Source organism: Streptomyces sp. NPDC032472, assembly GCF_040636955.1.
Taxonomy (GTDB): Bacteria; Actinomycetota; Actinomycetes; order Streptomycetales; family Streptomycetaceae; genus Streptomyces.
On the sequence record NZ_JBEZVK010000007.1, the window covers coordinates 1 to 111,789 of the forward strand.

At 74.1% G+C, this 111,789-nt stretch carries 100 protein-coding genes, 2 tRNA genes and 2 pseudogenes (1 of these 104 only partly in view); 58 read left to right on the top strand and 46 right to left on the bottom strand.

Annotated features, from left to right (window positions below; genetic code table 11):
- Positions 1-452: 452 nt before the first annotated feature.
- The 3 genes from AB0F11_RS06085 (at position 453) to AB0F11_RS06095 (ending at position 3,336) form a co-directional block, all read left to right on the top strand.
- Positions 453-1,433 carry a helix-turn-helix domain-containing protein gene (locus AB0F11_RS06085; RefSeq protein WP_362168924.1) on the top strand — a complete coding sequence of 327 codons (981 nt, stop codon included), beginning with the start codon at positions 453-455 and terminating at the stop codon, positions 1,431-1,433.
- Between the two features lie 24 nt (positions 1,434-1,457).
- Positions 1,458-1,940, top strand: coding sequence for a DUF456 domain-containing protein (locus tag AB0F11_RS06090; RefSeq protein ID WP_362168925.1), 483 nt, complete (start codon positions 1,458-1,460; stop codon positions 1,938-1,940).
- A 175-nt stretch (positions 1,941-2,115) separates the two neighbouring features.
- Positions 2,116-3,336 (top strand): beta-ketoacyl-ACP synthase II, encoded by a 1,221-nt coding sequence (locus tag AB0F11_RS06095; protein ID WP_362168927.1) that lies wholly within the window; start codon positions 2,116-2,118, stop codon positions 3,334-3,336.
- Positions 3,337-4,057: 721 nt separating this feature from the next.
- Here the strand turns inward: AB0F11_RS06095 and rsgA are convergent.
- Positions 4,058-5,170: a ribosome small subunit-dependent GTPase A gene (gene rsgA, locus AB0F11_RS06100; RefSeq protein ID WP_362168929.1), complete on the bottom strand. Its 1,113-nt coding sequence runs from the start codon at positions 5,168-5,170 to the stop codon at positions 4,058-4,060.
- A 315-nt stretch (positions 5,171-5,485) separates the two neighbouring features.
- Between rsgA and AB0F11_RS06105 the strand changes: the two genes are divergently transcribed.
- Entirely contained in the window at positions 5,486-5,896 is a 411-nt protein-coding gene (locus AB0F11_RS06105; RefSeq protein WP_362168931.1) for a VOC family protein, read from the top strand.
- Here AB0F11_RS06105 and AB0F11_RS06110 read toward each other — a convergent pair.
- A complete protein-coding gene (locus AB0F11_RS06110; protein ID WP_362168933.1) occupies positions 5,818-6,561 on the bottom strand; it encodes a helix-turn-helix transcriptional regulator in 744 nt (247 codons plus the stop codon). The genes AB0F11_RS06105 and AB0F11_RS06110 overlap by 79 nt on opposite strands.
- A 31-nt stretch (positions 6,562-6,592) precedes the next feature.
- Positions 6,593-7,813, bottom strand: coding sequence for a YihY/virulence factor BrkB family protein (locus AB0F11_RS06115; protein WP_362168935.1), 1,221 nt, complete (start codon positions 7,811-7,813; stop codon positions 6,593-6,595).
- Between the two features lie 17 nt (positions 7,814-7,830).
- Here AB0F11_RS06115 and AB0F11_RS06120 point away from each other — a divergent pair.
- From AB0F11_RS06120 to AB0F11_RS06185, 14 genes and pseudogenes are all read left to right on the top strand, one after another.
- Positions 7,831-9,521 (top strand): annotated as a pseudogene (locus AB0F11_RS06120) (acyl-CoA dehydrogenase family protein).
- A 369-nt stretch (positions 9,522-9,890) separates the two neighbouring features.
- Complete coding sequence (locus AB0F11_RS06125; protein WP_362169203.1) at positions 9,891-11,183, top strand: GAF domain-containing protein; 1,293 nt, start codon at positions 9,891-9,893, stop codon at positions 11,181-11,183.
- A 5-nt stretch (positions 11,184-11,188) separates the two neighbouring features.
- A complete protein-coding gene (locus AB0F11_RS06130; protein WP_362168937.1) occupies positions 11,189-11,752 on the top strand; it encodes a GNAT family N-acetyltransferase in 564 nt (187 codons plus the stop codon).
- Positions 11,753-11,920: 168 nt separating this feature from the next.
- Positions 11,921-12,004, top strand: coding sequence for a putative leader peptide (locus tag AB0F11_RS06135; RefSeq protein WP_312845914.1), 84 nt, complete (start codon positions 11,921-11,923; stop codon positions 12,002-12,004).
- Positions 12,005-12,220: 216 nt separating this feature from the next.
- Positions 12,221-13,912 carry a nitrite/sulfite reductase gene (locus AB0F11_RS06140; RefSeq protein WP_362168939.1) on the top strand — a complete coding sequence of 564 codons (1,692 nt, stop codon included), beginning with the start codon at positions 12,221-12,223 and terminating at the stop codon, positions 13,910-13,912.
- Complete coding sequence (locus tag AB0F11_RS06145; RefSeq protein ID WP_362169226.1) at positions 13,909-14,142, top strand: hypothetical protein; 234 nt, start codon at positions 13,909-13,911, stop codon at positions 14,140-14,142. Before AB0F11_RS06140 ends, AB0F11_RS06145 begins: the two co-directional genes overlap by 4 nt.
- Positions 14,139-14,861 (top strand): phosphoadenylyl-sulfate reductase, encoded by a 723-nt coding sequence (locus tag AB0F11_RS06150; RefSeq protein ID WP_362168941.1) that lies wholly within the window; start codon positions 14,139-14,141, stop codon positions 14,859-14,861. Before AB0F11_RS06145 ends, AB0F11_RS06150 begins: the two co-directional genes overlap by 4 nt.
- A 71-nt stretch (positions 14,862-14,932) precedes the next feature.
- Positions 14,933-15,478, top strand: coding sequence for an adenylyl-sulfate kinase (gene cysC, locus AB0F11_RS06155; RefSeq protein WP_362168943.1), 546 nt, complete (start codon positions 14,933-14,935; stop codon positions 15,476-15,478).
- Positions 15,475-16,416 (top strand): sulfate adenylyltransferase subunit CysD, encoded by a 942-nt coding sequence (cysD, locus tag AB0F11_RS06160; RefSeq protein ID WP_362168945.1) that lies wholly within the window; start codon positions 15,475-15,477, stop codon positions 16,414-16,416. Before cysC ends, cysD begins: the two co-directional genes overlap by 4 nt.
- A 2-nt stretch (positions 16,417-16,418) precedes the next feature.
- Positions 16,419-17,747 (top strand): GTP-binding protein, encoded by a 1,329-nt coding sequence (locus AB0F11_RS06165; protein ID WP_362168947.1) that lies wholly within the window; start codon positions 16,419-16,421, stop codon positions 17,745-17,747.
- A 218-nt stretch (positions 17,748-17,965) separates the two neighbouring features.
- A complete protein-coding gene (locus AB0F11_RS06170; RefSeq protein ID WP_362168949.1) occupies positions 17,966-19,093 on the top strand; it encodes an aliphatic sulfonate ABC transporter substrate-binding protein in 1,128 nt (375 codons plus the stop codon).
- Positions 19,094-19,127: 34 nt separating this feature from the next.
- Complete coding sequence (locus AB0F11_RS06175; protein ID WP_362168951.1) at positions 19,128-19,922, top strand: ABC transporter ATP-binding protein; 795 nt, start codon at positions 19,128-19,130, stop codon at positions 19,920-19,922.
- Positions 19,909-20,802, top strand: a complete 894-nt coding sequence (locus AB0F11_RS06180; protein WP_362168953.1) for an ABC transporter permease subunit — start codon at positions 19,909-19,911, stop codon at positions 20,800-20,802. Before AB0F11_RS06175 ends, AB0F11_RS06180 begins: the two co-directional genes overlap by 14 nt.
- A 6-nt stretch (positions 20,803-20,808) precedes the next feature.
- Entirely contained in the window at positions 20,809-21,570 is a 762-nt protein-coding gene (locus AB0F11_RS06185; protein WP_362168955.1) for a sirohydrochlorin chelatase, read from the top strand.
- Positions 21,571-21,677: 107 nt separating this feature from the next.
- Here the strand turns inward: AB0F11_RS06185 and AB0F11_RS06190 are convergent, their stop codons facing one another.
- A complete protein-coding gene (locus tag AB0F11_RS06190) occupies positions 21,678-22,685 on the bottom strand; it encodes a 2-dehydropantoate 2-reductase N-terminal domain-containing protein (protein ID WP_362168957.1) in 1,008 nt (335 codons plus the stop codon).
- Positions 22,686-22,730: 45 nt separating this feature from the next.
- Between AB0F11_RS06190 and AB0F11_RS06195 the strand changes: the two genes are divergently transcribed.
- Together AB0F11_RS06195 and AB0F11_RS06200 are read left to right on the top strand one after the other, a co-directional pair.
- Positions 22,731-23,579, top strand: coding sequence for an aldo/keto reductase (locus AB0F11_RS06195; RefSeq protein WP_362168959.1), 849 nt, complete (start codon positions 22,731-22,733; stop codon positions 23,577-23,579).
- A 113-nt stretch (positions 23,580-23,692) separates the two neighbouring features.
- Positions 23,693-24,622, top strand: coding sequence for a DNA/RNA non-specific endonuclease (locus AB0F11_RS06200; RefSeq protein ID WP_362168961.1), 930 nt, complete (start codon positions 23,693-23,695; stop codon positions 24,620-24,622).
- A 66-nt stretch (positions 24,623-24,688) separates the two neighbouring features.
- Here the strand turns inward: AB0F11_RS06200 and infA are convergent, their stop codons facing one another.
- From infA to mgt, 4 genes are all read right to left on the bottom strand, one after another.
- Positions 24,689-24,913, bottom strand: coding sequence for a translation initiation factor IF-1 (infA, locus tag AB0F11_RS06205; protein ID WP_362168963.1), 225 nt, complete (start codon positions 24,911-24,913; stop codon positions 24,689-24,691).
- 55 nt (positions 24,914-24,968) lie between these two features.
- Entirely contained in the window at positions 24,969-25,733 is a 765-nt protein-coding gene (locus AB0F11_RS06210) for a GNAT family N-acetyltransferase (protein WP_362168965.1), read from the bottom strand.
- A 211-nt stretch (positions 25,734-25,944) separates the two neighbouring features.
- Positions 25,945-26,523, bottom strand: a complete 579-nt coding sequence (locus tag AB0F11_RS06215) for a DUF1697 domain-containing protein (RefSeq protein ID WP_362168967.1) — start codon at positions 26,521-26,523, stop codon at positions 25,945-25,947.
- Entirely contained in the window at positions 26,520-27,743 is a 1,224-nt protein-coding gene (mgt, locus tag AB0F11_RS06220; protein WP_362168969.1) for a macrolide-inactivating glycosyltransferase, read from the bottom strand. The genes AB0F11_RS06215 and mgt overlap by 4 nt, the downstream gene beginning before the upstream one ends.
- Positions 27,744-27,829: 86 nt before the next feature.
- Between mgt and AB0F11_RS06225 the strand changes: the two genes are divergently transcribed.
- Positions 27,830-28,705: an aminoglycoside phosphotransferase family protein gene (locus AB0F11_RS06225; protein WP_362168971.1), complete on the top strand. Its 876-nt coding sequence runs from the start codon at positions 27,830-27,832 to the stop codon at positions 28,703-28,705.
- 72 nt (positions 28,706-28,777) lie between these two features.
- On the opposite strand, the gene AB0F11_RS06230 is transcribed toward AB0F11_RS06225, so the two are convergent.
- From AB0F11_RS06230 to AB0F11_RS06240, 3 genes are all read right to left on the bottom strand, one after another.
- Positions 28,778-29,311, bottom strand: a complete 534-nt coding sequence (locus AB0F11_RS06230) for a hypothetical protein (RefSeq protein ID WP_362168973.1) — start codon at positions 29,309-29,311, stop codon at positions 28,778-28,780.
- 146 nt (positions 29,312-29,457) lie between these two features.
- Positions 29,458-30,240, bottom strand: coding sequence for an exonuclease domain-containing protein (locus tag AB0F11_RS06235; RefSeq protein WP_362168975.1), 783 nt, complete (start codon positions 30,238-30,240; stop codon positions 29,458-29,460).
- 60 nt (positions 30,241-30,300) lie between these two features.
- The gene (locus tag AB0F11_RS06240) at positions 30,301-31,662 is read right to left on the bottom strand and encodes an SAV2148 family HEPN domain-containing protein (protein ID WP_362168977.1); all 1,362 of its coding nucleotides are present in this window, start codon (positions 31,660-31,662) and stop codon (positions 30,301-30,303) included.
- 385 nt (positions 31,663-32,047) lie between these two features.
- On the opposite strand from AB0F11_RS06240, the gene glgX reads away from it, so the two are divergent.
- Entirely contained in the window at positions 32,048-34,162 is a 2,115-nt protein-coding gene (gene glgX / locus AB0F11_RS06245) for a glycogen debranching protein GlgX (protein WP_362168979.1), read from the top strand.
- Here glgX and AB0F11_RS06250 read toward each other — a convergent pair.
- Entirely contained in the window at positions 34,147-35,562 is a 1,416-nt protein-coding gene (locus tag AB0F11_RS06250; protein ID WP_362168980.1) for an MFS transporter, read from the bottom strand. The genes glgX and AB0F11_RS06250 overlap by 16 nt on opposite strands.
- Positions 35,563-35,644: 82 nt before the next feature.
- Here AB0F11_RS06250 and treY point away from each other — a divergent pair, with 82 nt between their 5' ends.
- The gene (treY, locus tag AB0F11_RS06255) at positions 35,645-37,978 is read left to right on the top strand and encodes a malto-oligosyltrehalose synthase (RefSeq protein WP_362168982.1); all 2,334 of its coding nucleotides are present in this window, start codon (positions 35,645-35,647) and stop codon (positions 37,976-37,978) included.
- A 332-nt stretch (positions 37,979-38,310) separates the two neighbouring features.
- On the top strand, positions 38,311-39,609 hold the full coding sequence (locus tag AB0F11_RS06260) for a M14 family zinc carboxypeptidase (RefSeq protein ID WP_362168984.1): 1,299 nt from the start codon (positions 38,311-38,313) through the stop codon (positions 39,607-39,609).
- On the opposite strand, the gene AB0F11_RS06265 is transcribed toward AB0F11_RS06260, so the two are convergent.
- Positions 39,599-40,030: a GNAT family N-acetyltransferase gene (locus AB0F11_RS06265; protein ID WP_362168986.1), complete on the bottom strand. Its 432-nt coding sequence runs from the start codon at positions 40,028-40,030 to the stop codon at positions 39,599-39,601. The two genes, AB0F11_RS06260 and AB0F11_RS06265, sit on opposite strands and share 11 nt — an antisense overlap.
- A gap of 220 nt (positions 40,031-40,250) precedes the next feature.
- On the opposite strand from AB0F11_RS06265, the gene AB0F11_RS06270 reads away from it, so the two are divergent.
- A complete protein-coding gene (locus AB0F11_RS06270; protein ID WP_362168988.1) occupies positions 40,251-40,784 on the top strand; it encodes a hypothetical protein in 534 nt (177 codons plus the stop codon).
- Between the two features lie 67 nt (positions 40,785-40,851).
- A complete protein-coding gene (locus AB0F11_RS06275) occupies positions 40,852-41,385 on the top strand; it encodes a hypothetical protein (protein ID WP_362168990.1) in 534 nt (177 codons plus the stop codon).
- Positions 41,386-41,401: 16 nt separating this feature from the next.
- Here AB0F11_RS06275 and AB0F11_RS06280 read toward each other — a convergent pair whose 3' ends face one another.
- Complete coding sequence (locus AB0F11_RS06280) at positions 41,402-41,962, bottom strand: DUF1707 and FHA domain-containing protein (protein ID WP_362168992.1); 561 nt, start codon at positions 41,960-41,962, stop codon at positions 41,402-41,404.
- A gap of 235 nt (positions 41,963-42,197) precedes the next feature.
- Between AB0F11_RS06280 and treZ the strand changes: the two genes are divergently transcribed.
- Positions 42,198-43,949, top strand: a complete 1,752-nt coding sequence (treZ, locus tag AB0F11_RS06285; RefSeq protein WP_362168994.1) for a malto-oligosyltrehalose trehalohydrolase — start codon at positions 42,198-42,200, stop codon at positions 43,947-43,949.
- A gap of 42 nt (positions 43,950-43,991) precedes the next feature.
- Here treZ and AB0F11_RS06290 read toward each other — a convergent pair whose 3' ends face one another.
- The 3 genes from AB0F11_RS06290 to AB0F11_RS06300 all read right to left on the bottom strand — a co-directional run bounded on the left by AB0F11_RS06290 (position 43,992) and on the right by AB0F11_RS06300 (position 46,645).
- Entirely contained in the window at positions 43,992-45,116 is a 1,125-nt protein-coding gene (locus AB0F11_RS06290; RefSeq protein ID WP_362168996.1) for an aminopeptidase P family protein, read from the bottom strand.
- 77 nt (positions 45,117-45,193) lie between these two features.
- Complete coding sequence (locus AB0F11_RS06295; RefSeq protein WP_362168998.1) at positions 45,194-45,709, bottom strand: hypothetical protein; 516 nt, start codon at positions 45,707-45,709, stop codon at positions 45,194-45,196.
- 84 nt (positions 45,710-45,793) lie between these two features.
- Positions 45,794-46,645 carry a LysR family transcriptional regulator gene (locus AB0F11_RS06300; protein ID WP_362169205.1) on the bottom strand — a complete coding sequence of 284 codons (852 nt, stop codon included), beginning with the start codon at positions 46,643-46,645 and terminating at the stop codon, positions 45,794-45,796.
- 77 nt (positions 46,646-46,722) lie between these two features.
- Between AB0F11_RS06300 and AB0F11_RS06305 the strand changes: the two genes are divergently transcribed.
- On the top strand, positions 46,723-47,529 hold the full coding sequence (locus AB0F11_RS06305; RefSeq protein ID WP_362169000.1) for a hypothetical protein: 807 nt from the start codon (positions 46,723-46,725) through the stop codon (positions 47,527-47,529).
- 79 nt (positions 47,530-47,608) lie between these two features.
- A tRNA-His gene (locus tag AB0F11_RS06310) sits at positions 47,609-47,681 on the top strand.
- An 84-nt stretch (positions 47,682-47,765) separates the two neighbouring features.
- Here the strand turns inward: AB0F11_RS06310 and AB0F11_RS06315 are convergent.
- A complete protein-coding gene (locus AB0F11_RS06315; RefSeq protein ID WP_362169002.1) occupies positions 47,766-48,521 on the bottom strand; it encodes an alpha/beta hydrolase in 756 nt (251 codons plus the stop codon).
- A 238-nt stretch (positions 48,522-48,759) separates the two neighbouring features.
- Between AB0F11_RS06315 and AB0F11_RS06320 the strand changes: the two genes are divergently transcribed.
- Entirely contained in the window at positions 48,760-49,512 is a 753-nt protein-coding gene (locus AB0F11_RS06320) for a hypothetical protein (protein ID WP_362169004.1), read from the top strand.
- On the opposite strand, the gene AB0F11_RS06325 is transcribed toward AB0F11_RS06320, so the two are convergent.
- A complete protein-coding gene (locus tag AB0F11_RS06325; protein WP_362169006.1) occupies positions 49,499-51,559 on the bottom strand; it encodes a phosphocholine-specific phospholipase C in 2,061 nt (686 codons plus the stop codon). The two genes, AB0F11_RS06320 and AB0F11_RS06325, sit on opposite strands and share 14 nt — an antisense overlap.
- Before the next feature lie 484 nt (positions 51,560-52,043).
- Between AB0F11_RS06325 and AB0F11_RS06330 the strand changes: the two genes are divergently transcribed.
- The 6 genes from AB0F11_RS06330 to AB0F11_RS06355 are packed head-to-tail and all read left to right on the top strand — an operon-like array spanning position 52,044 to position 57,965.
- A complete protein-coding gene (locus AB0F11_RS06330; RefSeq protein ID WP_362169008.1) occupies positions 52,044-53,081 on the top strand; it encodes a 3-oxoacyl-[acyl-carrier-protein] synthase III C-terminal domain-containing protein in 1,038 nt (345 codons plus the stop codon).
- Complete coding sequence (locus tag AB0F11_RS06335; protein WP_362169010.1) at positions 53,078-53,848, top strand: glycosyltransferase; 771 nt, start codon at positions 53,078-53,080, stop codon at positions 53,846-53,848. Before AB0F11_RS06330 ends, AB0F11_RS06335 begins: the two co-directional genes overlap by 4 nt.
- Positions 53,848-55,416 (top strand): class I adenylate-forming enzyme family protein, encoded by a 1,569-nt coding sequence (locus AB0F11_RS06340; protein ID WP_362169012.1) that lies wholly within the window; start codon positions 53,848-53,850, stop codon positions 55,414-55,416. Before AB0F11_RS06335 ends, AB0F11_RS06340 begins: the two co-directional genes overlap by 1 nt.
- Positions 55,417-55,463: 47 nt before the next feature.
- The gene (locus AB0F11_RS06345; RefSeq protein WP_362169014.1) at positions 55,464-56,612 is read left to right on the top strand and encodes a cytochrome P450; all 1,149 of its coding nucleotides are present in this window, start codon (positions 55,464-55,466) and stop codon (positions 56,610-56,612) included.
- A complete protein-coding gene (locus AB0F11_RS06350; RefSeq protein ID WP_362169016.1) occupies positions 56,609-57,562 on the top strand; it encodes an NAD(P)-dependent oxidoreductase in 954 nt (317 codons plus the stop codon). Before AB0F11_RS06345 ends, AB0F11_RS06350 begins: the two co-directional genes overlap by 4 nt.
- Before the next feature lie 37 nt (positions 57,563-57,599).
- Positions 57,600-57,965: a hypothetical protein gene (locus AB0F11_RS06355; RefSeq protein ID WP_362169018.1), complete on the top strand. Its 366-nt coding sequence runs from the start codon at positions 57,600-57,602 to the stop codon at positions 57,963-57,965.
- Positions 57,966-58,034: 69 nt separating this feature from the next.
- Here the strand turns inward: AB0F11_RS06355 and AB0F11_RS06360 are convergent, their stop codons facing one another.
- The 5 genes from AB0F11_RS06360 to AB0F11_RS06380 all read right to left on the bottom strand — a co-directional run bounded on the left by AB0F11_RS06360 (position 58,035) and on the right by AB0F11_RS06380 (position 66,287).
- The gene (locus tag AB0F11_RS06360; protein ID WP_362169020.1) at positions 58,035-58,805 is read right to left on the bottom strand and encodes a hypothetical protein; all 771 of its coding nucleotides are present in this window, start codon (positions 58,803-58,805) and stop codon (positions 58,035-58,037) included.
- A gap of 219 nt (positions 58,806-59,024) precedes the next feature.
- On the bottom strand, positions 59,025-59,246 hold the full coding sequence (locus tag AB0F11_RS06365) for an MbtH family NRPS accessory protein (protein ID WP_362169022.1): 222 nt from the start codon (positions 59,244-59,246) through the stop codon (positions 59,025-59,027).
- A gap of 169 nt (positions 59,247-59,415) precedes the next feature.
- The gene (locus AB0F11_RS06370; RefSeq protein WP_362169024.1) at positions 59,416-62,337 is read right to left on the bottom strand and encodes an AAA family ATPase; all 2,922 of its coding nucleotides are present in this window, start codon (positions 62,335-62,337) and stop codon (positions 59,416-59,418) included.
- Positions 62,338-62,418: 81 nt separating this feature from the next.
- Positions 62,419-62,652, bottom strand: coding sequence for a hypothetical protein (locus tag AB0F11_RS06375; RefSeq protein ID WP_362169026.1), 234 nt, complete (start codon positions 62,650-62,652; stop codon positions 62,419-62,421).
- Positions 62,653-62,774: 122 nt separating this feature from the next.
- Positions 62,775-66,287: a type 2 lanthipeptide synthetase LanM family protein gene (locus AB0F11_RS06380; RefSeq protein ID WP_362169027.1), complete on the bottom strand. Its 3,513-nt coding sequence runs from the start codon at positions 66,285-66,287 to the stop codon at positions 62,775-62,777.
- Between the two features lie 350 nt (positions 66,288-66,637).
- Here AB0F11_RS06380 and AB0F11_RS06385 point away from each other — a divergent pair, with 350 nt between their 5' ends.
- The 4 genes from AB0F11_RS06385 (at position 66,638) to AB0F11_RS06400 (ending at position 69,466) form a co-directional block, all read left to right on the top strand.
- The gene (locus tag AB0F11_RS06385) at positions 66,638-67,294 is read left to right on the top strand and encodes a helix-turn-helix transcriptional regulator (protein WP_362169029.1); all 657 of its coding nucleotides are present in this window, start codon (positions 66,638-66,640) and stop codon (positions 67,292-67,294) included.
- Entirely contained in the window at positions 67,291-67,656 is a 366-nt protein-coding gene (locus AB0F11_RS06390; RefSeq protein ID WP_362169031.1) for a helix-turn-helix transcriptional regulator, read from the top strand. Before AB0F11_RS06385 ends, AB0F11_RS06390 begins: the two co-directional genes overlap by 4 nt.
- Before the next feature lie 98 nt (positions 67,657-67,754).
- Entirely contained in the window at positions 67,755-68,696 is a 942-nt protein-coding gene (locus AB0F11_RS06395) for a hypothetical protein (RefSeq protein ID WP_362169033.1), read from the top strand.
- A 32-nt stretch (positions 68,697-68,728) separates the two neighbouring features.
- Complete coding sequence (locus AB0F11_RS06400) at positions 68,729-69,466, top strand: hypothetical protein (protein ID WP_362169035.1); 738 nt, start codon at positions 68,729-68,731, stop codon at positions 69,464-69,466.
- Here the strand turns inward: AB0F11_RS06400 and AB0F11_RS06405 are convergent.
- From AB0F11_RS06405 to AB0F11_RS06420, 4 genes are read right to left on the bottom strand one after another with little or no spacing between them, the layout of a single operon-like run.
- Positions 69,430-70,083 carry an ATP/GTP-binding protein gene (locus AB0F11_RS06405; RefSeq protein ID WP_362169037.1) on the bottom strand — a complete coding sequence of 218 codons (654 nt, stop codon included), beginning with the start codon at positions 70,081-70,083 and terminating at the stop codon, positions 69,430-69,432. The two genes, AB0F11_RS06400 and AB0F11_RS06405, sit on opposite strands and share 37 nt — an antisense overlap.
- Positions 70,070-70,510, bottom strand: coding sequence for a DUF742 domain-containing protein (locus tag AB0F11_RS06410; protein WP_362169039.1), 441 nt, complete (start codon positions 70,508-70,510; stop codon positions 70,070-70,072). The genes AB0F11_RS06405 and AB0F11_RS06410 overlap by 14 nt, the downstream gene beginning before the upstream one ends.
- Positions 70,510-70,911: a roadblock/LC7 domain-containing protein gene (locus AB0F11_RS06415; RefSeq protein WP_362169041.1), complete on the bottom strand. Its 402-nt coding sequence runs from the start codon at positions 70,909-70,911 to the stop codon at positions 70,510-70,512. Before AB0F11_RS06415 ends, AB0F11_RS06410 begins: the two co-directional genes overlap by 1 nt.
- Complete coding sequence (locus tag AB0F11_RS06420) at positions 70,908-73,340, bottom strand: sensor histidine kinase (RefSeq protein ID WP_362169043.1); 2,433 nt, start codon at positions 73,338-73,340, stop codon at positions 70,908-70,910. The genes AB0F11_RS06415 and AB0F11_RS06420 overlap by 4 nt, the downstream gene beginning before the upstream one ends.
- A 265-nt stretch (positions 73,341-73,605) precedes the next feature.
- Between AB0F11_RS06420 and AB0F11_RS06425 the strand changes: the two genes are divergently transcribed.
- Complete coding sequence (locus AB0F11_RS06425) at positions 73,606-73,866, top strand: hypothetical protein (protein ID WP_362169045.1); 261 nt, start codon at positions 73,606-73,608, stop codon at positions 73,864-73,866.
- Between the two features lie 64 nt (positions 73,867-73,930).
- On the opposite strand, the gene katG is transcribed toward AB0F11_RS06425, so the two are convergent.
- Positions 73,931-76,156 carry a catalase/peroxidase HPI gene (gene katG, locus AB0F11_RS06430; RefSeq protein ID WP_362169047.1) on the bottom strand — a complete coding sequence of 742 codons (2,226 nt, stop codon included), beginning with the start codon at positions 76,154-76,156 and terminating at the stop codon, positions 73,931-73,933.
- A gap of 274 nt (positions 76,157-76,430) precedes the next feature.
- On the opposite strand from katG, the gene AB0F11_RS06435 reads away from it, so the two are divergent.
- Both AB0F11_RS06435 and AB0F11_RS06440 read left to right on the top strand, forming a co-directional pair.
- Positions 76,431-76,850 (top strand): Fur family transcriptional regulator, encoded by a 420-nt coding sequence (locus AB0F11_RS06435; protein WP_362169049.1) that lies wholly within the window; start codon positions 76,431-76,433, stop codon positions 76,848-76,850.
- Between the two features lie 105 nt (positions 76,851-76,955).
- Entirely contained in the window at positions 76,956-78,548 is a 1,593-nt protein-coding gene (locus tag AB0F11_RS06440; RefSeq protein WP_362169051.1) for a restriction endonuclease, read from the top strand.
- Between the two features lie 150 nt (positions 78,549-78,698).
- On the opposite strand, the pseudogene AB0F11_RS06445 reads toward AB0F11_RS06440, so the two are convergent.
- Together AB0F11_RS06445 and AB0F11_RS06450 are read right to left on the bottom strand one after the other, a co-directional pair.
- Positions 78,699-78,911, bottom strand: a pseudogene (locus AB0F11_RS06445) (peptide-methionine (R)-S-oxide reductase); the annotation flags it as partial.
- Positions 78,912-78,962: 51 nt separating this feature from the next.
- Positions 78,963-80,084 carry an NADAR family protein gene (locus AB0F11_RS06450; RefSeq protein WP_362169053.1) on the bottom strand — a complete coding sequence of 374 codons (1,122 nt, stop codon included), beginning with the start codon at positions 80,082-80,084 and terminating at the stop codon, positions 78,963-78,965.
- An 84-nt stretch (positions 80,085-80,168) separates the two neighbouring features.
- On the opposite strand from AB0F11_RS06450, the gene AB0F11_RS06455 reads away from it, so the two are divergent.
- Entirely contained in the window at positions 80,169-81,542 is a 1,374-nt protein-coding gene (locus AB0F11_RS06455; RefSeq protein ID WP_362169054.1) for a hypothetical protein, read from the top strand.
- Positions 81,543-81,610: 68 nt separating this feature from the next.
- Positions 81,611-81,683: transfer RNA gene (locus tag AB0F11_RS06460), tRNA-Ser, on the top strand.
- A gap of 54 nt (positions 81,684-81,737) precedes the next feature.
- On the opposite strand, the gene msrB is transcribed toward AB0F11_RS06460, so the two are convergent.
- From msrB to AB0F11_RS06480, 4 genes are all read right to left on the bottom strand, one after another.
- Positions 81,738-82,151, bottom strand: coding sequence for a peptide-methionine (R)-S-oxide reductase MsrB (gene msrB, locus AB0F11_RS06465; RefSeq protein WP_362169056.1), 414 nt, complete (start codon positions 82,149-82,151; stop codon positions 81,738-81,740).
- A gap of 36 nt (positions 82,152-82,187) precedes the next feature.
- The gene (gene murC / locus AB0F11_RS06470; RefSeq protein WP_362169058.1) at positions 82,188-83,588 is read right to left on the bottom strand and encodes a UDP-N-acetylmuramate--L-alanine ligase; all 1,401 of its coding nucleotides are present in this window, start codon (positions 83,586-83,588) and stop codon (positions 82,188-82,190) included.
- 89 nt (positions 83,589-83,677) lie between these two features.
- Positions 83,678-84,145, bottom strand: coding sequence for an indole-3-glycerol phosphate synthase (locus AB0F11_RS06475; protein ID WP_362169060.1), 468 nt, complete (start codon positions 84,143-84,145; stop codon positions 83,678-83,680).
- A 135-nt stretch (positions 84,146-84,280) separates the two neighbouring features.
- Positions 84,281-85,105: a pyrimidine reductase family protein gene (locus AB0F11_RS06480; protein ID WP_362169062.1), complete on the bottom strand. Its 825-nt coding sequence runs from the start codon at positions 85,103-85,105 to the stop codon at positions 84,281-84,283.
- A 36-nt stretch (positions 85,106-85,141) separates the two neighbouring features.
- On the opposite strand from AB0F11_RS06480, the gene zapE reads away from it, so the two are divergent.
- The 5 genes from zapE (at position 85,142) to AB0F11_RS06505 (ending at position 90,219) form a co-directional block, all read left to right on the top strand.
- Positions 85,142-86,245 (top strand): cell division protein ZapE, encoded by a 1,104-nt coding sequence (zapE, locus tag AB0F11_RS06485; protein WP_362169064.1) that lies wholly within the window; start codon positions 85,142-85,144, stop codon positions 86,243-86,245.
- A gap of 58 nt (positions 86,246-86,303) precedes the next feature.
- On the top strand, positions 86,304-86,729 hold the full coding sequence (locus AB0F11_RS06490; protein ID WP_362169066.1) for an OsmC family protein: 426 nt from the start codon (positions 86,304-86,306) through the stop codon (positions 86,727-86,729).
- Positions 86,730-86,882: 153 nt separating this feature from the next.
- Entirely contained in the window at positions 86,883-88,253 is a 1,371-nt protein-coding gene (locus AB0F11_RS06495; RefSeq protein ID WP_362169068.1) for an alkaline phosphatase PhoX, read from the top strand.
- A 146-nt stretch (positions 88,254-88,399) separates the two neighbouring features.
- Entirely contained in the window at positions 88,400-89,221 is an 822-nt protein-coding gene (locus AB0F11_RS06500; RefSeq protein ID WP_362169207.1) for a PPK2 family polyphosphate kinase, read from the top strand.
- Positions 89,222-89,301: 80 nt separating this feature from the next.
- The gene (locus AB0F11_RS06505) at positions 89,302-90,219 is read left to right on the top strand and encodes a polysaccharide deacetylase family protein (RefSeq protein WP_362169070.1); all 918 of its coding nucleotides are present in this window, start codon (positions 89,302-89,304) and stop codon (positions 90,217-90,219) included.
- Positions 90,220-90,369: 150 nt separating this feature from the next.
- Here the strand turns inward: AB0F11_RS06505 and AB0F11_RS06510 are convergent, their stop codons facing one another.
- Genes AB0F11_RS06510 through AB0F11_RS06520 form a run of 3 tightly spaced genes read right to left on the bottom strand, consistent with a single transcriptional unit; the run spans position 90,370 to position 92,521 of the window.
- Positions 90,370-91,023, bottom strand: a complete 654-nt coding sequence (locus tag AB0F11_RS06510) for an ABC transporter (protein WP_362169071.1) — start codon at positions 91,021-91,023, stop codon at positions 90,370-90,372.
- On the bottom strand, positions 91,020-91,850 hold the full coding sequence (locus AB0F11_RS06515) for an ATP-binding cassette domain-containing protein (RefSeq protein ID WP_362169209.1): 831 nt from the start codon (positions 91,848-91,850) through the stop codon (positions 91,020-91,022). The genes AB0F11_RS06510 and AB0F11_RS06515 overlap by 4 nt, the downstream gene beginning before the upstream one ends.
- Complete coding sequence (locus tag AB0F11_RS06520; protein ID WP_362169073.1) at positions 91,847-92,521, bottom strand: AIM24 family protein; 675 nt, start codon at positions 92,519-92,521, stop codon at positions 91,847-91,849. Before AB0F11_RS06520 ends, AB0F11_RS06515 begins: the two co-directional genes overlap by 4 nt.
- Positions 92,522-92,592: 71 nt before the next feature.
- On the opposite strand from AB0F11_RS06520, the gene AB0F11_RS06525 reads away from it, so the two are divergent.
- The 4 genes from AB0F11_RS06525 (at position 92,593) to AB0F11_RS06540 (ending at position 98,258) form a co-directional block, all read left to right on the top strand.
- Entirely contained in the window at positions 92,593-93,342 is a 750-nt protein-coding gene (locus AB0F11_RS06525) for an aminoacyl-tRNA hydrolase (RefSeq protein WP_362169075.1), read from the top strand.
- Positions 93,343-93,499: 157 nt separating this feature from the next.
- Complete coding sequence (locus AB0F11_RS06530) at positions 93,500-94,807, top strand: DUF692 domain-containing protein (protein WP_362169211.1); 1,308 nt, start codon at positions 93,500-93,502, stop codon at positions 94,805-94,807.
- Positions 94,804-95,877 (top strand): TIGR04222 domain-containing membrane protein, encoded by a 1,074-nt coding sequence (locus AB0F11_RS06535; RefSeq protein WP_362169077.1) that lies wholly within the window; start codon positions 94,804-94,806, stop codon positions 95,875-95,877. Before AB0F11_RS06530 ends, AB0F11_RS06535 begins: the two co-directional genes overlap by 4 nt.
- A gap of 671 nt (positions 95,878-96,548) precedes the next feature.
- Positions 96,549-98,258: an alpha/beta hydrolase gene (locus tag AB0F11_RS06540; protein WP_362169079.1), complete on the top strand. Its 1,710-nt coding sequence runs from the start codon at positions 96,549-96,551 to the stop codon at positions 98,256-98,258.
- Between the two features lie 117 nt (positions 98,259-98,375).
- Here the strand turns inward: AB0F11_RS06540 and hemQ are convergent, their stop codons facing one another.
- The 5 genes from hemQ to AB0F11_RS06565 form a co-directional block, all read right to left on the bottom strand.
- Positions 98,376-99,089 (bottom strand): hydrogen peroxide-dependent heme synthase, encoded by a 714-nt coding sequence (hemQ, locus tag AB0F11_RS06545; protein WP_361919843.1) that lies wholly within the window; start codon positions 99,087-99,089, stop codon positions 98,376-98,378.
- A 23-nt stretch (positions 99,090-99,112) separates the two neighbouring features.
- Positions 99,113-100,549: a protoporphyrinogen oxidase gene (gene hemG / locus AB0F11_RS06550; protein ID WP_362169082.1), complete on the bottom strand. Its 1,437-nt coding sequence runs from the start codon at positions 100,547-100,549 to the stop codon at positions 99,113-99,115.
- A 229-nt stretch (positions 100,550-100,778) separates the two neighbouring features.
- Positions 100,779-103,307, bottom strand: coding sequence for an aminopeptidase N (pepN, locus tag AB0F11_RS06555; RefSeq protein ID WP_362169084.1), 2,529 nt, complete (start codon positions 103,305-103,307; stop codon positions 100,779-100,781).
- A 37-nt stretch (positions 103,308-103,344) separates the two neighbouring features.
- A complete protein-coding gene (locus AB0F11_RS06560) occupies positions 103,345-103,665 on the bottom strand; it encodes a chorismate mutase (protein ID WP_362169086.1) in 321 nt (106 codons plus the stop codon).
- 1,071 nt (positions 103,666-104,736) lie between these two features.
- The gene (locus tag AB0F11_RS06565) at positions 104,737-105,519 is read right to left on the bottom strand and encodes a serine protease (RefSeq protein WP_362169088.1); all 783 of its coding nucleotides are present in this window, start codon (positions 105,517-105,519) and stop codon (positions 104,737-104,739) included.
- A 133-nt stretch (positions 105,520-105,652) separates the two neighbouring features.
- Here AB0F11_RS06565 and AB0F11_RS06570 point away from each other — a divergent pair, with 133 nt between their 5' ends.
- Positions 105,653-106,540 carry a hypothetical protein gene (locus tag AB0F11_RS06570; protein WP_362169090.1) on the top strand — a complete coding sequence of 296 codons (888 nt, stop codon included), beginning with the start codon at positions 105,653-105,655 and terminating at the stop codon, positions 106,538-106,540.
- A gap of 179 nt (positions 106,541-106,719) precedes the next feature.
- Here the strand turns inward: AB0F11_RS06570 and AB0F11_RS06575 are convergent, their stop codons facing one another.
- Positions 106,720-108,153, bottom strand: coding sequence for an MFS transporter (locus AB0F11_RS06575; RefSeq protein WP_362169213.1), 1,434 nt, complete (start codon positions 108,151-108,153; stop codon positions 106,720-106,722).
- Positions 108,154-108,363: 210 nt separating this feature from the next.
- Here AB0F11_RS06575 and AB0F11_RS06580 point away from each other — a divergent pair, with 210 nt between their 5' ends.
- Positions 108,364-108,843 (top strand): MarR family transcriptional regulator, encoded by a 480-nt coding sequence (locus tag AB0F11_RS06580; protein ID WP_362169092.1) that lies wholly within the window; start codon positions 108,364-108,366, stop codon positions 108,841-108,843.
- A 1-nt stretch (position 108,844) separates the two neighbouring features.
- On the opposite strand, the gene AB0F11_RS06585 is transcribed toward AB0F11_RS06580, so the two are convergent.
- Both AB0F11_RS06585 and AB0F11_RS06590 read right to left on the bottom strand, forming a co-directional pair.
- Positions 108,845-109,789, bottom strand: coding sequence for an SDR family oxidoreductase (locus AB0F11_RS06585; protein ID WP_362169215.1), 945 nt, complete (start codon positions 109,787-109,789; stop codon positions 108,845-108,847).
- A 37-nt stretch (positions 109,790-109,826) separates the two neighbouring features.
- Positions 109,827-110,606, bottom strand: coding sequence for an SDR family oxidoreductase (locus tag AB0F11_RS06590; protein WP_362169094.1), 780 nt, complete (start codon positions 110,604-110,606; stop codon positions 109,827-109,829).
- 69 nt (positions 110,607-110,675) lie between these two features.
- On the opposite strand from AB0F11_RS06590, the gene AB0F11_RS06595 reads away from it, so the two are divergent.
- Positions 110,676-111,425 (top strand): enoyl-CoA hydratase family protein, encoded by a 750-nt coding sequence (locus tag AB0F11_RS06595; RefSeq protein WP_362169096.1) that lies wholly within the window; start codon positions 110,676-110,678, stop codon positions 111,423-111,425.
- Positions 111,422-111,789, top strand: the 5' portion of a protein-coding gene (locus tag AB0F11_RS06600; RefSeq protein ID WP_362169098.1) for a CoA-transferase. The gene runs 526 nt beyond the window's last position; only the first 368 of its 894 coding nucleotides appear in the window; the start codon lies at positions 111,422-111,424; its stop codon lies off the right edge, out of view. Before AB0F11_RS06595 ends, AB0F11_RS06600 begins: the two co-directional genes overlap by 4 nt.

A 111,789-nucleotide genomic window follows, 5' to 3' on the forward strand; every position in this document is an offset into this window, starting at 1 on the left:
GCGGCGCCCCCCCCCCCCCCCCCCGGGGGGGGGGCGGGGGGGGGGGGGGGGGGCCCCCCCCCAAGGAACCCGGCTCCGCCAGGTACCGGGCTCCGCCCGGACCCGCGCCTCCAACGCCGGCGAGGCAGGATTGGCCGGACCCCGCCATCGGCGGCGGGGCGAGACGCTGGTAGCTGCACGCGGCGCGGGCCATCGGCGTCGGGCCGTAGGGTCGTGGTCGGTTCGGGCGGGAAATCGGGCGCATCGGCCGTGGGGCGCGCATTCCGGTCAAGCCGTTGTATTGCACGGCAAGCCCCCGCTTAAGTGCCGTCCCACCGGGGGAGGTTGGTGCTGCGGGGGCCTCGCCTTGGCAGAGGGGCGGGAGGTGCGGTGATATGGGCCCGGCGGGTTTGCGCCGCGGCCGGCCGTTCCCGCCTGCGGGCACGCCGTGGCGAGAGGTGGGGGTGGACGGGTTGCTGAACGCGATAGGCCTGGACGAGGGCCAGGAGTCGGCGTACCGCGCGCTGGTCGCGCTCGGGGCGGCGGAGGTGCCGGATCTCGCGCACCGCCTGGCCCTCCCCGTGCCGCAGACCGAGCGCGCCCTGCGGCACCTGGAGCGGCACGGCCTGGCGGCGCAGTCCTCGGCCCGCCCGGGCCGCTGGGTCGCGGCCCCGCCCGGGGTGGCGCTGGGTGCGCTGCTGACCCAGCAGCGGATCGAGCTGGAGCAGGCCGAGCAGGCGGCGGAGCTCCTGGCCCGGGAGTACCGCGGCGAGGCCGCCGAGTCGGCGGTGCACGACCTGGTCGAGGTGGTGACGGGCGCGAGCGCCGTCGCGCACCGCTTCCACCAGATCCAGCTCGGCGCGGCCCACGAGGTGTGCGCGCTGGCCAGCGCCCGGCCGCTGGTGGTGTCCGGGATGGAGAACGAGCCGGCCGAGGAGCAGGCCGCCGTACGGGGCGTCGCGTACCGGGTGGTGATCGAGCGGGACATCCTGGGCCTGCCGACCGGCATCCGCGAGGCGTCGACGGCGCTGGCGCGCGGCGAGCAGGTACGGGTGACGCACCGGGTCCCGACCAGCCTGGTGATCGCGGACCGGACCCTGGCGATGGTCCCGCTCACGGCCCGCGGCACGGAGCCGGCGGCCCTCGTCGTCCACGCCTCGGGGCTGCTGGAGTCGCTCGTCGGGCTGTTCGAGGCGGTGTGGCGGGAGGCGATGCCGCTGCGGCTGGGGGCCACCGGGGCGCCGGAGGAGTCGGACGGGGTGCCGGACGCCACGGACCTGGAGATCCTGACGCTGCTGCTGGCCGGGATGACGGACGCCAGCGTCGCCAAGCACCTGGAGCTCGGGCTGCGCACGGTGCAGCGGCGGGTGAAGGGCCTGATGGAGCTGGCCGGGGTGACGACGCGCCTCCAGTTGGGCTGGCACGCGTACGAACGGGGCTGGGTGGCCCGGTAGCAGCGGGTCGGGCACGCTGAGCGCATGGATCTGCCTCAGCTGTTCCTGGTGGGGCTGGTCCTGCTGCTCGGGGTACTCGGGGTGCTGGTCCCGGGGGTTCCGGGGACCTGGCTGGTCTGGGCGGGCGTGCTGTGGTGGGCGCTGCACGAGCGGACCGCGCCGGCGTGGTCGCTGCTGGTGTCGGCGACGGCCCTGCTGCTGGTGGTCCAGGTGGTCAAGTGGCAGTTGCCGCCGCGGCGGCTGCGCGGGGTGGGCGTCACCCGCCGGATGGCGGCGTACGCGGGCACGGGCGCGCTCCTCGGCTTCGTGGTGGTCCCGGTGGTGGGGGCGGTTCCGGGGTTCGTGGGCGGCATCTACCTGTGCGAGCGGCTCCGGCTGGGCACGCACGGGGAGGCGTGGGCCTCGGTACGGGCCGTGATGCGGGCGGTGGGGACGAGCGTGCTGGTGGAGCTGCTGGCCTGCCTGATGGTGGTCGCGGCCTGGGTGGGCACGGTCCTGGCGGACTGACGCTCGCCGACGCGCCCCCGCTCCCCCGCTCTCCCTTCCGCCGCTATGGCCGAAGCATACAAATTCGTGATCATGAATCCATTGATCACCTTGCTCATGTCGCCTGATTTCCCTTGGCACAGTGGAAGCGCAAGCAGTCCGAACGACTGTGGAATGACCACAAGGGGGATCTGTCATGGGTACGGGTATGACCGGCGTTTGCGTCACCGGCCTCGGGGCCACCACCCCGCTCGGCGGCGATGCGGCGACGACCTGGCAGGCGATGCTGCGCGGCGAGAACGGGATCCGCGCGCTGGAGGAGGAATGGGCCGCTGCACTGCCCGTGCGCATCGCCGGGCGGGTGCGGCAGGAACCGGCCGAGGTGCTGGACCGGGTGCAGGCGCGCCGCATGGACCGGTGCGAGCAGCTCGCGCTGGTCGCGGCCCGCGAGGCGTGGGCCGATGCGGGGCGGCCGGAGGTGGAGCCGGAACGGCTCGCCGTGGTGATCGGGACCGGGACCGGCGGGGCGCTGACCCTGCTCGCGCAGGACGACGTCCTGGAGGCCTCGGGGGTGCGCAAGGTCTCCCCGCACACCGTGCCGATGCTGATGGCGAACGGGCCGTCGGCCTGGGTGTCCATCGAGCTCGGCGCGCGCGGCGGCGCGCACACCCCGGTCAGCGCCTGCGCCTCCGGCGGTGAGGCCCTGGCCCTCGCCCTGGACCTGATCCGGCTCGGCCGGGCCGACGTGGTGGTGGCCGGCGGTGCGGAGGCCTGCGTGGCCCCGCTGCCGCTGGCCGGGTTCGCGCAGGCCAAGGCCCACTCGACGCGCAACGACGACCCGGCGGGGGCCTCGCGGCCCTTCGACGCCGGCCGCGACGGGTTCGTCATCGGCGAGGGCGCCGGGCTGGTCGTCCTGGAGCGGGCGGAGTTCGCGGCGGCGCGCGGGGCCCGGGTGTACGCGCAGCTGGCGGGGGCCGGGGTGACCTCGGACGCCCACCACATCACGGCCGCGCACGCGCCGGGTCAGGTCCGGGCGGTACGGGCGGCGCTGGCCGCGGCCGGGCTCGGCCCCGCCGACGTCGCGCTCGTTCACGCACACGCGACGTCGACGCCGCCGGGTGACCTGGTGGAGGCGCGGTCGATCGCGGAGGCGGTGGGCACGCACGTGGCGGTGACGGCGACCAAGTCGATGACGGGGCACATGTTCGGGGCGGCGGGGGCGGTCGGGGCCATTGCCGCGGTGCGGGCCGTGTACGAGGGGGTGGTTCCGGCGGTCCGCAACCTGGAGGTCCTGGATCCCGAGATCGGGCTGGACGTGGTTGCGGGTGAGGCGCGGCACATGCCGGTGCCTGCGGCGCTGGCCAACGCGTTCGGCTTCGGCGGCCACAACGCCGCCCTGCTGTTCACGGCCGCCTGACCCCTTTCCACGCGCCGCTCGCGCGGCTCGGCGCCTGGGGCGCCTCACCGGCATCGCGCCGCTGCGCCGGACTCCGTCCGCCGGCCTGCGGGGCGGGGCCGGGGGCCGTGGCTCGGGTCCGGCCGTTGCCTGCGGGGGTGTGCCGCTGCGCGGGGCTGGTCCCCTACCCACCCTTCCACCGTTCCCCGGGCTCCGCCCGGACCCCAAGCCGCACCGCTTACGCGGGCACGGTCCGCAGGCGGCCGCCTCCCTCGCACACCCAGCCCCGCCGGCGCCTGCGGACGGTGTCCCGGGGGCCAGCCCCCGTGCCCTCCAGCCCCGCCCGCGCCTGAGGCGCGGGGGTCCGGGCGCAGCCCCGGCGGCCACCCGGCCTCGCCGGCGTTTGAGGCGCGGGGGTCCGGGGGCTGGCCCCCGGGACACGGTCCGCAGGCGGACGAGTGCCCCGCACACCCAGCCCGCCGGCGCTTGAGGCGCGGGGCTCGGGCGCAACCCGGGCCCTCCAGCCTCGCCGGCGTTTGAGGCGCCAGGGGCCGGGGCGGAGCCTCGGGGAACGGGGGAAGGGCGGGTAGGGGACCGGCTCCGCGCAGCGGCATACCCAGCCCCGCCCTTCGCCTGCGGGGCGCGCCCCGGGGGTCGGCCCCCGGACCCCCGCCTCAGACGCCGGCGGGGCCGGGTGTGCCGCCCCCGCCCCCTCAGGGGCAAGGGCGGCGGGCGCAGCCCGTCAGGACCGGGTGCCCCGCTTGGCCGCATAGTTCGCGCGCCCCACCGCCGACTTCAGCCGCCAGTCCCGCCGGATCTCGGCCCGCAGCCGGGCATCCGTCTTGGCCACGATCCGCTGGTTCTCCCGGAGCAGCTTGCGGTAGCTGTCCAGGCGGCGCTGCGCCAGCGCCCCGGACTCGACCGCGTACAGCACCGCACACCCCGGCTCCGCCTCATGGGCGCAGTCGTGGAACCGGCACTCGGCGGCGTACTCCTCGATCTCGGAGAAGACCTGCCCGACCCCGCTCTCGGCGTCCCAGAGGCCGACGCCGCGCAGTCCGGGGGTGTCGATGAGGACGCCGCCGCCCGGCAGGGCGAGCAGGTTGCGCGTGGTCGTGGTGTGGCGGCCCTTGCCGTCCACCTCGCGCGTGGCCTGTACGTCCATGACGTCCGCGCCGAGCAGCGCGTTCGCCAGCGTGGACTTGCCCGCGCCCGAGATGCCGAGCAGCACGCTCGTTCCGTCGGCGACGACCGCGGCGAGGATGTCGGTGCCCTCCCCGGTGAGGGAGGACACGGTGAGGACCTGGACGCCCGGCGCCGCGGCCTCCACGTCCTGGACCAGGTACGACAGCGACACCGGGTCCGGTACGAGGTCGGCCTTGGTCAGGACGACCAGCGGCTGCGCCCCCGACTCCCAGGCGAGCGCCAGGAAGCGTTCGATGCGGCCGAGGTCCAGCTCGACGGCCAGCGAGACCGCGATGATGGCGTGGTCGACGTTGGCGGCGAGGATCTGCCCCTCGGAGCGCTGCGAGGAGGTGGAGCGCACGAAGGCGGTGCGGCGCGGCAGGTACGCCTTCACGTAGCGCGGGTTGCCGGTCGCCTCCACGGCCGCCCAGTCACCGGTGCAGATGACGCGCAGCGGGTCGTGGGGGGTGACGAAGGCGGTGTCGGCGCGGACGATGCCGTCCGCGGTCATGACGTCGCACTGCCCGCGGTCCACGCGGACCACGCGGCCGGGCAGCAGGCCCTGTTCGGCGTACGGCGCGAACTCGGCCTCCCAGGCCGCGTCCCAGCCCAGGTCGGTGAGCTGGAACGAAGCAGAAGACGACGCAGAAGCAGAAGACGAGAGAGACAAGGGGAACCCTTCGGAGGGTGGCCCCGGCAGTGGGCGCGCGGTGGCGCGCGAAGTGAAGTGGTGTGAGGTCAGCCGGAGACCACGGAAGTGACATTGATGGTCTTCTGGATGCGGGCAGCACCCTGCGCAGCGACAGTCATCAATGAACTCACCTCCTGGTCGTACAACGGTCCGACGGCTCCGCCCGGTTCCGTCCGGCGGGCACGGAGATCACGTTAACAACCCCTCCGGGGCCGCGCCAATCCTTTTTCCGCCGGCGCCGCCGTGTCCGATTCGTTCAAGACCTGTGCGGGGGCGGCTTCCTAGCCTGGCCGCATGACTCCTCGACTCGACATGATCGGCCTGGTCGTCTCCGACATGGCCGCCTCGCTCGCCTTCTACCGCCGCCTCGGCCTGGACGTCCCGGCCGACGCGGACGGGCAGCCGCACGTGGAGGCCGCCCTGCCGGGCGGGCTGCGGATCGCCTGGGACACGGAGGCGGTGGTCCGCTCCTTCGACCCGTCGTGGTCCGGGCCGGCCGGGGGCGGCCGGCAGGAGCTCGCCTTCCTGTGCGACTCCTCCGCCGAGGTGGACGCGCTGTACGCGGAGTTGACGCAGGCCGGGTACGAGGGCCACCTGGAGCCCTGGGACGCCTTCTGGGGGCAGCGCTACGCGGTCGTCCTCGACCCGGACGGCTGCGGCGTGTCCCTGTTCGCCCCGACCGAGCCCGCGGAGCCCGCCGCGTAGGCGCCCGGCGTGGTGCCGGCCAGGGCCCGGACCTCACGGGTGTAGTGGGCCTGGTCCGCGTACCCGGCCCGGTGGGCGACCTCGGCCGCCGCCAGCCCCTGCCGGGCCAGGGCCAGGGCGCGCTGCAGGCGCAGCACCCGGCCCAGCATCCGGGGCCCGTAGCCGAACGCGTCGAGCGAGCGCCGGTGCAGCTGGCGGGCCCCGAGCCCGACGTCCGCGGCGACGGCCGCCACGGAGTGCCCGGCGCGCAGCCCGGCCGCCACCCGGGCCGCGAGCGGGTCCGCGGGCCCGGTCTCGGCGGTTCGGGCGCGGGCCAGCCGCTCCAGGCCGGTGCGTGGGTCCCCGTACGCCCCGACCTGCTCGGCGAGGCGGCGCACCTGCGCGCCCGGCCACAACGCGGCCAGCTCCACCCGCCGGTCGAGCAGTTCGCGGGCCGGTACGCCGAGCAGCGCGGGCGCGGCTCCGGGGGCGAAGCGGATCCCGGCGAAGCCGGTGCCGGGCACCTCCCCGGCGGGGTGCGGGCCGGTGTCGGGGCCGGCGACGAGCAGCCGGCCGTCGATCCACAGCAGGTCCATGCAGCCGTCGGGCAGCACCACCGTGCCGGGGGCGTCGGCGCGCCACAGGACCGCCCCGGGGACCAGCGGGGACGGCCGCTCCTCGTACATCAGGGCATCAGTCCCTCAAGCCTTCACGACATCAGTGTTTGCGCAGTCGGGCCGTGTAGTCGTCGGGCGGCAGGAAGTTCGACCAGCGCTCCGGGAACTCCGACGGCATGCCCGCGTCGCCGTCCTCGTCGTCCTCGGACTCGCCCTCGGCGAGCGCGCGCCAGGCGGCGGCGCGGGCGACGAGCTGGGCGGCCTCGGCCTCGCGGGCCCGCTCGTTGGCCTCGCGGGCGGCGGCGGTGGCCACGGACGGCCAGACCCGGTCGATGGCGGCGTTGACGGCCGCGCCGACGAGGACCGCGAAGGCGGAGACGCCGATCCACAGCAGCACCGCGACCGGCGCGGCGAGGGAGCCGTAGATGGTGGGGCCCTCGACGGTGCTGGTGAGGTAGATCCGCAGCAGGAACGAGCCGAGCACCCACATGGCGAGTGCCACCAGCGCACCGGGGACGTCCTCGATCCAGGGCGAGCGCACGGGCACCGACACGTGGTAGAGGGTGGTGAGGAAGACGATGGACAGCAGGGTGACCGTCGGCCAGTACAGCACGGCGATCACCTCCGTGCTCCACGGCAGCCACTGCACGACGGCGTCGGGCCCGGCCACCATCAGCGGCAGCACGATCGCGCCGATCACCAGGGCGACCACGTAGAGCAGGAAGGCCAGCAGCCGGGTCTTGACGATGCCGCGCTGGCCGTCGAGGCCGTACATGACGGTGATGGTGTCGATGAAGACGTTGACGGCGCGGGAGCCGGACCAGAGGGCGAAGGCGAAGCCGAGGGAGACCAGGTCGGGGCGGCCGCCGCGGGTCACGTCGTCCAGCATGGGCCGGGCGATCTCGTTGACGCCGCGGTCGGACAGGACGGTGCCGACGGCCCGCAGGATGTTCTCCTCGATGGAGGCGACGAAGGTCCCGCCGGTCCAGCCGTCGACGTAGCCGAGGAGGCCGAGCAGGCCGAGGAAGAGCGGCGGCAGCGACAGCAGGGTGAAGAACGCGGCCTCGGCGGCGAGGCCCAGGATCCGGTACTCGATGCACGAGTTCACGGTGTCCTTCAGCAGCAGCCAGCCCATTTTGCGCTTGGAGACGTTGCGGTAGAGGGCGCGGGCGCGGTGGAGGCGTCCGTGGCGCCTGTGCTCGTGGCGCGCGAGTCCGTGCCCGTGCCCGGGGCTCGGGTGCCCGTGGCCGGGCCCGTGGGCGGGTCCGTGCCCGGCCCCGTGCCCGTGGACCCGCTCGGGTGTTTCTTCTGCTGGCTGCACGTCCTTACGGTATCGGCATGGCAGCCACCACCCACACCGTCACCAATCAGCCTCCGCCCCTGGTGGGCCACGACGTCTACAGCGGCGACCGGGCGCTCACCGAGGGCGTGGAGCGCCACCTGGGCGCCCTCGCGCCCGAACTGCTCGGCGAGGTACGCGAGGAGCTCGCCGGGCTCGGGCGGGCCGCGGGCTCGGCGCAGGCGCAGGAGTGGGCCGCGCAGGCCGACGCGAACCCGCCGCGGCTGCGGACGCACGACCGGTACGGGAACCGGATCGACGAGGTGGAGTTCCACCCGGCGTGGCACCGGCTGCTGGGGCGCGCGGTCTCGGCCGGGCTGACCGACGCCTGGGGGCGGCCGGCGGGGCACCTGCGGCGGGCGGCCGGGTTCTTCGTGTGGTCGCAGGTCGAGGCGGGCCACGGCTGCCCGGTGTCGATGACGCACGCGGCCGTGCCGGCGCTGCGGGCGGATCCGGGGCTGGCCGCCGTGTGGGAGCCGCGGCTGACCTCGCACGTGTACGTCCGGGGGCCGGAGCCGGCGGCGCGGAAGGCGGGGGTGCTGTTCGGCATGGCGATGACGGAGAAGCAGGGCGGCAGCGACGTACGGGCGAACACGACGGTCGCGCGGCCGCTGGGCGGGCGGGCGGCTCGGCCGGGGCCGGGACCGGGGGCTCGGGCGGGGCGTACGAGCTGACGGGGCACAAGTGGTTCTGCTCGGCGCCGATGTCGGACGCCTTCCTGGTGCTGGCGCAGACGGAGGGCGGCGGGCGGGAGGACCCGACCTGCTTCCTGGTGCCGCGGGTGCTGGAGGACGGCACGCGCAACGTGTTCGCGATCCAGAGGCTGAAGGACAAGCTGGGCAACCGGTCGAACGCCTCGGCCGAGGTGGAGTTCGACGGGACGTGGGCGCTGCGGGTCGGGGAGGAGGGCCGCGGACTCCGCACGATCATGGGGATGGTGGCCGCGACCCGGGTGGACTGCGTGCTCGGCTCGGCTGCGCTGATGCGGCAGGCGCTGACCCAGGCCCTGCACCACGCGGAGCACCGCTCCGCTTTCGGAGCACTGCTCATCGACCAGCCGCTGATGCGCAACGTCCTGGCCGACCTCGCCCTGGAGTCGGAGGCGGCCACCACCCTCGCCCTGCGCCTGGCCGCCGCGTACGACGCCGGGACGGACGAGGAGCAGGCCTTCCTGCGCCTCGCGGTGCCCGTCGCGAAGTACTGGGTGGCCAAACGCTGTACGCCGATGGTGGCAGAGGCCCTGGAGTGCCTGGGCGGCAACGGCTACGTCGAGGAGTCCGGGATGCCGCGCCTGCTGCGCGAGTCCCCGCTGAACTCGATCTGGGAGGGCTCCGGCAACGTCCAGGCCCTGGACGTGCTGCGCGCGCTGCAGCGCGAGCCGCAGGCGCTGGGCGCCTTCCTGCAGGAGATCGGGCGGGCGCGGGGCGCCGACCACCGGCTGGACGCCGCGATCAGGGGCCTGCTGACCGAGCTGGCCGACCTGTCCGGGATCGAGGCCCGGGCCCGGCGGGTGGCGGAGCGCATGGCGCTGCTGCTTCAGGCGTCCCTGCTGGTGCGCTGGGCCCCGCCGGAGGTGGCGGACGCGTTCTGCGCCGCGCGCCTGGGCGGCGACCGCGGAGCGGCCTTCGGCACCCTGCCGCACACCCTGGACCTGGCGGCACTGGTGGAACGGGCACGGATCGCGGGCTAGGGGTGGTCCCCAAACCGCTCCGAGCCGGGATCCGGACCCGTCGACCGGGTCAGGGGTGGCGCCGCGCCGACTCGGCACCACCCCTGCCCGAGAAAGCCCCGAGGAGGAGCTGTCACGCCGCTCGGCGGCGTCCGGACAGTTTCGGTCGGGCGGCCGTGACTTGGCGAGAGTTGCGTACCGTTGCAACCCTCTGGGTCGGAACCGTCCGCGGGGTGCGCCAGGGACAGCGGCACACCGGCGTGCCTGCCGGGACGGACGCCCGGCGTGCCTGCCGGGGGCCCGCCGTGCGCCCGCCGGGCCGGTTCCGTCGTACGTCCTGTTCCGCCTGTTCCGTACGGGGAGGTTCCGGTGGCCGACACCGCAGGCAGCATGGTCGACGTGGCGCGCCTGTCGGCCATGGACGCGCGGGAGGCCGCGCGGCTGCTCAAGGGGGTGCGCGCGGCCGCGCTGGCCGGGGACCGGCTGCCGGTGCTGCCGCGCCCGGAGATCGCCGAGTCCTGGCGGCGGATGCTGGCCGGCGGGGTGCACCCGGACCGGGACGCCCGTTCGCGGATGCTGTCGGCCGCGGAGACCGAGGAGCGGCGCCAGGAGTCGCCGCTGCGGGAGATCCTTCCGGTGCTGCGCGAGGGGCTGCTGCCGACGCTGGACACGGCGCTGCACATCATGGTCGTCGCCGACGCGGAGGGGCGGCTGCTGTGGCGGGAGGGCGCGGCCCCGATCCTGCGGGCGGCGGACCGGCTGGGCTTCGGGGTGGGCGCGGACTGGGACGAGGCGGTGGTCGGCACCAACGGCGTGGGCACGGCGCTGGTGGCCCGGCGGCCGGTGCAGGTGTTCTCGGCGGAGCACTTCGTCTCCAGCCACCACGAGTGGACGTGCGCGGGGGCGCCGCTGCACGACCCGCGCGACGGGCGGCTGCTGGGCGTGGTGGACGTCAGCGGGCCGCTGGCCACCATGCACCCGGCGACGCTGGCCTGGGTGAGCTCGGTGGCCCGGCTCGCGGAGCGGGAGCTGCGGGTGCGGCACCTGGAGTCGCTGGAGCGGCTGCGGGCGGTGGCCGCGCCGCTGCTGGCCCGGCTGCCCGGGCGGGCCCTGGCCGTGGACCCGCACGGCTGGACGGCGGCGGTGACCGGGCTGGCCCCGGCGGAGCGGATCCCGCTGCCGAAGGGGTTCGGGCCGGGCCGGGTGTGGGTGCCGCAGCTCGGGGCGTGCGTGGTGGAGCCGCTGCCCGGCGGCTGGCTGCTGCGCGTCGCGGAGGCGCCGGCGAGCGCCGCGGCGGCGAGCCGGGTGGTGCTGGACCTGAGCCGGCCGCGCTCGTGGACGGCGACGGTGTACGGGGCGGCCGGGAGCTGGTCGCAGGAGCTGAGCCCGCGCCATGCGGAGCTGCTGTTCCTGCTGGCGGAGAGCCCCCGGGGGCGGTCGGCGGCGGAGCTGGCCGGGGAGCTGTTCGGGGACCCGACGCGGACGGTGACGGTGCGGGCGGAGCTGTCGCGGGTGCGGCGCAACCTCGCCGGGGTGCTGGCGCACCGCCCGTACCGGTTCGCGGACGACGTGGAGGTGGAGCTGATCCGGCCCGCGGACCCGGCGGGGCTGCTGCCGCACTCGGCGGCGCCGGCGGTGATCAGGGCCCGCCTGGGCCGTTCGGGGCCGGGCGTGATTCCCTGACCTGCATGAGCCTCATCACCCTCACCACGTGGTCCCTGGAGATGACCTCGCCGCAGGACCTGGTCCCGGCGGCCGTTCCGGGATCCGAGATCACTGTCCGGCGGGCGGAAGTCCCCTCGCCGGAGTTCAGCCGCTTCCTGTACGCCTCGGTGGGCGGGGACATCCACTGGACGGACCGGCTGTCGCTGAGCCGCGAGCAGTGGGTGGAGTACCTGGCCCGGCCGGGGGTGGAGACGTGGGTGGCGTACGACCGCGGCACGCCGGCCGGATACGTGGAGCTGGACCCGCAGGACGACGGCGTGGTCGAGATCATGTACTTCGGGCTGCTGCCGGACTTCCGCGGTCGCCGCATCGGCGGCCACCTGCTCACGGTCGGCGTGGCCGCGGCCTGGTCCCTGGCGGAGCGCTGGGCGGAGCGCGAGCCGACGCGCCGGGTGTGGCTGCACACCTGCAGTCAGGACGGCCCGACGGCGATGGACAACTACCTGCGCCGCGGCTTCAAGGTGTTCAAGACGGAGACCGAAGAAAAGCAGGACACCCCCACCCCGGGCCCCTGGCCCGGCGCCTGACCGGGCGCCCCGCCCGACGTCCGACCCGGCCGCGCTCCTTCGCCGCCGGGTCGGAGGTCCGTGCTGCGGCCGCGTAACCTAGATCACGCGTCCCATGATTCGGGACGATCTGGTCCACATCATGGACAGTAGTGGACTCCTCCAATCGAGCCATGACACGCTTCGGCCATGAATGGAGCTGGAACAGCCTTGGTGAGTCGGCGGCACGTCGACCTCGGCCGCATGTCCAGCGCCATCTGTCCGGCGAGCTGACGGAACCAGCCACCGCCGCACAGCGCACCGCACAGCGTCGTCGCGGATGCGCCGCACCCTGCCAGTCCCCTGAAGGCCGAGCACCGCCCTGACCACCGGCACAACCGGAAACAGGCGGCGCTCAGCCGCATCTGCTCAGCGTCAGCGAAGTCACAGGGGTCACGCCGCCGCCTCCCCCTGCCCTTGCCTTGAGCCGCCGAAGAAGGACGTACCGCCATGGCCGCCACCCCCGGAACACCCGCCGCAACGCGCCGCAAGACCGGCCGTCACCGCGGTGAGGGCCAGTGGGCCGTTGGACACCACACCCCCCTCAACGGCAACGAGCAGTTCAAGAAGGACGACGACGGTCTCAATGTGCGGACACGCATTGAGACGATCTACTCCAAGACCGGGTTCGACTCCATCGACCCCAACGACCTGCGCGGCCGCATGCGCTGGTGGGGTCTGTACACCCAGCGCAAGCCCGGGATCGACGGCGGCAAGACCGCGATCCTGGAGCCGGAGGAGCTGGACGACAAGTACTTCATGCTGCGCGTCCGCATCGACGGCGGCCGGCTGACGACCGAGCAGCTCCGCGTGATCGGCGAGATCTCCGAGGAGTTCGCCCGCGGCACCGCCGACCTCACCGACCGCCAGAACGTGCAGTACCACTGGATCCGCATCGAGGACGTCCCGGAGATCTGGCGCCGTCTGGAGGCCGTCGGCCTGTCGACCACCGAGGCCTGCGGTGACACGCCCCGCGTCATCCTCGGCTCGCCCGTCGCCGGCATCGCCGAGGACGAGATCGTCGACGGCACACCCGCCATCGAGGAGATCCAGCGCCGCATCGTCGGCAACAAGGAATTCTCCAACCTGCCCCGCAAGTTCAAGTCCGCGGTCTCCGGCTCGCCGCTGCTCGACGTGGCGCACGAGATCAACGACGTCGCCTTCGTCGGCGTGAACCACCCCGAGCGCGGGCCCGGCTTCGACGTCTGGGTCGGCGGCGGCCTGTCCACCAACCCCAAGCTGGGCGTCCGCCTGGGCACCTGGGTCTCCCTCGAAGAGGTCCCGGACGTCTACGAGGGCGTCATCTCGATCTTCCGCGACTACGGCTACCGCCGCCTGCGCACCCGCGCCCGGCTGAAGTTCCTCGTCGCCGACTGGGGCGCGGAGAAGTTCCGCCGGGTCCTGGAGGACGAGTACCTGGGACGCAAGCTCACCGACGGCCCCGCGCCCGAGGAGCCGAGCGGCCAGTGGCGCGACCACGTGGGCGTCCACCGGCAGAAGGACGGCCGTTTCTACGTCGGCTTCGCGCCGCGCGTCGGCCGCGTCGACGGCGCCACCCTGACCAAGATCGCGGACATCGCCGAGAGCCACGGCTCCGGGCGCCTGCGCACCACCGCAGAGCAGAAGATGATCGTGCTCGACATCGAGGAGGCGCAGGTCGACTCGGTCGTGGCGGCCCTGGAGGCGCTGGACCTGCGGGTCAAGCCGTCCCCGTTCCGCCGCGGCACGATGGCCTGCACCGGCATCGAGTTCTGCAAGCTGGCCATCGTCGAGACCAAGGCGCGCGGCGCCTCGCTGATCGACGAGCTGGAGCGCCGCCTGCCGGACTTCGCCGAGCCGCTCACCATCAACATCAACGGCTGCCCGAACGCCTGCGCCCGTATCCAGGTGGCGGACATCGGTCTCAAGGGCCAGCTGGTCCTGGACGAGGACGGCAACCAGGTCGAGGGCTACCAGGTCCACCTGGGCGGCGCGCTCGGCCTGGAGGCCGGCTTCGGCCGCAAGGTCCGCGGACTGAAGGTCACCTCGGCCGGGCTCCCGGACTACGTCGAGCGGGTCGTCACGCGCTTCGAGCAGGAGCGCGAGGACGGCGAGCGCTTCGCGGCCTGGGTGGCGCGGGCGAGCGACGAGAGCCTGTCGTGAGCGAGCGCGCAGCCCCGTTCCACTGCCCGTACTGCGGCGACGAGGACCTGTTCCCCGGGGAACAGGGCCACGGCGCCTGGGAGTGCAGGTCGTGCAACCGGGCCTTCCAGCTGAAGTACCTGGGCCTGCTGGCCCGCGGCCTGCGGGCGGCGAACGGCACGGGCACGGACACGGACACCACCGGCACGAACACCACGGCGACGGACCGCACCGGGACGGAAGAGACATGACGGCGACCCAGGAGTCACCCGCGGACGATACCGCGGCGCGCGACCTGAAGGCGCTGGCCGAGCAGGCGGGCCGCGACCTCGAGGACGCCGACGCGCTGGAGATCCTGCGCTGGGCGGCCGACACGTTCGGCGCGAAGTTCTGCGTCACCTCCTCCATGGAGGACGCCGTCGTCGCGCACCTCGCCTCCCGGGTCCACCCCGGCGTGGACGTGGTCTTCCTCGACACGGGCTACCACTTCGAGGAGACCATCGGCACCCGCGACGCGGTCGACGCGGTGATGGACGTCAACGTCATCACCCTCACCCCGCGCCAGACGGTCGCCGAGCAGGACGCCGAGTACGGCCCGAAGCTGCACGACCGCGACCCCGACCTGTGCTGCGCCCTGCGCAAGGTCAAGCCCCTCGAAGAGGGCCTGACCGCGTACGAGGCGTGGGCGACGGGTCTGCGCCGCGACGAGTCCCCCACCCGGGCGAACACCCCGGTCGTCGGCTGGGACGAGAAGCGGCGGAAGGTCAAGGTCTCGCCGATCGCCCGCTGGACGCAGGACGACGTGGACGCGTACGTGCTGGCGCACGGCGTGCTCACCAACCCCCTGCTGATGGACGGCTACGCCTCGGTCGGCTGCGCCCCCTGCACCCGCCGCGTGGCGGAGGGCGAGGACGCGCGGGCCGGCCGCTGGGCGGGCCGGGCCAAGACCGAGTGCGGACTGCACGGCTGATGTCCACCCCGCCTGCACGAACCACGGACACCACGGACACCACGAAAACCACGGAACTTACGGAGAAGCGGATGAGCGTGACCGGCCAGGGAGCCACCGTGTGGCTGACCGGTCTGCCCAGCGCGGGCAAGACCACCATCGCGTACGCGCTGGCCGAGCGGCTGCGCGCCGAGGGCCACCGGGTGGAGGTCCTCGACGGGGACGAGATCCGCGAGTTCCTCTCCGCCGGCCTGGGCTTCAGCCGCGAGGACCGCCACACCAACGTCCAGCGGATCGGCTTCGTCGCCGAACTCCTCGCCGCCAACGGTGTGAAGGCCCTCGTCCCGGTGATCGCCCCGTTCGCCGACAGCCGCGAGGCCGTCGCGAAGCGGCACGCCGCCGCCGGTACGACCTACCTGGAAGTACACGTCGCGACCCCGGTCGAGGTGTGCTCCGAGCGTGATGTGAAGGGCCTGTACGCCAAGCAGGCGGCGGGCGAGATCTCCGGTCTGACCGGCGTCGACGACCCGTACGAGGCCCCCGCGGCCCCGGACCTGCGGATCGAGTCGCACACGCAGACCGTGCAGGAGTCGGCCTCCGCCCTGCACGCCCTGCTCACCGAGAGGGGTCTGGCATGACCACCGCCGCGCACCTGCACACCGAGTCCGGCTCCGACGCGCCCTACGCGCTGTCGCACCTGGACGCCCTCGAGTCCGAGGCGGTGCACATCTTCCGCGAGGTGGCGGGCGAGTTCGAGAAGCCGGTGATCCTGTTCTCCGGCGGCAAGGACTCCATCGTCATGCTGCACCTGGCGCTGAAGGCCTTCGCCCCCGCGCCGGTGCCGTTCGCGCTGCTGCACGTCGACACCGGGCACAACTTCCCCGAGGTCATCGAGTACCGCGACCGCACGGTGGCCCAGCACGGCCTGCGCCTGCACGTGGCCTCCGTCCAGGAGTACATCGACGCCGGCAAGCTGCGCGAGCGCCCGGACGGCACCCGCAACCCGCTGCAGACCGTCCCGCTGACCGAGGCCATCCAGCAGCTGAAGTTCGACGCCGTCTTCGGCGGCGGCCGCCGCGACGAGGAGAAGGCGCGCGCCAAGGAGCGCGTGTTCTCCCTGCGCGACGAGTTCTCCCAGTGGGACCCGCGCCGCCAGCGCCCCGAGCTGTGGCAGCTCTACAACGGCCGCCACGCGCCGGGCGAGCACGTCCGCGTCTTCCCGCTCTCCAACTGGACCGAGCTGGACGTGTGGCAGTACATCGCCCGCGAGGGCATCGAGCTGCCGGAGATCTACTTCGCCCACGAGCGGGACGTGTTCCTGCGGGGCGGCATGTGGCTCACGGCCGGCGAGTGGGGCGGCCCGAAGGACACCGAGACGGTGGAGAGGCGGCTGATCCGCTACCGCACCGTCGGCGACATGTCCTGCACCGGCGCCGTCGACTCCGATGCCACAGACCTCGATGCGGTGATCGCCGAGATCGCCGTCTCCCGCCTGACCGAGCGGGGCGCGACCCGCGCCGACGACAAGCTGTCCGAGGCCGCGATGGAAGACCGCAAGCGCGAAGGGTACTTCTAGCCATGACCAGCACCACCGAGCAGCTCAGCGCGACGACGCTGCTGCGCTTCGCCACCGCGGGCTCCGTCGACGACGGCAAGTCCACCCTGGTGGGCCGTCTGCTGCACGACTCGAAGTCGGTCCTGGAGGACCAGCTGGAGGCCGTGGAGCGGGTGTCGGCCGACCGCGGCCAGGACGCCCCGGACCTGGCGCTGCTGACCGACGGCCTGCGGGCCGAGCGGGAGCAGGGCATCACCATCGACGTGGCCTACCGCTACTTCGCCACCGCGCGGCGCCGGTTCATCCTCGCCGACACCCCCGGGCACGTGCAGTACACGCGCAACATGGTCACCGGTGCGTCCACCGCCGACCTGGCCGTGGTCCTGGTCGACGCCCGCAACGGCGTCATCGAGCAGACCCGCCGCCACGCCGCGGTCGCAGCCCTGCTGCGGGTCCCGCACGTGGTCCTCGCCGTCAACAAGATGGACTTGGTCGGCTACGAGGAGGCGGTCTTCGCGAAGATCGCCGAGGAGTTCACCTCCTACGCCTCGGAGCTCGGCGTGCCGGAGATCACCGCGATCCCGATCTCGGCACTGGCCGGCGACAACGTGGTGGAGCCGTCCGCGAACATGGACTGGTACGGCGGGCCGACGGTGCTGGAGCACCTGGAGACCGTCCCGGTCAGCCATGACCTGACGGCCTGCCCGGCGCGTTTCCCGGTGCAGTACGTGATCCGGCCGCAGACCGCCGAGCACCCCGACTACCGCGGCTACGCGGGCCAGATCGCCTCCGGCGTGCTGCGGGTCGGCGAGCCGGTCACCGTGCTGCCGTCGGGCCGTACCTCGGTCATCGAGGGCATCGACGCGCTCGGCGAGCCGGTGGACATCGCGTGGGCCCCGCAGTCGGTGACGGTCCGGCTGAAGGACGACATCGACATCTCGCGCGGCGACCTGATCGCGCCGACCGCGAGCGCCCCGGCCACCACGCAGGACGTCGTCGCCACCGTCTGCCACGTCGCGGACCAGCCGCTGGCGGTGGGTGCGCGGGTGCTGCTGAAGCACACCACCCGCACGGTGAAGGCGATCGTCAAGGAGATCCCGTCCCGGCTGACGCTGGACGACCTCTCCCAGCACCCCGACCCGGGACAGCTGGTGGCCAACGACATCGGCCGCGTGGTCGTCCGTACCGCCGAGCCGCTCGCGCTCGACGCGTACGCCGACTCGCGCCGCACCGGGTCCTTCCTGCTGATCGACCCCGCCGACGGAACCACCCTGGCGGCGGGCATGGCGGGTGAGTCCTTCGCCTCCAAGGCCGAGGCCGTAGAGGCGGATGACGAAGGGTGGGACTTCTAGATCATGCTTTCCGACATCTACGCCACCTTCGCGAAGGAGGGCGGCCGCGTAGGCAGCGGCGCCCTCGGCAGCGGCCAGGGAGGAGTGGCGCGATGTGCGCGATGACGTACGCGCACTGCCTGCGCGCCCTCACCCCCCACGAGCCGTACCTGTCCTTGCACCACCGACGAAGACCTGCGCCGTAATCCAAAGACGGCGCGTCGAGAGGAAGCCCTCCCGTGCCTGCCACCACCGGTACCCCGTTCAAGACCCTGCGCCGCGGCCTCGCCGCAGCTGCCGCCCTCCCGCTGCTGATCGGCGCCCTCGCCTCGTGCGGGTACGGCTCCGAGGCGGAGAAGACCGACGAGAAGAAGGCCAACGTCGCCGCCGACGGCAAGAAGCTGTCGGCCTCCGAGGTCCGGATCGGGTACTTCCCGAACCTGACGCACGCCACCGCCCTGGTCGGCATCCAGGAAGGCCTGATCGCGAAGGAACTGGGCGGCACCCAGATCAAGCCGCAGACCTTCAACGCCGGCCCGTCCGAGATCGAGGCCCTCAACGGCGGCTCTCTCGACATCGGCTTCATCGGCCCCTCGCCGTCCATCAACGGCTACGTGAAGTCCAAGGGCTCCAACCTGCGGATCATCTCCGGCTCCGCCTCCGGCGGCGTGAAGCTGGTGGTGAACCCGGACAAGATCAAGAGCCTGGACGACCTCAAGGGCAAGAAGATCGCCACCCCGCAGAAGGGGAACACCCAGGACGTCGCGTTCCTGAACTGGATCTCCGAGAAGGGCTGGTCGGTCGACCCCGAGTCCGGCAAGGGCGACGTCTCCGTCGTCCGCACCGACAACAAGGTGACCCCGGACGCCTTCAAGCAGGGCTCCATCGACGGGGCCTGGGTGCCCGAGCCGACGGCCTCCAAGCTCGTCTCCGAGGGCGGCTCCGTACTTCTCGACGAGACCTCCCTGTGGCCCGACAAGAAGTTCGTGATCACGAACGTCATCGTGTCGCAGAAGTTCCTCAAGGAGCACCCGGACGTCGTCGAGGCCGTGCTGCGCGGCACGGTGAAGACCAACGAGTGGATCAACGCCAACCAGGACAAGGCGAAGGCCTCCGCCAACGCGGCCCTGAAGGCGCTCAACGGCAAGGAGCTGGAGCCGGCCGTCATCGACCCGGCCTGGAAGAGCATCCTCGTCACGGACGACCCGCTGGCCTCCACGCTGAAGACCGAGTCCGACTGGGCGGTCAAGGCCAAGCTCATCGAGCAGCCCGACCTCGCCGGCATCTACGACCTGTCGCTCCTGAACAAGGTGCTGAAGGCCGCCGGCAAGCCCGAGGTCGCCGACGCCGGTCTCGGCGCCAAGTAAGCCCGTAGTCCAGCAAACCCAGGAGGTGACGACCATGGCCACCACTCTCGCCAAGGCTGCCGAGGGCGCGATAGCGGAGCCGACGCACGCCGCCCGCATCGAGCACGTCTCGAAGTCCTTCTCCGGCCCGGCCGGATCGCAGCTCGTCCTGGACGACATCAGCCTCGATGTCGCTCCCGGCGAGTTCGTCACCCTCCTGGGGGCGTCGGGGTGCGGCAAGTCCACCCTGCTCAACCTGGTCGCGGGTCTGGACAAGCCGTCCGCGGGGTCGATCGAGACCCCTGGCGGCCGTCCGGCCCTGATGTTCCAGGAGCACGCCCTCTTCCCGTGGCTGACCGCGGGCAAGAACATCGAACTCGCCCTGCGGCTGCGCGGGGTGGCCAAGGCCGAGCGCAGGACCGAGGCCGAGCGGCTGCTGGAGCTGGTCCGCCTCGGCGGCGCGTACGGCAAGCGCGTCCACGAGCTCTCCGGCGGCATGCGCCAGCGCGTCGCCCTGGCCCGCGCCCTGGCCCAGGACAGCCGGCTGCTGCTGATGGACGAGCCGTTCGCGGCCCTGGACGCCATCACCCGCGACGTCCTGCACGGCGAACTCACCCGCATCTGGGCGGAGACGGGGCTGTCGGTCCTGTTCGTCACCCACAACGTCCGCGAGGCCGTCCGCCTGGCCCAGCGCGTCGTCCTGCTCTCCTCCCGCCCCGGGCGGGTCGCGAAGGAATGGGCCGTGGACATCCCGCAGCCGCGCCGCATCGAGAACGCGGACGTCGCGGAGCTGTCCCTCGAGATCACTGAACACCTGCGTGGGGAGATCCGCCGCCATGGCCAGCACTGACACCACCCCCAAGGCGGCCAAGGGCGACGACCTGGCCGGCCTGGAGGCCGGCCTCGACGCCCTCGACGCCGTCCAGACCCACCGCACCCCGGTGCGCGAGGTCCTCACCAAGAAGGTCCTGCCCCCGCTCCTCGCGATCAGCCTGGTGCTGGTGGTCTGGCAGGTCCTCGTCTCGGCGAAGGTCACCGCGGAGAACAAGCTGCCGCCGCTGTCCGCGGTCGGACACAGCCTGTCCGAGATGTGGCTCAAGGGCACGCTGCTGGACGTCATCTGGACCTCCGTCTCCCGCGGCCTGCTCGGCTTCCTCCTCGCCCTGGCCATCGGCACCCCGCTCGGCCTGCTCGTCGCCCGCGTGAAGTTCGTGCGCGCCGCGATCGGCCCGATCCTGCAGGGCCTTCAGTCCCTGCCCTCGGTGGCCTGGGTGCCGCCGGCCGTGCTCTGGTTCGGCCTGAACGACGCCATGATGTTCACCGTCATCCTGCTCGGCGCGGTCCCGTCCATCGCCAACGGCCTCGTGTCCGGCATCGACCAGGTCCCGCCGCTGTTCCTGCGGGCCGGCCGCACCCTCGGTGCCACCGGGCTGCGCGGCGCCCGGCACATCGTGATGCCGGCCGCGCTGCCCGGGTACGTGGCCGGCCTCAAGCAGGGCTGGGCGTTCTCCTGGCGCTCCCTGATGGCCGCCGAGATCATCGCCTCCTCGCCCGACCTGGGCCTGGGCCTGGGCCAACTCCTCGAAAACGGCCGCAACAACATCGACCTGCCCGGTGTCTTCCTCGCGATCATCCTGATCCTCGTCGTGGGCATCGCCATCGACCTGCTGATCTTCAGCCCGCTCGAGCGGTGGGTGCTGCGCAGCCGCGGCCTGCTGGTCAAGGGCTGATCCGACATGTCCACCGCCGCCCCCGTCCTGCTCGTCGTAGCCCACGGCAGCCGCGATCCGCGGCACGCGGCGACCGTGCACGCCCTCACCCGGCGGGCGCGGGCGCTGCGGCCCGGGCTGCGCGTGGAGACGGCGTTCCTGGACTTCAACGCCCCCCGGGTCGAGCAGGTGCTCGCCGCCCTGCACGGCGACGGCGTCCGCGACGTGGTCGCGCTGCCGCTGCTGCTGACCCGGGCCTTCCATGCGAAGGCCGACGTTCCGGCGGTGCTGTCGCAATCCACGGCCCGGCTGCCGGGCCTGTCGGTCCGGGTGGCCGACGTCCTGGGGCCCTCGCCCCTGCTGACGGCCGCGCTGGAACGCCGGCTGGCGGAGGCGGGCCTCACCCCGGCGGACCGTGCGACGACCGGTGTCGTCCTCGCGGCCGCCGGATCCACCGACCCGGAGGCGATCGCAGTGATCGCTGAAATCGCGCGGGAGTGGCGGCACACCGGTTGGTGCGCCGTGCGGCCTGCGTTCGCCTCCGCCGCGCTTCCGTCCACGGCGGATGCGGTTCGTTCCCTGCGGGCCGAGGGGGTGCGCCGGGTGGCGGTGGCCCCGTACGTCATCGCCCCCGGGCGGCTGCCGGACCGCATCGCCGCGGGCGCCGCTGCGGCCGGGGCCGACACCCTGGCCGAAGTCCTGGGCCCGGCCCCGGAACTGGCCCGCCTCCTCCTGACCCGCTACGACGAGTCCCGCGCCTCCACGCTCCGTCCCGCCCTGACGGCATAGCCGCCGTCCGTTTGCCGCTGCGCGGAGCCTTCCCCCACTTTGCCCCTTCTCCCCCAGCTACCGCTGGGGGAGAAGGGGCGGGGTGGGGAAGCGGCTCCACGCAGCGGCTAGCGGCGGGACTCGGCTTCGTCGGTGAGGGACGTCAGGTCTTCGACCGACATGGCGCCCGGCGGCAAGGACTGGCGGGCGAAGATGTTCGCGGCGTGGCGGAGGGTGTCGTTGACCGGGGTCGGGATCCCGTGCAGCCGACCCAGCAGACACACCTCCCCGTTGAGGTAGTCCGCCTCGATCGAGCCGGTGCCGCGCCGCAGCGACTGCCAGGACGAGCCGCCCCGCAGGCCGCTCCCGGCCCCCAGGACCACCTTGCCCTCCCGCGCCGCCGCTTCCTCCTGCGCCGACGCCCACGCGATCCCCGCGGCCCGCAGCACCGCCTCGCCCTCGCGCCGGGCCCGCAGCAGCAGGGCCGCCTTGGCCGGGTCCGGCTCGGGCCCGGTGGTGGCCTGGATCGCGTTGCCGAGGTTGCCCAGCAGCTTGGCGTACTTCCACCGCATCACGTCGTCCACCACCGGCGCCTCGAACCCGGCCGCCTCCAGGTCGGCGGCGATCCGCCGCACCCGCGCATCCGCACCGCCGGCGGCGAGCCCGAGGTGCAGGATCCCGGTCAGCGGGGCGCACAGCGCGCTCACCACGCCCGGTTCCAGGAACGTCGCCGGGAGCCACACGCAGACCCCGTACACCCGGGCGAAGCGCCGCAGCGCCAGCCGCTCGCTCTCGACGCCGTTCTGCGCGCACAGCACCGGCAGCCGCTGCGCCGCCGTGCCTCCGCCCGCGACCTCCGCGTCACCCCACTCGTCGAGCGCGGCGACCGCGTCCTGGGTCTTCACGGCCAGCAGCAGGACGTCGTCCGGCCGCAGTTCGCCGAGCCCGTCGGGGCCGGTGACCACGGGCAGCCGGTGCACCCGGGTCCCGTCCGCCGTGGTCAGTCGCAGCCCGTCCGCCCGCAGCGCCTCCGCGTGCGCGCCGCGTGCGACGAGGACGACCTCACGGCCCGCTCCGGCGAGCCGTCCGCCGATGGTCGCGCCGATCGCTCCGGCGCCGATGATGATGTAACGCATGGCCAGGAGCCTGGCACATCCGGCGGCTTGCGTTACCGTCGGGGCATGGTGGACCACGTGTGGCGTCTCGGCGGCGACCTTCCCGTACGGCGGCTCGGCCTCGGCACGGGGGGTCTGGTCGGCCCCGGCTACTGGGGGCCGCGCGGCAGTCGCGCCGAGGCCAGGGCCCTGTTGCGCTCGGCGGTCGAGCGAGGCGTCACGCTCGTCGACACCGCCGACAACTACGGTCCCGACCTGGCCGAGGAGCTGATCGCCGAGGCCCTCCACCCGTACGGCGACCGGCTCGTGGTCGCCACGAAGGGCGGGGTGGTGCGCACCGGCCCGGACCGCTGGCACGTGGCGGGCCGCCCCGAGCAGCTGCGGGCGGCGTGCGAGGCGAGCCTGCGCCGCCTGCGGCTGGAGGCGATCGGCCTGTACCAGCTGCACCGCTTCGACCCGGCGGTCCCGGTGGCCGAACAGCTGGGGGTGCTGGCCGAGTTGCGGGCAGAGGGCAAGATCCGCCACATCGGACTGGACACGGTGACCGTGCAGGAGCTGCGCGAGGCGCTCGCCCTGGTTCCCGTCGCCGCGGTGCAGAACCCGTTCAACATCCTGGAGCGCTCCTCGGCCGACGTGCTGCGGCTGTGCGAGGAGCGGGGCATCGCCTTCCTGCCGTACTACCCGCTGGGCAGCGGCGCCCTGGCCAGGGAGGGCGCGGCCGCGGTGAGCGCGGTGGCGGCGGAGCACGGCGCCGGCACGGGGCAGATCGCCCTGGCCTGGCTGCTGCACCACTCGCCGGTGCTGTGCCCGACGCCGGGCACCGGTTCGCCCGTCCATCTGGCCGAAAACCTTGACGCGGCAACCATCCATCTCACGCCGCGGGAACGGGCGGTGCTCGACGCGCTGGTCCCGTAGCCCGGTCGTAGGCTGGACGTGTACGCACGCGCGGGGATCCCCTGCCTGTTTGCGTGCCAGTCGCGCCGGCGGGGCTTCCCGCGCCCGAACTCCCTGTCTGAAGGGAGCCTTCGATGGCTGCCACGAAGCACACGTCCTCCCCCGCGCCCCCCGGGACCACTGCGACGCCCTCGGGCGACGGGCAGGACACGCTGATGACCCTGCAGCGGCCGGTGGAGGAGGCCGCGCCCGGGCCGGGCTACGACACGAACTTCCTCTCGGCCCCGATCACCGCCCCCGAGCTGGACCCGTCCATCAAGCCGGACGCCGTCGAGCTGAACGGCTCCGAGGTCATCCCGTACACGCACTTCTCGCTGGCGCTGAGCGCGCCGCGGCGGTTCGCGATCTGGGTGGGCTGGAACATAGACGGCGCCAGCATCAAGAGGCTGGACAGGCGGGGCATCGAGTTCCGCAAGGACCCGCGCCTGCCGGCCACGGCCCAGGTCAGCAACGAGTTGTACAAGGGACCGACCAACCGGCTGGACCGGGGCCACATAGCCCGCCGCGCCGACCTGTTGTGGGGCCCGCTGTCCGATGCGCAGAAGGCGAACCGGGACTCGTTCTTCTACACGAACATCACCCCGCAGATGGACGACTTCAACCAGAGCGCCCGCAACGGCCTGTGGGGGCGGCTGGAGGACGCGGTCTTCGAGGACGTCGAGGTCGACGACCTGCGGGTCAGCGTCTTCGGCGGCCCGGTCTTCCTGCCCGACGACCGCCCCTTCCGGGGCGTGCAGATACCGCGGGAGTTCTGGAAGGTGCTCGTCTATGCGGAGGGCGGAACGCTGAAGTGCAAGGCGTTCCTGCTGACGCAGAGCCTGGACCTGACCGAGTCGCTCGACCTGAACGAGTTCCGGGTGTTCCAGGTGAAGGTGAGCGAGATCCAGGACCGCGCCCACATCGCCTTCGCGTCGGCCATGGCCACCGCCGACACCCTCGCCCTCCCGAGGGCCCTGGAGGACCGCGCCCCGCTGGCGCGCCAGGCGGACATCGACTGGAGCTGATAGGTACGCGCCCCGCGCCGGCCGTGGCGTGCGCCCGGGCGGGCCCGGGCGCACGCCTCCCGCCGCTCAGGTCCGGTAGCGGTACAGGATCCGGCCGCGGGTCAGGTCGTACGGGCTGAGTTCGACGAGCACCCGGTCGAAGGGGAGGATCCTGATGTGGTTCTTCCGGATCTTCCCGCTGATGTGCGCGAGCACGTGATGGCCGTTCCGGAGCTCCACCTTGAAGGTGGCGTTGCGAAGGCACTCGACAACGGTGCCCTCGATTTCCAGGCCGTTCGCGGTTCTTGCCAATGTCTCTCGTTTCTCGAATCAGGGGTTGGTGGGAAAACGGTGGGCCGGTGTGACGTCAGTGGCGCACCAGTTCCACGTAGCTGCCGGTCCGCCGGGCGCCGATGCTCTTGAGCAGCGCGATCGCGGCGGTGTTGGATTCGTCCGCCTCGGCCCAGGCCGAGGCGGTCCCCGCGCGGTGCAAGGAGGCCAGCGCATGGGCCAGCAGCGCCCGCCCGATGCCTTGGCGGTGCTGGCCTGCCCGTACCGCGACCAGTCCGATCCGCGCCCGCCGGCGGACCGGCGCCACCCGGGCCAGCCCCACGTACGCGCCGCCCCGGACCGCGACGGTGTACTTGGACGGGTCCGCCGCAGTCATCGCGGCGGGGCGGGGTACGACCTCGGCCGGCATGGTCTGCCATCCGACGCTCGCCTCGACCTCCTCGCGGATCGCGCGGTCCAGCGCATGCAGCAGGCCCGCGTCCGCTTCCGCGCCGGGCAGGATCGTCACGCCCTGCGGCAACGGCACCGCGCCGAGGCCGTTTTCGCGCGGGTCGGTGGACAGGACGTACTCCCCCTCGCGGCGTCCGAGGGTGAAGCCGGCCTGCTCCCAGCGGGATCTCAGGTCGGAGTCGGCCTCGTCGACCAGGGTGTGGAGGGGGGTCTGCAGGTCAGCGAGCATCTCGGTGGCGAACGGGCCGAAGGCCTCGTCCTGCCACACGTCGATGCTGACGAAGAGCCGCCCGTCGGACCGCTGCGCGGCATCGCCGTGGCCGACGATCCGGCCGTTGGCCACGGCCTGCCACTGGGTCTCGGACACGCGGCTGACCATCATGGAATTCATGGCTGTCGCCTTTCAGGAGTGCCTGGTTGCAGAGGCGCTCCCGACGACACCTGGGTCAGTCGCACACCGTGACGGAAGGGGGGAGCACCCACCTCGATACAACGTTCATGGGTGTCACCTCCTCGCGTCCTGTCACGGTGCTCCGCACACTAGCAACCGGCGGCTCGGCGTCCCATTGGTTTTTCCGTGCCCCGGCCGGCCGGCGTGCGGCCTAATCCCCGTCCCCGTCCCCTTCCTCCCTCCCGGTCATCTCGACGAGCTTGACGACCGTGTTCCAGTTCCTCGTGGTGGCGTCGATGCCCTTGAGCACGGCCGGCCTGTACAGGGCCTCGGCCAGCTTGGAGCGGCCCAGGCCGTCCGGCGCGTACAGGTAGAGGACCCGGTCCCCGACCCGGAACTCCTCCGGGAGGAAGTCACCGGCCTCGATACGGGCGAAGCGCGAGGGATCCGGCTGCTCGGACAGGAACGTCACGTGCAGCTGCCTGCCCTCCAGTTCCCCGGCCGGGAACGGGCAGGCCTCGACCACGGCCCGCAGAAAGGCGCCGTCGACCACCAGGCACGCCACCGCAAACCCGAACCGGGCCTCGATGGCCTGCTCCAGCTCCCGGGCCAGGGCCTCGGCACCACGCTCCGCGGGGGCGCCGAAGACGGCGTTGCCGCTCTGCACATAGGTGCGCACGGCGCCGTGGCCGAGCCCTTCGAGCACCTCGCGCAGCTCGGCCATGGGCACCTTCTTCTTGCCCCCCACGTTGATCCCCCGCAGCAGGGCCGCATACATCGTGTCGCTCATGGCCGCACGATAGTGCGGGCCTGTGACAGTTCGGCCTCGACGAGATCCGCGGCCCGGCGCGCACCGCCCTCGGCCGCCATCTGCTCCCGGATCTCCGCGCACCTGCGCGCCACCTCGGGGTCGCCCACCAGCGCGAGCACGGCCTCCCGCAGCGTCGCGCCGTCGGCGCGCTCCATGGGCAGGTGCCGGGCCACGCCGAGGCCCTCGAGCATGTCGGCGTTGCCGAACTGGTCGACGGCCTGCGGGACGGCCACCATGGGCGTGGCCGTGGCGAGCCCCTCCTGGCTGCCGCCGGCTCCGGCATGCGTCACGAAGGCGTCCGCCTGCCGCAGGATGTCCAGTTGCGGCACCCAGCGGTGCACCTCCACGTTCGCCGGGATCCCGCCCAGTTCCGCCGGGTCGGTGAACCGCCCGATCTGCAGTACGAGGTGCCACCCGGCCAGGTTCCCGAAGGCCTCGATGCACGAGCGGTAGAAGGCGGGCTGCTTGGTGAAGGTGGAGCCGAGCGAGACGAGCACCACCTTCTTCCCTTCCGCCCGTACGGGCCGCCGCCACGTCCCCTGCTCCTCCCGGCTCCCCTGGCAGGCCCCCACGAAGGTGTAGACCCGCTCGTCGACCCGGTCGGCCTGCGGCTGCAGCGCCCGCGGGATGAGCACGATGCTGCGCCGGGGCCGCCCGACGAACCGGTCGACGTCCGTGTCCATCCCGTTCTCGGCGAGCCACGCCTCGAACCGGGCGTAGTACGCCCGCCCGCGCTCGGAGGCCCGCAGCCCGGCCCACAGCGGCGCCGCCACCTCCTCCTCGTACCCTTCCCAGGCGACGAGGTTCGGCGACAGCGACACGGCCGGCACGCCCCACCGGTGCGCCAGCACCGGCGCCGGGTAGGCCGTGATGTCGTGCAGGACGACATCGGGCTCGTCCCCCTCGAACGCGGCCGCGAGCTGCGGCAGTGCCTGGACGGCGTCCTCGAGGAACGGCTCCACGTGGTCGATGAGTTCGGTGCCCCAGGCCTCGGGCTCGTCATCGGTGGGCAGGGTGGAGCTCCAGAGCACCGGGGTGGCCCCCGTCGCGGCGACCTTCTCGGCGAAGGACTCGGGGACGGCATAGCTGACGCGGTGGCCCCGGGCGACGAGCTCCCGGATCACCTCGAGGCTGGGGTTCACGTGCCCGTGGGCGGCGATGGAGAACATGGCGATGTGTGCGGGCTTCGCTGAAGTCATGCCGCCCACCGTAACGAGACGAGACGTCTCGTTCAATCGAAATAGCCGCGCAGGGTCCTGCACCGGCCGAATGCGAGACTGGCGCCATGGACGAGGCACGAGCCAGGGCCGTACTGGCCACAGCGGGGCTCCCCCGCGCACCGCACCGCACCGCGACCCCCTCCCCCACCCTCCTCTCCCTCGGCGAGAACGCGGTGTTCGCCACCGCCGAGCTCGTGGTGAAGGTCGGCCGGGAGGCGGCGCTGCTGGAGCGGGCCGAGCGGGAACTCGCCGTGGCGGGCTGGCTGGAGCAGGCGGGGGTCCCCGCAGTCCGGGCGGCCGAGCCCGAGCCGCGGCTGGTGGACGGCCACCCGGTGACCGTGTGGCACCGCCTCCCCGACGCGGTCCGTCCGGCGGGCCCCGAGGACCTGGCCGCGCTGCTGCGGCAGATCCACGCCCTGCCCGAACCGCCGTTCGCCCTGCCCGCCCGGGACCTGCTCGGCGGCGTCGAGCGCTGGCTGCGGCTGGCAGGCCCGGCGATCGACCCCGCCGACGCGGCGTACCTCCGCGCGCGCCGCGACGCGTACGCCGGCCAGGTGGCCGCGCTGACCCCGCACCTGCCCCGGGGCCCGATCCACGGCGACGCCCTGCCCCGCAATGTGCACGTCGGCCCCGACGGCCCGGTCCTGGTGGACCTCGAGACCGTCTCGTTCGACCTGCGCGAGCACGACCTGGTGGTGATGGCCCTCTCCCGCGACCGGTACGGCCTGCCCGCCGAGTCGTACGACGCCTTCGCCACCGCCTACGGCTGGGACGTGCGCGACTGGGAGGGCTGCTCCGTCCTGCGCGGCGCTCGCGAGACGGCCAGCTGCGCCTGGGTCGCCCAGCACGCACCGGCCAACCCCAAGGCGCTCGCCGAATTCCGGCGCCGCGTCACCTCCCTCCGCGACGCGGACACGGAGCAGCGCTGGCACGCCTTCTGACGGCCCGAGCCGGCCGGCCGCCTCACGCGCTGTGCCACCGGCCCTGCATGTGCCGTATGCACCGACGCGCCGTCAGGCAGGACGGCGGCGCCGATAATAGGCCCACGCCAGGGCCAGCACGATCGGCCCCCACAGCATCGCCGGGCTGATGCACACCCGGGCCAGGGCCATCCACCACCCGTTGCTGAACCCCGTCTCGGGCAGGATGCCCGCCCAGGCGAGCGGATAGAGGTCGAACATCGCCACCAGGGCCAGGCCACCCAGGACGGCCGGAACCACCGCGGCGAGCGGTGCCACCCGCCGGCCGCCGAGGAACGGCACCCAGCGCGGCACCACCTCGCCCCATCCGCTCACCAGGCCGGTGGTGAGCAGCGCCAGCGCCTCGGTGAGCACGCTGAGCCCGACGACATAGAACGGACTCCACCAGGGATCAGCCGGCGGGGCCGCCGGGTCGATCATGCCCATCCGGAAGTCGACGGCGAACGGCAGCCGCCACAGGCAGTGCGGCAGCACGACGAACGGAAGGGCCTTGGCGAGCCGAAGCGCCCAGGCCGGGACCGGGCGTTCGGTATCGCCGAGGGGAAGAGCGAGCCGTGTGATCGTCATGCCACTCACCATCGCCGCACTTCAACGACAGCGCGTCAGCCGCACGCCCGATCACGCTCCCCCACGAGAGCCACCCCGGGTCGTCCTCGCGGCCGACGGCCGGCAGAGCCCGGGCGCTCCCTCCGGGACCACTCCCGGGACGGCGCTCAGGCCGACGCCGCCGCCACAGCCCCCGCCTCCACCGCGCCGCGCAGCGGCCACGCCGGGTCGATCACCGCGTCCGGGGTGCCCTCGCGGCGGAGGTAGGCCTGGAAGTCGCGGGCCCAGCGCTCGTGCCAGGCGGCCTGGCGGGTGTGCAGGGCGGCCGGGGTGAGGGCGGCCACCTGCGGATGCCGGGCGGCTATCGCCCGGGCCACCTGGACCGCGGCGAGCGCATCGGCCCCCGCATCGTGCGCGGCGTCGAGGGTGACCCCGTACACCCCGCACACCGCCTCCAGCGTCCGCTTGCCGCGCCGGTAGCGGTCCACGGCCCGGTCGATGGTCAGCGGGTCGATCACCGGCCCGGTCGGCGCCCCGCCGAGCCGGTCGGCGAGGGAGGGCAGCCCGTGGCGGGCGAGCTCGGCCGTCAGCAGGCTCAGGTCGAAGGCCGCGTTGTACGCGACGACGACGGCGCCCTGCTGCCACTTCCGGACCAGCACCTCTGCGACCTCGTCCGCGACCTCCCGCACCGGGCGGCCGTCGGCGACGGCCCGCTCCGTGCTGATGCCGTGGATGGCAGAGGCCTGCCGCGGGATCGGTATCCCCGGGTTCGCCAGCCAGGTGCGCCGCTCGCGCACCTCGCCGCCCCGCACCCCGACCACGGCCGCGGTGACGATCCGCGACTCCCCCGGTTCCGTGCCGGTCGTCTCCAGATCGAACCCGACCAGCACCCCGTCGTGCCACTGCGCCTGCGAGTCCCCCGACGGCTCCGAGCCCCTCGACTCCCCCATCACGCATCCTCCCCCGTACTTCCGGTCAACGACTTTCAGCCTGCCACGGGCCACTGACAGTCACGACACCGGCCGGGAGTCCTGCCAGATCGACTCGAACTCCTCCCTATATGTGGGGAAAAGTCCGTTCTCGCCGTGGCCCGCGTCCCGCGCCGGGCTCCGCGTGCCCCCGCCCCTCAGCACCAGCACCGGCGCCTCCATGCCCCGCGCCCGCCGCAGGTACGACTGGACCACCGCGACGCCCGAGGTCTCCCCCTCCACCAGGTACGCCGTGAAGCGCGGGGTCTCGTCGAAGACGTGGATCTCGAACCGGGAGGGGTCCCGCAGCCCGGCCCGCACCCGCCGCACGTGCAGGATGTTCATCTCCACCGACCGGCTGAGCTCGCCCTTGCGCAGCCCGAGCTCCCGCTCGCGCCGCTTCACCGCGCTGCTCGCCGGGTTCAGGAACAGCAGCCGCACCCTGCAGCCCGCCTCCGTCAGCCGGACGAGTCTTCGGCCGGAGAAGTTCTGGACCAGCAGGTTCAGGCCTATGCCGATGGCGTCGAGCCGCCGGGCCCCGCCGAACAGGTCCTCGGCGGGCAGCTGCCGCTGGAGCCGTACCCGGTCAGGGTGGACGGAGACGACGTCCGCGTACCGGTCGCCGACGAGGTCCTCGACCGCGTCGATCGGCAGCCGGTCCGCCGACGGCGAGCCGGAGCCCCCGCCCAGCACCTCCAGCAGCCGGGCAGAGGCGCGCTCGGCCTGTTCCAGCACCGCACGCGACAGCGCCCGGTTGCGGGAGACCACGTTGCGGGTGACCTCCAGCTCGTCGAGGGCGAGCTCGATCTCCCGCCGGTCGTCGAAGTACGGCTCGAAGCACGGCCAGTGCTGGACCATCAGCTCGCGCAGCTGCGGCAGCGTCAGGAAGCTGAGCACGTTGTCGTCGGCCGGGTCGAGCAGGTAGCCCTTGCGCCGGCTGACCTCGCGCACGGCGACGGCCCGCTGCACCCACTCCTGCCCGGCGGGCCCGGCGGCGGCGACCACCCAGTCGTCCTCGCCGTGCACGGGCTCGTAGATCGGCCGCAGCACCGCCCCGACCACCGACCGCAGCCGCTGTTCGATCAGGTTCAGCCAGATGTAGGCGCGGCCCGCGCGCTGGGCCCGGGTGCGGACCTCGCTCCACGCGTCAGCGCCCCAGTCCAGTTCCGCCCCGGCCCGCACGCTCCCGGCGGCCGGCGAGGCCGCCAGGGACACCGTCCCGGCCGGGGCGCCGCCGGCGCCGCCCGGCGCACCACCCGGCGCACCACCCGGCAAGCCGCCGACCCCGCCCGACACCCCTGCGGACCCGCCGGGCACCGAGCCCGCCGCGCCTCCCGGAGCGTCCGCCGGGCCACCCTCGTGACCGCTGTCACCAGGGGGCAGCTCCAGACCTCCCGAGCTCACCCGTGCACCGCCTTCTGCGTCTGGACGCCCGTCTCCAGTGATCACGGAAGGGTACTCCGAGCTCGGCGCCCGGTGCAGCCCGATGCGATCCCATGCAGCCCGACGAGCCGTACGCCGGTGGTCCGTTGACCCATTATCGGATGCCCGGACAGTGCGCTGACCCGCATATAGGCCCACCGGGTCACCCGGCAGGAGCAACCCAAGTCCCCGCGTACCGCCCCTCTTTCGGGGAAGATCCTGGCAGTGACGCGATCCGACGCCGAATCACCTCCACCAGTCGAACACATTGACGTACCCACATATCTCAACACCGCCACATCAGTTGATCGACAGCACATCGGTTCATCTACGCATCAGCCCGACAGCGAAGGGAGAGTAGTCCTCCATGCAGGTCTGGCCGGGACAGGCGTATCCGCTCGGAGCCACCTACGACGGCGCCGGCACCAATTTCGCGGTCTACTCGGAGGCGGCGCGGCGCATCGAGCTGTGCCTCCTGCACGACGACGGCTCGGAGACGGCGGTCGAGCTGCGCGAGACCGACGCCTTCGTCCGGCACGCCTACCTGCCCGGCGTCATGCCGGGCCAGCGCTACGGCTTCCGCGTCCACGGACCGTACGAGCCCGAGCGCGGCCGGCGCTGCAACGCGGCCAAGCTGCTGCTGGACCCGTACGCGCGTGCGATCGCCGGGAACATCGCCTGGGGCGAGGAGGTGTACGGCTACCACTTCGGCCGGCCCGACTCGCGCAACGACCTCGACTCCGCCCCGCACACGATGAGTTCGGTCGTGGTCAATCCCTACTTCGACTGGGCCAACGACCGGCCCCCGCGCCACGAGTACCACCGCACGGTGCTGTACGAGGCCCACGTCAAGGGGCTGACCATGCGCCATCCCGAGCTCCCGGAGGAGCTCCGCGGCACCTACGGGGCCCTGGCGCACCCCGCGGTCATCGCGCACCTCACCCGGCTCGGGGTGACGGCGCTGGAGCTGATGCCGGTGCACCAGTACGTGCACGACCACCGGCTGGTGAACGACGGTCTGACCAACTACTGGGGCTACAACACGATCGGCTTCTTCGCCCCGCACAACGGCTACGCCTCCGGCGACCGCGGGCAGCAGGTGCTGGAGTTCAAGTCCGCGGTCCGGGCCCTGCACGAGGCGGGCATCGAGGTGATCCTCGACGTGGTCTACAACCACACGGCCGAGGGCAACCACCTGGGCCCGACTCTGTCCTTCCGGGGGCTCGACAACGCCTCGTACTACCGGCTGGCGGAGGACCCGCGGCACTACGTGGACACCACCGGCACCGGGAACTCGCTGCTGATGCGCTCCCCGCACGTCCTGCAGCTCATCATGGACTCGCTGCGCTACTGGGTCACCGAGATGCACGTGGACGGCTTCCGCTTCGACCTGGCCGCCACGCTGGCCCGGCAGTTCCACGAGGTCGACCGGCTCTCCTCGTTCTTCGACCTCGTCCAGCAGGACCCGGTCGTCAGCCAGGTGAAGCTGATCGCCGAGCCCTGGGACCTCGGCGAGGGCGGCTACCAGGTGGGCAACTTCCCGCCGCTGTGGACCGAGTGGAACGGCAAGTACCGCGACACGGTGCGGGACCTGTGGCGCGGGCAGCCGCGCACCCTGGCGGACTTCGCGGGCCGGCTGACCGGCTCCTCGGACCTCTACCAGGACGACGGCCGGCGGCCGCTCGCGTCCATCAACTTCACCACCTGCCACGACGGTTTCACCCTCCACGACCTCGTCTCGTACAACGAGAAGCACAACGAGGCGAACCGCGAGGGCAATCGGGACGGCGAGACCCACAACCGGTCCTGGAACTGCGGGACCGAGGGCCCGACCGAGGACCCGGAGGTCCTCCAGCTGCGCGAGCGCCAGATGCGCAACTTCACCGCCACCCTGATGCTCTCGCAGGGCGTGCCGATGCTCAGCCACGGCGACGAGTTCGCCCGTACGCAGGGCGGCAACAACAACGCCTACTGCCAGGACAACGAACTGGCCTGGGTGCAATGGCCGGAGCCGGGCAAACCGGCGCCCTCGCTGCTGGAGTTCACGCGGCGGATGGTGTGGCTGCGGCGCGACCACCCGGTGTTCCGCAGGCGCCGGTTCTTCCACGGGCGGCCGGTCGAGGGGACCCACGACGAGCTCTCCGACATCGCCTGGTTCACCCCGTACGGAGAGCCGATGCGCGCCCGCGACTGGCAGGCGCAGAACGCGCGGGCCCTGACGGTGTTCCTCAACGGCGAGGCGATCAGCGAACCGGGACCGCGCGGGGAGCGGATCACCGACGACTCGTTCCTGCTGATGTTCAACGCCGACCCGGATCCGCAGGAGTTCACGATCCCGGCCGGGCACGGGGCCCAGTGGCGCCTGGTCGTGGACACGGCGCGCCCGGAGGTGCTGCCACCCGGCACCGGGCCGCAGTTCGCGGCCGGGGACCGGGTGGCGCTGACGGGGCGGTCGCTGGTGGTGCTTCAGCGCCCGGCGTAGCGGGTGTCGGGCGAGGCGGTCTGCTGCTTCGGGATGAAGACCCGGGGCGCCGGGGCCGCCGCGGGCGTGGGCGCGGTCGCCGGCGCGGGCGCCCTGGTCTGCGTACGGGCGGCCGGGACCCGCGTCACCAGCGCCAGGAGCAGGGCCGATGCGGCCGCCCCGACGGCGACCGCGAAGGCCCCGGCGGCCCCGTACGCCTCGGCGAGCCGCCCGGAGGCGGCGAGCGCGGCGGCCTGGCCGGCGACGAGCGAGCTGGCGGCGAAGGCCATGGCCTCGGCGAGGCGGGCCGGTGCCACGGCCCGCTCGGTGAGGGCGAACGCGGTGATCAGGTGGGGCGCGTAGGCGGCGCCGAGCACGGTGACGACCGCGTACAGCGGGGCCAGGGTGTGCGTGAGCAGCAGGGGTACGGAGAGCACGAGCGCGGCGGCGGTGGCGGCCCGCCAGCGCAGCCGCAGCCCGATCCGGGCGGGCAGCGCCCCGAGCGCGAAGCCCACGGCGGCGCTGACGACGCCCATGGCGGCGTAGACGATGCCCGCCTGGCCGGGTACGCCCAAACGAGCGGTGAGGGCGGCGATTCCGGCCTGGCATGCACCGAACATGGCGCCCTGGAGGAAGAGGGACCCCCGGACGGCGTACACGACGCGCGGGTGCCGGACGCGCGGGCCCCGGCCCCCTCGGGCGGCGGCCCGCGCCACCGGGGCGGCCTGCGCCACCGGTGCGTCCGGCCCTGCGGCGCCCGCTCCTGTGACGTCCGGCCCAGCGGCCCCCGCCCCGCTGCCCGCCGTCACGGCGGCCGTCGGGTGCAGGGCGAAGGCGGAGCCGAAGACGGCGACGAGGGCGGCGGCCAGGCCGAGCGCGAGCGCGGGGTGCGCGACGAGCGCGGCGAGGCCGACGAGGGCGGGGCCGAAGACGAAGGAGACCTCGTCGAGGGTGCCTTCGAGCGAGTGGACGGCGCCGACCACGCCCTCGCCGGCCCCGGCGCGGTGGGCCAGGGCCACAGACCGGGTCCGCGCGAGGGGCCCGATCAGCGGGACGGAGGCGCCGGTGACGGCCCCGACCGCGGCGAGCAGCGCGGTCGGCAGGCCGCCGAGGGCGGCGGCGACGAGGGCCGCGGTGGCGACGGCGTTGACCGCGGCGGCGGCCAGGACCACGGGCCGCTGCCCGCGCCGGTCGGCGAGGCGGCCCAGCACCGGCCCGCAGAGCACCTGTCCGGCGGACAGGGTGCCGCCGACGATGCCCGCGGTGGCGAGCGAGCCGCTGGTCTCGGCCACCAGCAGCACGCTCCCGAACTGGGACATCGCGACGGGCAGGCGGGCGAGGAACGAGTAGAGCGGGAGTAGGGGCCCGGTCAGGGCGATGACGTGTCGATAGGTGCTGAAGGTGCTGACGGTTCCAACCACTCGATCAACGCTAACGCAGTGCAGTCACCCGGATGCATTGGGTCATGGCACGGAATCGGGCAAGGTGGGTACGTACGTTCTCATGAGCCGGCGTCATACACACTTCACAACGGAATCCGGTGTTCCGACGGCTGTCACTCCCGGGACACCGAACACACCACCGACCCCCACTCCCGCATCCGCTCCCACCTCGACGTACCGCCTCCAGCTGGGCCCGGAGTTCCCGTTCGCCGCGGCCGAGCGGGCCGTCGCGCACCTGGCCCGGCTCGGCGTGTCGCACCTGCACCTGTCGCCCGTGCTGGAGGCGGTGCCCGGCTCCGCCCACGGGTACGACGTCACCGACCACACCCGGGTGCGGGCCGAGCTGGGCGGCGAGGCCGGGCTGCGCTCGCTGGCCGCCGCCGCCCGGGCCCGCGGGCTCGGGCTGGTGCTGGACATCGTGCCGAACCACATGGCGGTGCCGTCCCCGCTGCGGCTGAACCGGCCGCTGTGGGAGGTACTGCGGGAGGGCCCGCACTCGCCGTGCGCACGCTGGTTCGACATCGACTGGGAGGCGGGCGACGGCCGGCTGCTGCTGCCTGTGCTCACCGAGCCGCTGGACCCGGCGGCGTGCACGGTCGACGGGGACGTCCTGCACCTCGACGGGTGGGAGTTCCCGGTGCGCGCGGGCACGGCGGGTCTGCCCCTGCCGGAGCTGCTGGCCGCGCAGTGGTACCGGCCGGCCTGCTGGCGGCAGGCCCGCACCGAGCTCAACTACCGGCGCTTCTTCACGATCGCACAGCTGATCGGGGTCCGGGTGGAGGACCCCGAGGTGTTCGCGGCCACCCACGCGAAGGTGCTGGAGCTGGTGCGGGACGGGGTGGCCGCCGGGCTTCGCATCGACCACGTCGACGGGCTCGCGGACCCCGAGGGGTACCTGCGGCGGCTGCGGGCGGCCGTGGGGGACGGCTGCTGGGTGGTGGTGGAGAAGATCCTGGCCCGGCAGGAGCGGCTGCCGGCGGGCTGGCCGGTGGCGGGGACCACCGGGTACGACGCGCTGCGGCAGGTGGACGGGGTGTTCACCGACCCGGAGGGCGCCGCCGAGCTGGCCCGCCGCTACCGGGAGTCCACCGGCCTGCCGGACGGCTGGCGGCGCACGGCGCGGGCCTGCGCCGAGGAGGTGCTGACCGGCGACCTGGCCGCCGAGCTGGGCCGGCTGGAGCGGGCGGCCGGCCCGCGGCTCGCCCCGGCGGTCCGGGAGCTGCTGATCGCCTATCCGGTGTACCGGCCGTACCCCGGCGACGGCGGGCCGGACCCGCAGGCCCTGGCGGAGGCGGCCCGGCGGGCCGGCGCGGAGGCGGTGGCGGGCGTACGGGACCTGGTGCTCGGGGATCCGGCCTTCGCGGCGCGCTTCGCGCAGACCTCGGCGGCGCTGCGCGCGAAGGCGCTGGAGGACAGGGCCTTCTACCGGTACGCGCCGCTGCTGTCGGCCACGGAGGTGGGCGGGGACCCCGGGCATCCGGCGGTGGCCCCGGACGCCTTCCATGCGTACTGCGCGGCCCTCGAACGCGACTGGCCGGCCACGGGCACCGTCCTCACCACGCACGACACCAAGCGCAGCGCGGACGTCCGGGCCCGCATCGCGGCGCTGTCGCAGGCGCCGGGGCTGATGGACGGGACCACGGGGGCGGCGGGGCCGGACGCGCAACTCGTTTGGGTGGCACGCCAGACGGCGTTCGGACTCGGGGAGGTGCCGGACCGGGCCGACCGCATCGGGCAGGCCCTGCTCAAGGCGGTCCGGGAGGCGGCGCTGCGGACCAGCTGGACGGAGCAGGACGCGGAGTACGAGGCCGCGGTCGCGGCATACGTCCCGCCCCCGGGGGAACTGCCGGCCGAGCTGGCGCAGGCGGCCCGGGCGAACCTCCTGGGGATGGCGCTGCTGCACCTGGCCATGCCGGGGGTCCCGGAGGTGTACCAGGGCGCGGAGACGGAGTACCGGGCCCTGGTGGACCCGGACAACCGCCGCCCGGCCCGCTTCCCGCAGGAGGACCTGGCCCGCCTCGACGCGGGGGCGGCCCCCGCCGGTCTGCCGCAGGAGAAGCTCGCCCTGACGGCGACCCTGCTGCGACTGCGCCGGGACCGGCCCCACCTGTTCCGCGGCTACGCGGCCCTGACGGCCCGTGGCCCGGCGGCCGACCACTGCCTGGCCTTCGCCCGCCCGGCCGGCCTGGTAGCCGCGGCCACCCGCCTCTCCCTACGCCTGACCCGAGCAGGCGGCTGGCGCGAAACCACCCTCCCCCTCCCCCCGGGCCGCTGGACCCCGCTCCTCCCCACCCGAACCCCGACCCACTACGAGGGCGAGGCCCGCCTGTCGGACCTGCTGTCGACATGGCCGGTGACCGTCCTGACCCGCGAATCCAGCCCGCGCGGCGCTTGACCGCACCGGACGGCGCTTGAGGCGAACGCCGTCCGGGGCGGAGTCCCGCCCCTCCAGCCCCGCCGGCGCTTGAGGCGAACGGGGTCCGGGGCGGAGTCTCGGTTTCGGGAAGGGGCGGGGAGGGGACCAGCTCCGCGCAGCGGACTCGGCACGGGCCAACGGCGGCGGGCACCCGCACCCCCACCCCCACCCCCACCCCCACCCGCCCCGGAACCAGAACCGGCACCCGCAGTAACGCCTTTGGCCACAACCACCCCGCCCGCCAGGCAATTTCGGCAAGTGCGGGGCGCGCAGAGCAGTAGGGGGCGTGCACGGCGGGCATTGCATCAGACGTGACCCTCCTCCGAGACATGCGCTACCCCACACCGCGCGAACTCGCGCTGGCCGCCCGCGCGCTGGCGGACGAGCACCCGCACCTGGCCCGGCTCCGCCGCGCCGGCAGCTCCCGGGCCGGGGAGCCGCTCTGGCTGCTCTCCGTCGACCCCGGCGGAGCCGAACCGCCGGGCCGCGGTGTGCTCGTCGTCGCCGGAGCCCACGCCAACGAGCCCGTCGGCGGCGCCACCGCGCTGGCCCTGGCCCGCCGCATCGTGCAGGGCGGAGCGCCCCGCGCCGGCTGCGGCTGGCACTTCCTGCTGTGCGCCGATCCCGACGGGGCGGCCCTGCACTGCACCCCGCGCCCGTACTCGCTGCTCGACTACCACCGCAACTTCTACCGGCCCCCCGGCCCCGAACAGCCCGAGTGGGCGCCGTCTTTACTGCCCCCGGACCGGCTGCCGCCCGAGACCCTCGCCCTGACCGCCCTCATCGACGAACTGCGCCCGGTGCTCCAGGTCTCCCTGCACGGCACCGACCTCGGCGGGTCCTGGGTACAGCTCACCCGGGACATACCGGGCCTCGCCGAGCCGTTCGCCAAGTCGGCCGCCGAGCTGCGCATCCCCGTGGAGACCGGGGCCTCGGACGCGGCCGGCTGGCCGTCCCCCGGCCCGGGCATCTTCGTGATGCCGGACCAGGAGGCGGCGGCGGGCTCGGCCGCCCCGGGGGCCTTCCACCCGGAGGACACCCGGCTCAGCACCTGGTGCCGGACCCACCACTACGCCGGCACCACCGCCATCGTCGAAGTCCCCATGTGGGCCTCGGACCTGGTGGACGACCCCGCTCCGCATCCGGACCCGCGGGGCGCGCTGCGCCTCCTGGCCGGGCGCCTGGCCGCGGACGCCGCACTCGTGGCGGCCGTACGGCGGGAGGCGGCCGGCGCGGTGGCGTCCGCCGGGCCCGCGGACGCGCCGCTGCTGCGCGCCGTCGACTGGACGCTCGGCCTGATCCCGCAGATCACCGCCGAGTGGACGGGCCCCCGAGCCCCCGCCGACGCGACCGCGGCCCGCATCGCCAGCATCGACGCCTTCGGGCGACGGCTGTCGCTGCGCGCCGCCGCCATGCTGCTGCGCGTACTGCGCGGCCAGGAGCATCCGGCCGCACCGGGCCTGGACCGCCTCGTCACGGGCTGGTGCACGGAGTTCGCGGCCCGGTTCCAGGCCAGATGGGTGCCGGTGGCCACCCAGGTCGAGCACCAGTCCCGTACGGTCCTGGCCGCGTACGAGCGGCTGCTCGCGGGCGGGCCGCTCAGCCCGTAGCAGGAGCGGGCACGGGCGGCACAGGCGGCACGTCCAGCGAATACCGCCGCTTGGGCAGACCACGGGCTCCGATCCGGTCGTAGAACCGGATCGCGCCCTCGTTCCAGTCGGGGGTCTGCCACTGGACCTGCTCCATGCCGAGCTCCCGGGCGAGCGCGGCCACACCGTCCACCAGGGCGGCGCCGAGTCCGTGGCCGCGGGCGCCCTCGGCGAGGTAGAGGCAGTCCATGTGGAGGTAGTGGCGGGCGTCCCAGAACGCGAACTCGGCCGAGCAGGCGGCGTACCCGACGACGACCCCGTCCGGCCCCTCGGCCAGCAGCACCCACAGCCGCGCCCCCTCGGCGAACAACTGCGGCCCGAGCCGCGCCCCCAGGTCCGCCGGCCGGGGCGCGGACTTCTCGTACGCAACGTGCTCATGCATGAGCTCAACGAGCCGCGGCAGATCCCCGGGCCGCACCGGCCGCACAACAGACGTGTGATCCATGCGCCCATCATCACCCGAGCCCCACCCGCCCCCTCCGCCGGGAGGCGGGTGCGGACATGCGGGCCCCGGGGCCCGGTGGAATAGTGGGATGAGGCGGGGGTTCCCGGGGTGAGGTGTACGTCGGTCGTGGCGGAAATGCACCCGGAGGAGAGAAGCAATGCAACGGATCATTCGGCCCCGGCTTGCTCGGTTCGCCACTCCCGCTCTTGTCGGTCTCCTCGCGCTGGGGGCCGGCCCGGCCGCACAGGCGGCCGGCAGTCGTGCTCCTGCAGCCGTGCCTGCCGACGCCACCTGCAAGCTGGTCCTCGACAAGGGCAACTCGAAGCCCGGGTACTTCCGGTACGCCATCAAGGCGAGCGAATTCACCGCCGGAAGCTCGTACTCGATCATCGGCATCAAGCACGGCGGCGCCGGCGGCAAGGTGTCACCGCAGGGGACCTTCAGCATCAACAAGCTGGGGCCCGGGGACTACGGCGTCTCGACCAAGGAAGAGGGCACCGTGCTCTGCGGTCACACGCCGAACGCGCCGAACAAGAGCTGGCAGTACAACAAGGCCTACAACAGGGCGTACAACGACGTCGCGCAGGACTGCGACGCCGACCCTCCCAAGAACCTGAACAAGCAGCGCGGTGACTTCCAGCAGGGCTACCGCGACGGGATGGCGGCTGCAAAGACGGACTTCTGTATCTAGTGGGGCGCTTGCGCGAAGACGCGAGGACGCAAAGAGGCGAGGACGCGAGGACGCGAGGAGAAGGGCAATGCAACGGAGCATTCGGCATCGGCTGGCACGGTTCGTCACCCCCGCTTTCGTCGGTCTGGTCGCCCTGGGCGCGGGTCCGGCAGCGCACGCGCTGGACGGTCCCGCTTCCGCCGCGCTGCCTGCCGACGCCCACTGCGTGATGGTCGTCGACAAGGCCAACTCGAAGCCCGGCAAGCCCGTCTACGCCATCAAGGGAAGCGAGTTCACCGCCAAGAGCACGTACTCGATCATCGGTATCAAGCGCGGGGGCGGCGGCGGACCGGTGTCGGACCAGGGGACCATCTTCTCCGGGAAGCTGCCGCCCAGGAACTACGGTGTCTCGACCAAGGAGGAGGGCACCGTGCTCTGCGGCTCCACACCGAAGGCGCCGAACAAGGACTGGCGGTACACCAAGGGCTACACCACGGCGTACGAGGCGATCACGGACGACTGTGACGCCGACCCTCCGGCGAACTTCAACAAGCAGAGCCCGAGCTGGCAGCAGGGCTACCGCGACGGAGCCGCGGCGGCGAAGGAGGACCGCTGCAGCTGACCCGCCGGACAGGCCCCTAGTCCGCCGACAGGCGGAAGGCCATGCGGCCGAAGCCGACCTGGTCGCCGGCGCGGACCACGATCGAGCCGGTGACCCGGCGGCCGTTGACGGTGGTGCCGTTGGAGGAGCCGAGGTCGGTCAGGATCCACCTGCCCTCCCGCATGGCGAGCTCGGCATGGACCCGCGAGACCGTCTCGTCCGTCAGGCGAAGGACGTTGCCCGGGTCGCGGCCGATCCGCAGGGCCGGTCCGTCCGGGTGCGGCAGCAGCAGCTTCGGGAGCCGCTCCGCGTTCCAGGCGCGCCGGATGCCCGCGGACACGGCGGACATCCGGCCCACCCATCCGAACAGGCGGCCGGTCCAGCGCCCTTCGGGTTCCGGCTCGACGAGGTCGGCGGTGAGGACCGCGAGTTCGTCGGCACGGCGGGCGGCAAGGGCGAGTTCCATCCGGCGCACGAAGGTGTCGTGGGACATCTTGCCCATGGCAGCACCCTCGCGGAGCTGGCCCAGGGCCCAGTCCCGCTCCGCGTCGGAGAGACGGGGGACCGGGTAGGCGGAGAAATTGAAACTCGACGTCACAGGGTGATTGTCGGCCCGTCAGGGCCGTAGTGTCCAGAACTGTCCCGGCCGTCCCGCGATGATGGCCCGACGATGGTTGCCTCGGCGCATGGCGAGGCGCATGGCATGGCATGGCTTGGCTTGGCTTGGCATGGAGGCATGGCCTGGCATGGCGGCAGGGCATGGCATGGCATGGCATGGCATTGCATATGACGAGGCATACGTTCCGGTGGCACTGCTGACGAGGGGACCGCCCGTGCAGTTCGAGGTGTGGGCACCGCTGACGGACCGGGTCGCGCTGCGGCTCGGCGACGCCGCGTACGAGATGGCGCGCGATCCGGACCGCGACGGCTGGTGGGTCGTCGAGGCCCCGGCCGGCGACGGGGACCGCTACGGGTTCCGGCTGGGCGACGAGCCGGCCGTGCGGCCCGATCCGCGCGGCCGGCGGCTCCCGGACGGTCCGGCCGGCCTGTCGGCGGTGGTGGACGTGGAGTCGCTGGCGCAGGGCGGGTCGGCGCCCTCGCCCGGGGTCCGGCTGCAGGATGCGGTCCTGTACGAGCTGCACGTCGGGACCTTCACCCGGGAGGGCACCTTCGACGCGGCCGCCGCCCGCCTGCCGCACCTGGTCTCGCTCGGCGTCACGCACGTCGAGCTGATGCCGGTCTGCCCGTTCCCCGGCCGGCACGGCTGGGGGTACGACGGCATCGCGCCGTGGGCGGTGCACGAGCCGTACGGGGGCCCGGCCGGGCTCGCCCGGTTCGTGGACGCCGCGCACGCAGCGGGGCTGGGGGTGGTGCTGGACGTGGTCCACAACCACCTCGGCCCCTGGGGCAACCACCTCCCGGCCTTCGGCCCGTACTTCACCGACACCCGCCACACCCCGTGGGGTGCGGCGGTCAACCTGGACGCCCCCGGCTCGGACGAGGTGCGCGCGTACCTGATCGGCAGCGCCCTCGCCTGGCTGCGCGACTACCGGATCGACGGGCTCCGCCTCGATGCGGTGCACGCGCTGGCCGACGAGCGCGCGCTGACGTTCCTCGAGGAGCTGTCGGCGGCGGTGGACGCGCTCGCCGCCGAGACCGGCCGCCCGCTGTTCCTGATCGCCGAGTCCGACCGGTGTGATCCGCGGACGACGACCCCGCGGGCCGCCGGCGGGCAGGGCCTGCACGCCCAGTGGAACGACGACTTCCACCACGCCCTGCACGCGGCCCTGACCGGCGAGTCCCAGGCCTACTACGCCGACTTCGCCGAGGCACCGCTCACCGCCCTGGCCAAGACCCTGACGCGGGCCTTCTTCCACGACGGGACCTGGTCCTCCTTCCGGGGCCGCACCCACGGCCGGCCCGTGGACCGGCCCCGCACGCCCGCCCACCGGTTCGTCGGCTACGGCCAGACCCACGACCAGATCGGCAACCGGGCGCTCGGGGACCGGCTCTCCGCCTCCCTCGCCCCGGGGCTGCTGGCCTGCGCGGCGGCCGTGGTGCTGACCGGGCCGTTCGTGCCGATGCTGTTCATGGGCGAGGAGTGGGGGGCCGGCACGCCGTGGCAGTACTTCACCGACCACCCGGACCCGGGGCTCGCAGAGGCCGTGCGCACGGGCCGGCGGCGGGAGTTCGCCGCGCACGGCTGGAAGGCCGAGGACGTCCCGGACCCGCAGGACCCGGCCACCCGGGACCGGTCCTGCCTGGACTGGACCGAGCCCGAGCGCGACCCGCACGCCCGTCTGCTGGCCTGGTACCGGACCCTGGTCCGGCTCCGGCGCGGCCACCCGGACCTGCGCGATCCGGACCTGGCCTCGGTGCGCGTGGCGTACGACGAGGAGCGGCGCTGGCTGACCTTCCGGCGGGGCGAGGTACGGGTGGTGCTGAACCTCTCCGACGAGCCGGCGACCATCGCGCTGGGCCGCAACGGCGTACGGGTGCTGGCCGCCTGGGAGCCGGTGGACCACCCGGGCCCGGACGGCCGGCTCCACGTCCCGGCGCGGACGCCGGTGCTGCTGGCGCCGTAGGGGCCGCCCGGCGGATGGGGGCCGGGTTCCGGGGGCGGTGCGCTACTCGACGACCGCCAGCTCGCGCGGGGCGGCGTTGAGGCTGCGGCCGCCGTCCTCGGTCACGGTGACGATGTCCTCGATGCGCACGCCGAAGCGGCCGGGCAGGTAGATGCCCGGCTCCACGGAGAAGCACATCCCGGGCACCAGGGGCTGCTCTTCGCCCTCGACCATGTACGGCGGCTCGTGGGTGGTGACGCCGATGCCGTGGCCGGTGCGGTGGATGAACCGGTCGCCGTACCCGAACTCGGTGATCACCGCGCGGGCCGCCCGGTCCACGTCCTGGCAGGCGATCCCGGGGCGGACGGCGGCCGAGGCCGCCCGCTGGGCCTCGCGGACGATGTCGTGGACGCGCTGCTCCTCGGCGGTGGGCTCGCCCACGTGCACGGTGCGGGAGATGTCCGAGCCGTAGCCGTGCTTGAGGCCGCCGAAGTCGAGGACGACCATGTCGCCGCGGGCGATGACCCGGTCGCCGGCCTCGTGGTGCGGGTTGGCGCCGTTGGGCCCGGAGCCGACGACGGTGAAGTCGACCTGGGAGTGGCCGTGTTCGCGCAGCAGCGCGGCCAGGTCGGCGGCGACCTCGTGCTCGCGCCGGCCGGCGAAGGGCACCTCGAGGATCCTGGCGTACGCGGCGTCGGCGGCCGCGCCGGCCGCCGCGAGGCGCTCCAGCTCGCGGCGGTCCTTGACGGCGCGCAGCATGGGCAGGGCGTCGGTCAGCGGGGTGTACGAGGTCCCCGGCAACTCCCGCTGCAGACCGAGCAGGTGCAGGGCCCAGGTGTTGTCGCTGACCGCGAAACGCCCGCCGGCCGGGAGGCGCTCTGCGGCGATCCGGTACGGGTTCTTCCCGTCGACCCAGTCGCGCAGGCCCAGGACGGCCGCTCCCGGGGCCGCGGCGGCGTCGGGGGCTTCGAGCGCGGGCACGACGAGGACGGGGTCGCGGTCGGCGGCGAGCACGAGCAGGGTCAGCCGCTCGGTCTCGGCGGGCGGCCGGTATCCGGTGAGGTGGGCGAGGTCGGGCCCGGGGGCGACGAGCACCCCGTCGAGTCCGGCCTCGGCCGCGGCGTGCAGGGCGGCGTCCATCCGGGCGGCGTAGTCGGCGGCGGTGAAGGGTTCGGGCGCGAGGTCCATGCGGTGATCCTCCCGCCGCGGACCGCCGGGCGCGAGGGGATTCGGCCCGGGCGGCCCCCGGCCGAGCCCGCCGGGATTCAGGTGCGGCAGCGCCGCGCGTAGTACTGCCAGGTCAGGGCCGCCAGCAGCGGGCCCCACAGGACGAACAGGCCGCTGGTCACGGCGGCCAGCAGCGCCCACCATCCGTTCGCGAAGTGCGGTGCGGGCACGCCCGCCAGGCCGAAGGTGCCGAGGACCCAGTCGGCGAGCAGGGCCAGCGCCCCCAGCGAGGCGAGGACCGCCGGGACGAGGACCACCGCCGGGCGGACGGGGCGGCCGCCGATCAGCGGGACCCGCTGCGGCACCACCTCGCCCCAGCCGCGCACCAGGGCGAAGCAGGACAGCGCGGCGAGCTCCGACAGGATGCTGAGCCCGAAGATGTACGGCACGGAGAGCCAGAGGGAGTCGGGGAAAGGCCCGTCGTCCCGCAGCCCCATCGGGAAGTGGAAGGCGAACGGCAGCCGCCACAGGCACACCGGCAGCATCAGCAGCGGGATGGCGCGGGCGGCCCGCTCGGCCCAGCGGGGCACCGGGCGCATCGTTGTCTCGGTCATGGGACCAGCCTGCGCGGCGGGGCGCTGCGGATCGTCGGTCCGTGGTGGTCACCGGCGCTCCCCCGTGTGGGGGAGGCGGGTCCGCTACGGGGTGGACGCCGAGGCCAGGCGGGCGGCGAGGGCGGCGGCCGCGCCGGTCGGGGCGCCGGGGCTGAGCAGTTCCGTACGGTGCACCAGTCGCGGGTCCGCCAGCGGTACGGCCGTCCCCGCGCCGGCGGCCTCGGCGACCCGGCGCGGCAGCAGGGCCAGGCCGTGTCCGGCGGCGGCGAGGGCGCACAGGGCGTGCAGGTCGGTGCCCCCGTAGCGCAGGGCGGGGGTGGTGCGGACGGCGGCGGGGGTGAGGCCGGCGTGCGGGGCGTCGAGCCAGCGCGCGTCGGCGAGGTCGTCCAGTCGGACGGAGGGCCGCCCGGCGAAGGGGTGCCCGGCCGGGAGCAGCACGGCCAGCTCCTCCTCGCCGATGCCGGTGACGGTGAGCGGGGCCACGTCGGGCAGCCGGAGCGGGTCGCTGCGGGCGGCGAGGCCGTCGACGAGCCCGAGGTCGCAGCCGCCGGTGGCGAGGGCGGCCGGCACCTCCGAGCGCGGCAGCACCCGCAGCTCGACCCCGGTGGCGGGCAGCGCCGCGAGCAGCCGGGGCCCGACGGCGAGCGGGGAGGCGGCGAGGGTGACCCGCCCGGGCGGCGCGGCGGCCAGCCGCAGCACGTCGGCGCGGGCCGCGTCGAGCCGCAGCAGCAGCGGCCCGGCGTGCTCCAGCAGCCGTGCCCCAGCGGGGGTGGGCTCCACGGGGCGCCGGGTGAGCAGCTCGGTGCGCAGGTCGCCCTCCAGGGCGGCGATGTGCTGGGAGACAGCGGACTGGGTGTAGCCGAGCTCGCGGGCGGCGGCGGAGAAGGAGGACAGCCTGGCGACGGTGACGAAGGTGCGCAGGAGGTGCGGATCCATGGTCATCAGCTTTGCTTATCGGGGGTGCAGGAACAATCGTTGGCGCTGAAGGCGGGCGCACCTCGAGGATGATCCACATGAAGACCGCGAACACCACAGAGCCCACGCCGACCTCCCCCGCCACCTCCCCCGCCACCTCCCCCGTCGCCCGGATCGCCCTCGTCGGCGACCGCTCCCCGCACGTGACGTCCCACGTCCGGATCCCGCTGCTCTTCGACGCCCTGGCCTCCCGCGACGGGCTCGTCCTCGACGCGTACTGGATCCCCACGGCCGACGCCGAGGCCGAGGCGGCCTCCGGGGCGCTGGCCCGCTTCGACGCCGTGTGGGTGCTGCCGGGCAGCCCGTACGCCAGCGAGGCCGGGGCGCTGGCCGCGATCCGCGTGGCCCGCGAGGAGGGCATCCCGTTCCTCGGGACCTGCGGCGGGTTCCAGCACACCCTGCTGGAGTACGCCCGCTCGGTGTGCGGGCTGACCGGGGTCGCGCACGCCGAGAACGACCCCGACGGCGAGGACATGCTGATCGCGCCGCTCGCCTGCTCGCTCGTCGGGCACGAGGGCGTCGTACGGCTGGAGCCGGGCACGCTGGCCGAGTCCGTGCTCGGGGCCGAGCGGAGCATGGAGCGCTACCACTGCAACTACGGGCCCGACCCGCGGCACCTGCCGACGCTCGCCGCGCACGGGCTGCGGCTGACCGGGCACGACGAGGACGGGCAGGTCCGGGTCGCGGAGCTGCCGGGCCACCCGTTCTTCCTGGCCACGCTGTTCCAGCCGGAGCTGTACGGCGACGGGACGCGCCCGCACCCGATCGTCAAGGCGCTCGCGGCGGCCGCCGTCGCGCACGCCGCCGGGTGCACCGGGCAGGGGGCCGTCGCCCTCACCGCGTGAGACGGCGCGGCGCAGGACCACCCCGCTGATCGGCTATGCTGTGCATGCACATCGAACGGGTGGTCCGCCGCCCTTCGTGGTGGGTGTAGCTCAGTTGGTAGAGCACCTGGTTGTGGTCCAGGTGGCCGCGGGTTCGAGTCCCGTCACTCACCCTTTTGGCCCGTAGGGGCACGAGGTCTTCCTCGTGCCCCTACGGGCGTTTCGGGGCGGCAATGGGGGCGGCGCGGCGCGGCCGGTCAGCTGCGCAGGAAGTTCTCGACCGCTGTGACGAAGGCAATTGGCGTCTCGTGCGGCGGGTAGTGGCCGGCGCCGGGCAGGGGGTGGACCCGGCAGTTCGGGTACGAGACCTGCCAGGTGGCGCGCATCACATCGGGGGTGAGCGCGAGGTCGTGCTCCCCGACGAGGACCAGCACCGGGACGGTGTTGCCCTTGACCGCGGCGGACAGGTCCAGCGGCTGCCAGCTCTCCAGGTACGCGGCGAAGGCCTCGGGGCGGGAGACGGCGAGGGAGTGCGCGACCATGCGGTTCAGCCAGTGGCCGCTCGCACGGTGACCGGTGACGAGGTCGAGGATGATGCGCCGGTTCTCCGGGCTGCCGGCCGCGCCGTGGAAGAGGGCGTGGGTGGCGTCGTCCATCTCGTACGGGCCGGCCGGCACCGGATTGATGCCGATCAGCTTCTCGACCCGCTCGGGGGCGCGGACCAGGACCTGCTGGACGGCCTTGCCTCCCATGGAGTGGCCGAGGAGGGAGAAGGTGTCCCAGCCGAGCTCGTCGGCGAGGGCGAGGACGTCGTCGGCGATCTCGGGAAGGGTGTAGCGGCCTTCGACGTCCCGGCGGTCGCCGTAGCCGCGGTAGTCGAGGAAGGCGTACGAGAACCCCTGCGGGTCCAGGTAGTCCAGCACGGAGCCCCAGTTGGCGGAGGTCCCGAACCAGTCGTGCAGCACGATGGCGCGGACGGGTCCGGTGCCGATCCTGCGGTGGGCGATGGCCATGCGGTCTCCCTCGGTGACGGGTGGCGGAGTTGGGTCCGGCGTCGGCCTCTGCGGTACGGCGATGCCACCGGAGGCCGACGCCGTACGTTCTGCCCACCCCACCCGCCCCCACACCGCCCGACGTCACGCCACGGCGTACTCGGTGTCCCCGACGTCCGCCACCACCCGCAGCTGCCCGCCGATGGCCCCGCCGCAGGACGCCAGGGTCTCGGCGAGGAGCCGGACCTACCATCGCGTCATGAAGCCGATATCCCGCACCGTGCGGGTCAGCGTCCGCGGGGCGTGGGGGGCCGGGGCGGGGCGCCCGTACCACCCCGCAGCGTACGAGGTCCTCGACCCTGCGGACATCGCCGACGTGCTCGCCGCGTGGCCGGAACCGGCCGGCGGAGCCGGAGGGTCCCACGGGGCCTTCGAGTGCATGTGCCTCGGCCACGACGGCGCGGTGACGCTGTACGAGGCGAGCGGGCAGGTCGTCCGCTCCCTGGTCCCGGCCCGCGCCGAGCCGCTCGCGCACCTGCTCGGTCCCGACGCACCGGACGGGATACCGGCCCGGCACCGGGCCCGGTGGGTGCGGGCGGCGCCCGCGGGCCTGCGGGAGTACGCCGAGGCCCTGGCCGGCAGTGGGGCCGCGGACGGGCACCGTCCCGCCGTACCGCTCGCCGCGGTGTTCGGCTGGCTCGGCGCGCCACGGCGGGAGCCGGACGACGCCGCCTCGGTGCTGGCCGAGGCCGCCCCGCTGCGGCTGCTCGCGGACGCCCCCACGGCGGACCTCGCCTGGGCGGTCCGGGAGACCGACCGCGCCGGACTGGAAGGGGCCGTACGGTTCTTCGCCGGCGAGCACTTCACCGGCCGCCACCCCAAGCGCCGCCGGGTCCCGGACACCGCGCGGAACCTACTGCTGGCGCACGCCCGCAGCCACCGCCCCGGGGACCTGCCGGTCCTGGAGCGGCGGCTGCTGAGAGGGGCCGAGGACCGGGTCAGACGGTCCTGAGGGCCGGGTCCGAGAGGCTCGGGGCGCCCGTCTCGACGTGGCCGGCGAAGCGGCGCAGGAAGGTGGTGTCGAGGTCCGAGACGACCTTCACGTCGTACCAGCGGGACGAGGCACGCAGGTCCACCGTGTGCGAGGCGGTGGCGCCCGCGGCGACGCGGAGGGTCTGGGCCGCGCCCCCGTAGGCATTGGTCACCGTCAGGTTGACCGCGGCCGTACCGGAGTTGACCAGGGTCAGCAGCAGGTTGCCGGTGGCGGCGTCGTGGCGGGCCGTGACCTCGGGGCCGGCCTTCTTCGCCGGGCCCCTCCAGGTGCGCAGGAACCCGTTCGGGCCCCAGACCGTCAGGTCGATCCGGTTGCCGGTGGAGCTGCTGGTCGACCAGGTGTCCGAGAGGATCTTGCCCGCCTCGACCGTGTAGGGCCACGGGCCGTCCGTACGGTTGCCCGAGGTGCTGTGGAAGTGGGCGCCCAGGGTCGGGCCGGAGGAGAAGGTCAGGGTGAACTTGCCCGTGGAGACGGTGGCCTTGCCGTCCACGTACGGGGCGTAGCCCAGCGCGCGGGTCGGCTTGGAGCCGGCCTCCTGCTTGGGCAGGGTGCCCGTCGCCGGCGGGACCGGGTGGTAGGAGGGGTGCGCGTTGTGGTCCGGCGGGAGGTAGCCGGCCGTGGACGGCAGGGACGCGGGGGTGGCGTCGGCCTGGGTGAAGTCGAAGGCCGAGGTCAGGTCGCCGCAGACCGCGCGGCGCCACGGCGAGATGTTGGGCTCCTGCACCCCGAACCGCTTCTCCATGAACCGGATCACCGAGGTGTGGTCGAAGGTCTCGGAGCAGACGTAGCCGCCCTTGCTCCACGGCGAGACCACGATCATGGGCACGCGCGGGCCGAGGCCGTAGGGGCCGGCCGTGTAACCGCCGCCGCCGGGGTAGAGGTCGCGCGTGACGTCCGCCGTGGACAGGCCCCAGGCCGAGGACGCCGGCGGGTACGGGGGCACGACGTGGTCGAAGAAGCCGTCGTTCTCGTCGTAGGTGATGAAGAACGCCGTCTTCGCCCACACCGCCGGGTTCGCGGTCAGCGCGTCGAGGACCTGCGAGATGTACCAGGCGCCGAAGTTGACGGGCCAGTTCGGGTGCTCGCTGAACGCCTCGGGCGCGGCGATCCAGGAGACCTGCGGCAGGGTGCCGTTCACGACGTCGGCGCGCAGGCGGTCGAAGTAGCCCTCGCCCGCCTTGGCGTTGGTGCCCGTACGGGCCTTCTCGTACAGCGGGTCGCCCGGCTGGGCGCCCCGGTAGCTGTTGAAGTACAGCAGGGAGTTGTCGCCGTAGTTGCCGCGGAAGGCGTCGCCGATCCAGCCCCAGGAGCCCGCCGCGTTCAGGCCGTCGCCGATGTCCTGGTAGATCTTCCAGGAGATCCCGGCCGCCTCCAGGCGCTCGGGGTAGGTCTTCCAGCCGTAGCCGGCCTCCTGGTTGCCGAGGACGGGGCCGCCGCCGGTGCCGTCGTTGCCGGTGTGACCCGTCCACATGTAGTAGCGGTTGGGGTCGGTCGCGCCGATGAAGGAGCAGTGGTAGGCGTCGCAGACCGTGAAGGCGTCGGCGAGCGCGTAGTGGAACGGGATGTCGTTCCGCGTCATGTACGCCATCGTCGTGGCCGTCTTGGCCGGGACCCACTTGTCGTACTTGCCGTTGTTGTAGGCCTGGTGGCCGCCGGCCCAGTCGTGGTTCAGGCCCTCGACGAACTGCATCCCGAGGTCGCTGACCTGTGGGTTGAAGGGGAGGATGTCCTTCGTCCCGTTGGACTGGTAGAAGACGGACTTCCCGTTGTCCTGGAGCACCGGGCGCGGGTCACCGAAGCCGCGGACGCCCTTCATCGTGCCGAAGTACTGGTCGAAGGACCGGTTCTCCTGCATCAGGACGACGATGTGCTCGACGTCCTGGATCGTGCCGGTGGTGACCTGCGCGGGAATGGCGGCCGCCCGCGCGATGCTCTCGTTCAGCATCGCCGCGGCGGCGCTGCCGCCGGCTATCTGCAGGAACCGGCGGCGGTTGAGTTCAGCCATGGATGACGACCTCTGCGGGTGAGGGGGGTGTCGAGGGGCGCCCCAAGGACAGCGCGTCCGGGGTACCGGCCGGGGATCAAACCGTGACGCCTCGCGGTACAGCGGGCGAACGCAAGCCCTCCCGCACGCTCCGCGCATCTGCCGGAATGACCTCCCAACGCTGCGCATGGGGGACACGGGGGGGGAACGGGGAGCAGCCTGCCGGCCGCTCCGCTGGTGGAACGGTACGGGCAACCGCTCCCCGCGCAACAGGGCCTGGCTCGCGCCCCAGCCGGGTGTCTTCGGGCGCCGCCCCACGCCCCGCACCTCAAACGCCGGCGAGGCTGGTTGTTCCGACCCCTGGCTTCGAAGGCTGGGGCGGGGGGACTTTGCCGCCCGCGGCTTCGGAAGCGGGACTGGTACTCAGAGGGGCTGGGGCCTCGGGGGTGGCTGGTTGAGCACGTGTACTCAGGTTCGGGCGGCGGTCGGTTGCCAGGGTGGGGGCATGTTTCTTCAGTCGCCGTCCGAGTCCGCGCGCGGGCCCGCGCCCCGGGCCGGGATAACCGCCGTCGGCAGTGTGCTGCCGGAAGAGGCCGTCTCCTCGGAGGCGCTCCAGCAGGAGGTGTCCCGGCGCAGCGGACTCGCGCTGCCCCCGAGGCTGCTGGCCCAGGCCACCGGCATCCGCTCCCGCCGCGTCGCCCCCGACGGGGTCTACGCGTCCACCCTCGCCTCCGCCGCGGCCCGCCGGGCCCTCGCGGCCGCCGGGCTCACCGCCCCGGACGTCGACCTGCTGCTGTTCGCGTCCGCGTCCCGCGACATGGTCGAGCCGGCCACCGCCCACATCGTGCAGGCCGAGCTCGGTACGCGGGCCCACGCCCTCGACGTCACCAACGCCTGCAACAGCTTCGTCAACGGCATCGACCTCGCCCGGGCGATGATCCTGGCCGGGCGGGCCCGGCGGGCCCTGGTCGTCACCGGGGAGACCCCCAGCCGGGCCGTGCAGTACGAGCCGGCGGGCCCGGCCGAGCTGCGCAGCGGCTTCGCCGGGTACACCTTCGGCGACGCCGGCGCGGCCGTGGTGGTGGAGGCGGTGGAGCGCGGCGGGATCCTGGACGTGGACACCGAGACGCACTCCGAGCACTGGGAGGTCGGCGGGATCCCGGGCGGCGGCTCGCGCCACCCGCGCGGGGACGCGTACACCTACTTCCGCGGTGACGGGCACGAACTGCGCGGCGTGTTCGAGAAGATGGGCACCGCCGTCATCGACCGGACCCTGCACCGCACCGGCCTGGACTGGGACGGGTTCGCCCGCGTGCTGGTGCACCAGGTGACGGTGCCGTACCTGGAGCGGTTCGCGGAGCTGACCGGGGTGCCGGCCGGGAAGCTCGTGGTCACCGTGCCCGAGCTCGGCAACGTCGCGAGCGCGAGCATCGGCGTGCAGCTCGACCGGGTGTTTGAGGAACTTGCCCCCGGCGAGCGGGTGTTGTGTGTGGGGCTCGGTGGCGGGATCAGCGTCATGACGATGGTCTGGGAGAAGTCGTGAGCGGGTCCGGGCCGGCCCGGGGTACGGGGCATGCGCTGTGGGTGGTGGTGCCCGCCCACCAGGAGGAGGCCCGGCTCGCGCAGACGCTGCGGGCGCTCGCCGCGCAGCGGGACCGGGACTTCACACTGCTGGTCGTCGACAACGCCTCCACCGACGGAACGGCGCGCGCGGCAAGGGAGTTCGCGGCGTCAGCGCCGTTCCCGGTGCACGTCGTCGAGGAGCCGGAGAAGGGCGTCGGCTCCGCCGTGGACACCGGCTTCCGGTACGCCATCGGCCGCGGCGCCACCCTGCTCGCCCGGACCGACGCCGACTGCCTGCCCCGGCCCGGCTGGACCGGCGCGGCCCGCGCGGCGCTGACGGCCCGCCCCGGGCTGGCGTGCGGGCGCGTCACCGCCCGGCGCGACGAGCACGGGCCGCTCGGGCGGGCCGGCTTCGCCGTGCTCGTCGCCCTCGCCGCACTGTTCGGGCGGCTGCGGCCGCAGCACGCCCGCCGCCACGGCTTCCGCGCCCCGTACCGCATGCACGCCGGGAACAACATGGCGATCACCGCCGAGCTGTACCTGGCCGTCGGCGGCATGCCGCGGCGGCCCTCGCCCACCGACCGGCTCTTCCTCAACGCCGTACGCCGCCACACCGACCGGATCAGCCGCTGCCGCGGCATGGTCGTGGAGAACTCCACCCGCCGGCTGCGTGCGTACGGGATCGCCGGCACCGCCCGCTGGTACCTCGACCAGGGCAGCGGCCGCCACGGAACGGACCCCCGCTGATGCTCGACCGACTCGACCACGCCGTGCGCACCGTCCGCCCCGAGCGGCCCGCCGTACTGACCTCGGGCCGCAGCGGCGCGCCGCGGGTGCGGATGCGGCGCGGCGAACTCGCCGACCTGGCCGATGCGTTCGCCGCGGCCCTGCACGCGCGGGGGCTGCGGCCCGGCGACACCGTCGGCGTCGCCGTACGGCCCGGGCCGCGGGCCCTGGCCGTGCTGCTCGCCCTGTGGCGGCTCGGGCTGCGCGGGGCCGTCCTCGACCCCGGCGCCGGGCCCGACGTGCTGCGCGCCCGGCTGGCGCTGGCCCGGCCCTCGCTGGTGCTGGCCGACGCGGCCGCCCAGGCGGTCGCGGGGTGGGCCCGGCCGCTGGCCCGCCGGGCCCGGCTCGAACTGCCCGACCTGGCCGGGCTGGGCGGGCCGGTGGCCACCGTCGGGCCGCGGCTGCCGGGGTGCGCGCCCGCGCTGGACCTCGGGGCGCGGCGGGCCGGCGTACCCGGGCCGGGGGCGGGTCCGGACCCCGACGCCGACGCGGATGCGGTGATCGTGTTCACCTCGGGGACCACGTCGAGGCCGCGGGCGGTGGTGCACACCCGGGCGAGCCTGGCCGCCGGGATGGACACGGTGCACGCGCTGTTCACGGGCGCAGGGGAGCCGACCGCCGGGGCTGCCGGGGCGGCGGCGCCCGTGCTCGGCGGGACCTTCTTCGTGCTGGTGCCCGCCCTCACGCGCGGCGCGCCGGTCGCCCTGCCGGCCCGCTCCCCGCGCGTCCTGGCCCGGCAGCTGGACCGGCTGCGGCCCGCGGACACCTATCTGACCCCGCCGCAGCTGCGGGACGCGCTGCGCGTCGGCGCCCGCTTCCACGGGCGGGTGTGGACCGGCTCGGCGCCGGTCTCCGCCGAGCTGCTGGGCCGCGTACGGGAGGCGGGTGCCGGGCAGGCGTGGGGCGTGTACGCGCTGACCGAGCTGTTCCCGGCGGCGGCCGTCGAGGCGGCCGAGAAGGCGGCGTACGACGACGGGGGCCGCGGCGGCGACCTCGTCGGGGCGCCGCTGCCGGGCGTGACCGCCAAGGTGGACGAGGACGGGCAGCTGCTGCTCGCGGGGCCGGCGGCCCGGCACCGCTACCTGGGCGAGGAGCCCGAGCCGTGGGTGCGCACGGGAGACCGCGCACGGCTGGACGGCTGCGGCCGCATCGTGCTGGAGGGAAGGACGAAGGACATGGTGCTGCGCCGGGCGGAGAACATCTACCCGGGCCTGTACGAGCCCGCGCTGCACGTGCCGGGCGTGGAGCTGGCCGTGCTGGTCGGGGTCCCGGCGGACGGGGGCGCCGGCGGGGCCGACGGGGCCGACGGGGCCTCGGGCGATGAACGCCTCGTGGCCGTGGTCCAGCCGCGCCCCGGGGCGGCGGCGGCGCAGCTGCGCGCCGCCCTGGCCGGCCCCTTGCGGCGGATGGGCTCGGCGCGGCCCGACGCCGTCCTGTTCGCGGAGGTCCCGCTGGCGGGGCGCTCGCGCAAACCGGACCGGGCGGCGGCGTCGGCCCTGGCGGCCGCGCGGCTGCGGGGCCGGCGATGAGGGCGGCCGGGGCCGGGGCGGCCGCGGCGCGGCGCCGTGATCGGCGGGTGTACCTCCGCAGCCACCCGGTGCTGTTCGCGCTGCTCGCCGCCACGCGCGGGCGCGGGGTGCGCCGGCTGGGTCGGGTGGTGCTGGTCCACGACGCGGGCGCCTACCGCGAGGCGCTGACCCGCCTGCCGCTGGACCGTACGGCGACCGGCACCACCGGCGGCGCGGCGCGCGAGGCCCTGGCCGGGGCGGGCGCCCCGGGCGGCGGGGTCCTGTTCGACCAGGAGGGCAACGGCCACCGGGCCGGCCGGCGCGGCCTCGCCGCGGGGCTGGGCGCGGCCGGGGTGGAGGAACTGCGCGCGCTGTGGCGGCCGTTGCTGGAACGCCGGCTGGCTCCGCTCGCGCACGGAGGCGAGGTGGACCTGGCGGCCCTGGCCCGGGAGCTGTCCGGGACGGTGGTCTGCGCCCTGCTGGACTCCCCCGCCGACCCGGTGGAGGTGGCCCGCGCCTGCGCCGAGGCCGCCTCGGCCTCGATCCGCACCCACCTCCCGGGCCCACCCCGCCCGGGCGCCGCCGCCAGGGCCACCGCATCGGCCCCCGCGCTGCGGGCGTTGCTGTCCCCCGCCGCAGTCGGGCCCTCCGACGCCGGCGCCTGCCCGGTCGCGGGCCGGAGCCGGGGCGCGGTCGCGCCGGCGGTCGAGGGGCCGGGGTGGGACGGGGCCCTGGCCGCCATGGTGGCGGTGGCTGCCGTCAACACCAGCGTGGCCGCGGTGCCGCGGGCCGTGGCATGGTGTGCCGATGCCGGGTTGTGGGCGCAGGCCGCGGATCCGGGAATGCTGCCGCGGCTGGTCGACGAGTTGCTGCGGGTCACCGCGGCCTCGCCGGTGCTGCCGCGGGTGGCCGCCGCCGACGGGCGGGTCGGTGGCTGCCCGGTCCGGGCCGGCGACCGGCTGCTGCTGGTCGCCCGGCATGCCGCCCGGGCGCACCGGCGGGACCCCGACGCGCTCGACCCGGTCGCGCCCGCCGACGCGCATCTGGTGTTCGGCGCCGGCCCGCACGCGTGTCCCGGCGCGCGGCTGGCCCGGGCCCAGCTGGCCGACGTACTGGCGGCGCTGGCCCCGTACCGGCCGCGGGTCGTCCGCGCCCGGGTGGACCGGCGGGCGGCGCTGCCCGGCTGGCGGGTCCTGACCGTACGGGCCGCGTCATGACCCGGATCGCGGTGACGGGAGCCTCCGGCTTCTGCGGCGGGCACGTGGCGCGGGCCGCGGCGGCGGCCGGCGCGGACGTGGTCTGCGTGGGGCGCCGGCCCGGGCCCGTCGGGGAGCACCGCCACTGGGACGCCGCCCGCGCCCTGCCGGACCTCGCCGGGGCGGACGTGGTGGTGCACTGTGCGGCGGCGGTCGGTGATCCGGCGCCCGGTTCGCCGGGCGAGGCGGAGATGTACGCGGTCAACGTGGCGGGCACCGAGCGGCTGTTGGAGGCCGCGGGGGGTCGGCCGGTGGTGTGGGTGAGCAGCGCGAGCGTGTACGACCCGCGGCGGGACCGCAGCCTGGTCCGCGAGGACCATCCCCGGGCCGGGCACCTGAACGCGTACGGCCGCAGCAAGGCGGCGGGCGAGGCCCTCGCCCTGGCCGCCGGGGCGGTGGTACTGCGGCCGCGGGCCGTGTACGGGCCGGGCGACACCACGCTGCTGCCGCGGATCCTGTCCCGGGTGCGGGCGGGGACGCTGCTCCTGCCGGGCCCGGACGTGCCGCTGAGCCTGACGGCGGTGGAGAACCTGGCCGGGGCCGCGCTGGCCGCGGCCGGGTGGGAGCCGGGGGCGTACAACGTGGCCGATGCGGAGCCGTACGGGCGGGACGCCGCCGTGCGGTGGGTCCTGCGGGCCCATGGCATCCGGGCCCGGATCCGCCATCTGCCGCTCGGGGCGGCGTGGGTGGCGGCCCGGGCGGCGGAGCGGCTGTCCGGGGGCGGCGAGCCGGCCCTGAGCCGCTATGCGGTGGACCAGCTGGCGCACCCGGTGGTCCTGGACCTCACCCGGTCCCGCTCCCAAGGCTGGACCCCGCACCGCACCCTGCGGGACCACCTGTCCACCCTGCCGGGCAGTCGGGTGACTGCTCCGAGGACCTCTGCAGAGGCGGTGGGCAGCGACTACGCTTGACATGGTCACGGGCAAGGTTGAACGAGGGGGGACACCCATGCCGTACGAGACCGGCGCGAAGGTGAAGCTGACCAGGGATGTGCAGCTCACCTCCGACGACGCAGCGGCCAGGATCGGCTTCCCCGGTCCGCTCTTCCTGGCCGAGGGTCTGGAGGGCATCGTCACGGGCGCGGCAAAGGGAGCCGGCGGCTTCGCCCAGGAGCAGGCCGCGATCTTCGAGCAGCAAGTCCGCGAGGCCGCGCTCACGGGCTTGGCGGCCGGCCTGGCCGATCAGCTCCGTCAGCAGGTCATCGGGCATGGAGCGTACGCCGCCGGAGTCGGGGGTCGGATCAGATACAGGGTGCGCTTCGAGAACGGGTTCGTTCTCGACGGTCTTGAAGAAGACTGGCTGACCGCGTCCTGAGTATCTGCCGAGCCGCCCACGCCGCCATGAGGAGCCGCACCGGCCACCGCGCCGGTCCGGCGGCCCTCCTCAGCCCGGGTAGGCGATCGAGCCCAGCGGCGGGCAGGGGATGAGGGTGGTGTCGGCGCCGGGCCGTTCGACGAACGCCCGGGCCTCGGCGGCCTGCCGACGCCGGGAATCCAACTCGTCGGCGTACCAGGCGTCGCGCGTGGCGCGGGGGTAGTCCCACGAGTCGTCGATGAGGCTGAGGCTGGTATTGCCGGCGCTGCGGTGGAACTCCGCTTTCAGGGCGACCTGTTGGAGGGCGGTCTGGGTCGCCGCCAGATCGATGCGGGTGATCAGGACACCGGGGGTGTTCGGTTCGCGGGTCGGCATGGGGGCCTGCGGGAGCGGTGACACCCCGGTGTCGAGGCGGCCGATGTTGTCGACGCTCGCCGTCTGGGCCTCACTCGCCATGATCTGCATTTCCCGGTGCAGCCAGAAGAACTCGTCGAGGTCGGCCTGGGTGATGCGCATCCGCTGGTACAGGGCCCGGAAGCGGGGATCGTCGTGCAGCGGGCGTATGGGGGCGCTGTGCAGCGCCACGCAGTCGTTGAAGCCGGCTGCCACCGCGGCGTCGAGGTGGAAGACCACCTGGTCCGCCTGTCCGCGTGCGAGGGCCATGCCGGCGAGGCTCGCATGGCCCGCGGCGGCGAGCCACGTGCCGTCGGGGCCGAGCGCCCCGGCGCGCGCGACGACGTCCTGGAGGCCCGCGGTGCCCACCGCGGCGGAGCCTTGGGTCAAGAACGCCACCAGCAGTTCGTGGACACGGGCGGCCAGTGAGTTGACGGTGTCGACCATGGATCTCCTCGGACCTCGGTGGTGAAGAGCGAAAGGGGCGCCTGAGTCTGCGGCAGCCCCGTGGGGATGACGGGCGAACGGGGTGAGCGGTTCCTGCTCGTCCCCTGGCTGCGCCGGTCGGGCCGGGGTGTCGGCCCGACCGGCGCTCCCCTCCTGCCGGCCGGCGGGGCTCGGTTCCCCCGCGCCTCAGCCACGCCGGTCGGCGTCCGTGTCCCCCGTTCAGGTGCCGGTGCCTGCACCCGCTTCGGCCTGCTGCCGGCGCAGGCTCAGCGGCCGCATGTCCGTCCACACCCGTCCGATGTGGTCCAGGCACTCCTGGCGGGTGCCCGCCGTGCCCTCGGCGTGCCAGCCGGCCGGCAGTTCGCGGTCCGCGCGCCAGATGGAGTACTGCTCCTCCTCGTTGTGCACGACCCGGTAGCGGCTCTCGTCGGTGTCGCTCATCGCTTCGGTCCTCCCGCACTCGCCCCGTTCGTTCGTCTGCGGCCATCAGCCTGCCGCCGCAGCCCGTCCGCCCATAGGGACAAACGCGCAGAAGGACCGGCGGCCGGTGCTGCCGGTCCTTCCCCGGCGGCCCGGACGGACAGGCTGCCTCGGTCAGGAGGCCTCGGAGTCAGACGGCCCGGACGGACAGGGAGGCGGAGAGTTCGCACAGGCCGGCGCGGTTGGGTCGGCCCGTCTTGGTGGTCAGGGCGGCGATGTGCTTCTCCACCGTGCGCGGGGAGATGTAGAGCCGGTCCGCGATGTCCTTGTTGCCGAGCCGGTCCGCAAGGAGCTGGAAGACCTCGTACTCGCGGACCGTGACCCCCTGGGCGCGCAGCACCTCCGGGATGCGGCCGGAGCCGGTGCGGCGCTGGTGGACCGGGGCGCCCATGCGGCGCAGCTCCGCCCGGCAGGCTCCGGCGACGGCGGCCACGCCGCCCTGGTGGAAGTGCTGTTCGGCGCGGCGCAGCCAGGCCACGGGCTCGCCCCAGCCGTCCGCGTACGCCGCCTCGGCTACCAGGCGCAGGCCCAGGTGGAGGGCGGTGGGGTACGGCTCGGCGGTGCGGGCGGCCTCGGCGACGGCGGCGGCGGCCTCCTCGGGGCGGCCCTCGCGGCCGAGCAGGACGGCGCCGGCCAGGTGCACGAACTGCCGGTTCCAGCGCATCCGGCCGGGCGAGGTGGCGGCGATCTCCTCGTACGCGGGCCGGCCGGCCGTGCCCGCCAGGACGTCGAGGAGCAGGCCGATCCCGTAGCGGCCGCTGAGGTAGTAGGTGCTGGGGTTGGTGTTCTCCAGCTCGGCAACGGCGTGCAGTTCCCGTACGGCGGCCTGCCGGTCCTCCTCCATCAGCGCGCAGAACGCGCGGGCCAGGCCGCGGGTCAGCGGCTCCTCCTGGGAGCCGGCCCCGTCCCAGTCGGCGAAGGCGGCGAGGGCGCGGTCCATGGCGGGGCGGTCGCCGCGGTGGGCGGCGAGCGCGGCCTGCGCCATCAGGACGTAGCGGGTGGCCGGGGCCAGGCGCAGGCGCTGGACGACGGCCAGGCACTCCTCGGCGGCCTGCTGCGCCTCGGTGAAGCGGGAGCGCAGGACGGCGTCGAGGATCATGATGCCGTCGACGGTGTGGACGATGGTGGCCGAGCCGAGCCGCTGGGCCTCGGCCCGCGCGGCGAACAGGGGGGCCGTCTCGCCCTCGGTGAGCCAGTGGTTGCCGCCGATGCGGGTGAGGGCGTACATGCGCTGCAGCGGCAGCCGGTGCTGCTCGGCGGTGTGCAGGGCCGATTCGAGCAGGGCGGTGGCCTCGTCGAAGTCCCGTTCGCGGGTGAGGGTGGCGAGGAGTTCCCACGCCTGGCAGGCAACGGTGGCGAGGTTGTGGCGCTGGGCGGCCTGGAGGGCGGAGTGGGCGAGTTTCTCGGCCAGTTGGGTGCGGTCCGGGCCGGGGGTGTCGAGGGCGAGGTAGGCGGCGGTGACGTCGACCGAGGCGGTGGCGCGGTCGTCGGGATGGCCCGCGAGCAGGGCTCTGGCCTGGGCTATCTGTCTGTTGCCGTCCTCCCAGCGGCCGGCGGTGTGGGCGACCTTGGCGAGGCGGGTGTGCAGGGCGGCCAGCCGGGAGGCGCTCAGGTCGCTGCCGCCGAGGGTGTGCAGGTTCTCGGCGAAGCCGAAGGCCTGGGCGAAGTCGCCGGCTTCGGCGAGGGCGGGCAGCAGTGCCTCAAGGGCGTCGGTGCGGGCGGCGGCGTTCTGCGGGGCGGACAGCAGCCGTTCGGCGCGCCCGAGCAGGGTGACCGCCGAGCCGATCGCACCGGCCGCGAGGGCGCGCCGCCCGGCGCCGGTGTACAGGCGGCCGGCCTCGGCGTCGTCGCCGGACTGTGCGCGCAGCCGGGCGACCAGCGGGCACCAGTCGCCGTCCAGGTCGGGGTGGAGGGCCTCGACGGCGTCGGCGGCCCGCCCCGCCATCGCGGCCCGGTTGGCGGGGGTCAGCTGGGTGAGGAGGGCCTCGGCGGTGAGCGAGTGGCGGAAGGCGTACCAGTCGGGGGCCGGTTCGTCGGGTACGACGAGCTGGGCGGCGACGCCCGCGTGCAGGTGGCTGAGCAGGGCGCGGTCGTCGATGCCGGTCATCCGCTGGAGCACCGTGAGCGGGAAGCGCCGGCCGATGACGGCGGCGGCGGAGAGCAGGGTCAGCCCCTGCGGGCCGAGCCGGTCGATGCGGCGCAGGATGCCGCGGGCGAGGGCGGTCGAGACGTCGCTGCGCAGGTCGCCGACGACGCGCCAGCCGTCGTCGCCGCGGACCAGGGCCCCGCTGCCGATCATGCCCTGGAGCAGCTCCTCGACGAGGAAGGGGCTGCCGGCGCTGTCGTCCCAGAGCCGGTCGAGGGCGGCCTGCGGGACCAGGTCGGGCTCGGTGTCGAGCTGGGCGGCGATGACGGCGCGGACCTCGGACCGGGTGAGCGGGGCGAGCTCCAGTACGGTCCCCACGCCGCGCCGACGGGCCGAGTCGGCCATGTCGAGCGCGTCGCAGGGCTCCGTGCGGATCGTGGCGAGGAGCACGATGTTGGTGTACTCCAGGTTGTCCACGAGGTACTCGACGACCGCGAGGGTCTCGGGGTCGGCGTCGTGCAGGTCCTCCAGCACCAGGAGCCGGCCGTGCTCCTTGCCCGTGGCGATGAGCAGCCGCAGCACGGCCTCGCCCAGGATGACCATGGAACTGCTGTCGTTCTGCGCCTCGTTGCTCCAGTCCGGGATGATCCGGCCCAGGGCCGGGCGGTACGGGCCCAGCGGCAGGTCGTCCAGCGGCGGTCCGCCGCGGAACAGCGGCATGAGCGCTTCGGTGAGTGGCCGGAAAGGGACGGTGGGGCCGGTGGTGCTGCTCCGGCCCCGCAGGGTGCGCACGCCCATGCCGAAGGCGGTGCCGACGGCTTCGGCGGCGAGCCGGGACTTTCCGATCCCCGCCTCGCCGACCAGGAAGACGACACCGCCGCGTCCTTCGCGCGCCTCGGTCAGGGCCTGCTGGATCTCCCGCAGTTGGGAGTCACGACCGACGATGTACCGTGCACGGGGACGCATGAGCGCAATCTAGTTCATGCGAACGTCCTGTCGAGCGGCGAAAGTTGGCCGTTTCGAACACCGATCGTCGACAATCGGTCACTACCAGGTGACGTTGGGCGCCGAGACGCTCGTGTCGATCGTGCTGAGCGTGATCACGATCCCGCTCGTGAGGACCACGCCGGCCAGTGCACGGGCCCGGGCGCACGCCTTGTTCCGCCCCGACAGGGTGATCCCGCCGGCCGGGTCCTCGACCCGCTCCTCGGCGGCGGGCGCCTCGGCGGCGAACTCCTCGCCGGCGGCCACGGACTCGGCGGTGACCTGGGGCTTCTGCATGGTGGTGAGTACCTTTCTCGATGCCTTCGGGAAGTGGTGGCCGGTGCCGTGCGGTGCGTTCGGATGCAATGCGGGTGCGGTGCGGGTGCGGGTGCGGTGGTACGTGGTCGGTGCGGTTCGGGTCAAGAGGCGGTACGGCCTCGGCCGGGGGCCGAAGGGGCAGCGGTTTCCAGCAGCAGGACGGACGGTACGGACTCCGGGAAGCCGAGCCGCAGCAGGCCGTACCCGATCCCGGACAGCCCGGTCAGGAACCCGGGGGACGGGACGTGGTCGGGGGTGCCGCAGCGCCGGCCGTGGTCCTCCAGCCGGCCGAGCACCTCCCCCGCGCGGTGGCCGAGCGCGGCGGCGGCGCCGGTGTGGCCCCGCCGGGCGAGGACGCCCAGCAGTTCCAGCGGGCCGAGCGCCCCGTGGCGCAGGCTCAGGTCGGGGCATTCCGACGGGGCGCCCGCCAGGGCTGCGCACCGGTCCAGTTCGGCCGCCGGGACGGGCAGGCCGGCGGTGCCCAGGGCGTCGGCCGCGGCCAGCGCGGTGCCGGCGAGCCCGGTGTACCAGCCGAGGTCGGCGGGGCCCCGCAGGGCCGCCTCGAAGGCCGGGCGCAGCAGGGCCGCGCCTGTACGGGCGTACACGTCGACCGGGACGGCCGCGGCGGTGGCGGTGGCGGCGGCGCCCGGGAGGGCTCCCGGGGCCCGCTGCCCGGTCTCCGCCGGGGCGGCGGCGTACCGCAGCAGGGCCCAGCCGATGCCGGCGTCGCCGTGGGCGAAGCCGGTCGCCCCGGCGACGGGGACGGCGCCGTGCTCGGCGAGCCGCTTCTCGGCGCGGACCAGCAGCCGGTCGGCGAGCCGCCGGGCGGGGCCGGCCGCGTCGGCGTCCCCGTACGTACGCTGCACCGCGACGGCGGCGGCCAGGGCGCCGGCGAGGCCGTCGGCCAGACCGTCGGCCAGGCCGTCGGGCACCTCGGAGCCGGCGCTGTCGGCGGCGCGTTCCAGCGCGGCGAGGGCGGCGGGCAGGCAGTCGCCCGCGCCGTCCCCGAGCAGCGGTGCCAGCCGGGCCAGCGCGTAGACGATGCCGCCGAGTCCGTGCAGGGCGCCCGGCCCGACCGCGGCCCCGAGACCGGGGTCCGCGGCCAGGGTGGAGACCAGCGCGGGCAGCGGCCGCACGGCCTGCCGGGCCAGCGCGGTGTACCGCTCGGCCCCGGTGAGGGCGCCGAGCTGGGCCAGGAACAGGGCCACCCCGCAGTAGCCCTGGGCGAGCCCGCCGCCCATCGGCAGAACGGCCCAGTGCTCGTCGGCGACCTGCTCCAGGCCGAGCCAGTTGACGCGCCCGGCGCCGTGGACGGCCCGGCCGGCGATCTCGTCGGCGATGCCGCAGGCGGCGGCGAGCAGCCGCGACGGCTCGGGGACGAAGGCCGGGGCGGGCTGCCCGGCCAGCGCCGAACGTGGGCCTGGGACGCTGAGGTTGGCGCCCGCGACGGCGAGCGTGGCCGAGATGATCCACTCCTGGTCGTGGCGGTCCACCTCCCCCATGACGGCGATCTTGTCGCGGGCGGTGCGCAGGCTCGGCGCGGGCAGCACCTCGTCGAGGAGGGCGCCGCGGGAGGTCCGTACGGCGGTGTGCGCGGGGTGGTGGAAGAAGAGCGGCACGTCCCCGGCCCACAGGTCGGCGGTCTCGTCCTCGATCAGCCGCTGTCGGGCGGGATCGTGCGCGGACTCCGTCCACAGCACGGCGAACACCGCGTCCCGGGCCAGCGCGTCGCGCAGCACGCCCGGGTGCGTGGACTCGTCCAGCAGGGTGGTGTACAGGCGGGTGGAGCGGGCGATCAGCCGTCCGGGGCTGGTGGCACAGCGGGCCAGCAGCCCTCCCTCGCCGAGGAGTTCGCCCCGGTGCGCGGCGATCGCGTCGTACCCGGCGCGGAACCCCTCCAGCAGCGCCTCGCGGTGCACGGCGTGGCCGGCGTCGGAACGGCCGTGCGGGCCGGGCCGGTTCTGGCCGGCGGGGCTCGCCACCCGGCCGCGCAGCAGCCGCATCGTGTCCGTCCCGGCGGCCTCCCAGCGCAGACCGTCGCTGGGGTAGGCACCGCCGTCCCCGCCGCCGAGCGCGGAGACGTCCATGGCGCCGTTCTCGCCGATCAGCAGGCTCGGCAGCAGGCAGGTGCGGTACACCGAGGCGGCCAGGGCGTCGGCCGCCGGGTCGGCCCCGCAGGTCACGGCCGTCGGCAGGCCGGAGTGCAGCAGGGTCTCGGCGTCCACCAGGACCGGCTGGTCGCCGCCGGCGATGACGTTCTCGTAGTGCATGTCCACGCCGTCCAGCGCGTAGAGCAGGGCGAGCAGCGCGCCCTGGCGCCGGTAGAACCGGTCGAACTCGGTGGGCGTCGCGCACCAGCGGTGCTCGATGAACTCCAGCCAGCCGTACCCGTCCGCCCGCACCGACTTCGGGGTGCGCAGGCCCAGCCCCGCCACCTTGGCGTTGGCCCAGCCCACCGCCCGGTCGAGCAGGGCGTGCTGGTCCAGCGGGCGGGGCTTGTACACGACGGTCGCGCCGCCGGCGAAGTGCAGCAGGGCGACGGAGCGGCCGTGCTGGTGGGCGTCCCCGCGGGCCAGGTCCACCCGGACGAGCGGCCCCGGGTCGGCCCCGTCCAGCAGGCCGGCGACGATCCGCGGGCGGTCGGCGGCGAAGCGCTCCAGCAGCTCCGCCGTGGCCTCGGCGGCGTACGTGCAGCACTGGCCGAGGATGCGGGCCAGCACCGGGTAGCGGGTGAAGAGCTCCGCCAGCCCCTGCCGGGTGCCCAGCAGGGCGAGGAAGTCCGCGAACCGCTGCCGCGGGGTCGCGCCCGCCAGCCTGCCCGCGCTGCGGGCCCGGTGGAGCTCGCTGACCAGGGTCCGGGCCGCCCGGCGCACCAGCAGGTCGCCGAGCCGCTCCTCGAACCCGGCCTGTACGGCGGCCAGTTCGGCCCCCTCCAGGGCGGCGCCCGCGGCGACCTGGGCCCAGGCGTGCCCGACCAGCGGGCGCAGCGCGGGCAGGAACACCGCCGCCCCGTCGGCCGCCCCCGCGCCCGCTGCCGCGCCCGCCCCCGTGCCGACCGCCGTATCGGCCCCCGTGCCGGTCCCCGCCCCGGCCGCCGTGTCGGGGCCGCCGTCCGGCGCCCCCGCACCGGTACCGGCCGCCGCCCCCGCACCGGTACCGGCCGCCGTCCCCGTCGTACCGATACCGGCCGCCGCCCCCGCACCGGTACCGGCCGCCGTCCCCGTCGTACCGATACCGGCCGCCGTCCCCGTACCGATACCGGCCCCCGTACCGGTACCGGTCCCCGCCCCGCTCTCGGGGGTCGCGGCCACCACCTGCTCCACGTACCGCGCCCAGTCGGGCTTGGCGCTGCGCGCGGCCAGCCGGCCCGGCGCCTCCGCCGCGAGCGCGTGCGCCGCGTCCCGCCCCGTGCCCAGGGCCGCCAGCCGGGCCGCGAAACCCTCGGCGTCCCCCGGGTCCCAGGACGCCGGCCGGGGGTGGGGTGCGTCGGCCGGGGCGGGGGCCGGGGCCCCCGGGGCGGCGAGCCGCTCCCGCAGGTTCAGTGCCCGGGCCCACCAGCAGGGGGCCAGGCCTCCGACCCGGTCGTCTTCGGCGGTGGTGGCAGTGTCCGTCACGAGGAGAAACCTCGCAGAGGGCGGGCGGCCCCCACATGGGGGCCGTTCCCCCATATTCCGCGGAACCGCCCCCGCACACCCCCACTCCCCCGCCCGGTCCGGCCGGGAAACCGGTGCAAAGGAGGCGGGAACGCAGGGCGCCGGGCACCCGACCGGCCGCCTGCGGGCCTGCGGCGACCCGGCGGTCGACAGGCCCGTCTTCACAGGATCCGCGCGCAGGGCGCCGCACCTTCACAAATGTGGGGGCCGCGGCCCGATGCCGTACCGGCCGGGGCGCCCGCAGCCTGTGTGCAGCGAGCCCCTTTCCGCCGTCCGGCACCCCGGCCGGCGGATGATCAACGGAGGACCTGGTGGGAGAACCCGTCCCTGTCGACGTCGTCGCGTCCGACCCCGTGCTGGAAGCCGGAACCAAGAGCACCCTGTTCGCCTGCCCGGAGCTGTGCCCGACGGCCCCCGGCGGCGCACCGCGCGTCGTGGTCATGACCGTGGACCGGGTCGGCCGTCCGGAGCTCGACGTGCTGGGCACCGTTCGCGACACCCCGGCCCGGCCCGGTGTCGTCCTGGTCGCGGGCGAGTTGCCCCCCGATGCCGCCCTGCACGCCATAGCCGCCGGCGCCCGCGGGCTGCTGCGCCGCCGCGAGGCGGACGCCCCGGGCCTCGCCCGCGCCGTCCTGGCCGCCTCGCGCGGCGACTGCACCCTGCCCCCGGACCTGCTCGACCGGCTGCTGGAGCGCTCCGCGGCCGGAGCCGGCGCGGGCGGCGGCACCGACGACGGCGCGGCGGGCCGGGCGGGCGCGGCCGGACCCGCGGCGCACGGCGGCCTGAGCGAGCGCGAGCGCAGCGTGCTGCGCCTGGTCGCGGACGGCCACGAGACCAACGAGATCGCCAAGCAGCTCTGCTACTCCCCGCGCACCGTGACCACCGTCGTGCACGACATCACCCAGCGCTTCCGCCTGCGCAACCGCGCCCACGCGGTCGCCTACGCCCTCCGGGTGGGGCTGCTGTGACCGCCGTCGCCGAACTCTCGCGCGCGGATGCGCCTGCAGGGGCGCCGGTCGGCGATCCGCCGGTCCCGCCGTACTCCGCCGGCGACGGGATGATGCCGTACCCGGTCCTGATCCGTCTGCTCGGCGCCGCCACCGCCGCCGGCGGCTTCGCCGCCGCCCCGGCGGACGCCCCGCGGCTGACGGCCCGCCAGACCGCCGTCCTCACCCTGATGGCGGAGGGGCACGGCAACACGGCGATCGCCCGGACCCTCGCCTGTTCCGAACACACCGTCAAGAACGTGATCTACGATCTGATGGGACGCCTCCAGGCCCGCAACCGGGCCCACGCGGTCGCGTGCGCCGTGCGTCACAGCTTGATCTGAAGTTGCCGTGAAGCGCTGCCGGCCGCAACTGCCAGGTGTACGGTCGTCGTCTCCGGCGAGGGGGCCGGAGAGCCTTTGGGACGGGGGCTGAGCTGTAAATGAGCGGTGGGTTTCGCTATCGGGTGGAGCGGGTCGCACTGGCCCTGATGGCCGCATCGGGTGTGGTGGTGCTCCTCGCCGACCTCTTCGGGTGGCTCGACGCTCTGGCGCCGGGCGGCGCGCTGCCGAAGGTCACCCTGCTGATCCTGAGCACGGTCACGATCTTCCTGCTGCTGGAGATCGACCGGCTGCGCAAACTCGACGACGTACAGGAACGCGTCGAGGCCCTGGACGGCAGCGTGCAGGCGCAGGTGGCGCTCCTGGGCTCCGGTATCCAGGCGCAGGTGACGGACATGGACGCGCACATGCAGGCGCACCTGTCCAAGCTCGACATCGACGCGATGTCGCAGCGCCTCAAAGAGCAGCACTACGGCGGCGTGGTCAAGGTGCACCGACGTTTCCCCGAGGAGGAGTTCATCGGGTACGTGGAGGACGCCGGCCAGGAGGTGGCCGTCCTGCAGACCTGGATCCCGAACCTGCGCCACCTCGAGGAAGCCCTCGTCAAGGCCCTCGTGGCGCAGCAGGTGCCGGTGCGGATCCTGCTGCTGGACCCGGCGTCGCCGGTGGCCGGCTTACGCAACGAGGCGCTCAAGGACGTACTTGACCCCGCCCTGGCGGAGGACGTCAAGGCCAGGGTGGAGGGCTGTCTCGCCGGACTCGCCAGGATCCACAGGCGCCTTGCGCCGGGGGCGCACGCGCGGCTCCAGGTGAAGGTCTACAACTCCCTGCCCTCCATCGCCGTGTTCAAGGCCGACGAGCGCTATCTCGTCAGTTCGTTCCTGCACGGCCAGCTCGCCGTCGACTCCACCCAGATAGAGGTGGACGGAGCGCACACCCTGATGGGCCGCGAAGTGCAGGAGGAGTTCGACACACTGTGGAGCATCGGTATCGACGTGGACCTGCCCGACTGGCGCGCGTCGCTCGACAACAACCGCAGATGATCGGAACGGACGGAAGGGCACGGGTACGGCTCATGCACGCACTGGACGATTTCGAGGACTCGCTGATCGAGCGCTTCAAGGAGCACCCGGTACTGGCGAACGTCGCACAGCTCCCGGACGAGGACTTCGCCGCTCTGCTGCTCCAACGGCGGTTCGTGTCGCTCGCGTTCACCCCGTCCTACGATCTCGCCATCGACCTGCTGCGCGACGAGGCCGGGCTGCGCATCGCCCGGGTCATCCTACGCGAGGAGTACCCGGACGGCCACGGGCACACCCCTTCGCACCGCGAGGACATGGTGCAGGACCTGTTCCGGCTGGGCGTCACCCGCGAGGCCCTGGTGGCGTCGAGACCGACGGCGGAGACGAAGCGCGCCATCGGCGAGGCGTTCGACCTGATCGCGGAGGCGGGCGGCCACGACAACGCGGACCTGCGGCTGCTGACGATCCTGCGGTTCTGGGGCGAGGTCCTGGTCTCGGTCGAGTACGAGAAGCTGTGGGAGCGGATGGCCCCGCAGCTGACCGACGAGGGCGGCCGCAACCGCTCCCGCTTCTACCACCCGCACCTCGTCCACGACGCCAAGACGCACTCCCTGGCCACGGTGTCCCTGCTGTCCGGCAGCCACTCGGACCGCCTGGCGACGCGGGTGACCGAGCTCCTGGCACGCGAGGACTCCTCCGACTGCTTCCGCGAGGCGGAGGAGCGCGCCCTGGCCCTGAAGCTGGCCTTCTACGATCAGTTCCTGCCGGCCCTGGACCGTATCGCGGTCTGAGCGGCCCGAGCAGTCCGAGCGGTCCGCAGCGGGCCCTCGCCCGGCTCGGCCGAGGAGATCAGCACGTCCAGCAGGGACACCAGGACGTCGCGGACGTCGGCGCGTTCGCGGGCGTCGAGCATCAGGACCGGGGTGTCCGGGTCGCGCAGGTGAAGGGCCTGCGCGATCTCCTCGGCCGTGTACGGCTGTACGCCGTGGAAGCAGTTCGCACCGATCACGAAGGGCAGGCCGCGGCTCTCGAAGAAGTCGACGGCGGGGAAGCTGCGGTCCAGCCGCCGGGTGTCGACGAGCACGACCGCGCCCAGGGCCCCGTTCAGCAGGTCGTCCCACATGAACCAGAAGCGCTCCTGGCCCGGCGTGCCGAACAGGTAGAGCACCACCCCGGCGTCGGTGAGGGTGAGGCGGCCGAAGTCCATCGCCACGGTGGTGACGGCCTTGGACTCGATCCCGTCGAGGTCGTCGACGCCCACGCCCGCCGCCGTGAGCCGCTCCTCCGTGCGCAGCGGCTCGATCTCGGAGATCGTCTCGACCAGGGTGGTCTTGCCGACTCCGAATCCCCCGGCGATGAGGATCTTGACGGGGGCCGCCTGGGGGGCGGGGGTCTCATATCCGGGCAAGGTTGTCCCTGATTCTCCTGAGCAGGTGGACATTGGTGGTCTCGGCGCCCTCCAGGGGCGGCCGGTGGTGGATCAGCCCGCGGTCCGCGAGCTCGCCGAGGAGCAGCGTCATCGGGGTGAGCCGGATGTGCATGCGCGCGGCGAGCTCGGCGACCGCCCGTCCGTCCGGCGCCGGACACAGGGCGAGGACGGCCCGCCACTCGGTGGGCAGGCCGCTGTCGGCGTCCGGGTCGACCGCCGCCGTGATCGTGGTGTCCATGGTCAGGGCGGTGCACGGTGCGGCGGTACGGCCGTCGGTGAGGGCGTACAGGCGTGTCCGGCGCGCGGACCGGGGCCGGGGCGGCGGCGACGGCTGCGCCGGCTCCTCGGACTCCTGCGGCGGCTGCCCGGGCTGCCCCGGCTGCGGCTGCGGCTCGTCGTCGGGCATTACGAGGCGGACGACTGGCCGCGCTCGGGGGTGCCCAGCCATTCGCCGAGCGCCTGGGCGGTCCGTACGGCCTCGCCGCCCAGCTCGCCGAGGCGGGCCTTGCGGGAGGTCACCACGATGAGCGTGCTGCCCTCCCCGCACCCGACGATGCAGAGGTACCGGTCGTCGGTCTCGACCAGCTGGCGGATGACCCGGCCGCCGTCGACCTCCCGGGATATCGCCCTCATCGTGGCCGCGACCCCGGACGCGGCGGCGGCCATGCGCTCCGCCGTGTCCCGGTCGAGGAGGTAGGAGCTGAGCCCGATCCCGTCGTTGGACAGGAGCACGGCTCCCTCGATGCCGGCGATCCTGCTCAGGTTGTTGTCCAGGACGCTGTAGATCATTTCGTTGTTCGTCGTCATGGCTGATCCCGTCGGAGCTCTTCTTCCACTGTCTGGGTCCCCTGTTCGTAGTCCGCCCAGGCGTCGGCGACCTCTTCCGGGGTCGCGTCGTCCTGGCCGGGGCCGGGCTCCGGCGTCCGCCGTCCGCGGAGCCGTTCGGTCATGTGCGTCTGCGGGACGCGCTGGGGCAGGCCGGGGCGGGCGCCGCCGTCCAGGGGCGCGGTGGCGGTCCCGACCTCGGTCTGGGGCTGGGTCTGGGTCCTGGTCTCGGTCCTGGTCTCGCGTACGGAGCGGAGGGCCGGCGGGTGCTCGCCGTCGGGGGCCGGCTCCGGCCCGCGGCGGCTGGGCAGGCCGGTGGCGGCGGGCGGGGCGGGGTCGGGCTCCCGGGCGGGCTCGGGGTCCGGCTGCGGCTCGGGTGCCGGCGCCGGCTCGGGATCCGCGGCGCGCGGTGCGGGCAGGGGTGCCCGTACCGCGGGCGGCGCCGGCTCGGGCTCCCGTACGTGCTCCCCCGCGTCCGCCAGCAGCCTGCCCGGCAGGATGACCACCGCCGAGGTGCCTCCGTACACCGAGCGGCGCAGCGTGACCGTGGCCCCGAGCTGGTCGGCGAGGTGGCCGACCACGAAGAGGCCGAGTCGGTGCGCGTTCTCGGCGAGGACGGAGTACGGCGGGGCGGTGTGCAGGCGCTGGTTCATCTCCTCGTAGCGCTCGCCGCTCACCCGCGGCCCGCGGTCCTCGACCTCGACCGACAGCCCGTCCGCGACCAGTTCGGCCCGGATGACCACCTTCGAGCGCGGCGGGGAGAAGCGGGTGGCGTTGTCCAGCAGCTCCGCGAGGAGGTGGCTGATCTGGCTGACGACCTGCGGCTCCACGCTGGCCTCGTCCAGGGACTGCCGCTCGATCCGGCGGAAGTCCTCCACCTCCGCGGCGGCCTCGCGCAGCAGGTCGGCGATGCGCATGGGCTCGGTGTGCGGGTCGGGGATCTCGCCGCCCGAGAGGATGAGCAGGTTCTCGATCTGCCGGCGCATGCCGACCGTCAGCTGGTCGGAGCGCATCAGCTGGGCGAGCAGCGCCTCGTGGTGGCCGAAGGCGTCCTGGATGTCCTCGGTGAGGCTCAGCTGGCGGCTGACCAGGTTCCCGGTGCGCGAGGCGATGCCGGCGGCGAACATGCCGAAGCCGTGGCGTTCGGCCGCGAGCTGCCGGTGGCCGTCGACGGACACCGCGACGACCCGGGCGAAGGCGTCGTTGATCCGCCCGACCTCGTCCCGGATCCCGCGGACGGCGGGCAGGGCGTCCTCGTCGATGCTCTGGCCGCGGTGGAGGCGGGCCACCACGTCGGGCAGCGTGTGCTCGGCGACGGCCACGGTGCGCCGGTGAAGGCCGTTCAGGCGGCGCAGCACCGACCGCGTCATGAGGACGACGGCGGCCACGACCAGCGCCAGCGTGGCGGCGCTCGTGCCGATCAGCCAGGCGACGTCGGTCTGGAGCTGGTCCGCCTTGGCCGCGCTGCGGGTGAGGACGCCCCGGGCGCGGTCGATGTTGAGGGTGGCCATCTGGACGGAGAAGTTGTCGTGCGCGGCCCGCCAGCCGCCGATGTCGGCGGGCAGCTTGATGCCGTTCTCGGTGTCCTTGTGCTGGGAGATGACCGCGTTCTCGATGCGGGTCTTCGTCTGCCAGTCGGGCGAGGCGGTGATGCGCTCGTAGAACGTCCGGTCGCCGTCGGGCAGGTACGGCACGACCCAGGCCTCGTACAGGTAGCGGTGGGCTCCGACGGCGCCGGTGAACTGGTCGAAGCCGGCGGTGCTCAGCTCCCTGGACGGGCCGGCCAGGGCCAGGAGGGTGTCCTCGCGCGCCAGCATCTCGGAGGCGGAGAGCATGGAGACCACGGGGCGGCTCGCCTCGGTGAGCTCGGCGTCCTCCGCGTGGCTGAACTCCTGCTGGTACACCCGGATGATCTCGCCGATCACCGCGGTGTAGTAGCCGATCGTGCCGTCGGGGGTGCCGGTGCGGGCGTCCGTGCGCTCGCGGTATCCGGTCAGGTCGGCCAGGCGCCGGGTCACTGCGCCGAGGGAGTCGGCCGAGGCCGGATCGGCCGCCAGGGCGCGGAATTCGGCCGCGGCGCGGTCCGTGGCCGGCCGGCGGTTGCGCAGTTCCTCCTCGGAGCCGGGGGTACCGGCCCAGCGGGCGGCCGTCGCCGTCCGCTCGGCCTGGAGGTCGACCAGGAGGGTGTACAGCGGGACGCCGATCCGCTCGCTGGCGGCCACGTCGGCGCGCAGGCGGGCCGACTGGGCCAGCAGCCGTTCGGCGGTCAGGCCGCTCTGGGCGCCCATCGCGACGGTGGGGACGACCGCCAGCCAGATGAGCAGCGTCCGCAGGCGCACGGTCCGCAGGCGCACGGTCCGCCGCCGGCTCGGGGGCGGCGCGGGGGCGCCTTCGGGTTCGGTGGCAGACATCGGTCCTCGGGGCGGCGGGGGACGGACGGGCGACAAAACGGGAGGGACGGAGGGCCAACGGAGGGCGCGCGCCGATCATATCCAGCCAAGACAAAGAAACGGATAGTCAGATTCCGCGCCCCTTGGGCGCTATGTGACCCCATGGGCACTATGGGTGCACGAGTTGTTGCCAACCGGAGTCCGAATCGGTATCCGAGGGGTGTGCTCGCGGTGTCCGCGTGGTGTCCCGCCCGGATCCCGCGCCGCGGCGCCCTACGGTCTACCCATGAGCGAGATTGTGGTGGTGTACGAGCTCGACCAGCCCGCCGCGGCGCACACACCGGGCCGCACCCTGCGCGTGCACGCGGCCCCCGCCTCCCCGGGCCGGCCGTCCGAGCCCGGCCCGCGGACCTACTGCGGCCGGGACACCTTCGCCATGGCCCCGGCTCCGCGGCAGCCCGCCGAGGACCCCGGATCCCCTTGGTACGCCCCGGAGTCCGCGGATCTGGTCTGCGCCTCCTGCGACGCCGCCGTCGGAAACGACTGAGGGCGCCCGGGCCGGCCCTGACGGGCCGGTCCCGGACGCCCTCACCGTCGTCCTGCCGTGCCGATCAGACGAGGTCGAACCGGTCGAGTTCGGACACCTTGACCCAGGCCGCGACGAAGTCCTTCACGAACTTCTCCTTCGCGTCGTCGCTCGCGTACACCTCGGCCAGTGCGCGGAGCTCGGAGTTGGAGCCGAAGACGAGGTCGGCGCGGCTGCCCGTCCACTTCACCTCGCCGGTGGCGGCGTCGCGGGCCTCGAAGGTGTGCGCGTCCTGGGACGTCGCGGTCCACGTGGTGCCGAGGTCGAGCAGGTTGACGAAGAAGTCGTTCGTCAGCTGCCCGGGGGTCTCGGTCAGGACGCCGAGCTTCGAGCCCTGGTAGGTGGCGCCCAGCACGCGCAGGCCGCCGACCAGGACGGTGAGCTCGGGAGCGCTCAGGTTCAGCAGGTTGGCCTTGTCCACCAGCAGGTACTCGGCGGGCAGGCGCTGGCCCTTGCCGACGTAGTTGCGGAAGCCGTCGGCGCGCGGCTCCAGCGCGGCGAAGGACTCCACGTCCGTCTGCTCCTGGGAGGCGTCCACGCGGCCCGGGGTGAACGCCACCTCGACCTCGTGGCCGGCGTCCTTGGCGGCCTTCTCGACGGCCGCGGCGCCCGCGAGGACGACGAGGTCGGCGATCGATATCTGCTTGCCGCCGGTCTGGGCGGAGTTGAAGGACTCCTGGATGCCGGTCAGGACGCGCAGCACGCGGGCGAGCTGGTCGGGCTCGTTGACCTCCCAGCCGATCTGCGGTTGGAGTCGGATGCGGCCGCCGTTGGCGCCGCCGCGCTTGTCGCTGCCGCGGAAGGAGGACAGCGCCGCCCACGAGGTGGAGACGAGCTCGGCCACCGACAGGCCGGAGCCGAGGATCTGCTCCTTGAGGGCGGCGACGTCGGCCGCGTCCACGAGCTCACCGGTGCGCGGCGGCAGCGGGTCCTGCCACAGCAGCTCCTCGGCGGGGACCTCCGGGCCGAGGTAGCGGACGATCGGGCCCATGTCACGGTGGGTCAGCTTGTACCAGGCGCGGGCGAACGCGTCGGCGAACTGCTCCGGGTGCTCCAGGAAGCGCCGCGAGATCTGCTGGTACGCCGGGTCGAAGCGCAGCGCGAGGTCGGTGGTGAGCATGGTGGGGAGGTGCTTCTTCGACCCGTCGTAGGCGTCGGGTATGACCGCCTCGGCGTCCTTGGCCACCCACTGGTGGGCACCGGCGGGGCTGGAGCTCAGCTCGTACTCGTAGCCGAAGAGGTTCTCGAAGAAGTTGTTGCTCCACCGGGTCGGGGTGGTGGTCCAGGTGACCTCGAGGCCGGAGGTGATCGCGTCGGCGCCCTTGCCGGAGCCGTACGAGCTCTGCCAGCCGAGGCCCTGGGCCTCCAGCGGGGCCGCCTCGGGGTCCGCGCCCACGTGGTCGGCGGGGCCGGCGCCGTGGGTCTTGCCGAAGGTGTGGCCGCCGGCGATGAGGGCGACGGTCTCCTCGTCGTTCATCGCCATCCGGCGGAAGGTCTCGCGGATGTCGCGGGCCGCGGCGACCGGGTCCGGGTTGCCGTTCGGGCCCTCGGGGTTGACGTAGATGAGGCCCATCTGGACGGCGCCGAGCGGGTCTTCGAGCTCGCGGTCGCCGGAGTAGCGCTCGTCGGCGAGCCAGGTGGTCTCGGGGCCCCAGTAGACGTCCTCGTCCGGCTCCCAGACGTCGGCGCGGCCGCCGGCGAAGCCGAAGGTCTCGAAGCCCATGGACTCCAGCGCGACGTTGCCGGCGAGGATCATGAGGTCGGCCCAGGAGATGGCCTGGCCGTACTTCTTCTTGACCGGCCACAGCAGGCGGCGGGCCTTGTCGAGGTTGGCGTTGTCCGGCCAGCTGTTCAGCGGCGCGAAGCGCTGCTGGCCGGCGCCGGCGCCGCCGCGGCCGTCGGAGATCCGGTACGTGCCGGCGCTGTGCCAGGCCATGCGGACCATGAACGGGCCGTAGTGGCCGAAGTCGGCGGGCCACCAGTCCTGCGAAGTGGTCAGCACCTCCGCGATGTCCTGCTTGACGGCCGGGAGGTCGAGGGCGGAGAACGCCGCGGCGTAGTCGAACTCCTCGCCGAGCGGGTTGGCCACGGCGGGGTTCTTGGCGAGGATCTTCAGGTTGAGCCGCTCCGGCCACCACTGGCGGTTCCCGCCGCCCTGGGTGGGGTGGGCGGCGCGGCCGTGCGCCACCGGGCAGCCGCCTGCGCCCTCCGCCGGCGCGTCTACCACGGTTGAATCCTGGTTCTCAGACATGGACGTCCTTCCGAACTAAGCGGATCACGGTTCTCAAGAGCTGAGGGCGGTGGTGGTGCGGTCCGGGCACGGGCTCGGGGACGCCTTCCGCCGCAACAGGTCGGCTCCGCCGGCGAAAACCGGTCCCGAGACGCCTCATGTGCTCCCCTGCCGTCGTCCTGTGTCTTGGCTACCACCGGATCCGATCCTACGATCGACATAGTCCAAGTCAATACAACAACCAGGCACGCTCTGACTCATTCGACGGACGATGCGACGGTAAGGCTGGTGGGGCATGGGTGACCTGCTGGAACGGCTTCGCGGACGCGGCTGGCGGTTGACGGCCCAACGCAGGGTCGTCGCCGAGGTGCTGAGCGGCGACCACGTCCACCTCACCGCGGAGGAGGTGCTCGCCCGGGCCTCCGCCCGGCTGCCGGAGATCTCCCGGGCGACGGTGTACAACACCCTCGGTGAGCTGGTCGCGCTCGGCGAGGTGGCCGAGGTGACCACCGCCGGCCGCGCCAAGCGCTACGACCCCAACGCCGACCGCCCCCACCACCACCTGGTCTGCTCGGCCTGCGGAACCATCCGCGACGTCCACCCGACGGGCGACCCCCTGACCGCCCTCCCACCCTCGGAACGCCACGGCTTCACCCTCACGGAAGCCGCCCTCACCTACCGAGGCCTCTGCCCGCCCTGCAGGGCCAGGGCCTGAGCGGCCCGCGTACGGCCTGGCGCGCGCCTCAACGGCACCGATGGCCAGCCGCCCTCACACACCGTAAGATCACCTGATCTAAGCGTGCACAGGGGGAGAGTGGCGATGGCGCAGCGCCGGGGGAGCTGGCAGCAGGAGTACGCACGACAGCAGCAGGCGGCCCAGCGCGAGCAGCTCCGGATGCAGCGCGAGGCTGCCCGGCAGCAGCGGGCTGCCGAGGCGGACCGCAAGCGGCGGGAGCGGGAACGCCAGCAGGCCCACGTCGCCCATCAGGTGCAGGACGCCACGGACCGCACGGCCGGGGTCGAGCACGAGGTCGACCGCCTCCGGCAACTGCTGCGCGACGCCGTGGTGTCCGACCCGCCGGTCTCGTTCGACTGTCTGCGCCGCACGCACCGGGCGCAGCGGTTCGACGGCAGCCGCTGGGCCGGGCCCGGGCCCGCGCCCCGGTGGGAGGAGTTCGCTCCGCCGGCGCCCGGCGCGTTGTCCGCCCTCTTCGGTGGCCGCCGCCGGTACGAGCAGCGGCTGGCGCAGGAGCAGGAGCGGTTCGAGGAGGCGGAGCAGCGCCACCGCGCAGAGGAAGCGAAGCACCGGGCCAAGCTCGACCGCAAGAGGGCCGAGCACGCGGCGAAGCAGGAGCAGGCGGCCCGGGCGGTACGGCAGTTCAACGCGGAACTCGACCAGCGGCACACCGCCTACCTGGCCGGCGAGCCCGCGAGCGTCGAATGGTTCCTCGGCGCGGTCCTCGACGGCTCCGTCTACCCGCGGGGCTTCCCGTCACGGCACCGGGTGGCCTTCCGCCCGGCGGACGGCAGTGTCCTGGTGGAGATCGAGCTGCCGGCCGAGGACATCGTTCCGGCCGCCCGCAGCTACACCTACGTGAAGTCGCGGGACGAGACAAAGGCCCTGCCGCGCCCGGAAAGGGAGCGCAAGGAGCTGTACGCCTCGGTCCTCGCCCAGTGCGCGTTGCGTACCATCCACGAGATCTTCGCCTCCGACGAGGAGGGGATCGTCGACAGTGTCGTGCTCAACGGGCACGTCACGACCGTCGACCGCGCGACCGGGCAGGAAGTCTCGCCCTGCCTGATCACGCTCAGCAGCGATCGCGAGCAGTTCGGGAAGCTGAGGCTCAGCCAGGTCGAGCCGACCGCCTGCCTCAAGCACCTCAATGCGCTGGTCTCCCCGAACCCCTATGAACTCCAACCGGTGCGGCCCATCATCGAATTCGACCTCAAGAAATACCGGCTGATGGACAGCATGGACGTGGTGGCCGGACTCGACGCCCGCCCGGTGCTGACCAGCCTGTCACCAACGGAGTTCGAGCATCTGGTGCGGCAGCTGTTCGAGGCCATCGGCATGGAGGCATGGAACACCCAGGCCTCCAAGGACGAGGGCGTCGATGCCGTGGCGATCAGCAAGGACCCGATCTTCAACGGCGAGTGCATCATCCAAGCCAAGCGCTACGCGAAGCTCGTGGGTGTCGAGTCGGTGCAGGCACTGGCCGGCGTGGTGGAGCACAAGCGGGCCGCGAAGGGGGTGCTGATCACCACGTCCTGGTTCGGACGGGCCAGCCACACCTTCGCGGCCGCGCACGGCCGCCTCCAGTTGATCGAGGGACCCGAGCTCGTCTACCTCATCAAGGAGCACCTGGGGAAGGACGTCATCGCCGGTCCGGTCCCGCCGACTCGTCGTGGGTGAGGCGCAGGGAGATGCAGAGGCCGGGGCGCTGCCGGCAGCGGGTTGCGGCATCCGGGCCGGCCGACGTGCCACACAACCCTCCCGGGAACGCCGACGGGCCCTACCGGTCCGTGAGGGATCGGAAGGGCCCGCCGGGGTGTGTCGGACGGATCAGCCCTCCTGCGCAGGAGTGAGGCGCAGGGAGATCGAGTTGATGCAGTAGCGCTGGTCCGTGGGGGTCGGGTAGCCCTCGCCCTCGAAGACGTGGCCCAGGTGGGAGCCGCAGCGGGCGCAGAGGACCTCCGTGCGCACCATTCCGTGCGAGGTGTCCGCGCGCAGTTCGACCGCGTCGGAGTCCTTCGGGTCGTAGTAGGACGGCCAGCCATCATCCTTGGCGATTCATGCTTCATTCGCCCCGAAATCTCTTCCCATCCGTCAGGGCGTGAGGCCGGCGCGATCAGCGAGGAGTTCGGCCCGGACGAGCTCAAGGAGTCGCCCCATCCAGTTGCGCCCTGCCCGGCCGTGCTGGCCCCAATACCCGGGAGATCCCATATCGGTGTAGAGCAGCTTGGCATCTCCCGTGCTGAGCAGTTCCTCGGCAAGCGCCGGGTTCTGTGTGTACTTGGCTCGGAGCAGTTGTGCCATCACGGCCGGGCGGGCTTCGTCCCACTGCGCCCGCCGAGGGGCGTCCTGTGCCAGGCTCCGTGCCTCGAGTGCGTTCTTGGCGGAGCGGATCGCGGCCTGGTGCTCGGGATCGTCGGTGGACAGCGTCCAGTAGGCGTGTCCGACGGTGGGATACTCGACGTCGCCGACCCGTATCGGCGCGGGATACTCGTTACGCAGAGCCAGCGGCCCGGGGTCCGCGGGCCAGCCGTTCGGATAGAAGACCTGGCCCAGTTCGATGGCCGGGGTACGCGGCTCCTGCGGTCCATCCACGGTGCGGCGGCGCTCGGCCACCTTGCCCCATTCCGCGCGCTCGGAGAAGTAGTCGAGGGCGTGCGCATACGCCTTCTCGTCGACGGGCTCGGGAAGCCCGGGCAGTGTCCCGCCCGGTCCCGCGGCCAGGACCTTCAACGGCCAGTCCTTGCGGTCCATGTCACCCAGGGCATAGCGGCGCATGGACTCCGGAATCTCAAGGTAGGCATCCCGCAGTCCGGCTCTGTTCGCCTCGGTCGGATCGGCGAGAAAGGAGTCCACCGCGGTGAGGCAGCGCTCGGTGGAGGTGGGCCGGCCGTTCAGCCGCTCGATCTCGTCGCGCACTTCGGCGAGCAACCAGTCCTGCTTCATGTACGAGTGGACGTCCGTGAACCTCCACCCGCCCACGTCGTGGGCGGAGGCCTCCGCCCCCTCTTCCAACTCTGTCGCGACCCACCCGGTCCGCAGCTTCTCGGCGAACTCGTCCACCGTGACCAGTCCCCAGCAGTCGATCAACCCGTCGGCATAGATCAGAAGATCCGTCAGGAAGTACGCGGAGCCGTTGCGGATGAAGACGTGCCGCCAGGTCCCGGGTATGCGCTCGCCGTCAGCGAACCGATAAGTGAGGTGTCTGCCTGCCATGGCGAAAGGCTAGGCGAATGACGGAGGAAAGGCCGCCGGGTTATCCGGTGGAGGTCCCGCACGCGCGATGGCAAGGTGTGGCGCATGCCATCGCCCCATGCCGAGCAGCTGCTGCGCGAGTTGCACGCCTCGCTCGGGCTCCGCAAGCGCCCCGAGGACATAGCCCAGCTGATCCAGGACCTGTTCGCTGCCCGGAACGTCGCCCTCGACCCCGCCACCGCCGACGCCCTGGAGAAGGCCGCCGAGCATTCGCTGCACAAGCTGTGGCACGGCTACACCTCCATGCTCGAGGACTTCGCCCGACCCGTCGGCGCGCAGCGCCAGCTCGCCCGAGCCGGGGCGCTGTTCGCGTCCGTGCCCCCGATACCCGAGGGAGCCGGGGACGATCCCGCGGAGATCGAGGCCGTGATCCGCCGGGCCGGCGAGGAGATCCACCGGCAGTACGGGGAGAACGACTTCGGCCTCGACCGGCTGAACCGGGCCGAGCGCGCAGAAGCCGGCATCGGCGAGGTCTCCAAACGCCAGTACAACAAGCGCTTCCGGCTGCTGCGCCGGATGGAGGCCAAACTGGCCCGCCTCGTCCACGAGCAGTGCCGCCGCGAGGTCACCATGACCGGCAAGGGCGCGCTCGCGCACGACCTGCCGTTCGAGCTGTTCGCCGCCGACCCGGACTCCGCGGCCTTCATCGCGTACCTCACGGCCCGCGCGAACATGCGCAGCATCTTCACCAACGGCAAGCAGCGCCGCCCTTACGACGAGGTCGCCGACGCACTCTTCCGCAGACTGCGCGCGGCGCCCGAGCACACGGACTGGTACGCGGTGGCCCACGTACACGCCACCGCCGAGGTGCTGGGGCACCTCTCCGATCAGGAACTCACCCAGCTCCTCGTCCGCTGGAACGGCTTCCTGCGCACAGTGGCCGACCTGCTGGAGGACGCCTGGAACCGTTCCCGCATCGAACCCGCGAGCATGATCGTGCGGCGCGGCGACGACTCCTCGACGTGGAACCAGGCCGCGCAGGCCTGGAGCACCGCCCGAGCGCATTGGTTCGCCCTGATGACCGAACTGGGCCGGGAGGAGATCCTGAACCGCGTGTGTCCGGGCAAGGTCCCCCGGCTGATGGCAGCCGACGTGGCCTACTGGCACCGCAGAAGCGGCGGCGGACTGCACCCCGACACGTACGTGTGGGCGGACCTGCCCCGGCCGTGGGAAGTCCTGCGGGGCGAGAAGGAATGCCCCCGCTCACTGGTCGAGGCGGCCTGCGCGCGGCATGGTGTGGACCCGGTGGCCGGCGGCTGGACCGCGCCCCGCCCGACCGCGGAGGCCGTCCGCTTCAGCCGAACGCCGGAGCTGGTGCACGGCGTGGCCGTGGTCGATCCGCTGATGGCGAGTGCTCTGCGGTCCGCCGGAGTGTTCTCGGGCCAGGGCAAACGCGCGGCCGCCGAGGAATGGCTCTGACGTTCCGACCGTCCAAGGCCGCAAATCAGTTGCCCGGGGCGTCCGCACCTGACGAGAATCGGGGCGGCGGCGAGGAAGCTCTGCGGAGGAGCGCCCGGCTCGACTTCCGGGTGGACGCAGGTTCGAATCCTGCCCTCGTCGCGGCGCCGCCGACCGGTTCCCGACGGGTGTGAACCCGCCGGGAACCGGAAGGGGTCAGCTCGCCCCGTCGGCCGGGGTCAGGCGCAGCGAGATGCTATTGATGCAGTACCGCTGGTCCGTGGGGGTCGGGTAGCCCTCGCCCTCGAAGACGTGGCCCAGGTGGGAGCCGCAGCGGGCGCAGAGGACCTCCGTGCGCACCATTCCGTGCGAGGTGTCCGCGCGCAGTTCGACCGCGTCGGAGTCCTTCGGGTCGTAGAAGGACGGCCAGCCGCAGTGCGAGTCGAACTTCTCCGTGGAGCGGAAGAGCTCGGCGCCGCAGGCGCGGCAGCTGTAGACGCCGGGCGTCTTGGTGTCGGTGTACTCACCGCGGAACGCCGGTTCGGTGCCCGCGAGGCGCAGCACCTGGTACTCGGACGGGGTCAGCTCCGCCTGCCACTGCTCGTCCGGCTTCTCGACCTCGTACGCCATGACTCTCCCGCTCCCTCGTGTTGCGTCCCCGGGCCGTCAGTGCGACAGCCGGGCCAGGATCGCCGGACCCAGGTCCGTGACGTCTCCCGCGCCCATGGTGAGAACGAGATCGCCGGGCTTGGCCATTCCCGCGATCACGTCGGCGACGGATTCCTTGTCGTGCTCGGCGGTGACGTCGGCGCCCGCGGCGCGCGCGGCGGTGATGATGATCTCGCTGGTGACGCCGGGGATCGGGTCCTCGCGGGCCGGGTAGATGTCCAGGACCACGGCGGAGTCGGCCAGGGCCAGGGCCTGGCCCATCTCCTTGCCCAGCTCCTGGGTGCGGGAGAACAGGTGCGGCTGGAAGACGACCAGGATCCGGGAGTCGGCGGCCGCGCCGCGGATGGCCTCCAGGTCGGCGGTCATCTCCGTGGGGTGGTGGGCGTAGGAATCGATGACCTGCACGCCCGCGGCCTCGCCCTTGAGCTGGAGGCGGCGCTTGACGCCGGTGTACTTGCCGAGCGCCGCGGCCAGGTCCTCGGCGGGGATGCCGAGGGCGACGCCGGCGGCGAGGGCGGCGACGGCGTTGTGGGCGTAGTGGCGGCCGGGCACGGACACGGTGAAGGTGAGGGTGCGGCCGTCCAGGGCGACGGTGACCTCGCTGGTCAGGCCGCGCGGGGTGATCTTCTCGATCCGGACGTCGGCGTCGGCCTCCTCGCCGTACGTGACGACGTTCAGGCCCTCGGTGCCGCGGACCCGGCCGGCGATCTCGGCCGCTCCGGCCTGGCCGTGGGCGACGACCAGGGTGCCGCCGGGCACGATCCGGCCGACGAAGGTCTCGAAGGACTCGTAGATCTCCTCCATCGACGCGTAGTTCGCGTGGTGGTCGAGCTCCGCGTTGAGGATGATCGCGACCTGCGGGGCGTACTTGTGGAAGCTGCGGTCGCTCTCGTCCGCCTCCGCGACGAAGATGTCGCCGGCGCCGTGGTGGGCGTTGGAGCCCGGGGCGTCCAGGTCGCCGCCGATGGCGTACGAGGGGTCCAGGCCCAGGGCCGAGAGGGACACCGCCAGCATCGAGGTGGTGGTGGTCTTGCCGTGGGTGCCGGCCACCGCGATCGGGCGGAGGTCGTGCATCAGGGCGGCGAGGGCGTCGGAGCGGTGCACGACGGGCACGCCGAGCTCGGCGGCGCGGGCCAGCTCGGGGTTGTCGGCGCGGATGGCGCTGGAGACGACCACGCAGGTGGCGTCGTCGGCGAGGTGTCCGGCCGCGTGCCCGATGTGGACCGTGGCGCCGTGGGCGCGCAGGGCCCCGGCGGTCTCGGAGTCGCGGGCGTCGCTGCCGGCCACGGCGGCGCCGCGCTGGGCGAGGATCTTCGCGATGCCGGACATCCCGGCGCCGCCGATGCCGATGAAGTGCGGGCGTTCCATGGCGTTCGGCAGGCCGGACGGCGGCGTCATACGGATGCTCCCCAAGGTGCGGGTCGGTTGCGCCGGACGTCCCGGCGGGTGGGTGTCGGGACGGCTCGGCGAAAGTGTCGGACGCCAGCCTATTCGTTGTGGGCGAAGAGCTTGAGCACCGGAACCCCGACCTTGTGGCGCGCGCGGGAGGCCCAGTCCCGGTGGAAGAACTCCTCCACGAAGTGCGGGGCGGTCAAGACGATCACCTCATCGGCGGACGAGGCGTCGACGATCTCCTTGAGCTTGTCCAGCGGGTGGTCCTCGACGATCTGACCGGTGGCCTGGGCGCCCTTGCGGCGCAAGGACTCCAGGGAGTGGGCCAAGGCGTGCTCGGCGGGGCCGCGGGCGGCGTCGCCCTCCGGCACGTCGGCCTCGCGCAGGGCCTCGGGCAGCTCGCCGAGGGCGACGTCGTCGATGGCGCGCAGCAGCCGGTCCTGGTCGCCCCGGGGCTGCATGAGCACGATGAAGGAGACCGGGTCGTCCCCGTGCAAGGTGGTGACGAAGTCCACGTCGACGGCGGTCAGCGGCTGCTCGATCATCAAAACGCTCGTGAACACGGACGCCCTCTCCTTCATGGGCCGCGGCCGGCCGGCCGGCCCCTGCGGAAACCATCCTGCCCCGCTCTCACACGGGGCCTGCGCAGATATATGTGCCCACCGGACGCTAAGCGGAACGAGAAATTCCGCCCCTTGTCAGATCCGACGGTAGCTCGTGAAGAGGAACCCGGCCTCCTCCAGTACGAAGGCGGGCGCCAGCCGGTGCGGCACGGCGACCGGGGGCCCGCCGGAGATGCGCTGGGCGCCGCCGGCGGTAAGCATCGGCGAGATCGTCAGGCACAGCTCGTCCAGCACGTCGGCGGCCACGAACTGGCCCAGCAGCCGGGGCCCGCCCTCGGTCAGCTGCCGGCGCAGCCCGCGGTCGGCGAGCTCGCGGACCGCCCGGGCCGGGTCCACGGCGGCCCCGTCACCGGCGATCACGACCTCGGCCCCGGCCTGTACGGCCTCGGCCACCCGGTCGGAGGGGGCGCCCGCGCCGGTGACCACCAGGGTCGGCACCAGGGGGGAGGTGAACAGGGGCAGGGAGAAGTCCAGGTCCAGGCTGGCGGTGACCACCGCGATGACCGGGGCGGGGCCCTGTCCGGCGGCGGCGCGCCGGGCCGCGAAGGCCTCGCGCGCGCGGGCCGGGCGGTAGCCCTCCTGGCGAACCGTTTCGGCTCCGGCGATCACCACATCGGCCAGCGCCCGCAGGGTGCCGAAGATCCGCATGTCGGTCTCGCCCGAGATGGGCTGCGAGCGGCCGTCGTGCTGGGCCGCGCCGTCGAGGGTGGAGACCATGTTGGCGCGCAGCCAGTGGCCGTCCGGGGCGAGGGCGGGGTACGCGTACGCCTCCGCCAGCTCGTCCAGGGACCACTCGCGGTCGGCCAGGGCCTCCGTACGGGCCGCCGGACCCGGGGCCGGGGCCTGCGCCCGGTCCTCGGGCAGGGATGTCTGATCGGTCACAGGGAACAGCCGTCGCATCGGTGAAGTGTGCCACGGCCCGTAGAGTTAAGAGCTGTGTCAACATCACTCTCGACCTCCGGTTCCACCTACGGGCGACCCCCGATAGCCGACGCCGGCCCGCAGGCCCTGTGCGCCCGCGAGCCGCGGGTGCCCGCCGAACGGCTGGTGGCCGAGATGGTCCCGCCGCCGCGTTTCGACTCGGTGCGCTTCGACACGTACAACCCGGACCCCACCCAGCCCAGCCAGGCCGAGGCCGTCTCCGTGCTGAGCGGCTTCGCCGCCGGGCTCGGCGGCGCGCACGCCAGCGGCTTCGGCAAGCGGCGCTGGTTCGCCCGCAAGCCCGCCGCCCCCGCCGCGCCGCGCGGGATCTACCTCGACGGCGGCTACGGCGTCGGCAAGACCCACCTGCTGGCCTCCCTGTGGCACGCCACCCCGGCCGAGCCCGCGCTGAAGGCCTTCGGCACCTTCGTGGAGCTGACCAACCTGGTCGGCGCCCTCGGCTTCCAGCAGACCGTGCAGACCCTGGGCGGGCACCGGCTGCTGTGCATCGACGAATTCGAGCTGGACGACCCGGGCGACACCGTGCTGGTGTCCTCGCTGCTCGGCAAGCTGGTCGAGCAGGGCGTGGCGCTGGCCGCCACCTCCAACACCCTGCCCGGCAAGCTCGGCGAGGGCCGCTTCGCCGCCGCGGACTTCCTGCGGGAGATCCAGGGGCTGTCCGCGCACTTCCGGCCGCTGCGCATCGACGGCCAGGACTACCGCCACCGCGGGCTGCCGGAGGCGCCGGCGCCGTTCTCGGACGAGCAGGTGGCGAAGGCCGCGTACGCGACCGACGGCGCCAGCCTCGACGACTTCCCCGGGCTGCTGGAGCACCTGGCCCGGGTCCACCCCAGCCGGTACGGGGCCCTCACCGAGGGGATCACCGCGGTGTGCCTCACCGACGTGGTCCCGGTCCCGGACCAGTCGACGGCGCTGCGGCTCGTGGTGCTGGCCGACCGGCTGTACGACCGGGAGATACCGGTGCTCGCGTCGGGCGTCCCGTTCGACCGGCTGTTCAGTGACGAGATGCTGAACGGCGGGTACCGCAAGAAGTACTTCCGCGCCATATCGCGGCTCACCGCGCTGGCACGCGACGCGAAACCCCTGGTGTCCCAGTAGGTTTGGGGTCCGGCTTCTGCGAACTTCTTTGAGCTTCCGCGAAGGGACACCAGAACACATGGCCACCACCCGTCACGCACACACCGTCTGGGAAGGCAACCTGCTGGAGGGCAAGGGTGTCGTCACCCTCGACTCCTCGGGCATCGGGTCGTACGACGTCTCCTGGCCCTCGCGGGCCGAGGCCGCCAACGGCAAGACCAGCCCGGAGGAACTGATCGCTGCCGCCCACTCCAGCTGCTTCTCGATGGCGCTGTCCCACGCGCTGGCGGGCAGGGGCACGCCGCCGACCCGGCTCGAGACGAAGGCGGACGTCACCTTCCAGCCGGGTGAGGGCATCACCGGCATCCACCTGACGGTGGAGGGGCAGGTGCCCGGCCTGGACGCGGCCGGCTTCGAGGCCGCCGCGCAGGACGCGAAGAAGAACTGCCCGGTCAGCCAGGCCCTGACGGGCACGACGATCACCCTGAGCGCCACCCTGTCCTGACGGACCGGCCCGCCCCGCCCGGCCCGCCTCCGGCGGCACCGCCGGCCGGCCGGGCGGCGGTGCCGCCGGAGGGGTGAGGCGGCGGCGGGGCGCGGCGCTGCGAGGCACGGGGCGTGGTACCACGGCTCCCGGTCCCGCCGATCGGAGTCGCGCATGTCCGTACCACGCCGCAGTGTGCTCGCCGCCGCCTGCATCGGGTTCAGCGGCGCCCTCGGGGTCCTGTTCGCCGGCGGCCGGGCCGCCCCCGCCGGGCGCGGACCCGGATACGGACCGCTGGTCCCCGACCCCCGCGGGCTGCTCGACCTGCCGGCCGGGTTCGGCTACACCGTGCTGTCCCGCGCAGGGGACCCGCTCCGCTCCGGCGAGGGGACCGTGCCCGCCAACTGCGACGGCATGGCCGCCTTTCCCGCCGATCCGGCCAGCGCCGCCGATCCCGCCGCCGGAGGCGTCCGGCTCGTGCGCAACCACGAGAACCGGGCCACCGCCGCCCTCCGCGTCCCGCCCGTCGCGGGCCTGACCTACGACCCCGCCGCCCTCGGCGGCTGCACCCTCCTCGAGCTCGCCCCCGACGGCCGCGTCACCGCCGAGCGCGTCGCCCTCGCCGGCACCGCGGTCAACTGCGCGGGCGGCCGCACCCCTTGGAACACCTGGCTGAGCTGCGAGGAGACCGAGGACCTGGCCGGCACCTCCGGCTACACCCGCGACCACGGCTACGTCTTCGAGGTCGACCCCGCCGACCCGCACCGCTCGGGCGCGGTCCCGCTCACCGCGATGGGCCGCTTCGCGCACGAGGCCGTCGCCGTGGACCCGTACACCGGGATCGTCTACGAGACCGAGGACGCCTTCATCCGCCCCTTCGGCCTGTTCTACCGCTTCCTGCCGGCCCGCCCGCTCGGCGGCCCCGGTTCGCTGCGGGCCGGCGGCGCGCTCCAGGCCCTGCGGGTGCCCGGGGTGCCGGACCTGTCGGTGGTGGACGAGCCCGGCGCCGAGTTCCCGGCCGAGTGGGTCCCCGTACCGGACCCGGCCGCGGCCGGCACCCCGATCCGGTTCCAGGACTTCGGCCCCGGCGGCATCACCCACGCCCAGAAGCTGGAGGGCTGCTACTGGGGCGACGGCGGCGTCCACTTCGTCTCCAGCTTCGCCCGCAGCGGCGAGGGGGCCGCCGCCGACCACCACGGCCAGGTGTGGTTCCACGACCCGCGCCGCTCCGTGGTCCGCCTCGACGTGCTCTTCGGCCCGGCCACGGACGTCGCGCTGCCCGGCGACTGCCCCGACAACATCTGCCTGGCCCCGGACGGCGGGCTGATGGTGTGCGAGGACGGCGGCGGCGCCCAGTACGTCTTCGGCGTGACCCGGGCCGGCGAGGTGTACCCGGTGGCCCGCAACGCCGAGGACATCGGCCGGCCCGGGGCCCCGGAGTGGGGCGAGTTCGCCGGGGTGACCTTCTCCCCCGACGGCCGCACCATGTACGTCAACGCCTACACGCCCGGCACCACCTTCGCCGTGACGGGCCCCTGGCGCTGACCGCCGCAACGCCGCCTGACGCCTGACGCCTCGCGGGCCCGCCCGATGTGGTGGACCATCGGAGGGTGTCCTCCGGAGGCAAGGGCAACGGGACCGGGCGCGACACGTCCCGCGACGGGGCCCACGGCGCTGCCCGGCTGGGTCCGCTGCTGCGCGTACCCGCCGGACAGGGCGTCGACCTCGGCGCGCTCTCGCCGGCGGCGCTGCCCGCCGGCCCCGCCGACAAGGCCGCCGGCCAGGCGGCCACGGCCCGGCTGGCCGGGCCGCTCGCCGAGCTCCAGGAGCGGCTGTACGCGGCCAGCACCACCGGTGACCGCCGCCGGGTCCTGCTGGTGCTGCAGGGCATGGACACCAGCGGCAAGGGCGGCACCGTCAAGCACGTGATCGGCCTGCTCAACCCCTCGGGCTGCCGCATCACGGCCTTCAAGGCGCCCACCGCCGAGGAGCGCGGCCACCCGTTCCTCTGGCGGATCGCCAAGGCGCTCCCCCGCCCCGGCGAGATCGGCATCTTCGACCGCTCGCAGTACGAGGACGTGCTCATCGCCCGCGTCCGCGAGCTGGTGCCGCGCAGCCGGCTGGACCGCCGCTACGGGGAGATCAACCGCTTCGAGGAGTCCCTCGCCGAGGACGGCGTGACCGTACTGAAGGTCTTCCTCCACATCAGCCCCGAGGAGCAGCTCAGGCGGCTGCTGAAGCGGCTGGACACCCCGGAGAAGCGCTGGAAGTTCGACCCGGGCGACATCGAGGAACGGGCGCGGTGGTCCGCGTACCAGGAGGCGTACGCCCTGGCCCTGGAGCGCTGCTCCACCGCGGCCGCGCCGTGGTACGTCGTCCCCGCGGACCGCAAGTGGTACCGGAACTGGGCCGTCAGCACCCTGCTGCTGGAGCATCTGGAGGACATCGATCCGCGCTATCCGGAGCCCGGGTTCGACGTGGAGGCGTGCCGCGCGCGGCTGCTGGCGAGCTGAGGTGTACACGGGCGGGCGATTCTCCGGCCCGGCCCGCGCCGTGACCATATGCAAAGCAGATGTTCATATATTTTGCCTGCGTGACCCATTCCGTACGCAATGCGGTGGCCGCGGCCGCCCTCGGTGCCGTTCTGTGCACCGCCCTCACCGGATGCGGAGGCGGCACCGCCCCCTCCGGCAGCCAGGCCCGTCTGGGCACCCCCGCCGCGTCCGACGGGCCGTCCTCCGCCGCCTCGGCCGCCGCCCCGAGCTCCCCCGCCGCCTCGTCGCCGGCCGCCGGGGCCGGCGGCCCCGGCGCGGCCCCGATGCTGCCGCCCGGCCCGAACGGCCTGACCCCCGTCTTCGAACGGGCCAAGCAGCACACCGAGAAGACCGTCGCGCTGACCTTCGACGCCGACATGACCTCCGACCAGGGGCCGCGCGCGGCGGGCGGGGAGCACTTCGACAACCCCCAGCTGATCGCCACCCTGAAGACGCTCAAGGTGCCCTCGACCATCTTCATGACGGGGCGCTGGGCCGAGGAGTACCCCGACCAGGCGAAGGCCATCGGCACCGATCCGAACTTCGAGATCGCGAACCACTCGTACAGCCACCACGCCTTCAAGTCCCCCTGCTACGGGCTCCCCGCGCTGGACACCGCGGCCGCCCGGGCCGACGTCGACCGGGCCTTCGCCGCGTTCCGCACGGCGGGGGCGGTGAACACCGTCCCTTACTTCCGCTTCCCCGGCGGCTGCTACGACGACCAGGCCCTGCGGGCGCTGTCCACGGCCAAGGTCACGGCCGTCCAGTGGGACGTGGTCAGCGGGGACGCCTTCGCGAAGGATCCGGACGCGGTGGCCCAGCAGGTGCTGGCCGGGGTGAAGCCGGGGTCGGTGGTGGTCATGCACTGCACGCGCAGCGCGGCCCCCGTCACCGAGGAGGCCATCCGGAAGATCGTCCCGGAACTCCGCAAACGAGGCTACCGCTTCGTCAAGGTCTCCGACCTCATCGGCAAGTAGCCCGACCCCGCCTTTCGCAGCGGGGCGGGAAATGCCGGACCCGGCTTCGAACGTTCCGGCTTGCTTTAGCAGCAGCGCGTGGCCATTTCAGGCCCGCCGGCGATTGAGGCGCGGGGGCTGGGGCGGAGCCCCAGGGGGCGCGGCTCAACGTCAGCCCCGGCGGGCAGCGGCTCGGCAGGTCAGGGCGGCCGCGGCGGCCGCCAGGGCCAGGGCCCCCGCGGCGGACGCCAGGGGGAGGTCGGCCACGCCGGCGCGGGAGCCCGCGACGAGGGCGGTCACCGCGGTGCGGGCCGGGGAGACGCCGATGCCCAGGGCGGCGAGCGAGCCGATGCCGCCGGCCAGGACCGCGAAGCCGGCCGGGCGGACCAGCGGCCGGCTGCCCAGCGCGCCGACAGCCGCGCCGGTCAGAACGCACGCCAGCACCGCCAGGCCCCCCGCAGCTGCGGTCGCCCCGCCCGGTACGCCGCGGCGCGCGCCGATCAGCAGCACCGCGGCGACGGCCACCGCCCCGGCGAGCACGGCGGTGCCCACCGCGGTGAGCAGGGCCGCCGCGTGCACCCGTACGGGACCGGCCGCCGCGGCGGCGCAGTCCCGGGCGGCGTCGGGTTCGAGGGTGACGCAGACCCTGACCAGCCACGCCGCGACCGGGACCAGCCCGGCGGCCGCCCAGCCGAGGGAGTCGAGCACCGGCTCGCCGGGCCGGACCCCGACGGCCACGAAGGCCGCGTACAGCAGCACCGGGCCGAGCCAGCGCTGCGAGCGCAGCAACAGGGCGCCCTGGTAGCGGATCAGGGCGGCGGTCACGGCAGTTCCTCCACGGCTCGGATGTGCCAGGGCGGCTCGGCGGCGAGCAGTTCGCGCAGCACCGCGTCGGAGCGGGCCGCGGGCACGGTCAGCAACAGGCCCCCGCCGGGCGCGGGGGAGGCCGCGAGCCCTGGCGGCAGCGCGGCGCCGGGCGGTCCGGCCGCCCGGATCCGGACCCGCGCCCCCGGCCCCGCGTCCCCGCCGGGCGGCACCGGCACCACCGCCACCAGCCCCGTCCCGTCCACCCGGTGGTGGGCGTCGGCCGCGCCCGCCAGCCGCGCCGGGTCGTGGTCGACGAAGACCACCGCGGCGCCGGCGGCGGTCCTCTCGGCGACGGCTCGGTCCAGCTCGGCGCGGGCGCCCGGATCGAGCCCGGTCCAGGCCTCGTCGAGGACGAGCAAGCCGGGCTCGGCGAGCAGCGCCTGGGCGACGGCCACCTTCTGGCTGCTGCCCTTGGACAGTTCGGCGAGCGGGGTCCGGGCGTGCGCCCCGGCGCCGAACCGCTCCAGCCAGTACCCCGCCCGGCGCGCGGCCTCGGCCCGCCCCAGCCCGTGCACCCGGCCCATGTGGGTCAGATAGGCGGCCGCGGTCAGCGGCAGCGCGGCCGGGAACCGCTCGGGGACGTACGCCGTGCGGCGCGGGCGGCCGGTGATGCGCCCCTCGGTCGGGGTGTCGATGCCGGCCACGAGCCGCAACAGGGTGGACTTGCCGCCGCCGTTGCGGCCCTCGATGCGCACGAGGGTGCCCGGCGCCAGCTCCAGGCCGATGCCGCGCAGCACCCAGGGGCGCCGCACGCCGTAGCGGCGGCCGATTCCGGTGAGCTTCAGTGGTGCGCCACCGCTTCGGTGACCTCGCTGGGGCGGACGATGACGAAGCCCTCGCCGCGCAGCATCAGCTGGACGGCCTCGCCGGAGCCGCCGCGCAGCATCGAGCCGACGGACTGGGAGCGGTGCAGGCCCGTCTCGAGCCGGGTGCTCCAGCCGACGACGGCGTCGGTGTCCACGTACACCGGGGACTGCGCCGTGACCGGGATGATGATCGGGTTGCCGTCGCAGACGATGGCGAGCTTCCCGGTACCGGTGAAGACGCTGTTGAAGAGGCCGCCGCCGGTCATGCCGGCGCCCTTCACCATCTTGATCTCGTAGGCGAGGGTGGGGTCGAAGCACAGGACGTTGCGGCCGTTGATCGACAGGGAGTCGCCGGGCTCGAAGTCGACGATGAAGCAGTTGCCGGCCTGGTGGGCGAACCAGGCCTCGCCCTGGCCGCGTACGGACATCAGCGCCAGGCCCTCGCCGGTGACGGCGCGCTTGAGCATGCCGCCTATGCCCTGGCCCTTGCGCTCGAACTGGAGGTTGCCGCGGAAGGCGACCATCGAGCCCTGCCGGGCGAGCATCTCGCCGTTGACGGTGTACTTCACCGACTTGGCGTTCTGCAGGGTCATGCCGGGTGCGGCGGCGGACTGGGCCAGGTGCTCGGAGGCAAAGAGGTCGCTCTTCATGCGCCAGATCCTCACCCGGCGGGCACCCCCGCGGCATCATCCTGAAGGCGGAGCCTGGCATCCTTGGCGGGATGAGCAGCCAGGACATCCATCCCCCCGCAGAGGTACCGGCCGTCGGGGCCGACAGCCCGTTCCGGCCGGGGCGCATCGCCCGCGACGAGGCCCCGCAGTTCGTGCTGCCCCTGGTCGTACGGATCGAGAAGGCCGGACCGCCGGCGCGCACGGACGCGCTGCAGACGGCTGCCCGTGCGGTGCTGGTGCTGCTGAGCGACGATCGGGCGCACGGCGAGGGCGAATGGGCCGCGGCCGTGCGCGACTGGCAGGACGCCCGGATCCGGAAGGTCGTGCGGCGGGCGCGCGGCGCGGAGTGGCGCAAGGCCCAGACCCTGCCGGGCATCACGGTGCACGGTGATGTCTCGGAGGTACGGGTCTACCCGCCGGTCCCGCTGGACGGCTGGCCCAAGGAGCTCGCCAAGCTCCAGGTGTCGGGGACCGACCTGGACGACCCTGAGCCGGCCGGCCCGCCCACGCCGGGCGTCCCGGTGCTGTGGCTCAACCCGGAGCTGGAGATGTCCGCCGGCAAGGCGATGGCCCAGGCCGGGCACGCGGCGCAGCTCGCCTGGTGGGAGCTGACCGGCCCGGAGCGCACCGCCTGGCGGGACTGCGGGTTCCGGCTGGAGGTACGGACGGCCCCGCGCGAGGGGTGGCCGGAACTGAGCGGCAGCGGGCTGCCGGTGGTGCGGGACGCCGGTTTCACGGAGATCGCCCCCGGCTCGGCGACGGTGGTCGCGGACCACCCGGCGCTGCGGGCGCGGCTCTGAGGCCGGACCCGGCTCCGGGCGGGGAATCCGCGGAACCTCAAATGTTGCTCTGAACGTCCCCTACCGGTGGTTGGCCCGGCTGCGTCGGGGTCATGACACCGGCACGCGGACCGGTACACACGGGACCGCTGAGAGGGGGCAAGGGGACATGAAGCCCATGGCACACCTGGGGGTGGGCATCGGCTGGCGGCCGGAGATCGCCGACGCGGTGGAGCGTCTGCCCGGCCTGGACTGGGTCGAGGTGGTGGCCGAGAACATCTGCCCCGGCCACCTGCCGGAGCCGCTGCTGCGGCTGCGCGAGCGCGGTGTGCGGGTCGTGCCGCACGGGGTCTCCTTGGGCCTCGGCGGCGCCGAGCGGCCCGACCCGGAGAAGCTGGCCGCGCTCGCGGAGCGGGCGGTGGCGCTGGGCGCGCCGCTGGTCACCGAGCACATCGCGTTCGTACGGACGGCTTCGCCGGCGCTGGAGGCCGGCCACCTGCTGCCGGTGCAGCGGACGCGGGACGCGCTGGACGTGCTGTGCGAGAACGTGCGGATCGCGCAGGACGCGCTGCCGGTGCCGCTGGCGCTGGAGAACATCGCCGCGCTGATCTCCTGGCCCGGCGAGGAGCTGACGGAGGCGCAGTTCCTGACGGAGCTGGTGGAGCGGACCGGGGTCCGGCTGCTGATCGACGTGGCGAACCTGCACACGAACCGGGTCAACCGCGGGGAGGACCCCGCCGCCGTGCTGGACGCGATCCCGCTGGAGGCGCTCGCGTACGTGCACGTCGCGGGGGGCGTCGAGCGCAACGGGGTGTGGCACGACACCCACGCCCACCCGGTCCCGCCCGCGGTCCTGGAGCTCCTGGCGCAGCTCCGCAGCCGGGTGGCCCCGCCGGGCGTCCTGCTGGAACGCGACGACGACTTCCCGCCGGAGGAGGAACTGGCGGCGGAACTGGCCGCCATCCGCGCGACGGCTTCCCTGGCACCGGAGGCGGGCCCGGCCCCGACGGCGGTCACGGCTGCGGACGCGGCTGCGGACGCGGACGGCGGAGAGCCGGTCCGGCTCGAAGCGGCGCGGACGCGGGTCGGGTTGGAGCAGGCCGCGCTGTTGTCCGCGCTCGTGGCCGGGACGCCGGTGCCCGAGGGCTTCGACAGGCAGCGGGTACGGGTGCAGGCGCGGGCCCTGGCCGCCAAGCGGGCCTCGGTCGTCGCCAAGGTCGCGCCGGAGCTGCCGGGGATCCTGGGCGGCTCGGACGCCTTCCGCGAGGCCTTCCTCGCATACGCCCGGACCCGCCCCATGGCCGGCGGATACCGCCGCGACGCGCTGGACTTCGCCGAGCACCTGCTGGTCCGGGACCTGCCCGCCGACCCGGCCGCCCGGCGCCGGCTCACCGACTGGTGGCGGGACCGGGCCGGGGCCCGGCCGCCGCGCCGCGTCGTGCGCTGGGCCCGCGCCGCCCGCGCCCTGGTGGGGAGGGCGGCATGAACCTCCTCGCCCTCGGCGTCTGGCTCGCCGTCATCGCCTCCACCGTGGTGCTCTTCCGCGGCCTCCGCCGCGCCATGCCGCACGCCGGCCCGGCCCCGCAGCTGCTCGGCCTCTCGGAGGCCGCGTTCGTCACCGGCGGGCCCGGCGGGGTCGTGGACACCGCGCTCGTATCCCTCCTCGGGGACGGCCGGCTCGTCGTCGGCGGGCCCGGCATCGTCCAGGTGCGGCCCGGGGCGCAGGGCTCCGACCCGGCCGAACGGGCCGTGCTCCAGGCCCATGCGCAGGCTCCGTCCGGCTGGCTGTACCAGGTGCGGTACCTGGCCATGCTGGACCCGGCGATCCAGGAGACGGGGGACGCGCTGGTCGCCCGCGGACTGCTCGCCCGGCCCGGGTGGGGGCACCGCTGGCGGCGCCGGGCCGTGGCCCAGATCATCGTGTGCGCGGTCCTGCTGGTGCTGTCGCTGCCGCTCACCTTCGTGGCGCTGGCGCTGCAGCCGGACCCGGGAGTCCCCTTCATCGTCGAGGTGTTCCCGGTCCTGATCGGCGGCATAGTGTTGGGCGCCGCCGCGGCCAAGAGGGCCCGGCAGTGGGTCTCCCCGGCCGGGCAGCGGGCCCTTGCCGAGATGCGCACCCGGTACGCGGGGCTGAGCACCCCGCCGGTGCAGACCGCCCTGTTCGGGCTGCGGGGGCTGCGGGACCCGTACCTGCGGTCCCTGTTGGTCCCGGCCGCCCGCGGCACGCGTCTGGCGGCGGCCCAGCACGGCTCCCGCCCGCCGCGGACCTCCGGTTCCGTCGGCTCCTCCTCGCACTCCGGGGGGTCGCACACCTCGTGCGGCTCCGGTGCCGAGGTTGTGCCGGTGGTGTGGTGCGCGAGCAGCGATCCCGGCGGCTCCGGGTCGGGCTGCGGGTACTCGGTCAGCGGCTGCGCCTCCTCCGGCTCCGGCTGCGGGTCGTCCGGCAGCAGCTGCGGCGGCTCCAGCTCCAGCTGCTCCAGCAGTTCCAGCAGTTCCAGCTGCTCCAGCGGCTCAAGCTGCAGCTCATCCAGCTCCAGCTGCAGCAGCAGTTCCTGACACCCCCTCGCCGACGCTCGAGGCCCGGGGCCTAGGGGCGGAGCCCCAGGAAACGCGGCTCCGCCGGGCAACGGGCTCCGCCCGGACCCTCCCCCAGACTCCGCCCGGGGGGACCCCCACTCAAACGCCGGCGAGGCTGGATGTGCGGACCCGCCGTTTCACGTGCCGACGGGACACCACGGATCCGGCTCCGCCAACGCCGCGCCCCCTTTTCGAAGCGGGGGTGGGGGCATTTCAGCCTCGCCGGCGTTTGAGGCGCGGGGTCTGGGGCGGAGCCCCAGGTAACCCGGCTCCGCCGGGCAACGGGCTCCGCCCGGACCCTCCCCCAGACTCCGTCCGGGGGCCCCACTCAAACGCCGGCGAGGCTGGATGTGCCGGACCCGTTTCAGGTGTCGGCGGGACACCATGGATCCCGCTCCGCCAACGCGTTGCCCTTCGCACCCGAGGGCCGGCAATGGCGGCCTCCCCCCTTTCGAAGCGGGAGTGGGCACTTTCAGCCTCGCCGGCGTTTGAGGCGCGGGGTCTGGGGCGGAGCCCCAGGAAACCCGGCTCCGCGCCCCGGCCCCCTGCGGCATTCGGGGGATCGGGGGCGACACCCCGCGGGGGTTCTGTACAAGCGGCCCGCCCAGCGCATCTCATCGGATCGTCCGACGAGATGAAGGGCGGCCCGCATGCGAACCCGGATCCGGCTCGCCGCGGCGGGCCTCTGCCTGGTGGCAGCCTCCGCTGCGACACACACCCACCCCGCAGCGGCAGCGACAGCGACAGCGACAGCCGCCCCCCGGGCGGACACGGTGGCCGAGGAGGTCGGGGCCGCGGTGGTGGCGGCGCGGGCCGCGGCGGCCGCCGAAGGGGCGGGCGCGGGGCTGCGGTTCGGGGAGTGCCCGCTCGACGAGGGGCTGCCCACGGCCGCCCGGTGTGCAGCGTTGCGCGTCCCCCTCGACTACGCCCGCCCCGACGGCCCGCAGATCACCCTGGCCGTCAGCCGGATCCCCGCGAGCGGCGCGGGCGGCGCCGCCCGCCAGGGCGCGCTGGTCTTCAACCCGGGCGGCCCCGGCGCCTCCGGCCTGTACTTCCCCCTCCTCGCCGACCTCCCCGAATGGCAGCGCATCGCCGCCGCCTACGACCTGGTCGGCTACTCCCCCCGCGGCGTGGGCCGTTCCGCCCCGCTGTCCTGCGAGGATCCGGCGGCCCCGGCCGCCACCGGCCCCACGCAGGACCCGGCGGACCCCTCCGCCCCGTCCCCCGCGGACAAGCGGGCCCGCATCGCCGCCGCCCGGGCCTACGCCCGCGGCTGCGCGCAGCGGGCGGGGGCATCGCTGCCGTACTACACGACCCTCAACAACGTCCGCGACCTGCACGTGCTGCGCGCCGCGCTCGGCGAGCGGCGGCTGACCTTCGTGGGCGCCTCGTACGGCACGTACCTGGGGGCGGTGTACGCCACGCTCTACCCCGGCCACGTGCGCCGGATGGTCCTGGACTCGGCGGTCGATCCCGACCCGCGCCGCATCTGGTACCTCGACAACCTCGACCAGGCGGCCGGCTTCGAGCGCCGCTGGTACGACTTCCGCGCCTGGGCGGCCCGGCACCACTCGGTGTACCGGCTGGGGGCCACCCCGCAGGCGGTGCAGTCGAGCTACGAGCGGGTCCGGGAGGCGGTGGCGCGCACCCCGGCGGGCGGCGTCGTCGGCACCGGCGAGCTTCGCTCGGCGTTCCTGCAGGCCGCGTACTACGACGAGGTCTGGCCGGAGCGGGCGGCGGCGCTGGCCGGGTTCCTGGCCGGGGATCCGGGGCCGCTGGTCCGGCTGGCCCGCCCGGACCCGGAGTCGGCGGCGGCCCGGGAGAACGCCCGGGCGGTGTACACGGCGGTGCTCTGCAACGACGCGCCCTGGCCCGCCGCCTGGGCGGTCTGGGACCGCGACAACAGCGCGCGGGCGCGCCGGGCGCCGTTCGAGACCTGGGCGAACGCGTTCCTGAACCTGCCGTGTGCATACTGGCCGGTGCGCGACCGGCAGCAGCCGGTGGCGGTGGGCGCGCGGCCGCCGGCCGCGGGTGCGCAGCCGGCCGCGCTCCCGGGCACGCTCGTGCTCGCGGCGGAGCGGGACGGGGCGACCCCGTACCCGGGCGCGCTGGAGCTCCAGCGGCGGCTCGGCCGACAGGCTTCCCTGGTGACGGAGGCGGGGGCCGGCACCCACGGGGTGTTCGCCGGGCGGAACGCCTGTGTGGACCGCCATGTGGAGCGGTACCTGCTGACGGGCGCCACCCCGGGGTGGCGTGTCACATGTGCGCCGCATCCGGAGCCCGCACCGGTGTCGCTGGACGACCGGGCAGCGAGCGCCCCCGGGAAGGTACCCAGGGCCGTGCTGCCGCCGGCCGTCTGAACTTCCGGGCGGGATCTCCGGCTGCGTCGTTTCGGGGGCAGGGCCTCCCGATCCACCGGAGGTCACTCCTCTTCGAGGAGTGCAGTCGTCCTCCGGTCCGTCCCCCCAGGGGAGGTATCAGGCGAGCCCGGCCACCAGATCGGCGACGGACTTGCGGCGTCCGGTGAAGAACGGAACCTCTTCACGGACGTGCATACGGGCCTCGGAGGCGCGCAGGTGGCGCATGAGGTCGACGATGCGGTACAGCTCGTCCGCCTCGAAGGCCAGCAGCCACTCGTAGTCGCCCAGCGAGAAGGAGGCGACGGTGTTGGCGCGGACGTCCGGGAAGCCGCGGGCCATCTTGCCGTGGTCGGCGAGCATGCGGCGGCGGTCCTCGTCGGGCAGCAGGTACCAGTCGTAACTGCGCACGAAGGGGTACACGCTGACGTAGTCGCGGGCCACCTCGTCGGCGAGGAAGGCCGGGATGTGCGACTTGTTGAACTCGGCGGGGCGGTGCAGGGCCATGTTCGACCACACCGGCTCCAGCGCACGGCCCAGCTTGGTGCGGCGGAACAGGTTGTACGCGGTCTGCAGCTCGTCCGCGGTCTCCGCGTGCCACCAGATCATGACGTCCGCGTCGGCGCGCAGGCCGGAGACGTCGTAGGTCCCGCGGACGGTGATGTCCTTGGCGGCCAGCTGGTCGAACAGCTCCTGGACCTCGTCGGCGTAGCCGGCGCGGTCCTCGGGCAGCACGTCCTTCAGCTTGAAGACGGACCACAGGGTGTAGCGGATGACCTCGTTGAGGTCCTTCGCCTTCTTCCCCGCGTTGGGAATCTTCTCCGGTGCAGTCATGTGTCCATTGTCCCGTGTGCTGATCAGTGGTCGGTGCCAGGGGTGCCCAACGTGGCGATGACCACGTCGGCCGCCGTGCCGGCGCTCGCGATGCACGCCGGGATGCCGACGCCGTCGTAGAGCGCGCCGCACACCGCGAGGCCGGGCAGGGCGGCCACGGACGCGCGGATCCGGGCGACCCGGTCGAGGTGGCCGACCGGGTACTGGGGCAGGCCGCCGTCCCAGCGGGTGACGGTGGAGGCGACCGGGCGGGCGCCGAGGCCGACGGCCTCGCCGAGGTCGGCCAGGGACAGGCCGACGAGCTCGGCGTCCTCGCGCTTGAGGTCGTCCTCGTCGCCGTGGCGGCCGACGGAGGTGCGCAGCAGGAAGAGGTCGGGGTCGGCGCCGGCCCAGGACCACTTGCTGCTGGAGAAGGTGGAGGCCTTGATGCTGCGGCCGTCGACGGACGGGACGAGGAAGCCGCTGGCCCGGCCGTCGGCGATGGCGTCCGGCAGGTCGCAGCACCGGAAGGCCATGGTGACCAGGGCCATCGAGGCGTACTCCACCGACCGCAGCTCGGCGGCCGCGGCCGGGGCGAGGGGCTCCAGCAGCCGGGCGGCCGGTCCGGCCGGGGTGGCGAGGACCACGGCGTCGGCCTCGACGGCCCCCGCGGCGGTGACGGCCCGCCAGCCGCCTTCGGGGGTGCGCAGGAGCTCGCGGACGGCGGCCCCGGTGCGGATCTCGCCCCCCGCGGCCCGGACGGCCCCGGCGACGGCCTGCGGCAGCCGGCCGATGCCGCCCTCGATGCCGGCGAAGACGGGCCCGGTCTGCTGCGGCTGCGCGGCCGCCCGGCGCTGCAGCTCCCGTACGGCCTCGCCCAACGTGGGGTGCGTACGGGCGGCCTCGAAGAGCTGCGGTACGGCGGCGCGCATGGAGATGCCGTACGCGCGGCCGGCGTAGACCCCGCCGAGCAGCGGCTCGACGAGCCGGTCGACGACCTCATGGCCGAAGCGGGCGGCGACGTACTCGCCGACGGCGACGTCCTCGCCGATCTCGGCGGGCGGCAGGTCCCGCTCGGCCTCGATCCGGGCCAGGCCCTCGGCGGAGAGCACGCCCGACGCGGCCAGCGGCGCGAGGTCGCCGGGCACGCCCATCACGTGGCCGCGGGGCATGGGGCGCAGCGCGCCGCGGGTCCAGATGTGGGCGGCGGTGGTGGCGGGGGGCTGCAGCGCCTCGCCGAGGCCGACGGCTCGGGCGAGCGCCAGCGCCTCGGGGCGGCGGGCGAGCATGGATTCGGCGCCGAGGTCGACGGGGGCGCCGGCGAGCTCGCCGGCGTACAACTTGCCGCCGAGGCGGGTGTCGGCCTCCAGGAGGGTGACGCGGAGGCCGGCGCCGAGCAGTCGGTGGGCTGCGGCCAGGCCTGCGATGCCGCCGCCGATGACGACGGCGTGGCCGCCCGTACGCGTGTCCGCTCCATGCATGGACACATCGTCTCAGACCGCTCACCGCCCGAGCGGAGGGGGCGGCGGGCCGCGGTGCGGGTCCCGCTGCGCGGCACATCCAGCCCGCGCGGCGTTTGAGCGCACCGGGCGCGAAGCGCCCGGAACCGGGTCCGGGCGGAGCCCGCCACGCGGCGGAGCCGCACATCCGGCACAGCGGGAAGGGGCGGGGTGGGGAAACGGCTCCGCGCAACGGCAGGTGTCGGACCGGTCAGGCGGTGGTGGGCTGGGCCGGGGTGCGCACGCGCAGGGCGCGGGCCAGGTCGTCGAGCTGGTCGACGAGGCCCCGGCGGAGCCGCGGGGTCAGGTCGGGGTCGGCGAGGCAGGCCCGGCCCGCCTCCAGGTGGCCGGGCTCGATCGCGTACGCGGGGAAGGCGTGCCGGGCCGCCGCCTCGGCGATGGCCGGGCCGCGCCGGGTGGCGAGTGCTGTGGCCTCGGGGTAGAAGCGGGGCACGTACTCCCGTACGAGGTCGGCCTGTTCGGGCTGCCAGAAGCCCTGGGCGGTGGCGGTGAAGAGGTAGTTGGAGAGGCTGTCGTCGTGGAACAGGCGGCTCCAGGCTGCGGCCTTGGCCTCGGCGGTGGGCAGGGCGGCGCGGCAGCGGGCGGCGCCTTCCTCGCCGGTGGCGCTGGGGTCGGCGGCCAGGGCGGCGTCGATGTCGCTCTCGCCGACGGCGCCGAGGGCGCTGAGGCGGGCGAGGATGCGCCAGCGCAGCTCGGGGTCGAGTTCGGGGCCGCCGGGGACGGTGTCCTCGTCGAGCCAGGCGGTGAGGGTGTCGGGCTGGGTGGCGCTGTCGATGAGGGCGCGTACGGCGGCGAGTCGCATGCCGGGGTCGGTGCCGTCCTCGGTGCGGCGCAGCAGGGCGCGGGCGGTGGCGGTGAGGGCGGTGAGGGCGGCGGTGCGCTCGTCGGGGGCGAGGTAGCGGTCGGCGATGTGACGGCGGGCGAAGGCGAGGACGCCCTGGACGATGGCGAGGTCGGGCTCGTCGGGGAGGTGGGCCTCGGCGGTGGCGAGGTAGGCGGCGGGTTCGAGTTCGCCGTCGCGGACCATGTCGCGCAGGGAGTTCCAGACCACGGCGCGGGTGAGCGGGTCGGGGATGGCGGACAGGTTGCGCAGGGCGGTTTCGACGGAGGTGTCGTCGAGGCGGACCTTGGCGTAGCCGAGGTCGCCGTCGTTGAGGACGAGGAGGGCGGGGCGGGGGCCGTCTGCGGAGAGGACCTCGTCGGAGGGGACGTCGAGGGTGACGGGGCCGCGCGCGGTGAGGGTGTCGTCGGGGTCGCGGTCGTAGAGGCCGACGGCGATGTGGTGGGGGCGGGTGCCGTGGTGGTCGACGGTGAGGGTCCAGCCGCCGTGGTTCTCCTCGATGCGGGGGACGAGGGTGTCGATGCCGGTGGTGCGCAGCCAGGCCTCGGCCCAGGCGTGGACGTCGCGGTCGGTGTGGGCGGCGAGGGAGTCGACGAAGTCGGCGAGGGAGGCGTTGGCGAACTTGTGTCGGGTGAAGTGGGTGTTGATGCCGGCGAGGAAGTCCTTTTCGCCGAGCCAGGCGACGAGCTGGCGCAGGGCGGAGGCGCCCTTGGCGTAGGAGATGCCGTCGAAGTTGAGCAGGGCGCTGTCGGTGTCGGGGACGGCGTCGGCGTCGGGGGCGACGGGGTGGGTGGAGGGGCGTTGGTCGGCGTCGTATCCCCAGGGCTTGCGCTCCATGCCGAATTCGGTCCAGGTGCCGGTGAAGCGGGTGGCTTCGGCGAGGGTCTGGTAGCCCATGTACTCGGCGAAGGACTCGTTGAGCCAGATGTCGTCCCACCAGCGGAGGGTGACGAGGTCGCCAAACCACATGTGGGCCATCTCGTGGGCGATGACCATGCCGCGGCGCTGGCGTTCGGAGCCGGTGACGGCGGAGCGGAAGACGAACTCGTCACGGAAGGTGACCAGGCCCGGGTTCTCCATGGCGCCGGCGTTGAACTCGGGGACGAAGGCCTGGTCGTAGGAGTCGAAGGGGTAGGGCTCGGTGAACTTCTCGTGGTAGCGGTCGTAGCAGGCGGTGGTGATGGAGAGGATTTCCTCGGCGTCGGCGTCGAGGTGGGGGGCGAGGGACTTGCGGCAGTGGATGCCGAAGGGGAGGCCGGCGTGTTCGGTGCGGATGCTGTGCCAGGGGCCTGCGGCGACGGCGGCGAGGTAGGTGGAGATGACGGGGGTGGGGGCCGAGGTCCAGATGCCGGCGCCGTCGCCGTCGCGGGTGCCGGTGCGCTGGGTGATGCCGTTGGCGAGGACGGTCCAGTGGGCGGGGGCGGTGACGGTGAAGGCGAAGACGGCCTTGAGGTCGGGCTGGTCGAAAGCCGCGAAGACGCGCTGGATGTCGTCCATGAACATCTGGGTGTAGACGTACGTCTCGCCGTCCGCGGGGTCGGTGAAGCGGTGCAGGCCTTCGCCGGTGCGGGAGTAGCGCATGCGGGTGTCGACGCGCAGTTCGTGGGGGCCTTCGGTGAGGCCGGTGAGGGCGAGGCGGTTGTCGGTGAGGGCGGCCGGGTCGAGGGGGCGGCCGTCGAGGTGGGCGGAGCGCAGTTCGTCCGGTTTCAGCTCCACGAAGGTGTCGCCGGCGGTGCGGGCGGCGAACCGGATGACGGTGGTGGAGTCGAAGGTGTCGTCGCCGCCGGTGAGGTCGAGGGTGACCGTGTACCGGTGGACGTCGAGGAGCCGGGCTCGGGCTTGCGCTTCGTTGCGCGTCAGTGCGGACATGGGCCCCATGCTGCCGGAAGGGTGGGCCCGGCCCCTCTGGTTCCTTCTAGTCTTCGCGCGCAGCGATCGTCTCGTGGTGCCTGATCACTTCGGCGATGATGAAGTTCAGGAGCTTCTCGGCGAACGCCGGGTCGAGCTTGGCGCTCTCGGCGAGCTGGCGCAGGCGGGCGATCTGGCTGGCCTCGCGGTTGGGGTCGGCCGGGGGCAGGTGGTGCTTGGCCTTGAGGTGGCCGACCTGCTGGGTGCACTTGAAGCGTTCGGCGAGCATGTGGACCACGGCGGCGTCGATGTTGTCGATGCTGTCGCGCAGGCGGGCGAGCTCTGCGGTGACGTTCTCGTCGGGCGCGTCGGGGTGGCTGTTGTTCATGGTGGTTGAGCTTACGTGGCAGGCCGGGGCGGGGGCGGGGGCAGTCGTCCAGTGAGACGGCGTGAACGTTTTCCGGCCGCGGCCCCCATGGATCCCGACCCGCCCGGCCCGCAGTCCCCGTCCCGGCCCGGGGGCAACCCCGCGGCCCCGCCGCCCCGCCCCGCCGGCCGGCCTGTACGTAACGGGGCCGAGCCGGCGGCCGCGGATGTGGCCGGAACCGTGTGCGCCTCTGGGGGTGCACGGCCCGAACCGTCCCGCCTCCGGCCGCTCCGCGCCCGGCGCGCTCAAACGCCGCGCGGGCTGGACGGTGCCGCAGCACGGCATCCGGCCCGACGCCCAGTGCGCTACGCCGCGCGGCCGGGCAACCGTCCCGGGCGCTTCGCGCCGGTGCGCTCAAACGCCGCGCGGGCTGGATTTTCCAGCCCCGCCGGCGTTTGAGGCGCGGGGTCCGGGGCGGAGCCCCGGTCTTTGAGCCGCGCCCGCGAACAAGGTGCGAAGCGGCCGCGGGCGGAGCCCCGTCCTTCAGCCCCGCCGGCGATTGAGGCGCGGGGGGCTGGGGGTCGAGGCCCCGGGGTGCGCGGGGCCTGAGGGGTCGGCCCGTCGGGGGTTGCGGCCGGGGGTCCGGGCGGAGTCCGGTTTCGGGAAGGGGCGGGGCGGGGGACAGACGCCGGGACCCGGGACCCGCATGCGGGCCCGAGTCGGCCGGGGCGTGGGAAGTTGCCCCCTCGCGCGGCGTCAGGCGGAACGCCGGGGTGGGGCCCGGGCAACCCGGGGCGTCGGGGCGGCGTCCTTCAGGGTGGCGGCGGACGCTCCGCCGCAGAGCGCCGCGTGACGTGCCCGTCGAGGTCGAAGGTGGTGGCGATCACGATGCCTGGGCCGTGCTGCCCGGCGGGGCCCGGGGCCCCCACACCACCGCCCCCCGCCCGGACGTTCGGGCAGGGGGCGGCGAGCCCGGCACCGGGCCGGACCCAGGGCCGGGGGCCCGGGTGGGCGCTGGGCCGGGATCCGGGCCGGGGGCCGGGTCCCTCCGGCCCCGTGTCGCGCGGGGGCCGGAAGGGCGCGGCCGGGAGGTCAGAGGCCGGCCGCGGCGGCCTTGATGTCGGCGGCGAAGGTGGACACCTCGGTGTAGACGCCGGGGTAGCCGGCCCGCGCGCACCCCTCGCCCCAGCTGACGATCCCGACCTGGATCCAGGCGTTGCTGTTGTCGCGGCGGAACATGGGCCCGCCGGAGTCGCCCTGGCAGGTGTCGACGCCGCCCTGGTCGTAGCCGGCGCATATCTCCTCGGCGGGGACGAGGGAGCTGCCGTACGCGCTCTGGCAGGCGGCGTCGGAGACGAACGGAACGGTGGCCTTGAGCAGGTACCGCTGCTGGCCGCCGCCTTCGCGGGCGGCGCCCCAGCCGGCGACGGTGAAGGTGCCGTTGTCGTAGGCCTTGGTGTCCGCGATCTTGAGCGTGGGCAGGTTGACCGGCTTGGCGAGCTTGATCAGGGCCCAGTCCTTGCCCTGCCCGTTGTAGCCGGGGGCCTGCAGGACCTTGGTGGACTTGACCTTGATGGCGCTGGAGCTGTTGAGGTCGACGACTCCGGCGGTGGCGGTGATGGAGGTGTTGTTGCCGGAGCCGTTCACGCAGTGGGCGGCGGTGAGGACGATCTGCTGGGTGTAGAGGGCGCCGCCGCAGCCCATGGAGAGCCGGACCATGAAGGGGAACTCGCCCTGCGCGGCGCGCGTGCCGCCGACGACGGGGGCGGGGGCTGCGCCGGCGCTGCCGGGCTGGAGGCTGACGGCCGCGAGGGCGACGGCGCCGACGGCGAGGGTGCGCTTGAGGAGGGTGCCGAGGGTGGACACGGTCAACACACTGCCTTTCGTGGGGGGTTGGCGGTGCGGCGTCATCGGGTGAATGACTTGTACATGTCATACCCTCGGTCGGCCGGGGCTCAAGGACCCCTTTTCGGACAACCTGAGCGCCAGGTGCCGAGGGGCGTGCGCGATGAGGCGCGTCGCGGCCGCGACCGGCCCGGTCGAGCACGGCTTTCCGCACCTCGCGACCGTCCGCGCCGCGATCCCCGCGCTGCTGCGGCGGCTGCCGGCCGACGGGCTGCGCTCCTACGCCGTCCCCCTCTCCCCCGCCGACGCCGCCTTCACGGCCGCCGACGACCTCCACCTCGGCGCGCACCGCGTGGCCTCGGCGGTCGTGGCGGCGCTGCGGCTGCCCGACGCCCGGATGGTGGTCGCGTTCCGGTCCATGCCGGAGGCGGCCACCGTCGAACTGGCAGCGGGGCCCGAGTACTTCGTCGAGGTCAACGACCGCTTCCGCACCCACCGCCGCGATCTGGCGGCCGCCCTGGCCCACGAGGTCACGCACGTGCTGCTGCACCGGCTGGGCCTGCGCTTCCCCCTCACCCCCGACAACGAGATCCTCACCGACACGGCCGCCGCCTACCTGGGCGTCGGCTGGCTGCTCCTGGACGCCTACCGCGAGGACCGCCTCGGCAGCCAGAGGCTCGGCTACCTCACCCCGGAGGAGTTCGGCTACGTCCTCGGCAAGCGGGCGCTGCTGCTCGGCGAGGACCTGTCCGCCTGGTTCACCAGCCCGCAGGCGTACGAGGCCTACGTGCGCGGGCGCGCGCTCGCGGAGCGGGACCTGCGCCGGGCCCCTCTCGCGGCCGCGGACCGTACGCAGCGGCGCCGCTACCTGCGCGACCGCGCCGCCGGCACCGCCGCGCCCGGGGCCGGATACCGCTTCGAGCGCCGCGGCGGGCAGCTGCGGGTGAGCTTCTGCTGCCCGGTGTGCGAACAGCGGCTCCGCGTACTGGTGGCAGGAGCTCTGCGGGCCCGCTGCGCCCTGTGCCGCACGGTCCTGGAGTGCGACACCTAGGGCGCGCAGGGCGGCGGGCGGCAGCGGGGGCGGGGACCTGCCGGTGCAGGCGCAACTCGTAGCGGGGGGCGCGGTTCAGGCGGTGGCCGGGGTGGGTAGTGATACTCCATCGCACGAATGCCGGGCCGGCCCCGACCCCTCGCCAGGGGGCCGGGGCCGTTTCGCGGGCCGGGGGTGCCTCACGCGGCCGCGGGCTCCGCCGCCGCCTCCGCTTCGGCTTCCGCTTCACCTTCCGGAGAGACCGCCGTGCGGGGCAGCGCGAGGCAGAGCAGGGCGCACACCAGGAACCCGGCGCAGACCCACGGCATCGCGGCGGTCAGCGCATGGGTGGGGCCGCCGTCGGCGAGGGCCCCGAAGAAGACGCTGCCGATGACCGCCGCACCGAGGGCGCCGCCGAACTGCTGGGCGGTGGAGAAGATCCCGGAGGCGCCGCCCGCGATGTCGGCGGGGACGGCCGACAGGACGACGTTGACCAGCGGTACGACGAGGAAGCCGAGCCCGGCGCCCGCGAGAAGCAGGCCGGGAACGAGCGGCCAGGCCCCGACCGGGCCGACCCCCGCGGCGGCCCCCGCAGCCTCCTCCCCGGCCGAGGGGACCGCGTACCAGACCGCGGCGAAGCCGCCCGCCATCGTCAGCGCCCCGGCGGCCAGTACGAGGCGGCCGAATCGCACCGCGAGCGCATCGGCGGCGGGCGCGGTGAGGAAGCCGCCGGCGGAGAAGGCGACGGTGAGGACGCCGGCCTCCATCGGGGTGTAGTGCTGGCTGCCCTGGAGCCAGATCGCGAAGACCAGGAAGAAGCCCTGCATGCCGACGGCGAAGAGCAGTTGGACGGCGAGGCCGACGGAGAAGGCGGGCAGGCGGAAGGCGCGGGCGGGCAGCAACGGCACCCTCGCTCCGCGGCGGCGCGCCTCGACCACGCCGAGGCCGGACACGGCGAGGACGCCGGCGGCCAGGCACAGCCAGCCCCACAGCGGCCAGCCGTTCGCCTCGCCCTGCACGAGCGGCAGCACGACGGCGATCAGGCCGCCCGCGAGGACGAGGCTGCCGAGCAGGTCGGGGCGGCCTGCGCCGCGCTCGCGGGTGGCGGGGACGAGGACGGCTCCGGCCGCGAGCGCGGCGAGGGCGACGGGCACGTTGACGAGGAAGACCGACCGCCAGCCCCAGCCGAACAGGTCGGCGTCGGTGAGCAGGCCGCCGAGCAGCAGTCCGACGGCGGAGGCGAAGCCGGCGACGGCCCCGTACATGCCGAAGACGGCGCCGCGCTCCCTGCCGTGGAAGAGGGTACGGAAGGAGCCGAGGACCTGCGGCATCAGCAGCGCGGCCATGACGCCCTGCACGGCGCGGGCGGCGATGAGCGGGCCGGGGCTCTGGGCGATGCCGCAGCCGAGGCTCGCGAGGCCGAAGCCGGCGGTTCCGGCGAGGAAGAGGGTCTTGCGGCCGTAGCGGTCGCCGAGGTGGCCGGAGACGATCAGGGTGGCGGCGAAGCCGAGGAGGTAGGCGGAGACGAGCCACTGCAGGGCGCTCTGGGAGGCGTGCAGCTCGCGGCCGATGGAGGGGATGGCGACGTTGACGATGGTCACGTCGAGCAGGTCCATGAGCGCGGCGACCATCATGACCACGGCCGCCGCCCAGCGGCGCGGATACGGAGTCGGGCTCGACCTCGCTGTCGTTGGCGGTGTCGGTGTCGGTGTCGGTGTCGAAGTCATGGCGGCCTCCAGCCACACGGGAAGTCTTTCGTTCGTCCGAACGAAAGACTTGCACGGAGGCGCGCCTGATCGCAACTCTTTCGTTCGAGCGAACTAAAGAGTTGGTACGGTGTTCCCATGAGCGACGAGAAGGAGACCCCGCGCCGGGCCGAGGTGCTGGCCGAGCTCAACCGCACGGGCCGGGAGACGAGCGCGGCGACCATCGTCTTCCACGAGGCGGCCGCGGCCCGGCAGGGCCTGAGCGCGACCGAGACCAAGACGCTGGACCTGCTCCAGCGGCGCGGGCCGCTGACCGCGAAGGAGCTGTCCGAGCACTCGGGGCTGGCACCCGCCTCGGTGACGGGCCTGGTCGACCGGCTGGAGCGCAAGGGCTACGTCCGCCGGGTCAAGCACCCGACGGACAAGCGGCGGGTGCTGGTGGAGGCCCTGCCGGAGCAGCTCGACGCGATCCGGCCGGTGTTCGAGGACTGGGCGCGCGAGGTCGCCGAGCTGTGCGAGGAGTTCACCACGGAGGAACTGGAGACGGTGATCCGCTTCCTGCGCGGCTCGAACACACGCCAGCTCCGCGCGGCGGCCCGCCTGGCCGAATCCCCCTGACCTACGACGCCCCGTACACCGGGTGCGGGGCCCGGGCCGCCGCGAGCAGCTTCGCGGCCGCCTCCCCCGCCTCGGCCGGGCTCCAGCGGGCGCCCCGTTCGGCGGTGGGGCCGCGCTGCCAGCCCTCCATCACCGTGATCCGGCCGCCCTCCGCCTCGAAGACCCGCCCCGTGACCCCGGCCGAGGCCGCGCTGCCGAGCCACACCACCAGCGGTGACACGTTCTCCGGGGCCATCGCGTCGAACTCCCCTGCCTCCGGCGCCGCCATGGTCTGGGCGAAGACCTCCTCGGTCATCCGGGTCCGGGCCGCCGGGGCGATCGCGTTCACCTGCACCCCGTACCGGCCCAGCTCGGCGGCCGCGACCAGGGTCAGCCCGAGGATGCCGGCCTTGGCCGCGCTGTAGGACCCCTGCCCGACGGAGCCGGCCAGGCCCGCCCCCGACGAGGTGTTCACCACGCGCGCCGCGACCGGCCGGCCCGCCTTCGCCTCGGCGCGCCAGTGCTCGGCGGCGTGCTTCAGGGGCAGGAAGTGGCCCTTGAGGTGGACCCGGAGCACGGCGTCCCAGTCGGCCTCCGTGAGGTTGACGAGCATCCGGTCGCGCAGGAAGCCCGCGTTGTTGACCAGGGTGTCCAGCCGGCCGAAGGCGCTGAGCGCGCAGTCGACCAGCGAGGCCGCCCCCTGCGCGGTGGCGATGTCCCCGCCGTGCGCCACCGCCTCCCCGCCCCGCGCGCGGATCTCCGCGACGACCTGCGCCGCCGGGCCGTCCGGGCCGGGCAGCCCGTCAAGGCCCACCCCGAGGTCGTTGACGACGACCTTCGCGCCCTCCGCCGCGAACGCCAGCGCGTGGGCCCGCCCGAGCCCCCGCCCGGCCCCCGTCACCACGACGACCCGCCCCTGCGCCATCCCCTCGCCCACACCCGCACCCCTCTCCGTGTCCGTGTCCATGTCCGTGTCCGCGTCCATGTCCCTGTCCGTGCCCATCTCAGGCCTCCTTGTTGACCGTTGCCGCGTCCAGGAACGCCGGCCGCTCCCCGCCGCCGTGCACGAGCAGGCTCGCCCCGCTCACGTACTGCGCCTGCTGCGAGGCCAGGAACACCGCCGCAGCCCCGACATCGGCCGGCTCCGCCAGCCGTCCGAGCGGGACCGTCGCCGCCACCGCGGCGATGCCCTGCTCGTCGCCGTAGTGCAGGTGCGCCAGTTCGGTCCGCACCATGCCGAGCACCAGCGTGTTCACCCGTACCTCGGGCGCCCACTCGACCGCCATGGAGCGGGCGAGGTGCTCCAGCCCGGCCTTCGCCGCCCCGTAGGCCGCCGTGCCGGGAGAGGGCCGGGTGCCGCTGACGCTGCCGATCATCACCACCGAGCCGCGGGCCGCCCGCAGCAGCGGGTACGCCGCCAGCGAGGCGGTCATCGGGGCCAGCAGGTTCAGCTCGACGATCCGGGCGTGCCGCTCGGCGCCGCCCTCCCCCAGCGGCCGGTACGGGGTGCCGCCCGCGTTGTTGACCAGGCAGTCGAGCCGGCCGTGGCGACGGGCCACCGACGCGAAGAGGCCCTCGGCCGCGGCCGGGTCGCGCAGGTCGGCCGGGAGGTACGAGGCCTCGCGCCCGGCGGCCGCGACCGGCTCCTTCGGCGGCCGGCGGGCGCACAGGACGACCTGCGCGCCCGCCTCCAGGAACGAGCGGGCGATGCCGGCTCCGACGCCCCGCGTCCCGCCGGTGACGACGGCAACCCTCCCGTCGAGAACCCTCCCGTCGAGCTCCATGGGCTGCTACCTTCCTCACCTGACAACCTCACCTAACAAACGTTTGGTGGAAAGGTAGCTGATCCGGTCATGGGTGTCTCCACCTCGAACCCCGGCAAGGGCATCGCACTCGTCACAGTCGACTTCCCACCCGTCAACGCCCTCCCCGTCCAGGGCTGGTACGAGCTCGCCGACGCCCTGCGCGCGGCCGGCCGGGACCCCGAGCACCGCTGCGTCGTCCTGGCCGCCGAGGGCCGCGGCTTCAACGCCGGCGTCGACATCAAGGAGATGCAGCGCGACACCGGCCGCTCCCGGCTGATCGGCGCCAACCGCGGCTGCTACGAGGCCTTCGCCGCCGTGTACGAGTGCGAGGTGCCCGTCGTCGCGGCCGTGCACGGGTTCTGCCTGGGCGGCGGTATCGGGCTCGTCGGCAACGCGGACGCGATCGTCGCCTCCGACGACGCCGTCTTCGGCCTGCCCGAGCTCGACCGGGGCGCGCTCGGCGCCGCCACCCACCTGGCCCGGCTGGTCCCCCAGCACCTGATGCGCACCCTGTACTACACCTCGCGCACCGCCACCGCCGCCGAGCTGCACGCGCACGGCTCGGTCTGGCAGGTGGTGCCGCGGGCGGAGCTGCGCACGGCCGCGCTCGCGCTCGCCGCCGAGATCGCGCGCAAGGACGGGTACCTGCTGCGGCTGGCCAAGGCGGCCATCAACGGCATCGACCCGGTGGACGTGCGCCGCAGCTACCGCTTCGAGCAGGGGTTCACCTTCGAGGCCAACCTCAGCGGGGTGGCCGACCGGGTCCGCGACACCTTCGGAAAGGCAGGCCCACGATGACCGCCACCGGCACCGGATCCGCCACCCCCGACAAGACCATGACGCCCGAGGAGGTCGTCGGGCGGCTGCGCAGCGGGATGACCCTGGGCATCGGCGGCTGGGGCTCGCGGCGCAAGCCCATGGCCCTGGTGCGGGCGCTGCTCCGCTCCGAGATCACCGATCTCACCGTGGTCTCGTACGGCGGACCCGACGTCGGCCTGCTCGCGGCCGCCGGCCGGATCCGCCACCTCGTGGCCCCCTTCGCCACGCTCGACTCGATCCCGCTGGAGCCGCACTTCCGGGCCGCCCGCGAGAGCGGCGCCCTCACCCTGACCGAGCTCGACGAGGCCATGTTCATGTGGGGCCTGCACGCCGCCGCCAACCG

Excerpts from the sequence above, each read along its gene's own strand:
- cysC (WP_362168943.1), top strand. The coding sequence starts at position 14,933 with ATGAGCGTGACCGGCCAGGGAGCCACCGTGTGGCTGACCGGTCTGCCC.
- AB0F11_RS06135 (WP_312845914.1), top strand. The coding sequence starts at position 11,921 with ATGAATGGAGCTGGAACAGCCTTGGTGAGTCGGCGGCACGTCGACCTC.
- AB0F11_RS06130 (WP_362168937.1), top strand. The coding sequence starts at position 11,189 with ATGAGCCTCATCACCCTCACCACGTGGTCCCTGGAGATGACCTCGCCG.
- AB0F11_RS06305 (WP_362169000.1), top strand. The coding sequence starts at position 46,723 with ATGAAGACCGCGAACACCACAGAGCCCACGCCGACCTCCCCCGCCACC.
- AB0F11_RS06370 (WP_362169024.1), bottom strand. The coding sequence starts at position 62,337 with ATGCGTCCCCGTGCACGGTACATCGTCGGTCGTGACTCCCAACTGCGG.
- AB0F11_RS06140 (WP_362168939.1), top strand. The coding sequence starts at position 12,221 with ATGGCCGCCACCCCCGGAACACCCGCCGCAACGCGCCGCAAGACCGGC.
- AB0F11_RS06095 (WP_362168927.1), top strand. The coding sequence starts at position 2,116 with ATGGGTACGGGTATGACCGGCGTTTGCGTCACCGGCCTCGGGGCCACC.
- AB0F11_RS06315 (WP_362169002.1), bottom strand. The coding sequence starts at position 48,521 with ATGGCCATCGCCCACCGCAGGATCGGCACCGGACCCGTCCGCGCCATC.
- AB0F11_RS06425 (WP_362169045.1), top strand. The coding sequence starts at position 73,606 with ATGAGCGAGATTGTGGTGGTGTACGAGCTCGACCAGCCCGCCGCGGCG.
- AB0F11_RS06375 (WP_362169026.1), bottom strand. The coding sequence starts at position 62,652 with ATGCAGAAGCCCCAGGTCACCGCCGAGTCCGTGGCCGCCGGCGAGGAG.
- msrB (WP_362169056.1), bottom strand. The coding sequence starts at position 82,151 with ATGGCGTACGAGGTCGAGAAGCCGGACGAGCAGTGGCAGGCGGAGCTG.
- AB0F11_RS06265 (WP_362168986.1), bottom strand. The coding sequence starts at position 40,030 with ATGCATGAGCACGTTGCGTACGAGAAGTCCGCGCCCCGGCCGGCGGAC.
- AB0F11_RS06150 (WP_362168941.1), top strand. The coding sequence starts at position 14,139 with ATGACGGCGACCCAGGAGTCACCCGCGGACGATACCGCGGCGCGCGAC.
- AB0F11_RS06190 (WP_362168957.1), bottom strand. The coding sequence starts at position 22,685 with ATGCGTTACATCATCATCGGCGCCGGAGCGATCGGCGCGACCATCGGC.
- AB0F11_RS06540 (WP_362169079.1), top strand. The coding sequence starts at position 96,549 with ATGCGAACCCGGATCCGGCTCGCCGCGGCGGGCCTCTGCCTGGTGGCA.
- AB0F11_RS06270 (WP_362168988.1), top strand. The coding sequence starts at position 40,251 with ATGCAACGGATCATTCGGCCCCGGCTTGCTCGGTTCGCCACTCCCGCT.
- AB0F11_RS06535 (WP_362169077.1), top strand. The coding sequence starts at position 94,804 with ATGAACCTCCTCGCCCTCGGCGTCTGGCTCGCCGTCATCGCCTCCACC.
- AB0F11_RS06580 (WP_362169092.1), top strand. The coding sequence starts at position 108,364 with ATGAGCGACGAGAAGGAGACCCCGCGCCGGGCCGAGGTGCTGGCCGAG.
- AB0F11_RS06590 (WP_362169094.1), bottom strand. The coding sequence starts at position 110,606 with ATGGAGCTCGACGGGAGGGTTCTCGACGGGAGGGTTGCCGTCGTCACC.
- AB0F11_RS06105 (WP_362168931.1), top strand. The coding sequence starts at position 5,486 with ATGACTCCTCGACTCGACATGATCGGCCTGGTCGTCTCCGACATGGCC.
- AB0F11_RS06235 (WP_362168975.1), bottom strand. The coding sequence starts at position 30,240 with ATGGGGGAGTCGAGGGGCTCGGAGCCGTCGGGGGACTCGCAGGCGCAG.
- AB0F11_RS06195 (WP_362168959.1), top strand. The coding sequence starts at position 22,731 with ATGGTGGACCACGTGTGGCGTCTCGGCGGCGACCTTCCCGTACGGCGG.
- glgX (WP_362168979.1), top strand. The coding sequence starts at position 32,048 with ATGCAGGTCTGGCCGGGACAGGCGTATCCGCTCGGAGCCACCTACGAC.
- AB0F11_RS06595 (WP_362169096.1), top strand. The coding sequence starts at position 110,676 with ATGGGTGTCTCCACCTCGAACCCCGGCAAGGGCATCGCACTCGTCACA.
- AB0F11_RS06490 (WP_362169066.1), top strand. The coding sequence starts at position 86,304 with ATGGCCACCACCCGTCACGCACACACCGTCTGGGAAGGCAACCTGCTG.
- AB0F11_RS06210 (WP_362168965.1), bottom strand. The coding sequence starts at position 25,733 with ATGAATTCCATGATGGTCAGCCGCGTGTCCGAGACCCAGTGGCAGGCC.
- AB0F11_RS06225 (WP_362168971.1), top strand. The coding sequence starts at position 27,830 with ATGGACGAGGCACGAGCCAGGGCCGTACTGGCCACAGCGGGGCTCCCC.
- AB0F11_RS06420 (WP_362169043.1), bottom strand. The coding sequence starts at position 73,340 with ATGTCTGCCACCGAACCCGAAGGCGCCCCCGCGCCGCCCCCGAGCCGG.
- AB0F11_RS06295 (WP_362168998.1), bottom strand. The coding sequence starts at position 45,709 with ATGACCGAGACAACGATGCGCCCGGTGCCCCGCTGGGCCGAGCGGGCC.
- AB0F11_RS06180 (WP_362168953.1), top strand. The coding sequence starts at position 19,909 with ATGGCCAGCACTGACACCACCCCCAAGGCGGCCAAGGGCGACGACCTG.
- treY (WP_362168982.1), top strand. The coding sequence starts at position 35,645 with ATGAGCCGGCGTCATACACACTTCACAACGGAATCCGGTGTTCCGACG.
- AB0F11_RS06455 (WP_362169054.1), top strand. The coding sequence starts at position 80,169 with ATGCCATCGCCCCATGCCGAGCAGCTGCTGCGCGAGTTGCACGCCTCG.
- hemQ (WP_361919843.1), bottom strand. The coding sequence starts at position 99,089 with ATGACTGCACCGGAGAAGATTCCCAACGCGGGGAAGAAGGCGAAGGAC.
- AB0F11_RS06175 (WP_362168951.1), top strand. The coding sequence starts at position 19,128 with ATGGCCACCACTCTCGCCAAGGCTGCCGAGGGCGCGATAGCGGAGCCG.
- AB0F11_RS06410 (WP_362169039.1), bottom strand. The coding sequence starts at position 70,510 with ATGCCCGACGACGAGCCGCAGCCGCAGCCGGGGCAGCCCGGGCAGCCG.
- pepN (WP_362169084.1), bottom strand. The coding sequence starts at position 103,307 with ATGGGGCCCATGTCCGCACTGACGCGCAACGAAGCGCAAGCCCGAGCC.
- AB0F11_RS06340 (WP_362169012.1), top strand. The coding sequence starts at position 53,848 with ATGCTCGACCGACTCGACCACGCCGTGCGCACCGTCCGCCCCGAGCGG.
- AB0F11_RS06495 (WP_362169068.1), top strand. The coding sequence starts at position 86,883 with ATGTCCGTACCACGCCGCAGTGTGCTCGCCGCCGCCTGCATCGGGTTC.
- AB0F11_RS06165 (WP_362168947.1), top strand. The coding sequence starts at position 16,419 with ATGACCAGCACCACCGAGCAGCTCAGCGCGACGACGCTGCTGCGCTTC.
- AB0F11_RS06570 (WP_362169090.1), top strand. The coding sequence starts at position 105,653 with ATGAGGCGCGTCGCGGCCGCGACCGGCCCGGTCGAGCACGGCTTTCCG.
- mgt (WP_362168969.1), bottom strand. The coding sequence starts at position 27,743 with ATGACTTCAGCGAAGCCCGCACACATCGCCATGTTCTCCATCGCCGCC.
- AB0F11_RS06325 (WP_362169006.1), bottom strand. The coding sequence starts at position 51,559 with ATGGCTGAACTCAACCGCCGCCGGTTCCTGCAGATAGCCGGCGGCAGC.
- AB0F11_RS06560 (WP_362169086.1), bottom strand. The coding sequence starts at position 103,665 with ATGAACAACAGCCACCCCGACGCGCCCGACGAGAACGTCACCGCAGAG.
- AB0F11_RS06355 (WP_362169018.1), top strand. The coding sequence starts at position 57,600 with ATGCCGTACGAGACCGGCGCGAAGGTGAAGCTGACCAGGGATGTGCAG.
- AB0F11_RS06360 (WP_362169020.1), bottom strand. The coding sequence starts at position 58,805 with ATGGTCGACACCGTCAACTCACTGGCCGCCCGTGTCCACGAACTGCTG.
- AB0F11_RS06290 (WP_362168996.1), bottom strand. The coding sequence starts at position 45,116 with ATGGACCTCGCGCCCGAACCCTTCACCGCCGCCGACTACGCCGCCCGG.
- cysD (WP_362168945.1), top strand. The coding sequence starts at position 15,475 with ATGACCACCGCCGCGCACCTGCACACCGAGTCCGGCTCCGACGCGCCC.
- AB0F11_RS06400 (WP_362169035.1), top strand. The coding sequence starts at position 68,729 with ATGCACGCACTGGACGATTTCGAGGACTCGCTGATCGAGCGCTTCAAG.
- hemG (WP_362169082.1), bottom strand. The coding sequence starts at position 100,549 with ATGCATGGAGCGGACACGCGTACGGGCGGCCACGCCGTCGTCATCGGC.
- AB0F11_RS06525 (WP_362169075.1), top strand. The coding sequence starts at position 92,593 with ATGAGCAGCCAGGACATCCATCCCCCCGCAGAGGTACCGGCCGTCGGG.
- AB0F11_RS06275 (WP_362168990.1), top strand. The coding sequence starts at position 40,852 with ATGCAACGGAGCATTCGGCATCGGCTGGCACGGTTCGTCACCCCCGCT.
- AB0F11_RS06125 (WP_362169203.1), top strand. The coding sequence starts at position 9,891 with ATGGTCGACGTGGCGCGCCTGTCGGCCATGGACGCGCGGGAGGCCGCG.
- AB0F11_RS06320 (WP_362169004.1), top strand. The coding sequence starts at position 48,760 with ATGAAGCCGATATCCCGCACCGTGCGGGTCAGCGTCCGCGGGGCGTGG.
- AB0F11_RS06575 (WP_362169213.1), bottom strand. The coding sequence starts at position 108,153 with ATGATGGTCGCCGCGCTCATGGACCTGCTCGACGTGACCATCGTCAAC.
- AB0F11_RS06450 (WP_362169053.1), bottom strand. The coding sequence starts at position 80,084 with ATGGCAGGCAGACACCTCACTTATCGGTTCGCTGACGGCGAGCGCATA.
- AB0F11_RS06435 (WP_362169049.1), top strand. The coding sequence starts at position 76,431 with ATGGGTGACCTGCTGGAACGGCTTCGCGGACGCGGCTGGCGGTTGACG.
- AB0F11_RS06215 (WP_362168967.1), bottom strand. The coding sequence starts at position 26,523 with ATGAGCGACACGATGTATGCGGCCCTGCTGCGGGGGATCAACGTGGGG.
- AB0F11_RS06350 (WP_362169016.1), top strand. The coding sequence starts at position 56,609 with ATGACCCGGATCGCGGTGACGGGAGCCTCCGGCTTCTGCGGCGGGCAC.
- AB0F11_RS06520 (WP_362169073.1), bottom strand. The coding sequence starts at position 92,521 with ATGAAGAGCGACCTCTTTGCCTCCGAGCACCTGGCCCAGTCCGCCGCC.
- katG (WP_362169047.1), bottom strand. The coding sequence starts at position 76,156 with ATGTCTGAGAACCAGGATTCAACCGTGGTAGACGCGCCGGCGGAGGGC.
- AB0F11_RS06330 (WP_362169008.1), top strand. The coding sequence starts at position 52,044 with ATGTTTCTTCAGTCGCCGTCCGAGTCCGCGCGCGGGCCCGCGCCCCGG.
- AB0F11_RS06110 (WP_362168933.1), bottom strand. The coding sequence starts at position 6,561 with ATGTACGAGGAGCGGCCGTCCCCGCTGGTCCCCGGGGCGGTCCTGTGG.
- AB0F11_RS06365 (WP_362169022.1), bottom strand. The coding sequence starts at position 59,246 with ATGAGCGACACCGACGAGAGCCGCTACCGGGTCGTGCACAACGAGGAG.
- AB0F11_RS06530 (WP_362169211.1), top strand. The coding sequence starts at position 93,500 with ATGGCACACCTGGGGGTGGGCATCGGCTGGCGGCCGGAGATCGCCGAC.
- AB0F11_RS06200 (WP_362168961.1), top strand. The coding sequence starts at position 23,693 with ATGGCTGCCACGAAGCACACGTCCTCCCCCGCGCCCCCCGGGACCACT.
- AB0F11_RS06090 (WP_362168925.1), top strand. The coding sequence starts at position 1,458 with ATGGATCTGCCTCAGCTGTTCCTGGTGGGGCTGGTCCTGCTGCTCGGG.
- AB0F11_RS06185 (WP_362168955.1), top strand. The coding sequence starts at position 20,809 with ATGTCCACCGCCGCCCCCGTCCTGCTCGTCGTAGCCCACGGCAGCCGC.
- murC (WP_362169058.1), bottom strand. The coding sequence starts at position 83,588 with ATGACGCCGCCGTCCGGCCTGCCGAACGCCATGGAACGCCCGCACTTC.
- AB0F11_RS06230 (WP_362168973.1), bottom strand. The coding sequence starts at position 29,311 with ATGACGATCACACGGCTCGCTCTTCCCCTCGGCGATACCGAACGCCCG.
- AB0F11_RS06395 (WP_362169033.1), top strand. The coding sequence starts at position 67,755 with ATGAGCGGTGGGTTTCGCTATCGGGTGGAGCGGGTCGCACTGGCCCTG.
- AB0F11_RS06415 (WP_362169041.1), bottom strand. The coding sequence starts at position 70,911 with ATGACGACGAACAACGAAATGATCTACAGCGTCCTGGACAACAACCTG.
- AB0F11_RS06300 (WP_362169205.1), bottom strand. The coding sequence starts at position 46,645 with ATGGATCCGCACCTCCTGCGCACCTTCGTCACCGTCGCCAGGCTGTCC.
- AB0F11_RS06480 (WP_362169062.1), bottom strand. The coding sequence starts at position 85,105 with ATGCGACGGCTGTTCCCTGTGACCGATCAGACATCCCTGCCCGAGGAC.
- AB0F11_RS06440 (WP_362169051.1), top strand. The coding sequence starts at position 76,956 with ATGGCGCAGCGCCGGGGGAGCTGGCAGCAGGAGTACGCACGACAGCAG.
- AB0F11_RS06585 (WP_362169215.1), bottom strand. The coding sequence starts at position 109,789 with ATGGACACGGACACGGAGAGGGGTGCGGGTGTGGGCGAGGGGATGGCG.